We start from the raw sequence: 115,343 nt of genomic DNA, 5'->3' as shown, positions 1-115,343 counted from the left end.
GCCCAGAGCCTGGCCCCGGAGACGCGCGTGGTCTACGTCGACAACGACCCCGTCGTCCTCGCGCACGCCAAGGCCCTGCTCGTGGGCACGCCGGAAGGCAGGACCAACTACATCCAGGCCGACCTCCACGACCCGGACACCATCCTGAGGGCGGCCGCCGACACGCTGGACTTCACCCAGCCGATCGCGATCATGCTGCTGGGGATCGTGCACTTCATCAACGACGACGACGAGGCGCACGCGATCATCAAACGCCTGCTCGACGCCGTCCCCTCCGGCAGCCACCTGACGCTCGTCCACATCACCGCGTTCTTCAACCCGGAGGCCAAGCGCGAGGAAGTGCGCCACTGGAACGAGCACGGCACACCCAAGCTGACCATCCGCACGCCCGAGCAGATCCGCCACTTCTTCGACGGCCTGGAGATCCTGCCCCCCGGCATCGTCTCCACCACGCGATGGCGGCCCGACATCGACGACGCCCCCGAAGTGGATGGATTTTGCGGCGTCGGCAGGAAGTAAGGGGCCCCACGATCCGGATGCCGTCCCTTCGAGGGCATGATCGTCTCGGTGGCCGGCGCATGATGCCGTTGAAACTTTCACGAACGGGATTCGGCGCTCCGGGCCCCGCGGCCACCCCGTAACCGCCGGTGGAAGGAGAGATCGGCCCCCTTATCAGCCGGGCGTCCGGCCACGTTTGCGCCCGCCCGATTCCGGCCCGACGAATCCTCTAGTGGACGGCTCGACGGCCGCCAGCGCAGGGTGATGCCGACGCCACGTCAGACAGAAGGGGGCGCAATTGTTATCCGACATCCTGCGACGCCGCACGACAAGGCTCCTGACCGTCGTTCTCGCGCTGCTGGCCGCGGTCGCCGTGCCGGTCGTGCCGGCCCACTCGGCCACCACCCGGGTCCCGATCTTCCTGGAAGTACGCGGGGACAACAACCAGAAGCTGTCCGGCATCTACGGCTGGATCGAGTTCAACGACAGCACCACGTACACCTACCAGTTCTACCTGTGCCGTGAGTCGAGCTACAGCGCCGCCGGCGGGTACGTCCTGATCAACGACCGCGCCACCACCCGCGCCTCCTACAGCCTGAACTACGGGAACACCGACATAGCCGAGTGCAGATACCCGGCCCAGCTGTACGGCATGACGGATTACGCCGGCAGCACCGTCACGAACGTCACGGTCGAGGTGGAGGGCGTCAACTTCAACGGCCAGAACCAGGCCACCTGGAAGAGGAGATCTTCCACCTACGACAACCCCTTCAACTGACGATCCTCTCGCCCACCGATCCGCGCACCACGATGTGCGTGCCCAGGATGACGTGCTGCGGCCGGCCGAGGTCCAGGGCCAGCCGCACGGCGGTGCGGCCCAGCTCCTCGGTGGGAATGTGCACCGTGGTGAGCCCGGGGACCAGGTCGGCGGCGATCGGGATGTCGTCGTAGCCGGCGACCGACACGTCCTCGGGCACCCGCAGGCCCGCCTCGCGCAGCGCGGCCAGCACGCCGGCGGCGACCATGTCGGTGCCCGCGAAGATCGCGGTGAACTCCGTCCCCGCCGCCAGCAGCGCCTTGGTGCCCTCGTAACCGGCGCTGCGGGAGAAGTCGCCGGGCAGGACGAGGTCCGGATCGCAGGGGACGCCGTAGTCCTCGTGCGCGCGGCGGAAGCCGGCCACGCGGTCGATCTTGGTGGTGTTCTGGTCGTCGGCGGTGGCGGCGCCGAGGTAGACGATCCGGCGGTGGCCGCGCGAGAGCAGGTGTCCGGTCATGGCGTACGCGCCGGCCTCGTTGTCGTACTCGACCACGGTGGTCGGCACGTCGTCGCCGAGCGGCGGGCGCCCGCACAGGACGAGCCGGGAGCCCGCCTTGTCGAGGGCGTGCGCGAAGTGCGACATGCGCGCGCGGTAGGCGTCGTCGGCCGAGCCGCCGCCGACCAGGATCACCGCGTCGGCGCGCTGCTCGCGCATGGCCTCCACGACCGCCAGCTCGCGCGCCGGGTCGCCGTGCGTGGCGCATACCAGGCACAGCCGGCCCTGCTCGGTGGCCTGCTGCTCGACGCCCTTGGCGACATAGGCGAAGGAGGGCCCGGTGACGTCGTCGAGCACGAAGGCGACAATCTTGGTGCCGGCCCCGGACAGGGCGCGGGCGTGCACGTTGAGGACGTAGTCCAGCTCGCGCATGGCCCGCAGCACGCGGGCGCGGGTGGCCTGCGCGACCGGGTAGTCCCCCTTGAGCACGCGCGAGACCGTGGACGCCGAGACCCCGGCCCGCGCCGCGACGTCCCGGATGGTGGCCCGCTCAAGGTCCTCCCCGGGCGCGACCCCCCGTGGCGCCGCCTCCTGCGCACTCTTCGGCGGCGCCGCTTCCCGCACGGCGGACTTCGGTGGCGTCAGCTTTCGTGGCAAGGCGCACCTTTCGTCAGGCGGAGCAGCGCCGCGGAGTACGGCTCGGGCAGCACGACGCTGAGCGTGCCCGCCTGCCACCCGGCCTCGGCCGCGGGCGGGGAGAGCGGGGCCACCTGGCAACCGGAGGGCCCGCCCACGCGGGAGGCCGCCTCGATCGGCGGCAGCAGGCGGCCGGTCGAGGGGTCGCCCATCAGGCAGTTCATGAAGTCGTTGAAGATCACCGGCAGCTCGGCGTTGTCGCGGTGCGGCCGGCGTACGGCCCGGCGGTAGGCGGTCAGGGCGGCGACGGGATCGCCGGCCACGGTGAAGGCGGCGGTCGCGGTGGTGAAGCTCTCGCTGGTCGGCGCCAGCCGCGCCGACCAGCCGTGCTCGCGCTGGGACGGTCCCGACAGCGCCAGGTAGACGTCGTCGAAACGGTCGGCCAGCTCGGCGTGCCAGGGGCCGTTGTGCTCGATCTGCCAGGCGAGCGTGCCACCGGCGCACTCCAGCCAGCCCGTCGGCAGGTGCTCGGAGGACGGCCACGAGCCGGTGCTGGTGAGCGCGACGCGGTTCTTGCTCCCGGTCTGGCCGAAACGCGTCATGCCGACGTCGTGCAGCTCCAGCGGCCGGCCCGCCCAGCGGAACTCGCCGCTCCACGGGTTGCGCGCGCTCCACACCGTCAGATCCCAGGGCAGTCCGGCGAACGCGAAGCTCGACACGTGCTCCAGGACCAGCTCGTCCGTCGCGGCCACCGTCGACCAGCACCGGAAGACCTGTCCCATCACTGGGCCGATCGCCTGGAAGACGGTCGTCACGGCGACGCCGTCGCCTCTGGAGCGGATCGTCAGGCGGTCGTCCTCGGCGCGATGGCTTTCGTAGCGCAGCTTCAGCCCGTCCACGTGCCGCTTGCCCGCCGTGCCGCTCCTGCCCCGGCCGGTCACCTCGATCTGCACCACCGGCAGCGCCGAGCGGCCGTTGCCCTTGAACGGGCCGATCGCCAGCAGCCGGGGCGGGGCGCCGGCGGTCAGGTCGAGGACGAGGTCGCGCCGGCTCACCTCCATCAGGCCACCCGGTCCAGGTCCTCGTGCGTCACCTGGTGCGCCAGCGGCAGCCCGGCGACGAGCCGTTCCAGCTCGTCCAGGGCGACGGCGCCCATCCGGGACAGCTCGTTGCCGTGCGAGCCGGCGATGTGCGGGGTGAGGAAGGCGTTGGGCAGGTCGAACAGGGGCGAGTCGGGCTGCAGCGGTTCGGGCTCGGTGACGTCGAGGATCGCCGACAGCCGCCCGGACTCCAGCTCGCCGATCAGCGCGTCGGTGTCGACCAGCGATCCGCGGGCGGTGTTGATCAGCATCGCGCCGTCCGGCATCAGCGCCAGCCGTGCCCGGTCGAGCATGTGCCTGGTCTCGGGGGTGGCGGGGGCGTGCAGGCTGACGGTGTCGCTGCGTCGCAGCAGCTCCTCCAGCGGTACCTGCCGTACGCCGGGGACCCGGGTGTAGGGGTCGTACAGGCACAGGTCCAGGTCGTACGGCGCCAGCAGTTCGAGCACCTTGCGGCCGATGCGGGAGGCGCCCACGATGCCGACCGTGCGGCCGTTGTTGCCGATTCCGGTCTCGATCTTGGCCAGGGTGAAGGAGCGTTCGCGCCGGTAGCGCTGGCTGAGGGCGAAGACCCCCTTGCCGGCCAGCAGGATCGCGCCGACGGTGTACTCGGCCACCGGGACGGCGTTGGCCTCGGCGGCCGAGGAGACCAGCAGGCCGCGTTCCCACCAGGCGGGGCTGATCATGCCCTTGACCGAGCCGGCCGCGTGCAGGACGGCGCGCAGGCGGGGAGCGGCGGCCAGCAGCGCCTCGTCGATCGGCGGGCAGCCCCAGCCGGTGATGAGGATCTCGACGTCGGACAGGTTCAGGCGCGGGTCGTCGAACCGCTCGGCGACCAGGGCGACGTCGATGTCGGCCAGCGTGTCCAGCCGCCGCAGCAAGGGCGCGGGGAAGAGCAGAGCGAGATGTTCCTCGCGCATGGCGAACAGCGCCTTCGGGCGTGGGGACACGGGGGAAGCCCTCCATTCGATAGAGACCGGTTTCTAAAGTAGGAGCGCAGCCCTTCTCGGTCAACGGCCAATCCCAAAGAGCGTCCTAGCAGGACCTATCGGCCAACCTGCGGCGATCTGTAACGTCTCTGTAACGCAGCCTTGAACGTGCTGGCCGCTCGGACGTAGCGTTCGCAGCGACCGGTTTCTATCAACCTTGAGAGCCACCTGCTGCCGCCTCAGACGGGACTTCGGTGATGAGCACGCTACAGACGAGGCCAGAGCCTCAGACGAGACCGCCTTCCGGGCCGCCGGACGGGCGCCGCGTCCGACGCAAGGCGGTCCGTACGAACTGGACGATCGGGCTGCTCGCACTGCCGGCCGTCGTCTTCTTCCTGGTCTTCAGCTACCTGCCGATGTCCGGCCTGGTGGTGGCGTTCAAGGAGTTCGACGTCAGCCTGGGGATCTTCGGCAGCCCGTGGAACGGGCTGGAGAACTTCACCTACTTCCTGGAGTCCGGGGACGCGGCGAGGATCCTGTTCAACACGCTCTTTCTGAACATCCTGTTCCTGGTCGCGACGCTGGCCGCCGGGATGGTCCTGGCGATCATGCTGAACGAGATCCGCAGCACCTTCTTCAAGCGGGTCTCCCAGTCCGTCGTCTTCTTCCCCTACTTCGTCTCCCCGGTCGTGATCAGCATCATCCTGCAGGTGCTGCTGGCCGGGGCCTCCGGCGGAGGCGGGGCGGTCAACGACGCCCTCGGGGGCCTCGGGTTCCCCGCGGTCGACTGGTACACGGAGCCGGGCCCGTGGCCGTGGATCCTCACCGTGGTGAAGATCTGGCAGCTCGGCGGCTACCTGAGCGTCATCTTCCTGGCCGCGATCACCGGCATCCCCGAGGAGGTCTACGAGGCCGGGATGATCGACGGGGCCTCGCGGGCCCAGATGGCCTGGCGCATCACCCTCCCGCTGCTGAAGCCCACCGCGGCGGTCCTGCTGGTGCTGGGGGTCGGCCGGATCTTCTACGGCGACTTCGGCACCATCTACGCGATCGTCGGGGACAACGGCACCCTGTTCGACAGCACGGACGTCATCGACACCTACGTCTTCCGCGCCCTGCGCCAGCTCGGCGACTTCGGCACCACCGCCGCGATCGGCCTGTTCCAGTCGGTGGTGGGTTTCGTCCTCGTGGTGATCGCGGTGCTGATCCAGCGCAAGTACTCGAAGGAGACCAGCGTCCTATGAGCGGCAAGAAGCTGGAACCGTTCACGATCGTCAGCATCATCGGCGTCTCCTTGGCCGTGCTGGCCTGCGCGATCCCGTTCTGGATGATCATCTCGGGGTCCCTCACCAGCGAGTCAGAGCTGGCCACGACGGGCTACAGCCTGTTCCCCGCGGCCTTCGACCTCACCGCGTACAAGATGATCTTCACGGGTCCCGCGGTGCTGGACGCCTACTTCGCCAGCGTCTTCATCACGGTCGTGGGCACGGCCCTGTCCCTGGCGGTGACCTCGGGGCTGAGCTGGGTGATCGCCCGCCGGCTGCCCGGCATCAGCCGGCCGCTGACCGTCTTCTCCTACCTGCCGATGCTGTTCTCCGGCGGCCTGGTTCCCCTCTACCTGCTGGTCACGCAGTACCTGAAGCTGCAGAACAGCTACTTCTCGGTGATCCTGCCCCTGCTGGTCATGCCGTTCCTGGTCTTCGTCCAGGTCAGCGCCTTCCGCCAGCTGCCGGAGTCGATCTTCGAGTCGGCCAAGATCGACGGTGCGGGGGAGCTGCGCATCTTCTTCACGATCGCGATCCCGCTGTCCAAGCCGATCCTCGCCGTCGTCGGCCTCTTCTACGCCGTGCACTACTGGAACGACTGGTTCATGGCGCTGCTGTTCATCGACGACGTGCACAAGTTCCCGCTGCCCCTCGTGCTGCAGAACCTCATCTCCAACATCTCCTTCACGCAGATGCTGCCGCAGCTGGCCGAGGCGGCCACCCCCGTCTACCAGCTCCGGCTGGCTCTCACCACCGTCGCCATCGGCCCGATCCTGCTCGCCTACCCCTTCGCCCAGCGCTACTTCGTCAAGGGCATCACCCTCGGTGCCACCAAGGGCTGATCCCGCTCCCCCCACCTCAGGAGTTACCGTGTCCCACCACCTCATGTCGCGGCGCCGCCTGCTGGCCACCGGCGGCGGCCTGTCCCTGGCCGCCCTCCTCGCCGCCTGCTCGGACGACTCCCAGAAGCCGCAGGCCACCGGCGGCGCCCAGAGCTCCGGCGCGCTCGCGCTGAGCCTGCTGCTGCCCGGCGACGTGCCGGCCGGCTGGGACGCCGTCCTGGCCGAGGCCAACAAGAAGCTCCAGGCGGACCTGGGCTTCACCATCAAGCCGCAGTTCATCCCGTGGACCAGCTACGGCCAGCAGGCGCTGCTGAAGTTCACCGCGGGGGAGAAGTTCGACACCGCGCTGCAGGCGCGCTGGCTCAACATGACCCAGCTGGCCGCCAGCGGCTCGATCGTCGAGCTGAGCAGCCTGCTGTCCAGCGGCAAGTACCCCAACCTGGCCGCCACGATCGACCCGAAGATCATCGAGCTGAACCGGTGGAGCGGCAAGCTCTACGGCCTGCCCCAGATCAACTCGGTCGCCCGCTTCCACCACTTCAGCATCCGCCAGGACCTGGCCGACAAGCTCGGCATGAGCGACATCACGGACTTCGCCGGGCTGGAGAAGTTCTGGTACGACGTCAAGCAGAAGAACAAGGACATCATCCCGATCGGGGTGAGCTCCCGGATGCCCAAGCTGCTGGTGGCGTGGAACCCGGTCGGCTGGCTCAACCCCTACATGTGGGACAACCCCACCATGAGCATCGCCTCCTTCACCGGCGACTCGCTCAACTTCGTCCTGGCCGCCGACGGCAAGCAGACCGGCTCGTCCAACCCGATCCCGTGGTGGGAGGCCCCGGGCATGGTGGACGCGCTGCGCAAGATCCGCAAGTACTACCAGGACGGGCTGATCAACAAGAACGCCCTCACCCTGGACTCCAAGGCGCTGGACTCCCAGTTCAAGGCCGGCCGGGTCGCCACCGGCTGGGCCATGACCGACGGCCTGTCCTCCACGGCGCTGCCCGAGCTGACCAAGAACGTGCCGGGCGCGATGATCGCGAACGTGATGCCGCTCAAGGGCGGCGAGAGCGCCAAGCCGTACCAGACCTTCCAGAGCGACAACTTCGTCGTGCTCAACGCCAAGGGCGAGAGCAACGAGAAGGCCATGCAGCTGCAGGACTGGGTGTCGATCAAGGAGAACCACGACCTGCTCAACTACGGCCTCCCCGGCAAGGACTGGAACCCCGTCGGCGAGGACAAGTACGAGAAGCTGTCCACCTACACCTTCCCCGGCTTCGCCCTCGCCTGGCGGGCCAAGCTGGAGCGCCGGGTCAAGGACATGACCGAGTCCGAGGCCAAGTGGTTCGACTGGGCGCAGGACATCGACAACTTCACCGTCGACCCCTACGCCAGCTTCGTCCCCGACCCTGAGCCGATCAAGCGGGAGAACACCCAGATCACCGCGGCCATGACGCAGTTCGCCAACCCGCTGTTCATCGGCGCCGTCGACGTCGACCAGGGGCTGGACAAGCTGAAGAAGGCGCTGGAGCGGGCGGGCCTGGCCAAGGTCCAGGCCGAGATGGCCAAGCAGGCCGACGCCTACCTGAAGGGCCAGTGACGATGGCGCTGCCCATCAGCCGGAGGACCGTGCTGGCGTCCTCCGGCGCCCTGGCCGCCGCCACGTGGTTATGGAACGGCGAGGCCGCCGCGACGAGTGACCGTGAGGCCCCGCTGGACGTGGTGGTCTTCGGCGACGAGGCCTCCGAGAGCGCCCACGCGGTGACCGCCGACCGGTCGGCGGTCGTGGCCGGGGCGCTCGGCCGCTCCGCGCGCGTGCTCAACCCGCAGGATCCCGCCGGGGTCTGGGGCGGCACGGTCTCCTTCACCGTCAAGTGCGCGCCGCACGGCACCACGTACGTCACGATCAAGCTGTGGGGCGGCGACCGGGCCGCGAGCGAGGCCGACCAGTCCCGGCTGCAGCTCTTCTGCGCGGGCGAGCAGGTCGGCCACTACCACCTGGGCGCGGTCGACCCGCTGGACATCCTCAGCCAGGAAGCCCACTCGCCGGGCCGCTTCCACTACCACACGCTGCCGCTGCCCGAGGCGATGACCCGCGACCGCGAGCAGGTCACGCTGGAGATCCGGTCGATGGGCCGGATCTGGGGCTACGGGCAGAACCCGGCCGAGTTCTACCGGTCGATGAACAAGCCCAGCCGCCCCTTCTACCGGATCTACACCCATACCGAGCCGTACTTCCCCGGCGACGGCATCCAGGGGCCGGCCCCCGACGCGCCCGTCCGCCCCGCGCCCGGCCCCGAGGTGCTGGACGGCATCAAGACCAGGGTGCTGCGCGAGCACCGCAACTGGCTCGACGCCAACCCCGCCGCGCTCGACTCCTGGGCCTTCCAGGGGCTGGCCGAGGGCTACTTCTGGCCCGAGAGCCCCGCCCACCAGAATCCGGACGCGATCGACCAGGTGCTGGCCGCCATCGACGCCCGCTACACCAAGTGGCTCACCGACCCGACCGTGCTGACCGCCTCCGACCAGCAGTGGGAGGGCTTCGCCAAGGTCGGCACGGCGCTCCTGCTGCTCCGCGACGTCCTGGGCGACCGGCTGGAGCGCCCGGTCGGCGGGCGGCCCGTGGGCGCGCCCAACCCGGGCTTCGAGCGCGGCGGCACGGCCCCCGCCTCCTGGAGCACCGCCCGGTGGGCCGGCACGGCCACCTGGCTCTGGGACGACACGGTCAAGCGTGGCGGCTCGCGCTCGGTCAAGGTCACCGCCGCCGCCGGGGCCGCCGCGGGCTGGAACACCGCCCAGAACCGCACCCTCATCGGCCAGGGCCGGCACCGCTACGGCGTCTGGGTCAAGACCGAGGACGTGGCGGCCCCGGGCGCCTACCTCGACGTGCTCTTCTACGACGCCGCCGGGAAGATCGTCGGCACCGACAACAAGTTCCACGCCCCGGCCGGCACCCGGGACTGGACGCAGATCACCGCCGAGCTGACCACCCCCGCCACCGCGGTCGAGCTCCGGCTCGACGTCCGCGTCGAGGGCGGCGGCACCGCCTGGTTCGACGACGTCGAGGTCACGCCGCTGGACGGGGCCACCCCGCCGGTCCAGGGCGATCTTCCGGTACGGCGGGACGCGTACACCAGGATGCTGGCCGAGTCGATCTCGTACTGGCGCCGGCACATGCCGCACTACAGCAACCAGACGATGATCTGCGCGCTCGGCATCTATCGCTGCAACCGCGCCCTGATGCTGATAAATCCGGAAAAGGCGCCGCTCAGCGAGGAGAAGGCCCGCGACTACATCCACCAGTCCGTCGGCCTGAAGCCCTTCCTGGGCAGGGAGGACGCCTCCGGCACCCCCAGCAAGATCCTCGGCGAGCACTTCCACCAGGTCACCCGGAAGGGCCTGACCAGGGAGCTGGGATACGTCGGCAACTACGGCGAGGTGACCGACTGGCTGATCCTGCTCTACGAGGCCGTCACCCGCTTCGACGGCGTCGAGGACCCCGAGCTGAAGGCGCACCTGATCAAGATGATCAACGCGCGGGCCGTCTTCCGCTACCCCGAGGTCGACAACGACGGCTACCGCACCATGCGCATGGAGGCCGCCGTCGGCTGGCGCGACGACCACTATCCCGGTGACGTCGTCTACGCCCAGCGCCTGGCCTGGGACGGCCACCCCGCCATGGCCGCCGCCGTCCTCGGCGACCCCGCGATCGCCGGGCACGCCCAGCGGATGATCGCCGACAACCAGTTCTTCGGCCACCTCGACCTGCTGCTCACCAACACCTGGCCGCGCGTGGGGCTCAACGCCCTGCGCCTCGTCCAGCGCGACTGGCCGGCCTTCCAGGCGCTGCCGGCGGGCGGCACGCGGTTCCCCATGGACTGGGACGCCCCCACCTTCGTCTTCTCCGACGAGGAGAACGGCGTCGTCGCGATCAAGAACGGCAAGGAGATCCTCTACGCCTCCCTCTACTGGCGCGCCCGGCAGGCCGTCAACAACCTGGCCCGCGTCCACCACATCACCCCGGACACCCACCGGGTCGCCACCGTCCGGCAGCAGTGCCAGGTCACGCCCACCGGCGACACCTGGACCGAGGCCGACTGGGTCTGCTTCTCCTTCGCCATCAACGACCCCGCCGCCTCCCACATCCCGCCCGGCGGCTTCGCGCCCCCCGGTCCCCAGGTCCACCAGGCCTTCGCGGGCGAGGTGCTCAAGGTCGGGCCGCATCCCGCGGACGTCCCGGATCCCGCGCTCGGGGTGGACTTCCCGGGTGTGGAGAAGCTCTTCGTCGGGAAGGCACAGTTCTACCGCTGCTCCTACGGCCGCTACCTCATCGGCATGAACACCTCCGAAGACCGACCCCGCCGCCTGCACACCACCGGCCCCGGCCACGCCCGCGACCTCGTGACCGGCCGCCGAGTCCGCCTGGGAGCCCCGATCGAGGTCGCACCCCTCAGCACCGTGGTGCTCTTCCTGGAGGACTGATGCACTCCTTGCTCGGCCTGTCGCCCGCCCGCACGTGGGAAGACGCGTTCCTCTCCGGCAACGGCGAGGTCGGGATCATGGTGTACGGAGGCCCGCGGGAGGAGCGGGTGGTGGTCAACCACCACCGGTTCGTGCTGCCCAACGGCACCCGTGACCGCCGCCCGCCCGCCATCGCGCACCTCCTGCCCGAGATCCGCGCCCTCGTGCTGGCCGGGCGGCCGGTCGAGGCCCAGGCGCTGGCGGCGGACGGCCGGCACCTGGAGTGGACCCAGCCGTTCCACCCCGGCTGGGAGCTGGTGATCTCCCGTCCGGCGGCCTCGGCCGGGGCGTATCGCCGTACCACCGACTTCGCCACCGGCGAGGTCGCGTCGGAGGCGGACGGCTGGTCGCACCGGGCGTTCGTCTCCCGCGCCGACGGGGTCGTCGTCCAGCGGCTGACCGGCGACGTCGCCCTCCGCCTGACCGGCGACCTGCCCGGAAAGCCGGACACGGTGCGGTACGAGACGGCGGCGGGTGAGCGGGACGGCGAGGTCTTCCTGCGGATCCGCGGCCTCTACCCGCCCGAGGGCCGTGGCGCCTTCGGCTTCGAGGGCCTCACCCTCGTCCGGCCGCGCGGGGGGACCGTCGCGGTGGAGGGCGACACGGTGACGGTCACGGGCGCGGCCGAGGTGCTGCTGCTGACGACGGCGGCCCGGCACGACCACCCCGCCTGGCCCGACGACGAGCACGTCCGGGCAGGTGACGAGCCGGGCGGGCCGCGGGCGTGGGGCGGCGACGGGCCGGGCGGGCTCGGTGGGCTGCCCGGACCGGCCGCCTCCGGCTATGACGGGCTGCTGGACCGGCACGTCGCCCGGCACCGTCCGCTCTACGAGCGCGTCACCCTGGATCTGGGCGCGACGCCGGCCGAGCGGGCCGCGCCGGTCGGCGAGCTGGGCGGCGCGGCGCTCGTGGAGCGGCTGTTCCACGCGGGCCGCTACCTCCTGCTCAGCTCCGGCGGCGTCCTGCCGCCCCGGCTGACCGGCCTGTGGCTGGGGGCGTGGGGCGCGGCCTGGTCGGGCGACTTCACCACCGACGCCAATCTCAACCTCCAGCTGGCCGGCGTCAACATCGGCGCGCTCCCGGAGCTGATCGCCGGGTACGCCAACCTGATCCGCGGCCAGATCGACCACTGGCGCACCAACGCCAGGGAGATCTACGGCGCCCGGGGCATCCTCGCGCCGAGCCGCACGGACGGCGAGAACGGCCACCTGTTCCACCTGAACGCCGACTGGCCGTGGACGATGTGGCTGGCCGGCGCGGACTGGCTGCTGTATCCGCTGGTGGAGCACGCCGAGGTCACCGGCGAGCCGATCCCCGAGCTGGCGGGCTGGCTCGCGGAGTGCCGCCTGTTCTGGGAGGACTTCCTCGCCGGAACGGACGGGACCGTGGTGCCGTCGTTCTCGCCCGAGGTGGGGCCGGGCGGCGGGCCGTTCGCCTGCCACAACGCCACCATGGACGTCGCGGCGGCCAGGCACGCGCTCGGCGACTCCCCGACCGGCAAGCGGCTCCCGGCGTACCGGATCGACGAGCGGGGCGCGCTGGCCGAGTGGATCGCCGACGTGGAGCCGTGCGAGGACCACCGGCATGTCAGCCACCTCTATCCGGTCTGGCCGCTGCACGAGATCAACCCGGACGAGACGCCGGACCTGGCGGAGGCCGCCAGGAAAGCCCTACTGTCCAGGGGTGATGAGAACCTCTCCGCGCACGGCAGCCTGCATCGGGCGCTGGCGGCCGCGCGGTTGAAGGATGGCGAGCTGGCCTGGGCAAATGTTCGGAAAATTCTGGACAACGGGATGTTCTTCCACTCGTTGATGAGTTCCCACAACCCCGGCCGGGAGATCTACAACGCGGACGCGGCCCTCAGCCTGCCGGGAGTCCTGCTGGAGCTGCTGGTCCACTCGCGGCCGGGGATCGTCGAGCTGCTGCCCGCGCTGCCGGCGGCCCTGGCCAGGGGCCGCGTGCGCGGCGTCCGCTGCCGGGGCCGGGTGACGGTCGAGGAGCTGTCCTGGGGCGACGGCGTCCGGGCCAGGCTCATCTCCCCGGTCGACCAGACCGTTACCGTTGTCCACCGTGCCTCGGGCCTGCGCCGAGAAGTTGAGCTGACTGCTGGAAAGAGTGTGGAGATCAGATGATCCGCAATCCCGTCCTGCCCGGTTTCGACCCCGACCCCTCGATCGTGCGGGTGGGAGAGGATTACTACCTGGCCACCTCGACCTTCGAGTGGTGTCCGGGCGTTCGTGTGCACCACTCCCGTGACCTGGTGAACTGGCGCCCGCTGGGTGGCCTCCTGACCGAGCGCAGGCTGCTGGACCTGTCCGGCGTGCCCGACTCCGGGGGCATCTGGGCGCCCGACCTGACCTATCACGACGGGCTGTTCCACCTGGTTTACGGAGTGATGGACAACTATGCCCTCGGCTACAAGGACATCGCCAACTACCTGATCACCGCGCCCTCGATCGAGGGGCCGTGGTCCGACCCGGTCCGGCTGCCGGGCCGCGGCTTCGACGCCGCCCTCTACCACGAGGACGGCCGGAGCTGGCTGCTCAACATGGTCTTCGACTCCCGGCCGGGCCGCGGGTTCGCCGGGATCGAGCTGCAGTCCCTCGACGGCGGCAAGCCCGAGCTGATCCTGCCGAACCGCAGCGTCACCGAGGGCCCGCACCTCTACAAGATCGACGGCTGGTACTACCTTATGGTGGCCGAGGGCGGCACCGGCTACGAGCACGGGGTCACGGTGCTGCGCTCCCGCTCGATGTCGGGGCCGTACGAGGAGGACCCGGCGGGGCCCATGCTCACCTCGCGCCACGACCGGAGCCTGGAGCTGCAGAAGGCCGGTCACGGCTGCCTGGTGCAGACGCAGACGGGGGAGTGGTACCTGTCCCACCTGATGGCCCGGCCGTACCACAACGGCAGGTGCGTGCTCGGGCGCGAGACCGCGCTGCAGCGCGTGACCTGGGAGGACGGCTGGCCGCGCGTGGCGGGCGGCGTGCCCGCCGTCGAGGTCGCCGCGCCCGAGCTGCCCGCGCACCCGTGGCCCGCGGCCGAGGGCTGGAACGGCTCGCCGTCCGCTGGCGGGCTCGGGCCTGACTGGAGCACGCTGCGGCGGCCCGCCTCACCCGACTGGCTGGCCGCCGACCAGGACGGGCTCACCGTCCAGGGCGGTCAGTCCCCGTACGGCCTGCGCACCCCGAGCCTGGTCGCCCGCCGGGTCACGGCGCAGAACTGCTCCCTGGAAACGGTCATGCGGTTCGAGCCGGACAGCGTCCACCAGTGGGCGGGCGTCGTCGCCTACTACAACTCGCGCAACTGGCACTATCTGGCCGTGACCGCCGACGGCCTGGTGCTGACCACGAGTGACCAGGGGACCCGCACCGAGCGCCTGCTCGGGCCCGCGGGTGCCGAGGTCGAGCTGCGCGTGGAGTTCGACGGGCCGGTCGTGCGCTTCAACCACGGCCCGGACCTGGACGCGACGATCCTGTCGGACGAGCACGCCGACGAGTTCATCGACGGGAAAGTGCGGGCCTTCGGCTTCACCGGCGCGTTCGTGGGGTTCTGGGTGCAGGACCTTGCGGGAGAGGGCTGCTCGGCGCGCTTCGAGCAGATCCGCTACCGCGCATGAGCAACACCGGCCTCATCAGCACCCCGGACGGTCCATGAGGGTGCACGTCGAGACCTGGGGCCACGGCGGTCCGCCGCTGCTCCTGGTGCACGGGTGGGGCGGCGACCACCGGCTGTGGCGCTCCCTGGACTTCGGGGGGCGCCGGGTGATCGCCCCCGACCTGCGCGGTCACGGCCGCTCCCCGGTCCCGGCGACCGGCTACCGGCCCGTCGACCTGGCCCGCGACCTGGTGCCGCTGCTGGACGAGCCGGTGCTGGCCATCGGGCACTCCATGGGTGCCCAGGTGGTCACCGCGCTGGCGGTCGAGCATCCGGAGCTGGTCAGCGGGCTGGTCGTGGTCGCTCCCGCCTACGGCGCGGACGAGGAGGAGGAACGGCTCATCCCCGGGCGCCTGGCGGCGTTGCGGGCCGACGGCGTGGCCGCCGCGCTGCGGCAGCTCGGGCCGCTGCCCGCGCCGATCACCGGGCAGCTGCTGGCCACGCCCGGTCACGTGCTAGCCGAGTGCTACGCCGGGATGTACACCGTGCCCGGCGCGTTCGGGGTGCGCCGGGAATCCGAGCGGTATCTGGCCAGACGGGCCTGCCCGGTGCTCGCCGTACACAATGTGCCGGAGGCCGCGCGGTGGGAGGCTGGCCTGCCCGGCCATCCGGGCTCCACGACGGTGGTGTGGCCGGATGCCGGGCATTTCCTGCATGTGGAACATCCGGCGAAGTTCGTGGCACTGGTGTCCGGCTGGGGCCGCTGAGTCTCCTGGGGTCTCGCGGCGCGGCCGTGATGGTGATTCTCACCATGCGGGTTCGGCAAACGTGAAGCCCATCACATACACTCTGACCAGCGGTTACGCGGTGGCCGTTCGTGCCGCCGCCCGGCCTCAGCGCAGCGGCCGGGCGGTCACGGGTGCGTGTGGAGCGTGCCCGCCGCCCGCGTCGGTGCCCTTTCGCAGCAGGGCTGAGCCCAACGAGAAGAAGAATCATGCGAAGTCTCGTGTTCGTCATAGCCGGTGTCGCGCTGGCTGCGGCCGCCTGTGGGGCGCCTGCCAACGGCGACTCCACGGAAGGCCTCACCATCGGCCTGTCGGTCTCGACGATGAGCAACCCGTACTTCGTCCAGTTCCGTGACGGAGCGGAGGCGGCCGCCCAGCGTTTCGGGGTCAAGCTGTCCGTCGCCGACGCGCAGAACGACGCCTCGCGGCAGGCGACGCAGGTCCACGGGTTCACCAGCCGGAAGATGAATGCGGTCATCATCAACCCGGTCGACTCCAACGCGCTCGCGACGGAGGTCAAAGCGGCCAGCCAGGCCGGCATCCCGGTCATCGCGGCCGATCGCGCCATCAACCATGCCCCGGTGACGGAGACCCTGACGTCGGACAACCTGGCCGGAGGCAGGCTCGGCGCGCAGGAACTGGCCAAGCAGATCGGTGGGAAGGGCGACGTGGTCGTGCTCAGCGGCACGGCCGGCACCTCCGCCTCCCGGGACCGCAGCAAGGGGTTCGCCGACGGCATCGCCGCGTACCCGAAGATCAAGGTCGTTGCCACGCAGCGGGCCGACTTCGACCGGGCCAAGGGCCTGAACGTCATGACGAGCCTCATCCGGTCGCATCCCGGCCTCGACGGGGTGTTCGCGGAGAACGACGAGATGGCGCTGGGCGCGATCCAGGCCCTCGGGCCGAAGGCGGGCCATCACGTCAAGGTCGTCGGCTTCGACGGCACGCCGGACGGGATCAAGGCGGTGCGGGCGGGCAGCATGGCCGCCACGGTCACCCAGCAGCCGCGGGTGATCGGCTGGCAGGCGGTGCAGGACGCCATCAAGGTGGCCAAGGGCCAGCCGGTTGCCAAGACGGTGGCGGTCCCGGTCAAGCTGGCGACCAAGGACAACGCGAACGAGTTCTGGACCTTCTGAGCCAGAGACCATAGTTAACGGTTCCTATCCGGGTGCGCTCAGCGTAGACGCGCACCGGCGGGGGCGACAAGAGGCGGAAAGCGCATTCCATCATTCCGGACCATGGATCATGCCCTTGAACTGGCAAAACATCTGGCTGGAATCGAGCGCCTTTGTAACGCGTGGGTCACGGGTTCTTGTCGGGTGTCTCATTGCGGCCTAATCTCCCGGGGAGAACGTTTTCTATCGGGAGACCCGCCATGCTCGCTCGGCACCTGTTAGGCGGCCCGCTCGCCGCGCTCCTGCTGCTGCCCTTCCTCGCCGCGCCCCCTGCGGCGGCCGCCCCTCTGCCCGCCGGATACGTGGACGTGGTCACGTTCGGCGACACCGAGTCCGAGAGCGCGCACGCGCTGCAGGCGGCCTCCACCGCGGTGGTCGAAGGGGCGCTGGGGGAGCCCGCCCGAGTGGCCAGACCGACCGCCCCGCCCACCGTCAAGGGTGGTGAGCTGCGGTTCAGGGTCGCGGTCGATCCGGTCGCGCAGAACTACTTCACGCTGAAGTTCTGGGGGAGCGACGTCTCGCCCTACAAGACGATCGCCTACGTCAACGGCGAGCAGATCGGCTACCGGCGCTCGGGCGACTACGAGGCGATCAACCTCGGATCGAGCAAGGCGCTGCCCGGCCGGTTCTACTACAACACGATCATGCTGCCGCTCGGCCACACCCAGGGCCGGCGGGCCGTGGAGATGACGGTCCGGACCTACGACGCCGGGTTCAGTCAGCCCGTGACCGCCGACTCGCGCGGCTACTACCGGGCCTACACGCACACCACCGCGTACCTGGACGTCTCCGGCGAGAAGCAGGGGGCGGTCACCCCGGACACCACGCCCGCGCCAGGGCCGGCCGACGCCGAGAAGCAGGCGATGGTCGACCGCTACCGCAAGAGCCAGATCGACCTGTTCAACCAGTACAGCGCGCAGCTGGACGCCTCGCCGACGGCGAAGCTGTCGATCGTCCGCTACCAGGACGACCTGCGCTTCTACGCCTCGGCGCTGCTGGAGCCGTGGGTGCCGGCGAACACGCCCGAGCTGAAGAAGGCGGCGCTGGGACGCCTGTTCAAGGCCATCGACAACCACGTCAAGGACTACTACGCCGACACCCGGCTGCTGCTTCGGGGCGGCCACCAGGGTGACTGGGGCGGCTACTACGGGGCCCTGGGCGAGGCGCTGTACATCGTGGAGAACCTGATCCCCGAGGTGTACGGCACGAAGGAGTTCGAGGCGTTCCTGGACGAGCCCTTCGTCACCGGCACGCAGGACGGGCCGTCCTCGCTCAAGGGCGTGGACTGGGACGGCGGGGAGCTGTCCCGGCGCGAGGCCTACGAGCGGGTGCTGAAGGCCAACTTCGACTTCGCCCGCGCGCGCCTGTCCTACATCTACAACCAGGTGATGTACACCTACGAGGGCGCGTGGGAGGCGCACGAGGGCCTGCGGATGATCGGATCGCGCTTCTACGAGGGCAAGGCCAGGAGCCACCGGATCCTGCTGGAGGCGCTCGGCGTCGAGCCCTTCCTCGGCGAGGAGGTGCTCGTGGGGCCCGACGGCCAGGACCTGGACCTCTACCACTCGCTCTTCTACCACGACACCACTGCCCGCTTCACCGACGACTTCGCCCAGATCGTGGGCAAGGGCCTGGCCAGGAGCAAGCTCGACGCCGACGGGAGGGTGGTGCGCCGCCTGCCGTACGGCGAGCACTACACCGGCATCACCAAAGCCGGGCTGACCAGGGAGAACACCTTCGTCGCCAACTACGGCGAGGCCACCAACCACCTGCCTGAGTACTTCTTGCGCACCTGGGGCCACAAGGGCGACGAGAAGCTCAACGACGAGATCCTCAAGCTGGCGCTGAAGAACCTGCACGCCCGCGGCTTCACCCGCTACACCGGCACGGACGACAACGGCAAGCGGGTGTCCCTGGCGGAGATGGCCGTCGACGAGCGCAACGCGGCCTACCCGGGCTGGCCCGCCTACGCCCTGCGCAACACCGAGGGCCGCACGATGGAGTACGTCACGCTGGACAAGCACATGGCCGAGCACGCCGAGCGCTACGCGGGCGCCGAGTGGGAGCCGTACCGGCGTTACGCGAACGAGGCGGCCGGGTTCGTCCAGCAGCAGATCGCCGACAACCAGTACTTCAACACGTTCTCCTCCGTGGAGGCGAAGCGGAAGTACGACATGTGGCTGCCCGAGACCTACGCCTACCTGCGCACCCGTCCGGCGGCCGGGGCCGTGCTCCCGCAGACGGACTTCGCCGCGTACACGCCCGCGGAGCTCGCCGCCCTGGGCGTCGACCCGGCCCGCTACGAGCGGTTCGCGTTCGCGGACGTGGACGACATGTTCGTCTCCGTCCGCGACGGCGACACCCGGATCTTCGGCTCGCTGTTCGAGCGGCAGCGCGGCGTCGCCGGGAACGGGCGGCTGCACGTCCTGGCCGCAGACCACCACAACGTCGTGCAGATCGCCACGGACACGCAGTTCTCCTACCGCGACTACAACGCGCGGATGGACAACATCGACGTCGACTTCATGGAGGACCAGCAGAAGGGCGACAGCGGCCTGCCGCAGGCGCTGGCCGGTGAGATCCTGCCCGCCGCCCACCAGCCGGGAGTCGGCACCGTGCGGCGGGAGAACTACGAGTTCGACACCCCCTACTCCGGATACGCGGACTTCCTGACCGCCCGCTACGGCGGCTACGTGTTCGCCTTCAACACCACCCGCGACGACTACCGCAACAAGCGCTCGTTCTCCCTGGACGTGCCCGGCGACGCCGTGGACCTGGTCTCGGGCCGGCGGGTGGCCAAGGGCGCGGTGAGCGTGCCGCCCGAGACCGCGATGGTGCTGAGGCTGGACGGCGCCGTGGCCGAGCGGCCGAAGCCGCACCACGTGGACTTCGTCCAGGCGCTGCGCGACCGCGACGGCGTCACCCTCACCTGGAAGCCCGCCGCCGGCGCCGAGTCGTACACGATCAGGCGCGACGGCAAGGTGATCGCCGCCGGAGTCCGCGGCACGACGTTCGAGGCCGGTAAGCAGCCCGGCGCGTACACCGTGACCGGGGTGAACCGCCACGGCTCCGGCTGGGCCTCGCAGGCCGTCCAGCCGCCCGCCGCGCCGGTGGACCGCGTCGGCGAGGTCGCGGGCCGGGTCAAGGTGGACGGGCACCGCGTCGAGCTCACCGGGGGCGACGGCAAGGGCCTCGGCGAAGGCGACGACTACTACCTGGACAAGCGTGACATCCAGGACACGCTGCTGTTCTCGAGCGAGGTGCTCACCGGCAGCGGGTCGGTCAGCGCCCGGATCGAGCAGGCGCGGGGCCCGGCCAGTGGCGTGCTGCTCCGGGCCGACGCCCGCTACATCTACTTCGGCGCGGACGCCTCCGGCCGGCTCGTCCTGCGGAACCGCACCCGTGACTCCCGGCACGACTGGCAGGACGACCGGCGCAGCCCGATCGACGCCGGCATCCAGGGCTACACCGCGGCCGAGTACCCGTTCGTCAAGCTCGTACGGGACGTCGACGCCCAGATCGTGCGGGCGTGGGCGAGCAAGGACGGCCGGTCGTGGTCGTACGTGGCGGAGCTGTTCACGCCCTTCCCCGAAGGCGTCTACGCCGGGGTGGCGGCGGCCACGGCGGCCACGTTCACCCACGTCACGGTGTCGCCCGACCCCGAGGGGACGCTGTACGCCCGGGTGGAGCGGGCCAGGGACCGGGTGACGCTGCGCTGGAGCAAGCCGGACGCCGCCACCCGGTTCACCGTCTACCGCAAGGACGGCGCGAGCGCCGCCTGGCGCCCGGTGCTGTCGAGCGCGCTGACCTTCGACTTCACCGACGAACCGCTGCGGCACGGCACCCGCTTCTACCGGATCGCGACGATCGGTGCGGACGGCGCCGAACGGCCGGGCTCGGGCCTGCTGATGGCGGCGGCCGAACCGCTCGCCACCGTGATCGCCGAGACGGAGAAGCTGCCCGCGGCCGACTACACCAAGGGCAGCCACTACCTGCTGACCCGGGCGATCGCCGAGGCGAAGGGGGGCGGCGACGAGGACGAGCTGATCGACCGGATCTACGCCGCCGTCGAGCAGCTCGTGCCGGTCGGCACGCTGCTGAAGAAGGTCACCGTCGAGCCGTCCATGGTGGAGGCGTCCACCGAGGCATGGGGAGGCGGCGGCACCAAGGCCCAGAACGGCTGGCGCGCCTTCGACGGCGACCTGGCCACCGCCACCGACACCACCACCTCGGCGGGCTGGATCGACGTGCGCCTGCCGGCGGCGGTGGCGCTGGACGCGATCCGCTACCACCCGCGCTCCACCCACGTCACGCGGCTGAACGGCGCCGTGTTCAGGGGATCCGCCGACGGCGGCGCCACCTGGGCCGACCTGCACACGGTCAGCGGGGTCGACGCGGCACGGTGGTACTCCGTCCCGCTCCCGCGGACCGCGGCCTATCCGTGGCTGCGCGTCGCCTTCCCGTCGGGCAACGCCAACGTGGCCGAGATCGAGTTCCTGTCCATGAGCGACGACCGTACCCTGCTCGACCTGCTCATCGAGGAGGCCGAGGCCGTCGACCCGAGCCGCCGCACCCCCGAGCTGACCGCCGCGCTGGAGCACGCCCGCTCCGAGCTGGCAGGTCAGGAGCAGATCGACGCCGCGGCCGGGCGGCTGCGCGTCGCCCTCGCGAGCCTGTGACCCCCGCGGTACAGCTGCTTCACGGTGGTCACGGCCTGGGCCCGACCCCTTCCCGGGCGGGTGGCTACTGAAGGTGATCATGTCTCTCTTTCCGGTTGTTTTCGGGAGATCAACGGATCTTCACCGCTACGATCCGGCTTTTCCGGCAGTCAACCCGAGAGAAAGAGAGACGGACCCTTATGTGGATCGCGTTGAGCGTGATCGTCGCCCTGGTCGCCGGCGTGGCTCTGTGGTGGAAGTTCCGGGATCCGCTCAGAGGCGAGGACTTCTACAAGTTCCACGTCCAACGCAAGTGGGCCTGGGAGCTCATCCTCGACGAGGAGCAGGAGCAGGCGTTCATGGCCGGGCTCGAGGCGTACGACGAGGAGAGCACGGTGTTCCCGCACCGAGAGGCCGGCGCGCTGCGCGTGTACCACCCGTCCATGGTGATCTCGCTGTTCCTGCTCGCCGAGCAGTTCGCCGCGCTGGGCCCGCAGGCCCTGGCTGACCCGGCGGGCGCCGTGCGCCACCTGATCGACCAGGCCGCGCAGAGCGAGACCGGCGGCGTGCTGCACCTCGACGACGACTGGATGGCCGAGCCGGTCGACGGCATGGACAAGTACGACTTCACCAGCGCGATGATGAGCGCCACGCACGCCCAGGGCGTGGACGGCGGCGTCGGCGGCTACGGCGACGAGGACGGCGGCTACGGCATGCTCACCGTGCTCGCGGAGCTGCCGCAGCACGTGGCGCGCATGTACGACGACGCCCACAGCCACGCCGCCCCCGGCGAGATCCGCAACCGGCTCGACGTCTACAGGGCCGTGATCGAGGAGCCGGAGCCCGAGTTCGTGGCGGGGCTGGAGAGCGCCGACGCCGAGCGCAGCCGCTTCACGAACACGCTGATGTACGACTACGGCCGGGTGCTCGCCGGATATCGGTCGATGCGCCCGCAGATGCCGCACGCGCAGCCGTCCGACGTCATGTCCATGGTCATGGCGCGCATGCTCTCGGACAGCCTGCCCGGCATGACCTGGACCCGGCAGCCGTCGACCGAGCAGTACCAGCGCGCCCTGGAGCTGATCTCAACGCGAGGCTGACCCGCCGCGGGCGAACCGGCCCGCGAAGGTCCGCACGTCCGCCGACCTGCCGGCCAGGTCGGCCGCCCACTTGACCGCCGTCTTCAGCGACGGCTCCGGGGCATGGTAGGACCTGTCGACCGACCACCACCAGGCCCTCTCCCGGGGCGGCTCGGCGGCCAGCTCGGCCGCCGCCAGCCCCGCCGGGTGGCCCGCCAGCTCCCAGAGCTCCTCCCACTGCGCGCGGCGCAGGCGCAGGTAGAGCAGGTTCTTGAGGTCCGCGAGCACGCCGAGGTCGTTGACGGCGGCCTGGGACAGGTCCAGCCCGTACAGGCGCGGGCACGACACGAGCGGCGCCAGGTCCACGGGGCTCGTGGTGCGCACCGTCAGCAGGCGAAGCGTGGCGTGGCCCGCCAGCGGCCACAGGTCGATCGTGTCCATGGACAGGTCGAGCAGCTCCACCGGCGTGTCGCGGAGCGGGCCCAGGCCCGCTCCCGGCACGTTCTCCACGGTGATCTGCCACAGCGTCGGCGTCCCGCGCAGGGGCCGGAAGTCGGCCAAGGGGGCGTTGAGCACCGTCAGGCGTTCGATCCCCGGGCGCATGCCGCGCATGGAGGCCGCGTCGGCGCCGGCGACGACCAGCGCGCGGGGCTCCTCCTCCGGCTCCTCGACGTCGATCCACAGCTCGCCCTCCTCGACCCGGTACGCGCCCGACCGCAGCGCGGCGACGTGCCGCCGCAGCAGGGCGGTCACCGAGTCGGCGACGTAGACCGGGCCGTCGCCGTGGCCCGCGCCCATGCGGATGACCTGGCCGGAGCGCCCGCCGGGGCCCGGCGCGAGGTCCACGGCCAGGAAGTCGCCGCCGGTGCCGCTGGCGAACGGGATCCAGCCCGGGTGGTCCGACGCCCGGCGCACGGCCAGCCGGGGGCCGGTGCTGGTGATCAACGGGTTGCGCAGGTGGTCACGCCAGGCGCGTCCCGCGGCCCACCAGCGGTTCTCCGGGCGGCTCTGGCTCACCAGCCGCTCCAGGCCGAACCAGGGGTGCCGGTCCAGCAGCCCCTCGCCGCCGTCGCCGTCGATGTGGGCGTACAGAGCGCGCAGGTCGTCGGGGAGCCCCATCGCGAGCTCGGCCCGGCGCGCCTCGGGCAGCGCGGGCGGCGGCGCGTACGTGTCCCGCCCCAGGATCCGGTCCCGCTCGCGTAAATAGGCGCCGAGCAGGGCGACCGCCTCCCGCGGGTCCCCCGCCTGCGTGGACTCCACCGGGCCCTGCTGGAACGCCGCCGGCTCGGCCGGGCGCGCGTGCCGATCGAGCACGTACAGGAAGCCGCCGTCGTGGGCACGCTCCAGCGACTGGCTGACCACCGCCTCGAACCGCCCCTTGGCCTCGACGACCAGCTCGACTGTCAGATGATCGCCGCTCGGCCCGGCCAGCGTGTGCACGGCGCACAGCTCGGCGTGCAGGTCGACGTCACCGTCGCCGGCGCCGGGCTCGTACGTCAGGCCGCTGTGCCCGGACCCGCCGCCGCCGGTCGCGAACCCCCGCAATTCGGCCCTGCGCCACTTCGGGGGCCCCGCGGCCGCGATCTTCTCGGCCATGGAACGGAGTACGTCGTCGATCACGCGGCCTTTCCCACCCGATTCGATCCTGTGAACGGCCGGATCGGCGCCCGGTCGCTTTGTCGGTGATGATCTCTAATCTCCCGCCCATGACACAAGTGACCCTGTTGCCCGCTTGGCAGGAGTCGCGCGACCTCGTCACCGCGGGCAGGACCGCGGACCTGGCCGGGAGGGGGGGAGCCGGCTGCGGCGCCCGCCCAGGAGCGGCCCCGCCGGAAGTCGGTCTCGAACGGCGCGGAAGCCTGGGGTATGGAGATGCGTTTGCCTCCTGACGGCGGCTACTGAACCGGATAAGCTTAGGCGGTGATCCTCGATCAAATCCTGATTTATCCGCTGAAATCGGGTCAGGGTTATGCGCTGTCCGAGGCGGTCGTTCACCCCTGGGGCCTGGACGGGGACCGGCGGTGGGCGGTGGTCGACGAGCGGGGCGACAACCTGTGGCTGGGCGAGTTCCCGCGCCTGGCGTCCGTCGCCGCGCACCCCACCGCCGAGGGCGGTCTGCGGCTCGCGGCACGCGGGATGGAACCCCTGACCGTGCCGCCCGCTGCCGGCGCGGCCACGCCGGTCGGCTTCACCGGTCTGGACAAGGCGGTGCTCGCCGACGACGCGGCGCACGCCTGGTTCAGCGAACTGCTGGGACGCCCGGCCAGGCTGGTGTGGCTGGACGACCCCCAGCGGCGGTCGATCGACCCGGCGCACGGCGGGTTGCCGGGTGAGGTGGTGAGCTTCGCGTGGGACGCGCCGCTCCTGCTCATCTCGGAGTCGTCCGCCCTCGCCCTGGACGGGTGGCTGGCCGAGGAGGCGGCCAGGCACGGCGAGGACCCGCCCGGGCGGCTGTCGCGGGTACGGTTCCGTCCCAGCGCGATCGTCGAGGGCGCGGCGGCCTTCGCGGAGGACGGCTGGCGCGAGGTGCGGATCGGCGCGGTTCCCTTCCGGGTCTCGGAGATCTGCGACCGTTGCGCGGTGACGACGATCGATCCGGAGACCCAGGTGAAGGGCAAGGAGCCGCTGCGGACGCTGGCCCGGCACCGCAAGTGGGACGGCAAGACCTGGTTCGGCATCCGCCTGGTCCCCCGCGAACCGGGCACGATCCGGGTGGGTGATCCGGTCAGCGCCCGCTGACCGGATCGATCGCGCACCGCGACCAGGGGACGCGCCCGGTCTCAGCAGCCGAGGTCCGGGCAGTTCAGGGCGAGCACCAGGCGGTCGCTGCCGTAGATGGCGTCGTAGTCGCCGCGGAACTCGTTGACCAGCCACAACTCCCCGCCGGCCGGCCAGTAGGCGACGTTCTGCGCGTTGCCCGGAGCGGTCGTCATGTAGTGGACGTCGAGCGTGCCGCGGTCGGCGGAGATCGTGACGCGGTGCAGGCAGGACTTGCGGAAATCCCCTGAGATGTTCGCCGTGCCGCCCGGCATGTAGGTGACGGCAGGCGCGCCGTCGGGGCACAACCCCACGAGGACGCCCTTGTCGCCGGTGAACACGCCGCCCTGCAGCTCCCAGACCGGGCTGGTCCATCCCTCCGTGGGGTGCACGAGCCCGTCGGAGCCGGTCTTGAGCAGGGCGGTGGACGGGTCGAGGGGCCAGCGGAGGATCTTCCCGCCGGAGGCGTCCCTCTTGTATTCGACGGTGGTCAGGTGGTCGGCGCCGCTCCGGTCGAGCGAGACGCCGTTCAGGCAGGGCCTGGCCAGGTCGAGGCTCGCGCACACCGCGGGAGAGTCGAGCCGGTAGTAGCCGATCTGCGGCAGGGCGAAGCCGGAGTAGGCCGCCGAGCAGACGCCGCCGACGCAGCCGACATTTCCTGACGTGGTGGAGTTCATCTTCCAGAAGTGGGTGAGGTCGAAGACTCGGACCAGCCGGTCGCCGCCGGACACGTTCGGGTCGCCGCCGGTGACGAGGAAGAGCTTGTTGCCGTACCACGAGATGCCGTCGGCGTGGGTGGCGATCTCGTGGAAGCCCTCGGCGGTGCCGTCGGGTTCGACCAGCACGACGTGGCGGTAGGGGGCGCCCGGCAGTCCGGCGGTGACGTCGACGAAGGTGACCCTGGCGAGCCGGTTGGCTCCGTACTCGTGGGAGGCGCCGCTGCGCCAGCTCACCGCCACGATCTTCCGGCCGGCGCAGCCGTCGCAGGGCGGGTAGAGCACCGAGCCGTTCATGCCGTCGCCGCTGCCCGTGATCCCCTGCGGGAACCAGTTCGCGGTCGTGTCGTCGGTGGCGCTCCAGCAGAATCCGCTGACCTGGGCGGAGACGTGGAGGTCGGTGGGGTGGCAGATCGCGCGGGTGGTGTAGCCGCCGGCGATGACGGTGTCCATCCGCACCTTGGTCACCGGCCGCGTGGAGACCACCGCGTCACGCGCCGACATGGTCGAGGTGAACGCCAGCGGCCGGACCTGAGCCAGCTGTGCGGCCGTCAACGCGTAGCCGGTGGCCGCGGCGGCGGGCAGGGGGACGGCCAGCAGGGCAGTGAGGAGCAGGACCAGTGCGGGTAATCGCGTGACCACAGGTGGCCTCCGTCTTTATGAAGGTTTCCTGCATTAGTAGCACCGCTTTTGAGGGTGGTCAACGAGTACTTGGCCGCTACTTAGTGAGGGCTCCTGCCGAACCCGGGCCGCCGTGGGGGTCGGCGGCCGTTCGGCCGGCGGGGCTCACTCGGGCTTGTTGTCGGCCGGGCCGCCCACGGTGAACCGGGTGGTGACTCCCTCGTACATCAGATGGGCCGTGAGCCCTTCGGAGGCATGGGGCAGGTTGTGGCAGTGGTCCATCCAGACGCCGGGGTTGTCGGCGACGAACGCGATCTCGTACGTCTGGCCGATCCCGACCTCGAGGGAGTCCACCCACCAGGGGCTGCCGGTGGCGGCCACGCCGTCGCGCGTGAGCACCACCGCGTGGTGGCCGTGCAGGTGCATGGGATGCGCCTCGCCGCTGTCGTTGGAGATGCGCATCCGCACCACGTCACCCTCGGTCACGTGGAACATGGGCACGTCCGGGTAGAGGTGGCCGTTGATCGTCCACCACACCCCGGGGACCCCGTCGAGGAAGCCGGGGCGGCGGCCCACGTCGTACTCGAAGCGCCGGTCGGGCTTGGCGGGGTCGAACCCGAGCGGCGCCCGGGTGCCGTACGTGAGCGGGTCGAGCGTCGCCGCCGGCCGCGGCGCCGGGGGCGCGTCGTAGGAGGTCGAGCCGAGCACGACGCCGGTGGGCCCGCCGAGGTGGACCCGCACGGGGGAGCCGTCCGCGGGCATGGTGATCTCGAGGTCGGCGCGTCCTCCCGCGGCCACCGCGACCGCCTGGCCCCGCACCGGCGCGGGCCCGTTGACCTCGGTGCCGTCCACGGCCACGAGCCGGTACGGCGCGCCGCTCACCCAGGCCGGCATGACGCCGTACTCGGTGTTGATCACGCGTACCCGTGCCCGAGCGCCGGGTGGCGCCTCGGCGTGGAGGTCGCCCTCCCGCCCGTTGATCGTGCGGATGCCGCCGTACAGGTGCACCAGCGCCACGACGTCCTTCGCCTGCTCTCTCTTGCCCGGCGTGACGACCACCGCTCCGAGCAGGCCGCCCCGGACCTGTTCGTGCGACATCTGGTGCGAGTGGTACCAGAAGGTGCCCGCGCGGTCGGCGACGAACCGGTAGGTGAACTCCTTGCCGATGCCGACCGCGTCCTGGGTGACGCCCGCGACGCCGTCCGCGGCGTTGGGCACGTCGACGCCGTGCCAGTGCAGCGTGATGCCGCCCGGCACCGACTCGTTGACCAGCCGGACCTGGACCAGCTGGCCCTGGACGGCCTTGATGACCGGGCCGGGTGATCGGCCGTTGAGCGTGTAACCGTCGAAGTCACGGCCGGAGGCCAGCCGGAACCGTTGCTTGCGGGCCACCACGGTCACCGTGACGTCGGCGGGGCGGTCGGCGTCGGCGATCAGTTCCGTCACGTCGCGCCCGCCGGCGTGGTTCGAGACGTGGGCCGAGGCGCCTCCCATCGAATGTCCTTCGTGGGAGCCCTGCGGCCCGCCGCCGTAGTCCGCGTACCCCATGTCCATGACGGAGTACGCGGACGGCAGCAGGCTGTCCTGCCAGAGCCAGATCAGCGGCCCGAGCACGGCCGCCGTCGCGGCGCACGCGACGACGGTGCGGGCCCGGCCGCGACCCGGGCGATTGCGACGCATGAGCCCTCCGTCAGCCGCGAACCGCGTGCTGAGACCCCGGCACGGCGGCCGGGCTCACCGCCGCGCCCCGGCGTGCCGCGTAGAGCGCCGCGGTGAACAGCAGCAGCGCGTTGAGGCCGTGCACGAGGCCCACCAGCGGGATGCTGTGGCCGACGAGGCCGAAGGCGACCTGCAGGACGACCAGCAGCAGCACCAGCCCGGCCGCCTTCACGGCTCCCGGGACCTTCGCCCAGAACGAGGAGATCAGCAGGAGCAGCGCGAGGACCGGGATGACCAACATCCCGTTCATGCCGTGGACCATCAGCCCGAGGGCCTCGGCGAACGGCGTCTCGCCGCTCTCCATGAGCGTCTTGTCGACCACGCCGCCCCCTTCGACCCACAGGCCGAGCCCGGCGTCGGCCCAGACCACCATCGACGCCTGCACGGCGACCTCGATCGCCACCAGGTAGGCCAAGACCTTGTAGACGTTTTTCATCGCACCCTCCCTGTCCGTTGTTGTCGCGAGTCACGTTAGGGAGGGCGACTTGGGGGGGAATGGTGGCAGACTTGGGACGGACTGAGAAGAGGTCAGGCCGGTCCTGCCAGCCGATACTGGGTGGGCGTGACGCCGTACGAGCGGGTGAACCAGCGGGTGAGGTGGGCCTGGTCGGTGAACCCGGCCTCGACGGCCACCCGGGCCGCCGGATGACCCTGGGCGAGCAGGCGGCGGGCGGCGCGCAGCCGCAGCTGGCGCTGATACTCGCTGGGCGCGAGCCCGTAGGCCGCGCGGAAGGCCCGGTAGACGGCGTACCGGCTGGAGCCGGTCCAGGCAGCGAGGTCGTCGGCGCTGATCGGCTCGGCGTGGCGGTCGTGGATCAGCTCGCGCGCCCTGGCGGCCAGCCACCTGGCGGCGGGCGCGCTGAGGGCGGCGGGCGGTCCGGGCGGCGTGCGCGCGGCCAGGCGTACGAGGGCGGCGACGGTGGAGGAGAGCAGCTCGTCGCGTTCGAGCGGGCCGGCGCCGTGCCGCAGCGCGGTGTGCAGCCGGCGCAGCCGCTCCGCGAGCACGGCTGAGCCGAGGACCGGCGCGGCGAACAGGGGCAGCCCGGCGGGCCGCCCGGCCATGTCCTGGAGCACGTCGGCGATCAGGTCCTGGCCGATGTGCACGATCCGGTACGTGAAGCCCAGCTCGTGGGCCGCGTGGCCGTCGTGCACCTCGTCGGGGTTGAACGCCATCACCATCCCGGCCGCGCTCGTGTGCCCGGCGCCACGGCAGGTGAAGGTCTGCGCGCCGTGCTCGGTGACGCCGAAGGAGTAGGTCTCGTGGCTGTGCCGGTGGTAGCGGTGGCGCAGGAAGCTCGCGTACATGGCCTCCAGCGGCATCCCGTCCGCGCGCCAGTAGCTGGCCCACTCCCGGGACCTGCGGCCCTCGCCCGCCGCCGCCGCGCACGAGCGTACAAGACCGGCGGCGGGCGCCGGGCGCAGGCTGATCGCTGCCGCCGCGCCCGTCTCCTCTGTTCTCCGGCGCGGAACGGCGTGTTGCGGAGGTGAACCCATGGCAAGCACTGTAACGAGCGGCACCCGGCCGTACCTTCTGCTGGTCACGACGATGCTGCTGTGGGGCAGCGGCTTCAGCGCCTCCAAGGTGATCGTCGATCACCTGCCTCACTCCGTGGTCGCGACCCTGCGCTTCGGTGGCGGAGCCCTGGCGCTGCTGGTCGCGCTGCGGCTCTTCCGGCAGGCCGGCGAACGCCGGCGGACGACGGCGCGTGACTGGGTGCGGGCGGCCGGGGCGGGCGTGCTGGGCGTCTTCGTCTACAACGTCCTGTTCTTCTGGGGGCTGTCGCTGGCTCCGGCGATCGACGGGAGCACCATCGTCCCGGTCATGAGCCCGGTGCTGACCACGTCCTTCCTGCTGGTCATGGGCCGGGAGCGGGCGTCGGCGGCGCGGGTGGCGGGGCTGGCGACGGGCGCGATCGGCGCCGTGGTCTTCTTCGTGGGCTCGGGCGGGGAGGCGGGCGCGGGCCAGGGCCGGCTCGCCGGGGACCTGCTCTTCCTGCTGAGCGCCTGCTGCTGGGCGGCGTTCACGCTGACCGGCCGCCGCGTGCTGGCGGGCATCGACCCCCTCAAGGCGACGACGTACGCGACGGTGAGCGGGGCGGTGCTCCTGGCGATCTACAGCGCGCCGTCGGCCGCCGAGGTCGCCTGGCACGACGTGCCCGCCTACGTCTGGCTGAACGTGATCTTCGTGGCGCTCGGCCCGACCGCGGTGGCGAACCTGCTGTACTACCGGGGCATCCGCGACGTGGGACCGGCGTCGGCGTCCATCATGATGTTCGTCGTGCCCGTCGTCGGCACCGCGTGCTCCGCCCTGTTCCTGGGCGAGTCGTTCGGCACCGTGCAGGCGGCAGGCGCGGCCGTGCTGCTCGCCGGCGCCGTCCTCGCCGTCACCCAGGGCAAGCTCCCGGTACGGCGGCGCGCTATCGTTCAGGAACCCGCCGGGGCCCGGACGTCGACGGGTCCGACTGGCATTGATTGAGGACGTATGACCATCTACCGGCTGCCCGCCAACACACCCCGCTCGTTCTACCGGGGCGATGGGCGCATCGGCAGGTTCCGCGGCGTCCGTCCCGCCGAGGACCCGTACTATCCGGAGGACTGGATCGCCTCGACGACGAGCCGGCACGGCGCGGCGCCCGCGGGGCTGACCACGCTGCCCGACGGCCGGTCACTGGCCGAGGCGATCGCCGCCGATCCCCTGTGGTGGCTGGGGGAGCGGCACGTCGCCGAGCACGGCCCCGGCCCGGCGATCCTGGTGAAGCTGCTCGACGCGGGCGAGCGCCTGCCGCTGCACGTGCACCCCGACCGCCGCTTCGCCGCCGCCCACCTGGCCTCGCCGTACGGGAAGACCGAGGCGTGGGTGATCGTCTCGGCCGAGCCGGGCGCGGCGGTGCACCTCGGCTTCGCCAGGGACGTCGAGCCTGGCGAGCTGGCCGGCTGGGTCGCGGACCAGCGCATCGACCGGATGCTCGACGCCACGAACCGGGTGCCGGTGCGGGCCGGCGACGCCATCGTGTGCCCCGCGGGCCTGCCGCACGCCATCGGGGCCGGGGTCCTCATGGTCGAGGTGCAGGAGCCGACCGACTTCTCCGTGCTGCTGGAGTGGGAGGGCTTCGACGTCGACGGCCCGGCCGTCGGGCACCTGGGGCTCGGCTACGACCAGGCGCTCGCCTGCGTCGACAGGAGCGGCTGGGGCGCGGAACGGCTCGCCGAGCTGCACCGCGACCGCCGCCCGGCGGCCGACGCCCGGCCGGGGGCGCACCGGCTGTTCGCCGAGTCGGCCGACGAGTTCTTCGCGGCCGAGCGGCTGCGTCCCGATCCGGTCAGCGTGCTGGAGCCGGCCTACTCCGTCGTCGTGGTCACGACAGGTGCCGGCTCCGTCGAGTGCGAGCACGGCTCCCCGGTCGCGGTCGGCGCCGGGGACACGCTGCTGATCCCGTACGCGGCCGGGAAGTGCGCGCTGCGCGGCGACGTCACGGCGGTGCGCTGCAGACCGGCGTGAACCGGCTGGCAGTCAGGCGATCCGCGGCAGGTCGGCGAGGCGGACCTGCCCGTGCAGCGGCCGTCCCGTGACGAACCGTTCGACCTCGCCCACCGCGTACTCTCCCAGCGTGCGCAGCTCCCGGCCGCGGGCGCCGCTGACGTGCGGGGTCACCCAGACCCCGGGCGCGGCCAGCAGGGGATGGCCCGCCGGAAGGGGCTCGGGGTCGGTGACGTCGAGGATCGCGTTGAGCCTGCCGGACACGCACTCGCCGGTCAGCGCCTCGGTGTCGACGAGCGTGCCGCGGGCGGTGTTGATCAGCGTGGCGCCGTCCGGCAGCAGGCCGAGGCGGCGCTTGTCCAGCAGCCGGTACGTCTCGGGCAGGGCGGGCGCGTGCACCGTCACCAGGTCGGCGCGGCGGCACAGGTCGTCGAGGCCGACCGGCTCGCAGCCGAGCTCGCGTGCCTGGCGGGCGTCCAGGTAGGGGTCGTTGAGCAGCGGGGTCACGCCGTACGGTCTGAGCCGCTCGATCACCAGGCGGCCGACGCGTGAGGCGCCGATGACGCCGACGACGGCGGCGCCGAGCCCCGCGCGTTCGCCGGGAGCCGGCACGCCGCCGGCTCGGGGGCCGTCCGGCCAGCCGCCCGTGGAATATGCCTGGATCCGGCGCGGCACCGACTTGGCGGCCAGGACCAGCATCGAGATCGTGTAGTCGGCGACCGGCACCGCGTTGGCCGCAGCGGCCGACGACACGACGATGCCCCGCCGGAACACCTCGGCGGTGACGTGCTCCTTGACGCTGCCGGCGGCGTGCGCGATGGCCCGCAGCCTGGGCGCGCGCTCCAGCACGGCCGCGTCGATGCGGGGGCACCCCCAGCCGGTGATCAGCACGTCCACGTCGGCGAGCGTCCCCCCGAGGCCGGGCAGCACGGCGTCGGGGGCGTCGACCAGCCCGGCCAGCCGTTCGCGCACGTCATCGGGGAAGATCTCGCCGAACAGCGCGCCGTGCATCGCGAAGGCGGCTCTCACCGCACGCTCCGCAGGCGCCCCACCGAGCTCCTGACCACGATGTGGGTGCCGAGCGTGATCGGCGGCTCGGCCAGCGGGTCCTTGCCGGACAGGGCGAGACGCACGGCGGCCCGGCCCAGCTCGGCGTGCGGCAGGTGGACGGTGGTCAGCCCGATGTCCTCGGCCGGCGGCACGTCGTCGTAGCCGACGATGGAGATGTCCTCGGGAACGCGCAGTCCGTGCTCGTGGATCGCCTGGACGGCCCCGGCGGCGATCACGTCGGTGGCGGCGAAGACCGCGGTGAAGTCGTCCTGCCCGGCGGCGAGCCGCCGCTTCATCGCCGCGTAGCCGGTCGCCCGGTCGAAGTCGCAGTGCACCTCGAGCGCCGGGTCGTGGCCGATCCCGTGGTCGGCGAGGGCCGCGCGGTAACCCGCCACGCGGCTGTCGGAGGTGGTGTGGCCGGGTCGCAGCCCCAGGTAGAGGATGCGCCGGTGCCCGGCCGACAGCAGGTGGGCGGTGACCGCGTGGGCTCCGCCCGTGTTGTCGAAGCCGACCGTGAGCGCCGGGACCCCATCGCCGAGCGGCGGCCGGCCGCACAGCACCAGGCGCGAGCCCGAGGAGGCCAGCCCGTGGGCGTAGCGCGTCATGCGTTCGCGGTAGTCGTCGTCCAGGATCACGCTGCCCACCAGGATCACCGCCTCGGCGCGCTGCTCGCGCATCATCTGGACGATGCTGAGCTCGCGTTCCATGTCACCGCCGGTGGTGCAGATGAGCGACAGGCGCCCCTCGGCGGCGGCCTGCTCCTCCACGCCCTGGGCGATGTAGGCGTAATAGGGCACGGACACCCGGTTGACGACGATGGCCACGGCACCGGGCGAGGCCACCGACAGCGCCCTGGCCTGGGCGTTCGGCACGTAGTCCAGCTCGCGCACCGCGCGCAGCACCTTGTGCCTGGTGCTCGGCTGCACCGGGTAGTCGCCGGCCAGGGTCCGCGAGACGGTCGCCACCGAGACCCCGGCGTGCTTGGCGACGTCGCGGATGGTGACGCGTTTAGCCGGTCCAGACAACGCGCTCCCCCACGGGTCCGTTACGGGTGTAGCCGGGCTCACGGCCGAGCGCGACCGTGAGCCGTGATCCAGCGGCATCATTCCACGAGACCAGGTCGCCCTTCACGCGGATATCCGGCGCCTGCGCCGGGGAGCCGCGGCCCAGCCGCACCGCCGAGACGTAGACCGCGGCGCCGCCCGGGTGGGCGCCCACCAGGTACGGCGTGGCGGAGTGCGGGCCGATCGCGTTCTCGTCCTGGCGCAGTGCCGCCTGGGCAGTGCGCCAGCCGTGCAGCCCGGCGATCTCGCTCACCAGGCCGCTCACGGGGCCGTTCACGGGGCCGTTCACGGGGCCGTTCACGGGGCCGTTCACCGGGTCGCTCACGGGGCCGGTCGTCACGGACGCGGTGAGCCCGGCCAGGGTGACCGTGCAGGGCCCGCCGGAGGCGAGGGCGTGACCGCCGTCGCGGACGACGCTGCCCGCCGGGGCGGTGACGCGGTGCACGCGCACCTCCCACGGGCCGTCGAGCACGGAGGCGGTCTCCACGACGACCTCGCCGTCGGCGTAGCGGGAGGCGGCGAAGCCGTCGGCGATGCCGATGCGCTCGATCCGGCGGCGGCGGGTGGCGCGCCCGTCGGGGAGGAGCACGGCGAGGTGGTTGTCGACGTTCTCGGCCCGGCCGCCGGGACCGGTCTCGGGCGCGGTGTGCGTGGAGTAGCCGAGTTTGGCGTAGTGCGGGTCGTCCTTGGCGGAGTCGGGGTCGTTGCCGTCGCTGCCGTGGTTGACCAGGCGGGTGACGCCGTCGGTGCGGTGCAGGAGCCAGCCGGGCGCGGGCAGGGCCAGGGCGAGGTCACCGTCGGCGGGCGCGGTGGCCGGGGCCGTCCAGACCGGGTGGTCCGGGCCGAGCAGCAGGCCCAGGAATCCCTTGCTCGCCCAGTACGGCGACGCCGGCCCCGAGTAGCCCTGGGTCGCCGGCAGGTGCGGCCGGTGCCACCCCAGGGTGAGCAGGCCGCGCTCGTCGGGCGCGCCGTGGGCGGCGAAGTGGTCGAGCGTGCGGCCCGCCATCAGCCGCGTGGTCCCCGGCTCGACGGGAGAGGCGTCGAAGATCGCGCCGAGCCAGAGCGGGGCCAGGCTCGCCATGCGGTACGTGAGCGACCGGCCCTGGTGCATGGGGGCGCCGTCGGGGGCGAAGAAGTGCCGGTAGCCCTCCAGGAACGTGCGCAGCCGCTGCTTGTGAACCGTGGCGTCCGCGCCCGACATCCTGGCCCACCACAGCGTGTAGAGGTGGATCGCCCAGCCGCAGTAGTAGTCGTAGTTCTGCCCGGCGCCGTCGGTGTACCAGCCGTCGCCGACGTACCAGCGCTCCACGTCCGCGAGGTGCCCGTCGATCTCGCCCTGGTCGTACGGCCCGCCGGCCCCGGCCAGGAACTGCTCGACGATCACCTTGAACAGCACCCAGTTGCACGGCCAGGCGCGCTTGCCCACGATCCCGCCCAGCCAGGACACCACCCGCTCCTGGACGCCGGGGTCGAGCCGGTCGAACAGCAGCGGCCGGGTCTCGTGCAGCGCGATCGCGATAGAGGCGGCCTCCACGATCGTCTGGTTCAGATCGGTGATCGCCGGCCAGGCGTACTCGTGGCCGGGGTCCGTGCCGTGCGCGAGCCCGTCGGCGTAGCGCTCCAGCAGGCCGGCGGGCGCGTCGGCCGGGTCACCCGCGAGGCGGAAAGCGGCGAGCAGGAAGGTGCGCGCGAACCCCTCGAGCCCGTCGGAGGCGGCTCCCGACCAGCTCGTCCGGCCCGGCAGCCGGTACTGCGCGAAGCCGGGGGAGGCGTACGGCACCACGGCGTCGAGCAGCCCGTCCGCCACCTTCACCCAGTGCTCGCGAGGGCGGTCAGCGCGCACGACAGCCTCCAGGTAATCGGTTACTAGTCGACCTTGGCCGAACATAAGCGCGCTCCACAACCGCCGTCAAGGTCCGTCCCGGCCGAAGGTAACGAGATGCTAACAACTCCGCCGAGTCCTGTCGTGAACCCGCTGCTAGAAGGGGAATTCCCGGAGTCGGCGCCTCGGGGACGGGTCTTGACGACCGTGTCATCGGCTCTTAGCGTTCAGCGCAACTTGTCGAGTAACCGGTTACCAAGCCATTCGCCCCCAGCCGTTCTTGGAGTCTCGACATGGCCTATCGAATCGATCCCTCCAGCCTCAGCCGCCGCGACCTGATCAGGCTCGGCGGCGGGGCCCTCCTCGTCACCACGTCGCTGTCGGCGTGCACCGGCGGCGGATCGCAGGGCGGCGCGCAGCCGTCGAAGAGCGCACCACCGGCCGATCGCCCGCTGGAAGCCCCGATGCTCGCCGAGCAGGTCAAGGCGGGCAAGCTTCCCGCGCTCGCCGAACGGCTGCCCGAGACGGCCGACCGCCTGGTCGTGGACGGGCCCGAGGGCCTGGGCGGCTACGGCGGCACGTACCACGGCGCCTGCCTCGGCGAGGGCGACGACCCGTGGCTGGAGCGCCTGATCGCCTACGAGCCGATGCTGCGCGTGGACCCGGCCGGCAAGACGACGCTGCCCGGCACGTTCAAGGAGATCGCCGCCAACGCCGACGGCACCGAGTACACCCTGCGCATGCGCAAGGGCATGCGCTGGTCGGACGGCGAGCCGTTCACCGCGGACGACGTGATGTTCGCGATCGAGGACGTCTACTTCAACGAGAAGGTCACCGTGACGGGGCCGCCGCCGCTGCTGCACGTGAACGGCGAGCGGGCCAGGGCCGAGAAGGTCGACGACCACACCGTGAAGCTCACCTTCCCCAAGCCCAAGGGCGACTTCCTCGATGGCTGCCGCGGCGGCACCTGGTGGGCGACCAACTTCGGCTTCTTCCCCAAGCACTACCTGAAGGACTTCCATCCGACGTACAACAAGGACGTCGAGAAGGACATGGAGAAGAAGGGGTTCGGCGAGTTCGCGCCCTACTGGGAGGACAGGATCAAGTGGTGGAACAATCCTGACCGCCCGACCCTGCACGCATGGGTGGTGACCGACCCGCTCAACACCGGCGACCGGGCGGTGGCCGAGCGCAACCCGTACTACTGGAAGGTCGACTCCGGCGGCGCCCAGCTGCCCTACATCGACAAGCTGGAGTTCGCGATCATCCAGGAGGCCGAGGTGATGCTGCTCCAGGGCGTGGACGGCAAGCTCGACTTCCACGCCCGGCACATCAACTCCGACGTGAACAAGCCGGTGCTGGCCGAGGGACGCCAGAAGGGCGGCTACCACTTCATCAAGGTGGAGCCGACCACGATGAACCGGATGATCATCTCCCTGAACCTGTGTCACAAGAACAAGGAGCTGCGCGAGGTCTTCAGGAACAAGGACTTCCGCGTCGGCCTGTCCCACGCCATCGACCGGCAGAACATCATCAACACCGCCTACCAGCGCCAGGGCGAGCCCTGGCAGGCCGCGCCGCACCGCAACTCGGAGTTCTTCGACGAGCAGATGGCCAAGCAGTACACGCAGTACGACGTGAACCTGGCCAACCAGCACCTCGACAAGGCCGGGCTGAGCAAGAAGGACGGCGAGGGCTTCCGCCTGCTGCCGGGCGGCGACCGGCTGCGCTTCTCCCTCGACCTGATCACGCTGTTCCCCGAGTGGGCCAACGCGGCGGAGCTGGTCCGCCAGAACTGGGCGGCGGTCGGCGTCGAGATGAAGGTCAACCCGATCGAGCGCACCCTGTTCTACGACCGCAAGTCGGCCAAGACCGACGAGCACGACGCGAACGTCTGGGCCGGGGACGGCGGCCTGCGCATCGAGATCGACGAGCCGCGCTGGTGGTTCCCCAACGGGGAGGAGTCCAACTACGCCACCCGCTGGGGCATGTACTTCCAGACCCGCGGCAAGAGCGAGGACGGGGAGAAGCCGCCCGCGCAGACGCTGCGCCAGATGGAGCTCTACTGGCAGATGCAGACCGAGCCGGACGAGGCCAAGCGCAAGGAGCTCTTCCGGCAGGTCCTCGCGATCGCCAAGGAGCAGTTCTACGCCATCGGGATCGTCCTGCCCACCGACGGCTACGCGATCGTCAGCAACAAGCTGAAGAACGTGCCGGCGAGCTACCCCGACGCGTTCCAGTTCCTCTCGCCCGGTCCCGTCAACGTGCCGACCTGGTACTTCGGGGCCTGAACCGATGCTGCGCTACATCGGCAGGCGCGTCCTCGTCCTCATCCCGACGCTGGTCGCCATCTCCGTCGTCACGTTCGTGGTGATCCAGCTCCCGCCGGGCGACTACCTGACCACGCTGACCGCGCAGCGGGCCGCCCAGGGCGACGCCGTGCCCACGGGCGAGGTGGCCCGGCTGACCGAGCGCTACGGCCTGGACCAGCCGGCCATCGTGCAGTACTGGCAGTGGATCTCCAACATCCTCCTCCACGGCGACTTCGGCGAGTCCTTCGACTACGCCCGGCCGGTCACCGCGCTGCTCGCCGAACGGCTGCCGCTGACGATCACGCTGTCGCTGGTCACGCTCGTCTTCATCTGGGCGGTGTCGTTCCCCATCGGCGTCTACTCCGCGATCCGGCAGTACTCCGCGGGCGACTACACCTTCACCTTCCTCGGCTACCTCGGGCTCGCCGTGCCCAACTTCCTGATCGCGCTGGTGCTGATGTGGATCGGGCTCAGGTTCTTCGGCCTGAACGCCGGCGGGATCCTGTCGCCGGAGTACCGCGACGCCCCGTGGAGCCTGGCCAAGGCCGGCGACCTGGTGGCCCATCTGTGGATCCCGATCGTCATCTGGGGCACGGCCGGCACCGCGGGCAACATCCGCGTGCTGCGCGCCAACCTGCTGGACGAGCTGCGCAAGCCGTACGTGGTGGCGGCCAGGGCGCGCGGCATGCCCGAGCGGAAGATGACGATCATGTATCCGGTGCGGGTGGCGATGAACCCGTTCTTCTCCACCATCGGCTGGGTCCTGCCCGGACTGATCGCGGCGGACGCGATCACCTCCAAGGTGCTCAACCTGCAGACCACCGGGCCGCTGATGCTGCGCGCGCTGCTCGCCCAGGACATGTACCTGGCGGGGGCGATCCTGCTGATCAGCGCGGTGCTGGTGGTGGTCGGCACGCTGGTCTCCGACGTCGCGCTCGGCTGGCTGGACCCGCGCGTCCGGCTCAGGTACTAGGGAGGGCCCGAACGTGAAGGATGAGACCCTCGCCGTCGCGTCGCAGTGGAAGCTCGTCTGGTGGGGCTTCAAGCGCCACCGGGTCGCGCTGGTCTGCGGCTTCGTCACCGTCGCCATCTACCTGGTGGCGGTCTTCGCGCCGTTCCTCGCCCCCGGCTCCGGCCAGAAGACGAACGCCGACTACACCTACGCGCCGCCGCAGGCGCTGCGCTTCGACACCGGCACCGGGCTGTACGTCCACCCGTACACCTTCAAGCAGGACCCGGAGACGCTGGCGCTGTCGTTCGAGGCCGACGAGGGCAAGAAGGTGCCGGTCGGGTTCTTCGTCAAGGGCGAGCCGTACGAGCTGCTCGGGTTCATCCCCTGGGACCGGCACCTGATCGGCCCGGAGAACCCGGGCGGGCCGCCCATGTACCTGCTGGGCACCGACTCGGTGGGCCGTGACCTGCTGTCCAGGATCATCAGGGGCACCACGGTCTCCATGTCGATCGGGCTGGTCGGCGTGCTGCTCTCGCTGGTGCTGGGCGTCGTGCTCGGCGGCGTGTCCGGATACGTGGGCGGCCGGACCGACACGGTGATCCAGCGCGTCATCGAGATCATCATGTCGATCCCGACGATCCCGCTGTGGATGGCGCTGTTCGCGGCCGTGCCGGCCTCGTGGAGCCAGCTCGAACGCTACTTCGCGCTCACCGTCGTCATCTCGCTGGTCGGCTGGACCGGCATGGCCAGGGAGGTGCGGGGCAAGTTCTTCGCCGTACGCGGCGAGGAGTACGTCATGGCCGCGACCGCCGACGGCGCCGGGCGCTTCCGCATCATGTTCCGCCACATGCTGCCGTCGTTCACCAGCCACATCATCGCCAACCTGTCGCTGTCGATCCCGTCGGTGATCCTGGCCGAGACCGCGCTGTCGTTCATCGGGCTCGGCCTGCAGACCCCGATGATCAGCTGGGGCGTGCTGCTGCAGGAGGCGCAGAACATCCGGGCGGTCTCCACCGCGCCCTGGATGCTGATCCCCGGCATCGCGGTCGTGGTGACCGTGCTGGCCATGAACTTCTTCGGCGACGGCCTGCGCGACGCGGCCGACCCGTACAAGCACTGACGCCCTTTCGGGAGGACCTCGTGGAAGAGCCGCTGCTCAGGATCGAAGGGCTGCGCACCCACTTCTTCACCTCGGAAGGCGTGCTCAAGGCCGTGGACGGGGTGGACCTGTCGGTGCCGGCGGGCAGGACCGTCTGCCTGGTCGGCGAGTCGGGATGCGGCAAGTCCGTCACCGCGCGCTCGATTTTGCAGCTCGTGGACCGGCCGGGGCGGATCGTCGAAGGCTCGATCCGCTGGAAGGGGGCGAGCGACCTGGCCGGGCTCGACCCGGCCGGGGAGGAGCTCCGGCGGGTGCGCGGCGGCGAGATCGGCATGATCTTCCAGGAGCCGATGGCGTCCCTGTCGCCGATGTACACCGTGGGCGCGCAGCTCTCCCAGGCCCTGCGGCTGCATCGCGACCTGACCAGGCAGGAGGCCCGGCAGGAAGGCGTCGCGCTGCTGCGCAAGGTCGGCATCCCCGACGCCGAGCGGCGCTTCGACGCCTACCCGTTCCAGCTGTCGGGCGGCATGTGCCAGCGCGTCATGATCGCGATCGCGCTGTGCTGCGACCCGGCGCTGCTGGTCGCCGACGAGCCGACCACCGCGCTCGACGTCACCACCCAGGCCCGCATCCTCGACCTGATGATGGACCTGCGCGCGCAGAACGACATGGCGATCCTGTTCATCACCCACGACCTCGGCGTGGTCGCGGAGATCGCCGACGAGGTCGCGGTGATGTACCTCGGCAAGGTCGTCGAGCACGGCACCGTGGAGGAGATCTTCTCCGACCCCCGCCACCCGTACACGCGCGCCCTGCTCCGCTCGATCCCGGAGCTGCGGGGCAGTTCGGCCCGCCGGCGGCTGACCGCGATCCGTGGCATGGTGCCGTCGCTGCACCGGGTGCCGGACGGGTGCCCGTTCCACACCCGCTGCGACCACGCGATCGACGGGCTCTGCGACACCACGCCGCCCCCGCTCAAGAGGTACGGCGAGGCGCACGTGGCCTCCTGCCACCTCGACGAGGTCCCGGCCGAGCCCCTCGCCCCGGCGCTCCAGGTCGCCGAGCGGGCCGCCCCCGCCGCCGAGGTGCCCGGACCCCTGCTCAGGGTCGAGGGGCTGGCCAAGCATTACCCGATCGGCGGCGGCCTGTTCCGCAGACCGACGGGGGTCGTCCGCGCCGTGGACGGGGTCGACCTGACGATCCTGCCCGGACAGACGCTCGGCCTGGTGGGGGAGTCGGGCTGCGGGAAGACCACGCTCGGCCGCTGCGTCGCGCGGCTGGCCGACCCGACCGCGGGGCGGATCCTCTACCGGACCGAGCCGGGGGACGAGGTGGATCTCGCGACGGTGACCGGATCCCGGCTGAAGGAGTTCAGGAAGCAGATCCGGGTGATCTTCCAGGACCCGTTCTCCTCGCTCAACCCCCGGATGACGCTCCAGCAGATCGTCGGCGAACCCCTCAGGACGCACGGCATCGCCTCCGGCGGCGAGCTCAAGGACCGGGTGGCGGACATGCTGGCCCGCGTCGGGCTCCGCCCGGAGTACATGCGGCGCTATCCGCACGCCTTCTCCGGCGGCCAGCGGCAGCGCATCAACATCGCCCGTGCCCTGATCACCGGGCCCCGGCTGGTGGTCGCCGACGAACCGGTCTCCGCGCTGGACGTGTCCGTCCGCGCCCAGATCCTGAACCTGCTCACCGACCTGCAGGAGGAGCTGGGGCTGACGTACCTGTTCATCTCGCACGACCTGTCCGTGGTGGAGCACATCAGCGACCGGGTCACCGTCATGTACCTGGGCAAGGTCGTGGAGGACGCCGACACGGCCGGCCTCTACCGGGAGCCGCGCCACCCGTACACCGAGGCGCTGTTGCACGCCGTGCCGGTGCCCGACCCGGCCCGGCGGCGGGAGCGGCACGCGTACGAGATCGCCGACGACCTGCCCGACCCGGCCGCGCCGCCGCCCGGGTGCCGCTTCCACACCCGGTGCGCGCACGTGCGCCCCGGGCTGTGCCACACCGACGTGCCCGACCTGCGGGCGTACGGCGCGCGGCGGCGGGCGGCCTGCCACCACGCGGCCGAGCTCACCCTCGCCGGGGTGGGGTCAATGGCACGTGAAGCGGAGGTCGACGGCCGGATGGCCGGGCGGGACGCGTAGCCGCAGGCGGTGGACGGTGTCCGGGCGGCCGTGGTGGTCGCGCGTGTCGAGCGTCTCGACCGTCGCCTCGAACCCGGGATGGTCGAGGGTGACCAGGCCGTCCCAGCTCACCCGGTCGCCCTGCGGTTCGGGCCGGATCCGGCTGATGAACACCTCCTCGACCGGGACGTCGCCGCCGAACTCGTCCCGCAGGTCGAGCCGGCCGTCCCGGTGCCAGCGGAACCGGCGGACCACGGGCGCCGGGTAGGCGGAGCTGAGGTCGAGCGCGAAGGTCAGGCCGTCGGGCGTCTCGGCGTACTCCAGCACCTCGGCGCGCCCGCCGCGCTGGGGGACGCCGTCGACGACCGGGAGCGAGTGGCCCTCCGCCGAGGGGTGCAGGAAGGTGTGGCGCCTGTCGCCGAAGTAGTCCCGCGTGTACTCGCCGGCCCCCAGGTCGTCCAGCACGTTGCGGCCGGCGGCCCGGAGGACGAAGTGGCCGAGGTCGTCGTGGTTGTGCGGCTCGTCGTTGTGCCCGCCCTTGGCCGCGAAGCCGTAGCCGTGCTCTCCCCGGTCCACCACCCAGGCCAGGTCGGGCAGGTAGCTGGTGGTCTCCACCGGACGCGAGCGCACCGGGCGGTACCAGGAGAGTGTCCTGGACAGGTGGCCCCACCGGTAGCAGTGGTCGGCGTGGAAGGAGGGCACGCCGTCCGGCCCCGGCGTGCCGAAGCGCTCGGCCAGCCTGGTGAGCAGCCCGGCCGGGAGGAACGGGTTGTCCGTCGTGTCCGAGAACGGCACGTGCCCGCCGTCGGCGAAGCGCACCCGGTGCGGGAACGCGGCCATCGCGGCCACCTTGGGATGGTCGAGCAGGTCCTCCCCGGTGCGCTCGCGCAGCGCCTCGGCGAAGTAGACGAAGTAGCCGAACCCGTAGACCCAGTACGCGACGCCTTCGACGCATCCGCCGTCGTCCCCGTACCCGTCGAGGAAGCGCCGCATCGCGGCCCGGCACCGCGCCAGCACCGGCTCGGGGTCGTCCAGCACGGCGAGCGCCGCCATCCCGGCGGCGCCCCCGCACACCGCCTCCCAGTTGTTGCCGAACCCCTCCCACTCCATGGGACGCGGGTCCAGGAACCGGTCGAGGACCCGTTCCATCACCTCGGCCCGGGCGCGTTCGCCGACCACCGGATCCACCTGATCGGCGAGCTCGGCCAGCGTGTGGGCGGTCTCGCAGGCGAACAGGTCGACGGGCATCGACCGGTGGGCGGGCAGCACCCAGGTGTACTCGTCGCAGGTCGCCCACACCACGTCGTCGAGCGCGTCCCCAGGAGGATCGAGCAGGGCGGGGTCGAGCAGGCCCAGGGCCGCGAGCCTGGCGCGGCGGCCGAAGTAGCGCCGCTCGTAGCCCAGCCGCTCTCCCGTGCGCCCGAACTCGCGGAAGGCCGTGTAGGGCAGGTCGGGCAGCGGCTCGTCGCTCGCCGCGACCTCGCGGATCTCGCGTTCCAGATCGGACAGCACGGGTCCGATCATAAAGAAACGGGCGGCCCGGCATCTCGCCGGGCCGCCCGCTCCGCGGGGTCAGCCGCTGGTGAGCGTGAAGCCCTGTTCGGTGCCGAAGGCGGTGATGCGGTCCTGCCACGACTTCAGCGCGCTCGCCAGGTCGCCGTTGCCGTCGATGGCCTGGCCCACGGTGTCCTTGAAGACGCTGTTGGCGTACACCTGGAACGGCAGGTACTGCCAGTCGGGGCGGACGGCGGCCGAGGCGTCGCCCAGGACCTGGTTGATCTTCTGCCCGCCGAAGAAGTCCTGCGGCGCGTCACGGAAGGCCGGGTCGTCGAGCAGCGTCTTCGTGGCGGGGAACAGCCCGGCCTCGGAGTTCAGCGACTTGACGGCCTCGGGGTCGGAGTTGAGCCACTCGGCGAAGGCGACGGCGGCCGGGATGTTCTTGCTCTGCGGGATGACCGCGACCGACGAGCCGCCGTTCTCGGAGTTCATCGGCTTGGCCGCGTCGAACTGCGGCATCGGGGCGACCGCCCACTTGCCCTTCGTCTTGGGGATGGAGTTGATGATGCCGTTCGGGGCCCAGGCGCCGGTCAGCCAGGTCGCGTACTTGCCGGAGCCCATGCCCTTCCACCACTCGTCCGTCCAGCCGGGCTGCGGGTCGACCAGCTTCTCGCCGAGCAGGGTGCTCCACGTGCTGACCCACTGCTTGGCGCCCGGGTCGGAGGAGAGCGTGACGCTGACCGAGCTCTCGCCCGAGGTCTTGAACGGCGTGCCGCCCGCCTGCCAGATCAAGCTGTCCACGCCGCCGGCGTCACCGGGGTCGATCGTGGTGATGAAGTTGTCCGGGTTGTCGGCCTTGATCTTCTTGGCCGCGTCCACGAACTCCGCCCACGTGGTCGGGGGCTTGATCTTCAGCTTGTCGAAGATGTCCTTGCGGTAGAACATCGCCATCGGTCCGGTGTCCTGTGGGATGCCGTAGATGCCGCCGTTGATGGCCACCTGGCCCCACGCCGCGGGCGCGAACTTGTCCTTCAACGAGGCGGCGCCGTGGTCGGCCAGGTTGACGACCTGCTTGGCCAGGGCGAACTGGGGGAGCGCGAAGTACTCGATCTGCGCCACGTCGGGCGCGCCGGAACCGGCCTTGATGGCGGTCTGCAACTTGGTGTACTGGTCGGCGGACTGCCCCGCGTTCACCACGTTGACCTTGATGTTCGGATATTTCGCCTGGAAGCGGGCGACGGTCTTCTCGATCCCCGTGACCCAGGTCCAGAACGTCAGCTCGGCCGGCTTGCTCAGCGCGTCCTGGACGGCCGCCGTCGCGCTCGGGGCGGCGGGACGGGGGGTGGGGGCCCCCTCCATGGCCGCCACCGCACGCGGCCAGTGCCAGCGACAGGGCCGCGGCCACACCGGCGGTCATCGCATGTCTTCTCATGATGTTTCCTCACTCACAGGGGTTACTGCTTGACGCTTCCGGTGGCCAGGCCCGACTGCCAGTACCGCTGGAGCACCAGGAAGGCGACGATCAACGGCACGATCGACAGCAGGCTGCCGGTCAGGATGAGCTGGTAGCTGGCGTCGCCGGCGCCCGAGGTGCCGCTGTTGGCCTGGGCGTTCCACTGGTTGAGCCCGACGGTGAGCGGGAACCAGTCCGGCGTGTTCAGCACGATCAGCGGCAGGAAGTAGTTGTTCCAGGTCGCGACCAGCGCGAAGAGCAGCACCGTGACGAACCCGGGGGCCAGCAGCCGCAGGGCGATGGTGCGGAAGATCCTGAACTCGCCCGCGCCGTCGATGCGGGCCGACTCCAGGATCGAGTCCGGCACGGCGTCGGCCGCGTAGACCCGCATCAGATACAGGCCGAACGGGCTGCACAGCGCCGGGATGAGCACCGCCCACGGGGTGTCGACGAGCCCGACCTGGCTGAAGAGCAGGTACGTCGGCACCGCCAGGGCCGTGCCCGGGATGGAGATCGCGCCGAGCACCATCGCGAACAGCAGCTTGCGGCCCGGGAAGTCGTACTTCGCCAGGGCGTACCCGCCGAGGGTGGCCAGCAGGGCGGCGCCGCCCGCGCCCACCACGGCGTAGAGCACGGTGTTGCCGAACCAGCGCAGGAAGATGCCGTTCTGGTAGCTCAGGGTGTCGCCGATGTTGGCGAACAGGTGGAAGTCCCCGCCGAACCAGAGCCCGAAGGTCGAGAACAGGTCGGCGCCGCTCTTGCTGGCGTTGGCCAGCAGCCAGAACAGCGGGAGCACCGCGTACCCGAACATCACCAGCATGATCACGGTGAGGGTGGCGCTCTTCCTGCGGCGCCTGGCGGCAGGGGATCGGTGCTGGCCGGGCCGGCGCGTGGCGACGCCGGCCACTGGGGCGGTCACAGGGTCTGCTCCCTTCTCGCCGTGATGAGTTGCACGGCGTACGCGACCACGACGGTGACGAGGCCGAGGACCACGGCGACGGCGGCCGAGTAGTTGATCTGCTGGCCGTTGAAGGCGAGGTTGTAGGCGTACATGTTGGGCGTGTAGCCGGTCGAGATCACGGCGGGCGCGAGCTTCTGCAGGATGTTCGGCTCGTTGAAGAGCTGGAAGCTGCCGATGATGGAGAAGATCGTGGCCACGAGCAGCGCGGGGCGCAGGGCCGGCAGCTTGATGCTCCAGGCGACGCGGATGGCGCCCGCGCCGTCCATCTCGGCGGCCTCGTAGAGCTCCTCGGGGATGGCGCGGAGCGCGGCGTACAGGATGATCATGTTGTAGCCGACGTACTCCCAGGTCACCATGTTGCCGATGGAGGTCAGCATCCAGGAGCGCGACAGCAGGTCGGGGACGGCGACGCCGAGCGCGTCGCCGATCTGGCCCGTCAGGCCGAACTGGTCGCCGTACATGTAGCCCCACATGAGGGCCGCCACCACGGCCGGCACCGCGTACGGCATGAAGATCGAGATGCGGAACAGCGACGGCCAGCGCAGCCGGCCGCTGTCGATGGCGAGCGCGCATCCCAGGGCGATGAGCAGCATGATGGGCACCTGCACGACCAGGAAGAGCGCCACGCGGAGCAGGCCCGCTCCGAACAGCGCGTCGCCGAGGGCGCGGGTGTAGTTGGCCAGCCCGGAGAAGACCGTGCCGCCGATGAGGCGGTCCTGGAAGAAGCTGAGGTAGATCGCGTACACCAGCGGCGCGACCACCGCGACCAGGAAGATCACGAAGAACGGCAGGAAGAAGGCGTAGCCGGCGACCTGTAGACGCAGGAGCGGCCGGCCGAGACCGGGCCGTGCGGCCCGCGCGGTCATGTCGCGCTCCTCTGCGATGTTCGCGCTGCCACGAATACTGGCACTGAGCTCTCCTTGTCGGGGGCCATCTGCGGCGGGTCAGCCGCGCTGCTACCTGCGCCACCGTGGGCCTGCACGCTGCGGTAGCTGTGATGATCGTGTGTTTACGTAAACATGAAGAAGGTGTCCCGTAGTCTGAAGCCGCCGCAGGATCGTGTCAATAGGTAACCGTCAGTTAACATGCGTGGCGATTTGGTGGTGTTTTGTGTCGAGCTTTCCCGGCCATTGACGACTGGGGCATGTTTACGTAAACATCTGGGAGAGCATCGGACGATCAGAGGTGGCAGTTGGACGGGACGACCCAGGAATCACCGGCGGGACGGCGCTCTCGCAGACGGCCGTCCATGGCCGACGTCGCCGCCATGGCGGGGGTCTCCAGCCAGACGGTCTCCCGGGTGGTCAACAACCGCAGCAACGTCGAGGAGGAGACCCGCCAGCGCGTGCTGTCGGCCATGCGGGTCCTCGGCTACCGGCCCAACACCGCCGCGCGTGCCCTGGTCACCGGCCAGTTCCGCACGCTGGGCCTGATCAGCTTCGGGCTCTCCAGCTTCGGCAACGCCCGCACCGTCGACGCCGTCACCCGGGCGGCGCAGCGCGCCGGCTACACCGTGAACATGATCGCCGTCGAGTCGCAGACCGAGCAGGCCGTGCACGAGGCGTTCGACCAGCTCACGCTGCAGGCGGTCGACGGCATCGTGCTCATCGAGGCGCAGATCCTCGACACCCCCTCGCTCCGGCTGCCGCCGGGCGTCCCGGTCGTGATGGCCGACGGCGACGTCAGCCACCGCCACCCCATGGTGGACACCGACCAGTCGCTCGGCGCCCGGCTCATCACCCGCCACCTGCTCGACCTCGGTCACGAGACCGTCTGGCACGTGGCCGGGCCCGAAGACTCCTACGCCGCGCGGCGCCGGGCCGAGTCCTGGCACGCCACCCTCAAGGAGGCGGGGGCCGGCACTCCCCAGTTACTCTTCGGCGACTGGAGCGCGGCCAGCGGATACAAGGCGGGACTCGAGCTGGCCCGGCGGCCCGGCGTGACGGCCGTCTTCGCCGCCAACGACCAGATGGCCCTCGGCGTGATGCGCGCGATGATCGAGGCGGGCCACCGCGTCCCCGAGGACGTCAGCATCGCCGGCTTCGACGACCTCGACGAGTCGGCCTACCTCTCCCCACCGCTCACCACCGTCCGCCAGGACTTCGACGTGGTGGCCGAGAAGATCGTGTCGCTCATGATCGGCCAGATCGAGACCGGGGCGGCCCCCTCCGCCACCGCTTTCGTCGCCCCCGAGCTGATCGTCCGGCAGAGCACCGGCGCGCCGCCCCGTTCGTAATCGAGAAGGAAGGGAGGAGCGGCGGACCTCGCCAGGCGAGGCCGCCGCGCCCGACGATGAACGCCGTACCTCGCGATGTCAGGCCGGTCCCCGGGACCGCCGGCGCCCCGTCCCCGGCCGACCGGCTCCGGCGCCGGCTCGGCGGCGTGGCCTTCGGCGGCGACTACAACCCCGAGCAGTGGCCGGCCGAGACCAGGGCGGAGGACCTGCGCCTCATGGCCGAGGCCCGGGTGAACCTCGTCACCGTCGGGGTGTTCGGCTGGGCCCGCGTGGAGCCGGCGCGCGGCGCGTACGACTTCTCCCTCTTCGACCAGGTCCTGGATGACCTGCACGCGCACGGGATCACCGCCGACCTCGCCACCATGACGGCCTCGCCGCCGCCCTGGCTGGTCCACGAGCACCCCGAGATCCTGCCGGTCACCGCCGACGGGACCGTGCTCGGCCCCGGCGGGCGGCAGCACTTCTGCCCGTCCAGCCCGGTCTACCGCGAACGCGCCGCGCTGCTGGCGGAGCGGCTGGCCGAGCACTATCGCGACCATCCGGCCCTCGGCCTGTGGCACGTCGGCAACGAGTACGGCTGCCACATCCCCGCCTGCTACTGCGAGGTGTCGGCGGACGACTTCCGCCGCTGGCTGCGCGAGCGGTACGGCGACGACGTCGAGGCGCTGAACGACGCCTGGTCGACGGACTTCTGGGCGCAGCGCTATGCCACCTTCGACCACATCCGGCCGCCCCGCGTGGCTCCGACGTACCCCAATCCGGCCCAGCAGCTCGACTACATGCGCTTCAGCAACGAGGCGCTGCGCGCCTGCTACGACCTGGAGGCCGCCATCCTGCGGCGCGTCACCCCCGGCGTGCCGATCACCACGAACTTCCTGGCCGGCCTGAAGGCCGTGGACGTCTTCGACTGGGCGCCGGGCGTGGACGTCGTGGCGGTCGACTCCTACCCCGACCCCCACGACGAGCGGCCGCACCTCGCCCCCGGCCTGGTGTACGACACGATGCGCGGCGCCGGCGGCGGGGACCCGTGGATCCTCATGGAGCAGGCGCCGAGCGCGGTGAACTGGCGGGCCAGGAACGCCATCAAGCAGCCGGGCCAGATGCGGCTGTGGAGCTGGCAGGCGGTCGCGCAGGGCGCCGACGCGGTCCTGTACTTCCAGTGGCGGCAGTCACGGGGCGGCGCCGAGAAGTTCCACTCCGGCATGGTGCCGCACGCGGGCGCCGACAGCAGGGTCTACCGGGAGATCGTGGCGCTCGGCACGGAGCTGGCCTCGGTGCCCGACCTGGCCGGCACCCGGGTGCGCAACCAGGTGGCGATCCTGTTCGACTGGAACAACTGGTGGGCGCTGGAGCTCGACTCCCACCCCTCTGACGGCGTGCGCCAGCAGGACCGCCTGCTCGACCACTACGGACCCCTGTTCGAGCTCGGCGCCGGCGTGGACGTGGTGCCGCCCTCGGCCGATCTGACCGGCTACAAACTCGTCGTCGTGCCCAACCTGTACCTGCTGGCGGGCGAGGACGCGCGGCGCGTCTCGGCGTACGTCTCCGGTGGGGGCGCGCTGGTCGTCTCGTTCTTCAGCGGGATCGTGGACGAGCACGACCGGGTCCACCTGGGCGGCTATCCCGCGCCGCTGCGCGAGGTCCTCGGGGTGCGGGTCGAGGAGTTCTGGCCGGCGGCCGAGCACGAGACCTTCCCCGTCCGGGGCCTCGGGGAGCTGTCGCTCCTGGAGGGGACGGCCGGCCTGTGGCGCGAGGACCTGCGGCTCACCGGGGCCGAGCCCGAGCTGGTCTTCGACGGCCCCGACGGCCGCCCGGCCGTGACCAGGCACGACTTCGGCGCGGGAACCGCCCGCTACCTGTCGACCCGCCTCGACGAGGCCGCCATGCGGGCGGTGCTCGCGCGGGCGCTCGCCGAAGCGGGTGTCACGCCCGCCGTCGAAGGGCTGCCTCCGGGGGTCCAGGCGAGCGTGCGCGCCGGAGCCGGCCGCCGCTTCCTGATCCTGCTCAACCACACCGGCGAGAAGCACGACGTCACCCCCGGCGGCGAGTGGACCGACGCCCTCTCGGGCGAGGACGTCGAGTCCGTCACGCTGCCGCCCTCGGGCGTCGCCGTGCTCCGCTCCCCGGCGGGCCAGTAGACGGGCCGGTAGACGGGCCGGTAGACGGGCCGGTAGACGGGCCGGTAGACGGGCCGGTAGACGGGTCAGTAGACGAAGGGCCAGCCCGCGCTGTCGTAGCCGAGGAGGTTGATGCCCAGCAGGGGCGCGCCGTTGTTGGCGTAGTAGTGGTAGTAGAGCACCTCGGCGTCGCTGTCGGGGACCACCGCCTGGTGGCCCGGCCCGTGCACGCTCCCGTGCCCGGCCAGGACCTGCGTGCCGCCGCCCGAGGTCATGGCGACGCCGTTGCGGTCCACGTACGGGCCGGTGACGCTGGTCGAACGGCCGACCATGACCCGGTAGGTGCTGCTCGCCCCCTGGCAGCAGGCGTCGAACGACACCCACAGGTAGTAGTACGAGCCGTGCCGGAAGACGAACGGCGCCTCGATCGCGGTCGTGCCGCCGGTGCGCTGGGCCAGGCCGGTGATCGAGGTGCCGAGGCGCTTGCCGGTGGCGGGGTCGAGCTGGATGAGCTTGATCCCGGTCCAGAACGACCCGAAGGAGAGCCACCAGCGGCCCTGGGCGTCCACGACGAGGTTCGGGTCGATGGCGTTGTAGTTGCTCGACGAGGTGGTGGAGGTGATCAGGCCCTGGTTCGTCCAGGAGCCTGACGCGCCCGTGGTGCTGGTGGCCAGGAAGATGGCCGAGTTGCGCGAGCCGAACGTCGACGCCGAGTAGTAGAGGTAGTAACGCCCGTTGCGGTAGGAGATGTCGGGCGCCCACAGGCTGGCGCTGCCGCCGGTGTAGGACGTGGTCCACGGGGCGCCGCCGGGGAAGACCACGCCGGCGTTGCGCCAGGCGGTCCGGTCGGTCGAGGTCTTGATCGTGAGGTTGTCGCCGGTGTGCACCAGCAGGTAGGAGCCGTCGGGCCGCTTGACCACGCTCGGGTCGTGCACGCCGATGTCGCCCGTCACCCGCCCGGGGTTGGGATAGGACGACGGGGGAGTGGTCGGCGTGGCCAGAGGCACGGGCATGGGCTCGGGCCGCAGCGTGGCGGCGCCGAGCAGGAGGGCGACGAGAGCTCGTTTCCACATGACGTGACCGTCCCTGTGAGCGCTGGCTTGACTGGCCAGAGTTACCGTTCACATGGGGGGTGTCAAGCGTGCCTGCCACCGCCGCAGGCCGGGCGCCTGAAACTTTCACACCCGGCCTGCGCGCTCATGACAGGGGCGGCTCGGGTGGCTCGGTCAGCTCGCGCAGGCGGCGCAGCAGCGCGGCCTGGCGGGCATGCGCGCGTACGGCCAGCACCAGCGCCGCCGCGACGAACAGCCCCCCGACCGCCAGCGGCAGCCCCGGCCCGGTGCCGCGCTGGACGGCGACGGCGGCCAGCACGCCGGTGGTGGTGAGCGAGGCCGCCAGGCCGAGCCAGGCGGCGATCACCCGGTCGGCGGCGAACAACGGCACCCGGCGCGTCACCAGCCAGCCGCCGTAGCCCGCCCAGGCCAGGCAGAACACGGTGAGAATCGCGAAGGCCAGGTGGGTCCGCCCCGGCAGCGGTCCGGGCTCGCTGCACCACAGCGTGCCCGCGAACAGTGCACCGGCCGACCCGGCCAGGAGCGCCACGATCGCCCGGAGCCGCCGCTTGGGCGACAGGGCGGGCTCGAGCCGCTCGATCATCTCTCGCGCCGACAGGCGTGGTTCGTCTTCGGTCATGCCCGGGATCCCTTCTCCTCGAGGTGTTCACGCAACAGGCGACGGGCACGGTTGAGCCGGGACTTGACCGTGCCGGCGGGGATCCGGCAGATCTGCGCGCAGTCCTCCACCGACAGGTCCTCCAGGTAGAACAGGACGAGGATCTCCCGCTCCAGCACCGGCAGCTCCGACAGGGCGCTCACCAGCTCCGCCCTGTCCACCACGGCCTCCACCGGGTCCTCGGCGACCACGTCGGGGGCCGCGAGCTCCTCCCGGGCGTACTGGCTGCGCAGGCGGTCGGTCACCGACCGGCGGGCGATCGTGAACAGCCAGGGCGCGAACCTGGCGGGCTCGCGCAGCCGGGGCAGGCCCCGGATCACGGCCAGCCACACCTCCTGGCTCACGTCGTCGGCCCGCTCTGCGTCCAGCATGCGCCGTACGTACGTCCACACCGGCACCCGCCAGCGGTCCACCAGCTCGGCCAGTGCCGCCCGCTCACCCAGCTGGGCGCGGACCACCAGCAGCTCATCGGTCATGTCGTCCTCCCGTCACCCGGAACAGTCGGAGGAGAAGCCGGCGAGGTTCACGGTCCGCTCCCTTCCACGCGGCGGCGCAGCCGAAAGTACTATCCCGCCGGCGGCCGAAAGGCGGAACGAGCACGAGCCCTTACGCCGATGAACCGGCCCCGCCCCCGTTGCCACCATCGAGCCATGACCCACATGAAGGCGGGCCGGCTCATCCCCGCCGGACTGCTCGTCCTCAGCGCCGTCCCCGTGATCGCGGGCGCCGTCCGCGTGGCCGAGCTGACCGGCGGCGCCGCCATCACCCCGGACAACGCCCGCTTCGTCGCCGCCCCCGCGCCCGTGCTGCTGCACATCGCCGGCGTCACCGTCTACACGGTCCTGGGCGCCTTCCAGTTCGCGCCCGGCTTCCGCCGCCGCAGGCCCGCCTGGCATCGGGCGGCCGGACGGGTGCTGGTGCCGTCCGGCCTGGTCGCGGCGCTCGCCGGGCTGTGGATGACGCTGTTCTCCGACCTTCCCGCCGGCGACGCCGGGCTCCTGACCGTCTTCCGCCTCGCGGCCGGCTCGGCCATGGCCGGCTCCCTCGCCCTCGGCCTCGCCGCGATCCTGCGCCGCGACGTCGCCCGGCACCGCGCCTGGATGATCCGCGCGTACGCGCTCGGCATGGGCGCGGGCACGCAGGCGGTGCTCCTGTCCGCCTGGTACGCGGCCACGGGCGGCGATGCTCACCCCCTTGCCAGGGCACTGCTGCACGGCGCGGCCTGGGGCCTCAACCTCGCGGTGGCCGAATGGGTCATCCGCAGGCGCGCCCGGATCACGGCTGCTTGAGCCGGAGCCTCCAGGGTCCGCGGCCATGGGGGCACCGCATCGATGATTCAATGGGCGGGAAATGGTCGGGACGCTGGGTTCGCCGCGCAGCGGCGCCATCGACGCGGCCTCGCGCGCGCCGTTCGGGTGGACGCCGCTGGTGGTCCTTTTCATCGTCGGATTCGTGGACCGGATCGAGCACAACCTGCTCTCCGGCGTGCTCCCGGCCATTCAGCGCGAATGGGGCTTCAGCGACACCGCCGCCGGCTCGATCCCGACGGCCGCCGCCCTGGCCGCGGCGGTCGTGGCGCTGCCAGCCGGGTATCTGGCGGACCGGCTCAGCCGTACCCGGATCATCGCGGTCGTCGTCCTCGTCTGGGCGGTCGCCACGCTGGGCTCCGGCCTGGCCACCGGGTTCCTGATGTTCTACCTCGCGCGGGTGCTCCTGGCCGCGGCCGAGAACATCGACAACCCCGCCGCCGGCAGCCTCCTCGCCGACTACTACCCGCCGGTCAGCCGGGCGAAGGCGTACGGGCTCACGCGGGCCACCGCGCACCTCGGGGGCGTCGGGACGCTGCTCGGCGGGGTGCTGGCGGAGGCGTTCTCGTGGCGTACGGCGTTCCTCGTCATGGTCGTCCCCGGCGTGCTCACGGCCCTGCTCGTCTGGCTGCTCCGCGAGCCGCCCCGTGGCCGGCTGGACCGGCCGCCGGCCGCCGGCGACACTACCCCGGTCTCCGCCGTGCGCGCTCCCGCGCACGGTGGCGCGGCGTCCCCATCTGCGGCCGGGGCGCAGTTGCCGTTCCGGCGGCAGTTGCGGCAGGTCCTCGCCATCCCCACCCTGGTCTTCGTCTGCGCCGGTCTCTGCCTCCTGACGCTCGGCCTGTCCGGGATCTTCTACTGGCTGCCCACGTTCATGGTGCGCAGCCTCGGCGCCGGCACGGGCACGGCGGGCTCGCTGGCCGGGTTGATCCCGGTCGCGGGCACGCTGACCGGCACCCTGGCCGGCTCGTGGCTGGGACGGAGGTGGCACGGCACGCGCAGGGGCGGCCGGCTGCTGGCCGGTGGCGGCGGCCTCACCGCCGGCTCGGTGGTTTTGGCCGTGGCGCTGTCGATGGACTCGCTCGGCGCGATGTCCGTGCTGGTCCTGCTGGCCTGCTCGCTGCTGGCGATCGCGATGCCCAACCTGGCGGCGTCCCTGGCGGACGTGGTCCCGGCCGCCTCGCGCGGGCTCGGCTTCGCCGTCCTGCAGCTGCTGACCACGGGCGGCGGCGCCTTCGGCTCCCTGGTCGTCGGCATCGCCTCGGACCGGTTCGGATCGCTGCTCGCCGGGATGTACATCCTGGTGCTTCCGATGATCGCGGGCGGGCTTCTCACGCTCAGGGCGCGGACGCCGTACGAACGCGACGCACGCAAGGTCATGAGGGACGCCGCCCAAGGCTGAGCGTCCGATGGTTCAGCCGTTCGGCCGACCGGGATCGTCCTTCCGGCCGATGATCTCCATTGGAGCGGCCGGGAACCATGCTCTGGTGTGAAGCGACATGTGATGATCGGCATCGCGGTGTCGGTCGCTGTACCGGTCCTGGCGGGCGGCGCGTCCGCCTCGGCCCAGGCCTTTGATTCCGGCGTGTCCTGGCGTGCCTGCGCGGACCGGCCGGGAGCAGAGTGCGGCGTGGTCGAGGTACCGCTCGACTGGAACGCCCCATCGGGGCCCAAGATCAAGCTGTCGGTCGTGCGCCGGAAGGCCACGGATCCCTCGGCGCGGGTGGGCACCCTCTTCTACAACCCGGGTGGCCCGGGAGTGCCCGCCGCTCTGCTGGTGCGCGACTACGCCGCCGACACCTTCTCCGAAGAGCTACGCCGCCGCTTCGACCTCGTGGGCATCGACCCGCGTGGAGTGGGGGAAAGCCTTCCGGCGCTGCGATGCGGGCAGCCCGTCCACAATCCTGAGATCAGCCAGTTCCCCAGGAACAAAGCGGGATACGACCGGCTCGTCGCCTGGAACGCGGCCGTCGGCCGCAGTTGCCTCGAGTCCACCGGACCGTTGCCGGCGCACCTGGACACGGGGAACGTCGCGCGCGACTTCGACGCGGTGCGGGCCGCCCTCGGAGAGACGAAGATCAGTTTCTTCGGCAAGTCCTACGGCAGCATGCTCGGGGCACAGTACGCCCGCCTGTTTCCCGGCAGGATACGCACGATGGCACTGGACGGCGCCGTCGACCAGGCCGTGCCCGCATCACGGCTGGTCACCGACGCCGCCATGGCCGTGGAGGACTCCTTCGACCGGTTCACCGCCTGGTGTGCGCGCACCGCCACGTGCGCCCTGCACGGTCGCGACGTCAGCCAGGTGTGGGACCGCCTGGTCACCGCGGCGGAGCGGGCGCCGATCGGCGTGCCGGGCGGCCGGCCGCTGACCGCCGAGGAGCTGCGCTACTCCGCGTACGCCCTGCTCACCATGACCCCGGAGTTCGCCGGTGGCCTCGCCACGGCGATCACGCAGGCCGAGCAGGGCGACGCCCGGCTCTTCGCGACCGTCCGGGCCCAAGCGCTGGACGACCCGGTGAGCACGGCCGCCTACCGGTCGATCCTCTGCCAGGACATCGATCCCGGCATCCGCGGCTACGCTGACGTGCGCAAACGTATGCGGCAGATCCGCAGCGCCGCCCCTCACATGCTCGGTACGTCCGAGTTCTGGGACATGACCGTGGGGTGCGCGGGCTGGCCGATCCCTCCGGCTCGCCTGCGGCATCAGAGCCCGATCACGGACGTGCCGCCGATCCTCGTGATCGGCAACACCCACGACCCCGCCACCCCGCTCCGCTGGGCGCGCAGCCTTTCGCAACGCATCCAGGGCTCGGGGCTGCTGATCAACGACGGCGACGGCCACACCGCATACCGGAGGTCCGCCTGCGCGACCGAGCACATCGACACCTACCTCGTGACCGGCACGTTGCCCGCCACCGGATCGGTGTGCGCGCAACCCGCTGAACCGCCCGTGGCCAGGACCCGTTGAGGCGGCCGCTTCGCGCGCGCCGGTGCGGTGCTCCTGCGGCATGAGATCACGGCCCGGCCGCCTCCGGGCGGGCGGGCCGGTCAGCCGATCGGTGGGGTGGATCAGCCGTTCGGAGGGGCGGAGGGTTCAGCCGCCAATTCACGACATGGGTTGATGTGTGGCTTGCCGCCGGATTGAGAGGCTGACGACCCTCAGCCGGAAGGAGCGAGGACACATGCCAGAAGCGAACGAGGGAAGAACGAGCGCGGCGGTGAGCCGTCGTGGGGTGCTCGCCGGTGCGGGCGCCGCCGCGGTCACCCTCCTGGGGACCCGCGAGGCCGAAGCCGAGGCCGCATCGGCGGTGTTCGGGCCGGTGACCGTACGTCCGGGCGACATTCGCTACGACAACCTGCTGCGGGGCAACAACTTCCGCTTCGCCGGCCGCCCGGACGAGATCCGCGTGGTCGGGTCGACCGACCAGGTGGTGCGCGCGGTGCAGGAGGCGGTGCGGTCCGGCCGTCGGGTCGCGGTGCGCAGCGGCGGGCACTGCTTCGAGAACTTCACCGCCGACCCGGCGGTGCGGATGCTGCTGGACCTCTCCCCGATGGACGCGGTCGGCTATGACGCCGGTCGGCGGGCGTTCTCCGTGCAACCCGGGGCCACCCTCGGTCACGTGTACCGGACGTTGCTCACCGGGTGGGGCGTGACGATCCCCGGGGGCAGTTGCCCGGAGGTGGGCGCCGGAGGGCACTTCGCGGGCGGCGGGTACGGGGCGCTGTCGCGGCGGTACGGCTCGGTGGTGGATCACCTGTACGGCGTGGAGGTCGTGGTGGTCGACCGGGACGGGACCGCCCGCGCGGTCGTCGCCACCCGCGAGCCGGACGACCCGCACCACGACCTGTGGTGGGCGCACACCGGCGGTGGCGGCGGCAACTTCGGCGTGGTCACCCGGTACTGGTTGCGCTCGCCCGGCGTGACCGGCACCGATCCGTCCCGGCTGCTGCCCCCGGCGCCGGGGCGGATGCTGCAGCACGTGGCCCTCTGGTCCTGGGAGCACATGACCGAGCAGGCGCTCACCGGGCTGATGCGCAATTTCGGGAACTGGCACGAGCGCAACAGCGCGCCCGGCTCCCCGCACGCCGGGTTGTACGGGATCCTCCTGGTTTCACACCGCGCCGGCGGGACCGTCTCGCTGGTCTCGCAGATCGACGCGGACCTCCCCGGCGCCGACGGCATGGTGAGCGACTTCGTGTCCGCGGTGACCGCCGGCGTCGACCTCACTCCGGCGCTCGACCTCCGGCGGACGATGCCGTGGTTGCACCGGATGACCTGGCCGGGCAGCGGCGAGCCGGGTGACGTGATCAACCGGCGGTACAAGATCAAGGCCGGCTACCTGCGGCGTTCGTTCACCGAGACCCAGCTCGCGGCCGTCTACCGCAACCTGACGAACTCCTCCGGCGGGCCGGAGGCCGGCATGCTGCTGATCGGCTACGGCGGCCAGATCCGCGCGGTGGCGCCCGGGGCCACCGCGACCGCCCAGCGGGACGTGGTCATGAAGGCGGTCTACCAGACGATCTGGCGCGACGAGGCGGACGACGCGGCCAACCTCGCCTGGGTCCGCGAGTTCTACCGCGACGTCTACGCCGGCACCGGCGGCGTGCCCGTGCCGGGCGAGGTCGACGACGGCTCCTACATCAACTACCCGGACGCCGACCTGGCCGACCCGGCGTGGAACACCTCGGGCGTGCCCGCGCACACGCTCTACTACAAGGGCAACTACCCGCGCCTCCAGCGGGTGAAGGCCCGGTGGGACCCGCGCAACGTCTTCCGGCACGCCCTGGCCGTCGAACCTCCCCGGGTCGGTTGACCGGCATCCGGGCTAGATTGTCCGCCGGGGGAAGCGCCGGGGAGGAGGACGCGGAATGAGCGAGCCGGCGGCACGGTGGCCCGTGGCGTTGACCGTCGGTCCTTACGCGTTGCTGGCGCTTCTGACCGGTCTCACCGTGGCCGTCAAGAGCTCGGCGGGCGCGTCCCTGATCGTCGACCTGGTCCTGTGCGCGCTGATGGCGGCGTGGATGCTGGGCGTCTTCACGCTGCGTCCCGCCTGGCGGGAACGGCCGCCGGTGATGGCGGTGTTCTTCGCGGTGCTGATCCTGCTCACGGCGATCCTGGTGGTCAGGAACCCGTGGTTCGGGTTCTTCACCCCCGCCGGGTACGTCTACGCCTTCCGGCTCCTGCCCTGGCCGTGGCAGCCGGTCGGCGTCGGCGCGGTGGCGGTGGTGGCGGGCACGGCGCAGGCGTACGGCGTGGACAGGACCACGGCCGTCGGCGTGGTCACCTACGGCGCCGTCGTGGCCGCGAACGTCCTGCCCATGTGCGCCTTCGCCTGGTTCGCCCGGCGTGCCGACCGGCGCAACGAGGAGCGGGAGCGCGCGCTCCAGGAGGCCCGCGAGGCGAACCGCAGGCTGGCGGCGTCCCTGGCGGAGAACGCGGCCCTGCATGAAAGGCTGCTGGCGCAGGCGCGCAACGCCGGCGTGCAGGACGAGCGGCAGCGCATGGCGCGGGAGATCCACGACACCCTGGCGCAGGGGCTGACCGGCATCGTCAGCCAGCTGCGCGCGGCCGAGCACGCCGGTGACGACCCGGAGGTCTGGCGCGGGCACGTCGCCGCCGCGACCAAGCTGGCCAGGGAGAGCCTGTCGGAGGCGCGGCGGTCGGTGCACGCGCTGCGTCCCGAGCCGCTGCGATCGGCCATGCTGAGCGAGGCGCTGGCGGGCGTCGCCGAGCGCTGGTCGGCGCTGCACGAGATCCCGGTCCAGGTCACGACGACCGGTACGGCGCGGCCGATCCGGCCCGAGGCGGAGGCCGCCCTGCTCAGGATCGCGCAGGAAGCCCTGGCCAACGTGGGCAAGCACGCTGGGGCGACCAGGGTGGGGGTGACGCTGTCGTACCTGGAGCACGAGGCGGCTCTGGACGTCCGCGACGACGGCGGCGGCTTCGACCCGGCCCGGCTCGACGCCGCCGCGACCGGCTCGCGGGCTGATCACGGCGGGTTCGGCCTGATCGCGATGCGGCAGCGGATCGAGAGCCTGTCCGGCACGCTGCAGGTCGAGTCGGAGCCCGGCGCCGGCACGGGCATCTCGGCCCGCGTCCCCATCGAGCGGGCGGAGGCGTGCGCGTGAGCCGCCCCGCGGGCCCGATCGGGCTGCTGATCGTGGACGATCACCCGGTGGTCAGGGACGGGCTGAGCAGCATGTTCGCCCGCGACCCGGAGTTCGAGGTGCTCGGCGAGGCCGCCGACGGGGCCGAGGCGGTCCGGCTGGCCCAGGCCCTGCGTCCGGACGTGATCCTCATGGACCTGCGGATGCCCGGCATGGACGGGGTGAGCGCGACCAGGGAGCTCGCCGAGCGGGGGAGCGAGGCCCGCGTCCTGGTGCTGACCACGTACGACACCGACAGCCACGTGCTCCCCGCGATCGAGGCCGGCGCCACCGGCTACCTCCTCAAGGACGCCCCACGCGACGAGCTGTTGCGCGCGGTCCGGGCGGCGGCCCGGGGCGAGGCGGTGCTCGCGCCGTCGGTGGCGGCCCTGCTGATGAGCCGGGTACGCCGGCCCGCCCCCGGGCCGCTCAGCCCGCGCGAGATCGAAGTGCTGCAACTGGTGGCGGCCGGAGCCACGAACCGGGAGGCGGCGGCCAGGCTGTTCCTCACCGAGGCCACCGTCAAGTCCCACATGCTGAACATCTACGCCAAGCTCGGGGTGAACGACCGCGCCGCCGCCGTCACCGAGGCGTTCAACCGAGGGTTGCTCGTCCCGCGGAATCCCGGGTCCTGACGGGTCATCGCCGGATACGGTCTGATCATGCGCGTTCATCGACCCGGATTCGTGGCACTCATCGTTTCGGCCGCGTTGTCCAGTGGGTGCGGTGGTGCCGCGCCGGCTCCGGGAGGGTCGGGGCTGCCCGCGCCGCCGGGCAAGGAGCCGCTGGCAGGCAAGGTCGTGGTGCTCGATCCCGGGCACAACGGTGGGAACGCCACGCACCCCGTTGAGATCAACCGCCAGGTCGACATCATCACCAAGAGCAAAGCCTGCAACGCCGTCGGCTTCAAGACCGCCGACGGATACGAGGAGAACGCCTTCGCCTGGAGCGTCACCCAGCACCTCAGGCCGCTCCTGGAGCAGATGGGCGCCAAGGTCGTGCTGACCCGGCCCAACGACGAGGGCGTCGGCCCCTGCGTCACCGAGCGGGCGGCCATCGGGAACGACGCCAGGGCGGACGCGGTGGTGTCCATCCACGGCGACAGCGGCAAGCCGAGCGGGCACGGGTTCCACGTGATCGTCCCCGGGCTGATCCCCGGGCGCAACGACGAGGTCATCGAGCCGTCCCGCAAGCTCGGGCGGGCCATCCGCGACGCGTACGAGGCCGGCACCGGCATGCCGTACGCGAACTACAGAGGCGAGGAGGGCCTGCGCTCCCGCACCGACCTGGGCGGGCTCAACCTGTCGACGCGGCCGGTCGTGTTCATCGAGTGCGGCAACATGCGCAACCCGGGCGACGCCGCCAAGATGAGCGACGTCGCCTTCCGCAAGCGCATCGCCGGCGCGCTGGCGGACGGGATCAAGAACTATCTCACCGGCTCCTGACCGGGCCCCGCGGTGCCTGCGACGGCAGCCACCGGGGGGCGCGGACCGGACGGTGGTCCAAGCCGCCCGCGCCGAGGGCAGGCCGGTCATCTGCGGCATCCAGCTGATGTCGGCGCCCTTGACGAAGGTCGGCGCCTGCGCCTGCGGCGTGCCCGTGCCCAGGCGAGCGCGCCGGCGCCGAGGAGGACCGCGCGCCTGCTCGGCTCGGCGGGTACGGACGTGCGCATGTCTGCCATGACCGGGCTCCCCTTCCTCGGGTTAAAACGGTTTAACTGTGAGAACGAGGTCTGGGAGCATCAAGGTCGGCTGTCAGTGACGTGGTGGGAGCCGGGAGACGGGCCTGCTTGGCCGGCGGCAGCGGCTGGATCTACGTCTCCAACTCCGGGATCAACCCGGCGGCGGCGCCTCGGGGTCGTCGTCCGGCGGCATCACCTACCGCGTGACCGGCCCGTTCCGGACCTGAGTCGCCCGGGTGCCCGTCACGGCTCGTGCGTGACGGGCGCCAGCCACATGCCGACGAGCGCGTCGATCAGCCCGGTCGCGGCGTCGTGCCAGGTGGCCCGGGGCGTGGGGGCGCCTTCGGCGAGCGCGCGCTCGCGGTCGGCGCACGTGAGCACGATCAGCTGGCGGGCCATGTCGCCGCGCTCGGCCCGCACCTCGGCGGGCAGCTCGGGCAGGCACCGGTTGAACCCCTCGACGGTCTGCCGCAGGGAGAGGGAGGAACGGGTCTCGTCATCCATGATCGCGCGGAGCGCCGGGTCGGTCACCACCTGGGCGACGAAGCGGGCGTACCAGGTGGGGGAGCCGAGGTCCGCCAGGTGCTCGGTGACCGGGCGCACCATGCAGGCGACCCAGTCGCGCACGTCGGCGGAGTCGCCGAGCTCGGCCACCATCCGCTCTCGGATCCGCTCGACCGGCTCGGCGTGTTTGCGGGCGATCGCGCGTACGAGGTGGGTCTTGGTGCCGAAGTGGTAGCCGACGGCGGCGTTGTTGCCCTGCCCGGCGGCCTCGCTGACCTGGCGGTTGGAGACGGCGAGCACGCCGTGCTCGGCGAACAGCTGCTCCGCCGCCGCGAGAATCCGCTCGCGGGTCACTCCGGCGCGCTCGGCGCGTACGGTCTTGCCGGTCATCGGCACCACCGTACCGGAACGTCACGCCTGCTCACGAGGGCCTCCTTCGGGGCCTGGACCGTCGGTTGTGCTCAGTAAATCGACGCTGTTAGCCTTAAGTCAAGCGACTGATTTACTAATACCTCGTCGTTTGCTTCCCCCAACCCCCGCAACGGAGACCTCGCATGGCCAACATCCCCGCCCGCCGCGCCCACGCGGCCGACCCCCCGCGGTCGAGCACCTTCGTGGTGGTGCTCGCCTTCGCCGGGATCGTGGTGTCGTTGATGCAGACCCTGGTGATCCCGCTGGTTCCCGAGCTGCCCAAGCTCCTGGGAGCCCCGGCGTCCGACACCACCTGGGCGATCACCGCCACGCTGCTCGCCAGCGCGGTCGCCACGCCGGTGGTGGGACGGCTGGGCGACATGTTCGGCAAGCGGCGCATGCTCCTGTTCAGCCTGATCCTGCTGGTCGCCGGGTCGGTCGTGTGCGCCCTCAGCGACTCCCTGACGCCCATGATCGTCGGGCGGGCCCTGCAGGGCCTGGCCTCCGGCGTGATCCCGCTCGGCATCAGCATCATGCGCGACGAACTGCCCGCCGAGCGGCTCGGCTCCGCGACCGCGCTCATGAGCGCCTCGCTCGGCGTCGGCGGCGCCCTGGGCCTGCCCGCCGCCGCCCTCATCGCCGAGAACGCCGACTGGCACGCGCTGTTCTGGACCGCGGCCGGTCTCGGCGCCGTGGCCCTGGTCCTGGTGCTGGCCCTCGTGCCCGAATCGGCGGTGCGCAGCGGCGGGCGCTTCGACCTGATCGGCGCCGCCGGGCTGTCGGCCGCGCTGGTGTGCCTGCTGCTGGCCATCTCCAAGGGCGCCGGCTGGGGCTGGGACGACCCGCTCACGATCGGCCTGTTCGCCGCGGCGGTCGTGGTGCTGCTGCTGTGGGGCTGGTGGGAGCTGAGCACCCGGGAGCCGATGGTCGACCTGCGCACCACCGCGCGGCGTCAGGTGCTGTTCACCAACCTCGCCTCCACCATGATGGGCTTCTCGATGTTCGCCATGTCGCTGGTGCTGCCGCAGCTGCTGCAGCTGCCGGAGGCCACCGGCTACGGGCTGGGCCAGTCGATGCTGGCCGTGGGCCTGGTGATGGCGCCGTCCGGCCTGGTGATGATGGTGCTGGCGCCGCTGTCGGCCCGCCTGTCCGCGGCCAGGGGGCCCAAGGTGACCCTGATGATCGGCGCCGTCATCGTCGCCGCCGGTTATGCTCTCAACATCGGGCTGATGTCCGAGATCTGGCACCTCGTCCTGGTCTCCTGCATCATCGGGGCCGGCATCGGATTCGCCTACGCCTCCATGCCCGCCCTCGTCATGGGGGCCGTGCCGGTGTCCGAGACGGCCGCCGCCAACAGCCTCAACACCCTCATGCGCGCCGTCGGCACCTCCGTCTCCAGCGCCGTGGCGGGCGTCGTCCTGTCCCAGCTGACCACCACGTTCGGCCCCGTCACCCTCCCGTCCGAGGATGGCTTCCGCGTCGTCATGGGCATCGGCGCCGGCGCCGCCCTGCTCGCCTTCGTCCTGGCCGCCTTCCTCCCGCGCCGCAGCGCCGCCGCGGCCCCGGCCACGGCGCACGCATCCGCCCCGGCCACGGCGCACGCATCCGCCCCGGGCACGGCGCACGCGGCCGTTCCGGTCACGGCGCACGCGAACGCGGCCGGCCCGGCGTCTTCCGCGCATGATCTCGTGGACGAGCCGGGGCGGGGCTTCTGGGGGGACACGCCGGACGGCGGCGTCGAGATCCGCGGCATCGTCAGCGGCGACGACGGCCACCCGGTCGGCCACGCCACGCTGACGCTGATCGACGCGCGCGGCCACCAGCTCTCCCGGGCCGTGAGCCTGGCCGACGGCGGGTACGCCATCTGGACGCCCGGCATGGGCACCTACGTCCTGATCGCGTCGGCCGCCGAGCGTGATCCGCAGGTGGCCACCCTCGTCGTGGGCGACCGGCCGGTCGACTTCAACCTGAGCCTCACCGGCTCGAACAAGCTGAGCGGTGTGGTGCGCGACCTGGAGGGCAAGCCGGTGCCCGGGGCGGTCGTCGTGCTGACCGACGTCCGCGGCGAGGTCGTAACCACCGGCACGACCGACGCGGAGGGCTCCTACAGCCTGTCCGGCGTGACGTCGGGCGGCTACACGCTCGCGGTCAGCGCGGACTCCTTCCGCCCGGCCGCCGTGCCGGTCGAGGTCGCCGGCGCCGGTCAGACCAGGCAGGACGTCGAGCTGCGGCCCGGCGCCCGGATCCGCGGCACCGTACGGGTGCGCGACGGCGGCCCGCTCAACGACGCGCGGGTGACGCTGCTGGACGCGGCCGGGAACGTGGTCGGCACCACGACGACCGGCGAGGACGGCGCGTACGCCTTCGCCGACCTGACCGGCGGCCAGTACACGCTCATCGCCACCGGCTACCCGCCCGTGGCCGGCACCGTGAGCATCAACGGCCGCGACGACGACGACCGCGACCTGTGGCTGGTCCACGCCGACTGACAAAGGGACGAGCAGGGAGAGCAGGAGCACCATGTACACCAGCCAAGAGCAGGCCGAGCGGAGCGCCCCGGCGACCCGGCCCGCGGAGCAGAGCGCCCCGGCGAGCCGGCCCGCGCAGGAGAGCGCCCCGGCGACCCGGCCCGCGGAGCAGAGCGCCCCGGCGAGCCGGCCCGCGCAGGAGAGCGCCCCGGCGACCCGGCCCGCGGAGCAGAGCGCCCCGGCGACCCGGCCCGCGCAGCAGAGCGCCCCGGCCGGCCGCCGGGGCCTGCACGCCCTGATCCGCACCAAGGACGGGTGGGCCGTGCAGCACGCGATCGTCACGGTGACCGACATGACCGGTCAGCAGGTCGCGCGGGCCGAGGCCGACGCCGAGGGCGTCGTGTCGACCGGCCCGCTGGCGCCCGGCGTCTACACGGCCGTCGCCACCGCGGCCGGATACACGCCGGCCGCGCTGACGGCCATCGCGACCGGGTCAGGCGCCGCCGAGCTGGGCACGGTGGTGCTGGCCCGGCAGGGCGGCGTCGACCTTCCCCCGCCCGGGATCTGGACGCTCGACCCGGCCCACTGCACGATCGCGGCGACGGCTCAGCATCTGGGGCTCAGCACCGTACGGGGCCGCTTCACGCAGTTCGCCGGGCGGATCGAGGTCGGCCCGGATCCCGAGACGTCGTCGGTGGCCGCCGACATCGTGGCCGGGTCGATCGACACGGGGAACGGCACCCGCGACGACCATCTCCGCTCGGCCGACTTCCTGAACGCCGACGCGTACCGGATGATCTCCTACCGCGGCACCGGACTCACGCCCGCGGGCCCCGACCGGTGGATCGTGCACGGGACGCTGACGCTCGCCGGCGTGAAGCGGCCCGTCGACCTCGACCTGGCCTATCTCGGCACCGGCCCCGACCCGTGGGGCGGCCTGCGGGCGGCGTTCCGGGCCGGGACGGAGCTGCGCCGCGAGGACTTCGCGATGACGTACAACCAGGTCGTGCGGGCCGGGGTCAACCTCATCGGGTCGACGCTGAAGGTGGAGCTGGACATCCAGGCCGTGCAGGGGACGTCGCTGCCCTAGACGAGAGCGCTCAAGGGGTGGGCGCCGGCCGCCGCCTACACCAGGCCGAGGTCGAGCAGGCTCCGCGCCATCTGCACGATCGTCGTCTCGGCGGGCCGCGGACGCCAGCCGAGCTCGCTGCGGGCCCGGTCGTTGTGGATGATCGGCCGTGGCGGGTCCTGCCCCGGCACCTCCTGCGTGGGTACGAGTGCGGCCGCCGGGCCGAGCCGTCGGCGCAGGATCCGGGCCACCTCCAGGAAGCTCAGCGCCGGGCCGTCGGCGACGGCCAGGAAGCGCCGGCCCGTGGCCTTGGGCTCCGCCATGGCACGAAGGTGCAGGTCGGCCACGTCGCGCACGTCGACGACGCCGAAGCGCCGGCGGGGCGCGAGGCTCATCGTCCCGTCGAGCATCGCCTTGATCAACTGCGTCGAGGAGCGCAGGTCGGTCGTGAGGGTGGGCCCGAGGATGGCGGTCGGGTTGACCACGACGAGTTCGGTGTCGCCGCCGTCGCGTTCCATCAGCTCCCACGCGGCCCGCTCGGCGATCACCTTGGAACGCGGGTACGGCGCCAGGCCCGGCGTGTCGGGATCGGTCCAATCGTCTTCGGTGAACTCGGCGCCCGGCTTGGGCGTGTATCCGACCGCGGCGAAGGACGAGGTGAGCACGACGCGCCGGGCACCCGCGTCGCGCGCGGCACGCAGCACCCGCAACGTGCCCTCCCGGGCGGGGACGATCAGCTCGTCGGGATCATCGGGCTGGGCGACCGGGATGGGCGAGGCGACGTGATGGACCTCCTCGCACCCGGCCACCGCGGCGGGCCAGCCGTCGTCGGCCATCAGGTCGGCGGCGACGATCTCCAGGCCGGCGTCGTCGGCGTTGCCGCGGCGCACCGCCGCGCGCAGCTCGCTTTCCTGAGCTGCCGAGCGCACCGTGGCGCGTACCGGTCTCCCGGCCCGCAGCAGTGCGGCGATCAGGTGCGTCCCCACGTAGCCGGCCCCGCCGGTGACCAGGGCCCGGCTCATCGCAGCACCCCCAAGCGACCGGCCGCATCGATGGAACGCCGCATCGCCTCGGACTCCGCGGCCGTGTCGCCGCGGTCGCGGGCGTCCCACAGCGCCGCCTTCTCCCGCAGATAGGCCAGCCGGGCCTGCTGGGCGACGATCTCGGCCTCGATGCGCTCCGCGTGACGCAGCAGCAGATCGCGCTGTTCGGCCGCCGCCACCCGCCCGCGGGTGCGGTTGGCCAGGTAGGTGCGCATGTCCTCGATGCCCACGCCGACCGCGCGAAGGCAGGCCAGCGCCTCGATCACGTGAAGATCCGCGTCGCGGTAACGCCTGTGCCCGCTGTTCTCGTCACGGTCGATCGGGCCGACCAGCCCGACCTCCTCGTAGTAGCGCAGGGTCGGCTCGCTCAGCCCGCTGCGCCGGGACACCTCATGGATGGTCAGAACTGACATGCGGCCAGCGAAACATACCTCAAGCGCTTGAGGTCAAACGCGGGGTCCACCAGGGCCGCCACTGATCTCAGCGGGCCGCCCGGTCCGGCGCGCCGAGCGGAGATCGACAGGGTCGACGTCGGGTCACCCGGTCTCGGCACGGGTCAGGTCGCTGATGGCGGCGAGGCCCTCGCGTTGCAGGTCGAGCAGATCGCGGGTCTCATCGGGCGCGATCCACCGGGCGAAGGCCGTTTTGAACACCAGAACGGCCAGCTCGCCGGCCAGGGAAGCGGTTACCTGGGCGACGCCGCGGGCCACGAGCGCGGCGGCCACGGCGTGGGAGAGCTTGGCCAGCTTGAGCAGCTCGCGCTCGCGCAACTGCTCGTTCGACGTGATGATCCCGTTCCGCATGCGGGAGAACTCCCGGCCCCGTACGTCCTGCAGGACGCGCCCCCCGGCATCGAGGGCCGCGGCGAGCAGGCCGGCCATGGACGTGTCCGCCGGGGCGTCGGCGATCGCGCCCACGAAGGCGGCCTCGAGCTGCTCCCCGCCGGCGAACAGCACCTCGCGCTTGTCCGCGAAATGCCGGAAGAACGTCCGCTCGGTCACCCCGGCCCGCCCGGCGATCCCGGCCACGGTCGTGGCCTCGAAGCCGTCCTCGGCGAACAGCTCCATCGCCGCCCGCTGCAGGCGATCCGACGCTCCAGGTGCCCAACGTGCCATGTCCGGATCGTAGCGGGGATCGAGGTGATGACAGAGCCTGACATCACGGCTATGCTGGCTGATGTCAGTCACTGACATCAGTAGGGAAGTGAGCCCACCATGCACGTTTTCGTCACCGGAGCATCCGGATTCATCGGTCGCGCCGTCGTCGCCGAGCTCATCGCCGCCGGTCACGAGGTGACCGGCCTGGCCCGTTCCGAGGCATCGGCCTCGGTCATCAAGGACCTCGGGGCGGGCGTCCACCTCGGCGACCTCGACGACCTCGACCGGATCCGCCAGGGCGCGAACGCGGCCGACGGCGTCGTCCACCTCGCGAACAAGCACGACTGGGTCCACCCCGAGCTCTCCAACCGCGCGGAGCGGGCCGCGGTCGAGACCATCAGCGACACGCTCGCCGGATCCGACCGGCCGTTCGTGCTCGCGGCCGGCCTTGCTCTGCCCGGCCTCGGACGTCCGTCGACGGAGCGGGATCCCAATCCCGCGGTCGGCCCGGACTCACCGCGCGGCGGCGCAGAGAACCTCGCCCTCACCTACGCCGACCGTGGCGTACGGGTGATGTCCGCACGCTTCGCCCCGACCGTCCACGGCGAAGGCGACCACGGCTTCATCTCCATCATCGCCCAGGCCGCCCGGCGGCGCGGAGCCTCCGTCTACCCCGGCGAGGGACACAACCGCTGGCCCGCCGTCCACCGCTCCGACGCCGCGCGCCTGGTCCGGCTCGGGCTCGAGAACGCCCCCGCCGGCACGATCCTGCACGCCGCCGCCGAAGAGGGCGTGCCCGTCCGGCGGATCGCCGAAGCGCTCGCCGACCGCCTCGGCGTGCCGGCGAAGTCCGCCCCGGCGGAGCAGGTCGCCGACGAGATCCCGTTCATCGGCGGGTTCCTGGGCGCCGACTTCCCCGCCACGAGCACGATCACGCGCGACCTGCTCGGCTGGCGGCCCACCGGCCCCACACTCCTGGAGGACATCGCCGCGGGCCACTACGACCAGCCCTGAACCGGCACCGCGCACCGACCTAGCGCGCTCTGGGCACCGAGTCGAGCAGCAGCCTGGTGTAGGGATGCTCGGGCTCGGCCAGCACCCGCGAGACGGGCCCCCGCTCGACGACCACCCCTCTGTGCAGCACCAGCGTGTCCTCGCACAGGTGGCGTACGACGGCCAGGTCGTGGCTGACGAACAGCAGCGCGACGCCGGATTCGGCGCGCACCCGGTTGAGCAGTTCGAGGATCTGCGCCTGGATGGAGACGTCCAGTGCGGCCACGGCCTCGTCGAGCACGAGGACCGACGGCTGCACGGCCAGCGCCCTGGCGATGGCCAGGCGCTGCCGCTGCCCGCCGCTGAGCTGGTGCGGCCGGGCCCCGGACTCGCGGGTGCCCAGCCCGACCTGCTCGAGCAGCTCGGGGACGCGCGAGCGGTCCCCGCCGTGCAGCCTGAGGGCCACCTGCAGGCATTCGGCGGCGGTGAGCCGCGGGTCGAGCGACAGGTAGGGGTCCTGGAAGACCATCTGGATCTCGCGGGCCCGCCGCAGCCGCGCCGCCCGGCCGCGCTCCTTGGCCGAGCGCGCCCGCCCGTCCACGGTGATCGTGCCGGAGTCGGGGGTGACGAGGCCGACGAGCATGCGCGCGATCGTCGTCTTCCCCGACCCGGACTCCCCGACCAGGCCCAGCGAGCCGCCCGGCGGCAGCTCGAAGGACACCTGGTCGGCGGCCACCGAGCCATGGAAGGACTTGCACAGATCGTGTACGCCGAGCATCACGCCTCCACCAGACGGCAGGCGGCGGAGCCGCCGGACACGGGCACGGGCCGCGGCGTCCACTCCTCGCAGGCGTCCGCGGCCCGCGGGCACCGCGGCGCGAACGGGCAGCCGGCGAACGTGTCGTCCAGCGAGGGCGGGCGCCCGGGGATGGGCCGGAGGGGACGGGGATCGTCCAGCTCCGGCGTGCAGGCCAGCAACCCGGACGTGTAGGGGTGCCGGGGGTCCTCGAACAGCTCCTTGGCCGGTCGCGACTCGACCACCGTGCCCGCGTACAGCACGTGCACCCGGTCGCAGAAGGACGCCGCGAGGTGCAGGTCGTGGGTGATGAACAGCATGCCGAGCTCCCGCTCCGCCTGGACCTCGCGCAGCAGGGCGAGCGTCTCGGCCTGGGTGGTGACGTCGAGCGCGCTCGTCGCCTCGTCGGCCAGCAGCAGCGCCGGGCCGGCGGCCAGCGCGGCGGCGACGACCACCCGTTGCAGCATGCCGCCGGACAGCTCGTGCGGGTACTGCCGCATGCGCAGCTCGGGATCGCGCAGGCCGACGGCGGCCAGCAGCTCCACCGCCCGGGCGCGGGCCTCGGCCTTGGGGCGGCCCAGCGTGTGCACCATGCGCTCGGTCAGGAAGTCGCCGACCCGGCGGACCGGGTTGAGCGAGGAGCGCGGGTCCTGGTAGATCATCGACACTTGGGAGGCCCGCAGGTTCCTGAGCGCGCCCGGGTCCATCGTGAGCACGTCCTCGCCCGAGACCAGCACCCTTCCGGAGGCCGCCGCCCCGGCGGGCAGCAGCCGCAGCACCGCCCGGGCCAGCGTGGACTTGCCCGACCCCGACTCGCCGACCAGGCCCACGATCTCGCCCTTGCCGACGGCCAGCGAAACCTCGCGCAGGATCGGCCGCCGGCCGCCCGCCTCGATCGTCAGCTCTTCCACGGAGAGCAGCATCAGGTCCCCCTCACGCCCATGCGGTCGGCCAGGCGTACGCCGATCACGTTGAACGACACGACCACCAGCGCGATGGCCGCGCCCGGCACCAGCACCGGCAGGAACGCGCCCTGCACGATCGCCGGTTGTCCCTCCTTGACCATGAGCCCCCAGTCGGACGACGGCGGCTGCGCCCCGAACCCGAGGAAGCTCAGCGTGGCCAGGCTCATCAGCCCCTCGCCGAACAGCACGACCAGGTAGCCCACGATCGAGCGCGCCATGTTGGGCACCAGGTGCCGCACGCAGATCGCGAATCCGCCCATGCCCTGGACCCGGTAGGCGTCGATGTACGGTTTGCCGCACTCGCCGAGCGCCACGCTCCTGGTGTAGCGGGCGATCGTCGGCGTGTACGCCAGCCCGAGCGCGACCACCGCCGTGGTCATCCCGTTGCCGAACACCGCGACGACCAGCACCACGAACAGCAGCCCGGGGAAGGCGTACATGACGTCGGTCAGCCTGGACACGACGGCGTCCACCCAGCCGCGGTGCCAGGCCGCCAGCGTGCCGAGCGCGACGCCGAGCACGGAGGCGATGGCCAGCAGCGCCAGGGGGCCGATCAGGGAGGTGCGGGCGCCGTACAGGACCCGGGTGAACAGGTCGCGGCCCGACTGGTCGGCGCCGAGCAGGTGCTCGGGCGACATCGGCGCGAGCGTGGCGGCGAAGTCGACCGCGTCCGGCTCGTACGGGGCCACCAGCGGCGCGAACACCGCCGCGACCACGACCAGCACCAGGAAGGCGCCGGCCAGCCGGTAGCCGAGCGGCCGGGCGGCCCTCGGAGAGAGAGTGGCGACGATCGTGGTCATGCGCGCCTCCGCACCCTGGGGTCGATCAGCGGCTGGGCGAGATCGACAAGCGTGGTCACGAGGATGTACGCGCTCACCATGAGCAACATCACCGCCTGCGTCACCGGGAAGTCGTGCGTGTTGATCGCGTTGACCAGCAGCGAGCCGACGCCGTTGAGCCCGAACGCGGTCTCCACGGTCACCGTGCCCGCCAGCATGCCCGCCGTGACCAGCCCGCACATGGTCACGATCGGCCCCAGCGCGCCCCTGAGCACGTGTCTGAACACGATCAGCCGTTCGGACAGCCCGGACGCGCGGGCCACGGTCACGTGGTCGAGCTCGCGCTGCTCCACCATGGACTGCCGGGTCACCCGGCTGATGATGGCCAGCGCGCCGAGCGCCAGCGTCACGGCCGGCAGCGTCAGGTGCCACAGCGACCCGCCGCCCATGACCGGGAACCAGCCGAGCTGCACGCCGAACAGCGAGATCAGCGCCGTGGCCACCACGAAGGGCGGCACCGAGGTGGCGAGCGTCGTGCCCGCCACCACCGCCGAGTCGGTGCGCCCGCCGCGCACCGCGGCCAGCACCCCGAGCGCGACGCCGAACGCCACGAACAGCACGGCGGCGTACGCCACCAGCCCGAGCGTGCTCGGCAGCCGCGCCATCAACAGGTCGAAGACCTGGTCGTTGTACTGGGTCGAACGCCCGAGGTCGCCGGTCACCGCGTCGCCGAGCCATCGTGCGTACTGCACCAGGAACGGGTCGTCGAGGTGGTATTCGGCCCGGACGGCGGCCAGGTATTCGGGCGTGAGGTTCTCCTTGCCGCCCGCCAGGAACGTGACCGGGTCGCCGGGCGCCGCGTAGGACGCCCCGAAGATCACGAACGAGGTGGCGAGCAGCGTGACGAGCAGCCCGGCCAGCTTGCGCACCATGGGGTCAGCCCTTGGCCCCGAGGTCGGCCGCCCACGGGTAGCCCATGTTCACCTGCGAGGCCGGAGGGCCGGTCACCTTGCCGCCGAGCACGACCGCGTTGGGCACCTCGACCAGCGAGATCCACACCATCTCGGCGGTGAAGCGGCGCTGCAGCTCGATGACGTCCTTGGCGCGGGCCGCGTCGTCGGTGGCGCTCAGCGCCTTGGCGACGAGCTCGTCGTACTCGGGCGAGCTGAACTTGACCCAGTTGTTCGCCGAGCCGGTCAGGCCGTTGTCGTAGAAGCCGATCGGGTCGGACTTGGTGATGTACCAGTCGTCGGGCACCAGGTCCACCTGCGCGCGCAGCGACTCGTCGGTGTAGAAGCTGCCGAACTCCGAGGCAGGGACCGTCTTGATCTGCGCGGTCAGCCCGATCTTCTTCGCGGCGTCGACCACGGCGTTGGCGATCACCGTACGCGCCTGCTCGCCGTTGGTCGCCACGATGATCGGCTCCTTCGGCGACCCGGCCTCCTGCACGAGCTTCTTGGCCTCCTCCAGCCGCGGCGACTCCGGCGCCCCCTGCAGCTGGTCGTAGGCCGCCTGGAACGCCTCCTTCTGGTAGGACCACGCCCCCGCCCCGACGGGCACCTTCCACGGCCTGGCCAGCCCCGCGAACCCGGACTTGGCGATGCCCGCCCGGTCGACAGCCAGCGACAGCGCCCGCCGGATCCGCGCGTCCTTCATCACGCCGCGGTCGGTCGGCAGCAGCACGAACACGCGCGTGGTCGCGCCGTAGGCCACGCTCACCGCCTGGCTGCTCTGCAGCGCCACCGCGGGCCCGGTGTCCGACAGGTAGGCCCCCTGCGCCGCCCCGGTGACCAGGCTGTTGACCAGCGCCGTGTCGTCGGCCCACTGGAAGGTGACGGTCTTGGTGAGTGGCTTGACGTCCTTGTTCCAGTACGCGTCATAGCGCTCGATCGTCAGCCGGCTGCCGGACTTCCACTCCTTGAGCCGGTAGGGCCCGCTGCAGGCGTCCTCGTGCCCGGGGGTGCCGAAGTCCTTGCCGAGCTCGTCCACGACCTTCTGGTTCAGGACGATGCCCGCGCCGCCCGCGAGGGCCTGCACGAACAGCGCGTTGGGCCGCTTGAACGCGATCGTGACCTCGTGGTCGCCGGTCTTGGTGACCGACTGCACGTCCTCGAACTCGTCGGACTCGTCCTTGCCCTCACCCGAGTGCCGCTTGAGGCTCCACACGACGTCGTCGGCGGTGACCGGCGAGCCGTCGTGGAAGGTGGCGTCCTGGCGCAGCGTGAGGACCATGGTCTTGGGGTCGGGCTGCTCGGCCTTCTCGGCCAGCCACGGCTTGACCGTCATGTCGGGCTGGGTCTGCATGAGGCGCTCGCAGACGTTGGCCATGACCGTGCGGTTGTCGGTGCCGCCGTCGAGGTCGAGGTCGAGGGTGCCGGGCTCCTGCCCGAGCAGCCAGACGGCGTTGTCGAGCGGGCCTGCCGCCTTCGGCGTGCGGTCGACCAGCGTGAGCGTGGCCGGGTCGGGCGCCTTGGTGGTGGCCGCCGGTCCGCCGCAGGCCGCGGTGAGACCGGCGAGCCCGAGCAGGGCGAGTGTCTTCTTCACGGGGTCACTTCTCCATGCGGTCCGTCGTAGAGGTTCCAGGGCACGCGCTCGTACTCGTGGTCGCAGGGCGTGCCGGCCGCGATCAGGTAGTCGCCCGTGGTGAGGTCGACGCAGCTCGACAGCAGGGTCGCCCACCGTTTGACGGCGGGCTGGGTCTCGTCGGGGTGGGTGCAGAGGGACTCGGGGTAGCCCAGGTGGTCGGACATGGCGAGCCTGATGCGCTTGCGGGCCTCGTCGGTGCCGGACGCCTCGGCCACGGCACGCAGCCCGCCCTCGGCCCTGGGCACCCGGAACAGGGAGTCGGCCGAGCCGGGCCGGTAGGTCGCGGCCAGCTGCGGCGGCACGAACGCCTGGTAGTGGTTGCCGTGCACGAGCAGCCCGTCGGTCGGGTACATCCAGCCCATCGCGCCGGGCGTGGTCTCCAGGTCGATGGCGAAGCCGTCGCGGTGGGTGATCAGGGCGTTGCTGGCGATGTGGGCCCGCGACTTGGTCAGCGCCTCCAGCGCGGAGTTGAGATTGCCGCTGTCGAGCACCTTGCGCCTGATCAGCGTCTGCGGCACGCCCACCGAGTCGTCGAAGCGCCCGCCGAGCCCGTTGGCGTTGAGGGCGATGCCCGCCGAGTTGGCCCCCTGCCGCCCGACCTGCCCCGCCTCCACGTGCATGATGACCGTCGGCCGGCCGGGCTGCACCACCCTCAGCACCATCACCGTGTCGGAGACGCCGGCGCGCCAGTCCCAGTTCTGGCCCGCGTAGACGTGGCCGTCGCCGGAGGCCTCCGGCATCAGCGCGAACGACGTGCACCCGTCGGGCTCCATGGAGCCGAACGTGGTGTCGTAGATGATCTCGCCGCGGGCGTTGAGCGCCAGGATGTCGAGGAAGCCGACGCCGGCGCCCTCGGCGATGCCCTCCATCTCCTCGACCAGCTCCGGCGCGAACTCCTTGCTGGGCTCGACCCAGCGCGCCGCGCGCGCGCCGACCTGCTCCCACGACAGGCCGCTGGAGTGCGCGAACGCCTCCGCGTAGTAGGCCAGCGCCCGGTGCACGCGGTCGCGGGCCTGCTCGCCGTACTGGCGGCCACGCTCGCGCGGGGCGCCGGAGATCTCGACGAGGGGCAGGGATGTGAGGCTCAATGGTGCTCCTTGGACCGGCCGGCGTCCTGTAACGTTCATTTCAAGGGACGGCAAGTCTGTAGCGGTCGTTTCCAAGAAAGAGTAATGAGCGCTACACGGGAGTCAAGAGTCGTAATGGAAAATACACACAGCCCAATCGAGCAGCTCAGGGCCATGGTCAGGCAGCTGTGGGACGAGCTGTCACCGGCCGAGCGGGCCGTGTGCCAGTATCTGATCTCGGCCTCGCCCGAGCAGATCCTCTTCGCCAGCGCCCAGGAGCTGGGGAGCGCGACCGGCACCAGCAACGCCACCGTGGTGCGCACCATGCAGCGGCTGGGCTTCGGCGGCCTGCCCGGGCTCAAGCGGGCGCTGGCGGCCGAGTTCACCTCGTCCGTGGCCCCCGACGTCCGGCTCAAGCGGCGCATCGGCCACGTGGGCCAGGACCTGCCGGCCATCTGGGAGCGCGTCTTCGACGAGGCCCGCGAACGCATCGACCACTGCCGCCGCCTGCTCGACCCCGAGGCGTACAACAAGGCCGTCGAGCTGCTGGTCAACGCGCCAGGAGTGCTCGTCTACGGCGCCGGCGCGTCCGACCCGGCGGCCCGCCACCTGGCGCTCAAGCTGGGCCGGCGTGGCCACCGCGCCCGCGCCACCTCGGCGACCGGCTTCGCGCTCGCCGACGACCTGCTCTCGCTGGCCCACGACGAGGTGCTCGTCATCTTCCAGCCCGGCCGCCGGCTCAAGGAGATCACCGTGCTGATCGAGCGGGCCCACGCGGTGGGCGCGGGCATCGTGCTGATCTCCGACGAGCTCGGCGGCGAGTTCGCCGAGCGCGTCGACGCGGTGCTGGCCGCGCCGCACACCCCCACCGGCATCACCGGCGAGCCGCTGGCGGGCATCCTCGTGGCCGACGCGCTGCTGCTGGCGCTCGACTCGCTCGACGAGCCGCGCTCCGTCGAGCATTCCCACCAGCTCAACGCTCTGCGCGAGCAGCTGCTCGGTCCCCGTTTCCGCTAGCTAGCTGGAGCCGCAGGCCCACGAGCTGACGCCGCCGGCCACCGCCTGCCGGCGCAGCCGGAGCAGGTCTGTCTTCACCGGTGTTCTCCTTCACTCGCGTGAGTTGCCCGCCGGGCCGCCGATGAGGAACGGGGTCGTGACGTTCTCGTACATGAGGTGGACGAGCAGCCCCTCCCGCGCGTGCGGCAGGTTGTGGCAGTGATCGACCCAGATGCCGGGGTTGTCGGCCAGGAAGGCGATGTCGTAGGACTCGCCGTTCTCGACGTTCAGGGAGTCGACCCACCAGGGGCTTCCGGTGGCGGGCACGCCGTCGCGGGCGAGCACCACCGCGCGATGGCCGTGCAGGTGCATGGGGTGGACCTCACCGCTGTCGTTGACGATCGTCATGCGGACGACGTCGCCGTCGGCGACCGTGAACATCGGCACGTCCGGGTACATGTGGCCGTTGACGGTCCAGTAGAGCCCGGGGACGCCGTCGAGGAAGCCCGGCCGCCGGCCCATCTCGTAGCGGAAGGCCCGGTCGGGGTGCGCCGCGTCGAAGCCGAGGGGCGCGGGGACGCCGTAGGTCAGCGGGTCCAGGGTGGCGGCGGGGCGGGCGCTCGCGGGCACGCCGGACGGGCGGCCGAGCACCACCGACAGGGGCCCGCCGATCTGCACCCGCACGGAGCCGCCGCCGGGCGGCATGGTCACCTCGATGTCGGCCCGGCCGCCCGCCGTCACGAGGACGGCGGCGCGCTCGACCGCCGTGGGGCCGTGCAGCTCGGTGCCGTCCACGGCGACCAGGCGCCACGCGGCGCCGGTGACCCACACCGGGGTGGGGCCGTTGTCGGTGTTGACCACGCGGACCCGGGTCGTGGCGCCGGGCCGGGCGGGGACGGCGACGTCCGATTCGGACCCGTTGAGGGTGCGGATCCCGTGGTAGAGGTGGGCCAGGGCGACGACGTCGAGCGTGGCCGGCGGGCGCGCGGGCCGTACGACCAGGGCGCCGAAGAGGCCGCCCGCGACCTGCTCGTGCGACAGCTGGTGGGAGTGGTACCAGAACGTCCCGGCCCGGCCGACCACGAACCGGTAGACGTGGTCCCGGCCGATCCGGACCGCGTCCTGGGTGACCCCTGCGACGCCGTCCTCGCCGCCCGGGACCTCCACGCCGTGCCAGTGCACCGTGACCCCGCCGGGCACCGACTCGTTGACCAGCCGCACCTGTACGAGCTGGCCCGCCACGGCCGTGATCTGGGGGCCGGGGGAGCGGCCGTTGAAGGTGTACCCGTCGACCTCGCGGCCCGACGCCAGCCGCAGCCGCTGCTTGCGCGCGGTCAGCGTCACCTCGACGTCCGGGCTGCGCGCCGGGTCGGCGACCAGGGTGGTGATGTCGCGGCGGGGTCCGCCCCGATGATCCGGCCCGTGGTGGTGCGGCCCGCCCGCCTGCCGGCCGCCGTCGGCGTACCCCATGTCCATGACGGAGTACGCCTGGGGCAGCCGGCTGGCCTGCCACAGCCAGGCCAGCGGGGCGAGGACGGCCAGCGTCGCGGCGCAGGCCGCGACGAGCCGCACGCGACGGGTGAGGATCATGACCCTCACACCGCCGCCGAGGCGGGCGCCTCGGCGGCCACGGGCCGGGCGCGCCGGGCGGCGTGCAGGGCTACGGCGAACAGCGCCATCGCGTTGAGCCCGTGCAGCGCGCCCAGCCACGGCAGGTCGTGGCCCGCGTAGCCGAGCATCGCCTGGGCGGCGACGAGGAGCAGCACGAACGCGGCGAACTTGACCCCGCCGGGAATCCGGGCGAAGAACGAGACGATCAGGAGGAGGAGGGCGACGGCGGGAATGACCATCCCGCCGTTGATGCCGTGCACGATCATGCCGACGACCTCCGGGAAGGGCAGGTCCTCGCTCTCCATGACGGCCTTCTCGAACACGTTGCCGTCCGAGACCCACTTGCCGAGCCCCGCGATGGCCAGGACGATCACCGCCGCCTGGACGGCGACCTCGACGGCGACGGCGTACGCCAGGATCTTGTAGACGGTTCTCATGGTGTCTGTCCTTTCGACGGGGAGCGGAGCGCCTTGACGAGCAGGGCGGCGCCGAGCGGGCCGGCGCCGAGGAGGTACGGGGCGGCGAGGTCGGCGGTGAGCCCGCCGAGCAGCGCGGCCACCGCCGCGATCCCGCCGGCGACCGGGTGCGCAAGCCCGGCCCGGGCCGCCGCGTACGACAGCCCCGCGAGCCCGCAGGCCGCGCCGACGGCCAGCGCGGGCGGCAGGATCGGGCCGGCGACGTGGAGCGCCGCCTCGACCGTCGCCGCCGATGCCACCACGCCCAGCAGGGCCAGGACCACGGCGGCCGGCGCGCGACCGGCGTGCCGAGGTCCCCACGCGGCCAGCTCGCGGTACACCAGCGAGACGGCCACGACGGCCAGCCACGCCCCGGTGCTTCGGACGGGTCCGAGGGCCGGCCCGCCCGCCAGGCGCCCCGCCGGGCACAGGGCCGGCTCGCCCGCCAGGCACCCGGCCAGGCAGAGCGCCGACGACGCCAGCAGGCACAGCCCGCCGGCCACCCCCGTCCTCATGACCGCCAGCGTCGGCCCGCCCGCGTCCCGCCGTCACGGGGCAGATGTCCCTGCCCGACCGGGAGAGCGCGCCGGGAACCCGACCGGGCGGCCGGGCCGGGAGCGCGGGACGGGGGCCTCAGGGCCGGGCGACCTCCCGGCCGGGTTACCCGGGTTCGCCGCCGAGTCCCGCCTCGCGGGCCCGGACGATGGCCGCCGACCGGTCGGTGACGTGCAGCTTGGTCAGGACGTTCGAGACGTAGTTGCGTACGGTCTTGCCGCTCACGCCGAGCCGCTGGGCGATCGCCGTGTTGTCCAGGCCGCGGGCGACGAGCCCCAGGACCTCGTGCTCACGCTCGGTGAGCTGCGGGAACGGCGACGCCACCGCGATCCGGGCGAAGTGGGCCAGGATGCGCGCGGCCACGCCGGCGCCGAAGACCGCCTCGCCGCGGGCGACCGCGCGTACCGCGGCCACGATCTCCTCGGGTCCGGCGCCCTTGAGCGCGTACCCGTGGGCGCCCGCGCGCAGGGCGGCCAGCACGTTCTCGTCGTCGTCGTACATGGTCAGGATCAGCGAACGGGTGGGCAGCCCGGCGGCGCGCATCCGCGCGGTGACCGTGAGCCCGTCGCCGTCGGGCATGTTCAGATCGAGCACGGCGACGTCGGGCCGGTGCTCGACGGCCAGGCGCAGGGCCTCCGCGCCGGTGGCGGCGACGGCCAGCACGGTCATCCCGGCCTCGGCGTCGAGCAGCGCCCGCAGGCCCGACACGAAGACGGGATGGTCATCGGCGAGCATCAGCCTGATCATGGTCCCCTCCCAGGCTCGTCGGCAGAAAGGCGTGGATGTGGGTGCCGCCGCCCGGCGGGGAGCGCATCGACCAGGCCCCGCCCACCTCGGCGGCCCGTTCCCGCATCGAGCGGATCCCCACACCGGCCGTCCGATCGGGGTCGAGCCCGCGGCCGTTGTCCCGCACCGTCACCTCCACGCCGCCGTCCGACGGCATGACCGTCGCGGTGCAGTGGGTCGCCTCGCTGTGGCGGACGGCGTTCGTGATCGCCTCGACGGCGATCCGGTAGGCCGCCGTCTCGACCGCGGCCGGCAGCGCCGGCAGCCGCTCGGCGCCGATGACCTCGATGCACATGGCGCCCGACAGGGCCGCCGCACGGGCCCGGATCGCGCCGACGACGCCGAGCTCGTCCAGGGCGGGCGGGCGCAGCGCCTCGACCAGGCGCCGCACGTCGGTCAGCGACGCGGCGGCCTCCGCGGAGATCTCGTCGAGCAGCGGACGCGCGGCCGAGCCGGGCGGTACGTCGCGCGCGGCGAGACCGGCCTTGATCCGGATCGCGGCCAGTGTCGGGCCGAGACCGTCGTGCAGGTCGCGGCGTAACCGGCGGCGCTCGTCCTCGCGCGAGGCCACGACCTCGGCGCGGGACCTGACCAGGTCGTCGTGCAGCCGTACCGCCTGTACCGCGGTGCCCACCTGCTGCGCCAGGGAGGAGATCAGGCCGAGGTCGACGGGGTCGAGCGGATCGTCGCTGCCGCGGGCCGAGACGCGCAGGTGCCCGATGAGCGTCCCGTGGTAGCGCAGCGGCTCGACGTGCACCTCGCCGACGGGGACGCCGTACTGCGTGGCCAGGTGACCGGCGCCGGAGCCGTCCACCAGGTCGATCGCCGCGTGCGGGACGCGCAGCGACCGGGCCACGGTCTCGACGATCGCGGGAAGCACGTCGGCGGGCAGCAGCACCGCCTGTAACCGGGTGCCGAGGCGGGTCAGCGCCGCGGACGGGTCGCGGCGGTCGCCGTACATCACCCGGTTGACCGTGCTCTGCGCCAGCGCGCGCAGCGGCGCCAGCGCGAGCGCCGCACCGGCCGCGGTGAGCGCGGCGGCCACCGGCTGCGACAACCCGAGCCCGCTGACCAGCAGCGCCACGACGGCCGCGTACCCGGCGACCAGGATCGCGACCACGCTGGCGTACACCAGCGACCGGTTCGCCAGCCGCTCGATGTCGAACAGGCGATGGCGGCGCAACGCCACCCCGATCCCGGCCACGAACGGCAACCCCGACAACCCGAGGGCTCCCGGCGGCAGGGGGCGCGCCGCGACGAGCAGCTCGGGAAGATACCAGCCGGCCAGGCTCAGCAGCGTCGCGACCGCGCCGCCCGCCACCAGCCAGCGCATCCTGGCGCGCATCAGCGGATCGGGGTTGCGGCGGTAGCCGACGAAGCCCCACACCGTGCTGGTGACCAGGACGGCTGCCACGACCGCCGTCTGGCCGCCGTGCACCAGCCCGAGCCAGCCGAGCGCGCTGGGCGCCAGCGGCGCGGCGAGCGCGCCCCAGAGCGCCATCGCGGCCGGCGGCGCGGCGTACGCGAGGGCCATGGCCCGGCGGCTGCGGGCCGGCAGCGGGCGGGGGGCGGTGAACGCGATCGTGAAGGCCAGCAGCCCGCCCCAGGAGATCGAGTACGCCACGATCGCGTTGAGGTGGAACAGCCACAACTGGGCGCCGCCGGTGGCCAGGGCGAGGACGGGCAGCCCGGCGGTGACGGTGAGCGTGCTGCCCAGCAGGCCCGCCGCGAGCACGAGCAGGGGAGCCGTCGCGGGCTCCTCTGGCCGCCGCAGGTACAGCGCGACGGCGAGCCCGGCCAGCGCGAGCACGAAGACGAGATCGCCCCAGCCCTCCATGAGCAGCGGGTACGGATCGGGGCGGCCGATCCGGACCGCCACCGTCGTCGCCTGCCCGCGGACCACGTCGTAGAGCAGGGTCGTGCCGGGCCGCGGACGGGGGACGACGCCCAGACCGTCGGCGAGCCGGTGCCTCGACACGCCGGTCACCAGGTCACCGGCCCGCAGCCCCGCCCCGCCGGACGCGCCCGGGCCGCCCGGAGAGGGGTCCGGCACGGTCACGGGGCCGCGCGGGGCTGTCACGGGGGCGCCGGGGACGTCCAGCACCACCACGCCGTCGGCGCGCCAGACCAGCGGTACCACGCTGCCGTCCGAGGGCGCGTCGAGCCCGACGGCGGTCGCCACCACGCCCAGCACCACCAGGACGATCGCCGCTCCCGCCGGAATCCGGCGCGACCACCTCGACGGGGCCGGCCACAGTCGCCACATGGACACGCACACATCGTGACCGACACCGGGGCGGGAAAACCATCACCCGGACGCCTACGGTTTGGCTGGAAAGCCGTGTCAAACGTCCGGTCAGGGGCTAGCTCGACTTCCCGGACAACGTGAGAGCCCAGGCCAGCAGGCCGAACGCGGTCGTGGAGGCGACCACGCGGACGAGGTTCCAGCTCCGCCACCGCATCTCGCCGAACGCCTCGCGGACCGCGGCCACGTCGATGCGGCCGGGATCGCCCGCCGCCTTGATCGTGTCGTTGAGCGGCACGTTGACGGCCAGGGTGATGACGACGGTGACCGCGTACAGGACGAGCGCGGCCACGATCCACGGCAGGGCCGGGCGGCCGAGGTAGGCCACCGCGGCGAGGATCGTGAACAGCAGGGCGCCGAAGAAGCCGCCCGCCATGAACCACGGATTGATGATCGCCCGGTCGATCGACTGGAACGCGCCCACGAAGGTGCGGTCGTCGGTCCGCCCGAGCCCCGGCATGATCGTGTGCGCGTACAGGCCGAAGACCCCCGCCACCAGGCCCATCGACAACGTCGCGGCCATCAGCGCCGTGATCCGCATGCCTTCCACAGAGTCCTCCCGGCGGGCTCGGCGATCTCGTCCGGCCCTCACGATCCCATCGGCTCCTTTCGCCGACCTGTCGTGAACCTGTCGCGCCTGCCACGCCGAACCCGGCGGCACCGGCGAAAGGGGCCGGTCCGCGCGGCGCAAGGTTTGTGCAAGAACGACGACATCGCCGGTGGCTACCGTCGTCGGTGCGGAGAAAGGTTCGCGTGCCGGCGTCGCGTCTCCCCACATGCCTCTGATGGATGCGAAGGAGGTCGATGTGATCGTTTTCAGGGTGCTCGGCGCGTTGGAGGTGGAGCGCGACGGAAGGACGCTCCCGATCGGCGCCGGCAAGCAGCGGATCGCGCTGGCGACGCTGCTGCTCCACGCGAATCAGCACGTGTCGATGGACCGCCTGGTCGACCGGCTGTGGCACGACGACCCCCCGCTCGATCCGCGGGCCGCGATCCACACCCACCTGACCCGGCTCCGATCCGCCCTGAACGAGGGCCGGGGCAGATCGGGGCCGATCGAGACCGGTGGCGGCGGGTACCTGCTGCGCGCGGCCCCGGAGTCGGTGGATCTGCTCCGGTTCCGGCAGCTGGTGGCCGGGGCGGCGGTGGCGGACGGGGAGGCGAAGGGCCTGCTGCTTCGGCAGGCACTCGGGCTGTGGCGCGGGCCGATGCTCTCCGACGTGCCGTCGGACGTGCTGCACCGCGACGACGTGCCGTCCGTGCTGGCGGAGCGGGCGCACGCTCAGGAGGAGTGGTTCGAGCTCGCGTGGCGCTCCGGTCAGGGCCCGCAGATCATCGGCGAGCTGCGGGCGGCGCTGACAGGCTTCCCGCTGAGCGAACGGCTGGGCACCCGGCTCATGCTCTGCCTCTACCAGGGCGGCCGGCAGGCGGAGGCGCTGCAGGTCTACGAGACGGTGCGCAAGGGGCTCCGGGACGAGTTCGGCCTGGAGCCGGGCCCGGAGATGCGGCGGGTGCAGGCGCTCGTCCTGCGCCAGGAACCGGTGGAGCCCGTCGCCGCCCTCACGTCTCAGGAATCGGTGAAGCCCGTGACCGACCCCACGCCGCGGGAATCGGTGAAGCCCGTGACCGCCTCCATGCCGCAGGTGAGGCCCGAGGTGGCCGTGCCCCCCGGCGTCGGGCGGCTGCCGGCGGACGTGCGGGCCTTCACCGGGCGGGCGGCGCAGGTGGAGGCCCTGACGGCGACGCTGGAGCGGGCGGGGGTGGCGGCGATCGCCGGAACGGGCGGCATCGGGAAGTCCGCGCTGGCCGTCCACGTCGCCCACCGGGTCGCCGGCCGGTTCCCCGACGGGCGGCTGTACGTCGATCTGCGGGGCGCCACGCCCGACGTTCCCCCGCTGGGGCCGCGTGAGGCACTGGGGCGCATCCTGCACGCGATGGGTGTGCCGGCCTCGGCGGTCCCCGACGACGTGGAGGCGGCGGCGAGCCTGTTCCGTTCGATGACGGGGACCAGCCGCCTGCTGCTGGTGCTGGACAACGCGCGCGACGCCGGGCAGGTGCGTCCGCTGCTGCCCGGCGGCAAGGGGTGCGGCGTGCTGGTGACCAGCCGCCGGATGCTCACCTCGCTCGACGGGGTCCGGCACCTGCAGCTGGACGTGCTGCCGGAGGCGGACGCGCACGCGCTGCTCGGCCGCCTCGTCGGCGCCCCGCGGCTCGCGGCCGAGCCGGAAGCGAGCGCGGAGATCGTACGGCGCTGCGGCGGCCTGCCGCTGGCGCTGTCCATCGTGGCCGCGCGGCTGGCCGGCCGCCCTGACCGGCCGGTCGCGGCCATGGCCGCCCGCATGCGGAGCGCCGGACCGTCGCCGGACGGCGGGCTGGAGGACGACGACCGGACCGTCCGCGCGAGCTTCATGGTGAGTTACGAGGATCTGCTCTCCTCGCCGGTCGGCGAGGCCGCCGCGCGCGTGTTCCGGCTGCTCGGGCTCTTCGACGGCCACGACATCGGCGTGCCGGCCGCCGCCGCGCTGGCCGACGTGCCCGCCGAGCAGGCCGAAGGGCTGCTGGAGCTGCTGGTGGACGCGCAGCTGGTGCGGACGTGCGCGCCGGGCCGGTATCGCATGCACGACCTGCTGCGCCTGTTCGCCCGCGAGCTCTCGGCACAGGACCGCGACGCGGCCCGCCCGGTGCGGCGGATGCTGCACTTCTACCTGGCCACCGCGCGCCGCGCCGTCGGCGTGCTCAGCCTGCCGCAGCTCTGGCGGGCCGAGGTGGGTCCGGCCATCCCGGCGAGCAGCGGCCTCCTGCTGGACACGCGCGAGGAGACGCTGGCCTGGGCCGACGACGAGGCGTACAACGCGGTGGCCGTGGTGCGGCAGGCGGCCAGGGGCGAGGACGACGATCTGACCGTGGGGCTGGCCACGGCGCTGTCGTACGTGCTGTTCACCCGCGGGCGGTGGCGGCAGGAGCTGCAGATCTGCCGGACCGCGCTCGTCGCCGCCATCCGATCGCGCAACGCGCTGTACCGGGCGATCATCCATCAGAACCTGGGCACCGCGCTGTCGGCCCGGGAGCGGATGGCCGGCGCCGTACCCCATCTGGAGCAGGCACTGCGGGCCTATCGAGAGGTGGGCGTGCCCCGCCACGAGGCGACCCTGCTCGACGATCTGGGCAGCGCCAGCTGCCGCGAGGGCCGTTACGCCGAGAGCGTCGACTATCACCGGCAGGCGCTGAAGGTCCACCGCAGTCTGGGAAACCGGCTCGGCGAGGGGATCACGCTGTCCAACCTCGGGCTCGCCCACCAGCGGATGGAACGTTACCGGGAGGCCTTCCACCTGCACGGCAAGGCCATCGCCATCTTCCGCTCCAGCGGCAACGGGCGGCTCCACGCGGCCGCGCTGGGCAACCTCGCCGAGGCCTGCCGCCTGTCCGGCCGGGCGGAACGTGCCATCCGCCATTTCGAGCAGGCCCTCGACATCGACCGCCGCGCGGGGCACGGCGGCTCGTACGGGCACGCCGAACGCCTGTGGGGACTCGGCAGGGCCCTGCACGATCTGGGCAAGTCGTACGACGCCCGCCTGTGCTGGGACGAGGCCGCCACGATCCTGCACGACCTCGACCTCATCTCCGCAGGGGAGAAGCGCCACATCCAGACGAGCACGACACCCGAGACCCCAGAGGTCATCCAGCGACAGTTGTGACCTGCCGGACGCACCACGGCGAGAAAGGGCTGCCATGGAACTCGACGACGCGCCGCGATTCCGCGTGCTCGGCCAGCTGGAGGTCGTCAGGCGGGGGAGCCCGGTCACCGTCGCGGCCGCCAAGCAGCGGGTCGCGCTGGCCGCCCTGCTGCTCCAGGCCAATCACCTGGTCACCAGCGACGAGCTGATCGAGCGGATCTGGGGGAGCGAACCGCCCGCCAACCCGTTCGCCTCCCTGTACACGCACATGGCCCGGCTCAGACGCACCCTGCGTGGCGGCCGGGAGCTGATCAGGACGCACGACCTGGGCTATTCGATCCAGGTCACCCCGGAGACGCTCGACGTCCTGCGCTTCCGCCGGCTCACGGAGCTGGCGACCGAGGCGCGGGCCCGCGACGACGCCGCGCGGGAGGCGCGGCTGCTCCGCGAGGCCCTGGCGATGTGGCGGGGGCCCGTGCTCGCCGACGTCGCTTCGGCGTCCCTGCACCGCGACGTCGTGCCGATCCTGGAGGAGGAGCGGCTGCGGGCGCAGGAACGCTGGTTCGAGGTGTCGATCAGCCGGGGGGAGCCGGCCGAGGTGATCCCGGATCTGCAGGCGGCCGTGGACGCTCACCCGTCGCACGAACGCTTCTGGGCCCAGCTGATGGTCGCCCTGTCGCGGACCGGACGCCAGTCGGAGGCGCTGCGTACGTACCGGAAGGTGCGCGATCTGCTGGGCGAGCTCGGCCTGGACCCCGGCCCGAAGATCCAGCAGGCGCGCCGGGACATCACCGCGCCACCCGAACCCGCCCCCGACCCCCCACCGCGGCGGCGCGCCGACGCCGCCCCCGAGCCCGCCGCCGGGCCCGCTTTCGGACCCGCCGCCGGACCCGGTGCCGGGCCTGCCTCCGCGCCCGCCCTCGGCTCCGCCGCCGGACCCGCCGCCGCGCCCGCCTGCGCGCCCGCTTTTGCGCCGGTTGAACGGCCCGCCGAGCTGCCCGCCGACAACGGCGCGTTCACCGGCCGGGCCGCCGAGGTGGAGTTCCTGCGCGATCACATGACGGCCGGCCGCCGGCACCCGGCGATCGTCGCGATCACCGGCGCCGGCGGCGTGGGCAAGTCGGCGCTGGCCGTCCACGTCGCCCACCGCGTCGCCGGGCACTTCCCCGACGGCCAGCTGTACGCGGACCTGCGGGGCGCCACCCTCGACGGCGAGCCGCCGCGACCCGTCGAGGTGCTGGGGCGGTTCCTGCGTTCCCTGGGCGTGGCGGAGCCGGCCGTCCCGGACTCGGCCGAGGAAGCCGGGGCCCGCTTCCGATCGCTGACCAGCGGCCGGCGCCTCCTGGTCGTCCTGGACAACGCCCGCGACGCGGACCAGGTGCGCCCGCTCATCCCCGGAGGGCTCGGCTGCGGCGTCGTCATCACGTCACGGCGCCTGCTCGCGCCCATCGGCGGGGCCGTCCACCGCGACCTCGGCGTCCTGCCCGGCGAGGACGCGGGCCTCCTGCTGTCGCGGCTCGTCGGCCCGGAGCGCATCGAGGCGGAGCCGCAGGCGGTGGCCGACGTGGTACGCCTGTGCGGCGGCCTGCCCCTGGCGCTGACCGTAGTCGCCGCGCGCCTGGCCGCCCGGCCGGCCTGGACCGTGACCGCGATGCGCGACCGGCTCGCGACCGAGCCGCGCCGGCTGGCCGAGCTGCAGGTGGACGGCCGGGCGGTGCGGGCCGGCTTCGAGGCGGGCTACCGGGACCTCGTGACCGGCGGGGACGACGCGGCCGCGCGGCTGTTCCGGCTGCTGGGCGCGCTCGGCTGCGCGGACGTCGGCGTGGAGGCCGCCGCGGCGCTGGCCGGCCTGTCCGCCGGCCGCGCCGACGAGCTCCTGGAGAGCCTGGTCGCGTGCCGGCTGCTCGACGCCCCCGGTCCCGGCCGCTACCACATGAACGACCTGCTCCGCCTGTACGCCCGGGAGCGCGCGCAGGCGTGCGACGCCGGCCAGGTCGTCGACGCGGCCGTACGCCGGGTCCTGCACTGCTACCTGGCGACCGGCCGCAGCGCGACGCCGCTGCTCGACCCGGCGGCCGGGTGGCGCGCCGCCCTGGGGCCCGCGACCGGCGGCGACCGGAGGACGGTCCTGGCCGGCCCCCGGGACGTGCACGCCTGGGTGGACGCGGAGGCCGCCAACATGGTGACCCTCGTCCGCCTGGCGGCCGGCCGGGACGACGACCTGACCGTCGCGCTGGTCGCCGCGCTCGCCTACCCCCTCCACGTACGCGGACGCTGGCGCCAGGAGCTCCTGATCGCCGAGCTCGGCGTGGAGAGCGCGGAACGCACGGGGAACGTGGCCTACCAGGCGTTCGCCTACACCGGCCTGGGCACCGCCAGGTCCCAGCTGGGCCACCTGGCGGAGGCGGACCAGTGTTTCGAGCGGGCTCTCGGCGACTACCGCCGCATCGGCGACACCCGGCGGGCGGCGGTCGTGCTCGACCATACGGGGACCGTGTGCCGGCGCATGGGGATGCCCGATCGGGCCGTCGAGCGCCACCTGGAGGCCCTGCGCCTGCATCGCGCCCATGCCGACCGCCGCCACGAAGGCGTCACGCTGACGAACCTGGGCCTGGCCCACCAGCGGGCCGGGCGGTTGGGCGCGGCGTTCGACGCCCATCGCCAGGCCGTGGCCGCCCTCCGGACCGCGGACGCCCTCCGGCCGCTGGCCGGAGCGATCGGGAACCTGGCCGAGACCCACCGGCTCGCGGGGGACCCGGACACGGCGGTGGAGCGGTACCGGGAGGCGCTGGCGCTCGACGGGACCGGCGGGCACGGCGGCTCCTACGGCGAGGCCGCACGCCTGTGGGGGCTGGGCCGGGCCTACCACGACCTGCGCCGGGCGGGCGAGGCACGCGAGTGCTGGCGCGAGGCCGCCGAGGTGCTGCGGCGCCTCGGCCTCATCTCGCCCGCCGAGCAGCGCGCCATCCGCGCGAGCGCCATCCCCCACCTGCCGGACGTCATCGAACGCCACCTTTGAGCCTGCGGGTGGTGCCGGTCAGCTCACGGGAACGGAGCGGGCTCGCGACTGCCGCCTTACGGATGGCCAGGCGGTGGACCTCTGCTCGCGGCTGCCTTTGATCATGGCCGCGCGTGGCCGAGCGGCCCGCATAGGATGGCCGTAGATCCAAGGCGCGACGGGGGAAACGCCGCCTCCCCACCCGCCCGTGCTGTCGTCCCTCATTTCGCGACGTCAGGATGAATGTGGATATAAGGTCAGATGCCGGATTCCGGTTCGGGGTTTTGGGACCGCTCGAAGTCTTACGTGACGGCCGGCCGCTCTCCCTTCCGGCGGCCAAGCAGCGGATCGTGCTCGCCACCCTGCTCCTGCGCGCCAACCAGCACGTCTCGCCGGACGAGCTGATCGAGCGGGTCTGGGCCGACGCCGTTCCCCACAACGCCCGCAGCGCGTTGTACACCCATGTGGCGCGGTTGCGCCGCGCACTGGGCGAGGACCCGGGCGGTGACGGCTCCCACCGGCTGATCCGTACCTCCAACGACGGCTACGTCATCGACCTGCCGACCGGGGCGCTGGACCTGTCGCGGTTCCGGGAGCTGGTCGCGCGGGCCGGCGCCGGCCAGGACGCCGCCGGTGAGGCGGATCTCCTCGGCCGCGCGCTGGGGCTGTGGCGCGGTCCCGTGCTGGCCGGCGTTCCGTCGGAGTCGCTGCACCGTGACGAGGTGCCGCTGATCGTGGAGGAGCGGCTGCGGGTCGTCGACCGGTGGTTCCAGCTCGGCCTGCGGCTCGGCCGCGACGACGAGATGGTCAAGGTCCTCAAGGAGGCGACCGCGGAGCATCCGTTCCACGAGCGGCTGTGGGCCCAGCTCCTGGTCGCGCTGCATCGGTCCGGCCGCCGGGCCGAGGCGCTGGAGACCTACCGGAGCGTCGTCGCCCTCCTGCGCGACGAGCTGGGCGTCGACCCCGGTCAGGAGCTGGTCCGCCTGCACTCCGCCATCCTGGCCGACGACCCCGGGCCCGCCCGCGTGCTCGACGAGGGCCACCTCCCGCCGGCCGCTCAGCCGCTCGACGAGGAGGACGACTCGCCGCCGAGCCTGGTACGCCCCCAGCAGCTGCCCTCCGACCTCGCCTCCTTCACCGGACGCCGCGGCGAGCTGGCGGCCCTGGACGCCCTCCTCGACCGCGAGGACGCGCACGCGTCGCCGCCGATCGTGATCGCCGCCATCAGCGGGATGGGCGGAGTGGGCAAGACGGCGCTGGCCGTGCACTGGGCGCACTCGGTCGTCGACCGGTTCCCCGACGGCGTGCTCTACCTCAACCTGCGCGGTTTCGGGCCGGGCACGCCCGTCGAGCCCCATGCCGCGCTGGAGCTGCTGCTCAACGCGCTGGGCGTGGTCGGGCAGCGGGTCCCCGCGGAGACGGACGCCCGCTCGGCGCTGCTGCGCAGCGTGCTGGCCGGGCGGCGGGTCCTGATGCTGCTCGACAACGCCCGCGACGCCGCCCAGGTGCGCCCGCTGCTGCCGGGCTCGCGCTCGTTCGTGCTGGTCACCAGCCGCAACCAGCTGCGCGGCCTGGCCGTACGGGAAGGGGCGCGGCTCGTCGTCCTCGGCCAGTTCTCGCCCGGCGAGTCGACCGCCCTGCTGACCACGATCCTCGGCCCGGAACGGATCGGCGCCGAGCCGTGGGCCGCCGCCGAGCTGGCTCAGTCGTGCGTGCACCTGCCGCTGGCGCTGACGATCGCGGCCGAGCACGCGATGTACCGCCCGCACAGCCCCCTGCACGGCCTGGCCGAGGAGGTGCGGGCCCAGCGGAGCCGGCTGGACGCGCTGGTCACCTCTGACGACCACGAGGCGAGCGTGCGGGCGGTGCTCTCCTGGTCGTACCTGGCGCTGGAGCCGCCGGCGGCGCGCATGTTCCGGCTGCTGAGCCTGCATCCCGGTCCCGACGTCGGCCCGGGGGCGGCGGCCGCGCTGGCGGGCGTCCCGGTCGCCGAGGCGCGGCGGCTGCTCGACGTCCTGGCCGACCGGTCGCTGCTGGAGAGACCCGGGCCGGCACGGTACCGCTTCCACGACCTGCTCCACGCGTACGCCGCCGAGCAGAGCGTCCGCGCGGACGGCGCGGCCGAGCGGACGGCCGCCGTCCGCCGCGTGCTCAACTGGTACCTCCACACCGCGACCCGCGCCGCGGACCTGGTCGAACCCACCAGGAGACGCTTCCCCGACGTGACCGACCGCGCCCCCGCCGAGCCGCCCGCGCTGGACGGCCCGCAGGACGCGCCGGTGTGGGTGGAGGAGGAACGGGCCGGCCTCGTGGCGGCGGTCGCGCTGTCGGCCGAGCAGGGATGGGACGACTTCACCTGGCGGCTGGCGCACGCGCTCTGGCGGTTCTTCCTCATCCGCGGGCACGTACGCGACTGGATCGACACGCATCTGCGGGCGCTCGACGCCGCGCGCAACACCGGCGACCCCCGCGTCCTGGCCGAGACGATGAAGAACCTCGGCTTCGCGTACTGGCGGGCCGGGCACCTCGCCGAGGCGCTCGACTATCACGGCCGGGCGCTCGCCCTCGACCAGGAGAGCGGCGACGGGTGGGGCGAGGCCAAGACGCGCAACCATCTGGGGTTCATCCACGACCGCGCGGGCCACTTCGCCGAGGCGCTGCGCCAGCAGCAGCGCTCCCTGGTCCGCTACCGGGAGGCGGGCGACCTGTGCGGCCAGGGCCGCGCGCTCGTCGGCATCGGCAACGCCTACCGTCAGCTCGGGCATCTCAGCGCGAGCATGGTCCACCTCAAGAGGGCGCTGGCCATCACCCGCGAGATCGGCGACCAGTGGGGCGAGAGCCTGGCCCTCATCGCCATGGGCTTCACCCGCCTGACCGGCGGCTGCGGCGCGGAGGCCACCCGGCCTCTCTACCGGGCCCTGGCCATCTCCCGCGCGATCGGCGACCGCTGGGGGGAGGGCATGGCCCTCATCGTGATCGGCCTCGGCCTGCTGATCGACGGCGAGTACGGGGACCCGTCCCACCCGCTGTGCCAGGCGCTCACCATCTCCCGCGAGATCGGCGACCGCTGGAGCGAGAGCCTCGCGCTCACCGCCATGGGATTCGCCAGCCTGGCCTCCGGGCGGAACGCGGAGACCACGCGCTACCTGCGGCGCGCGCTCACCGTCAGCCACGAGATCAGGTGCATCGCCGGCGCCGACGACCTGCTCCACGAGGCGTTCCGCACCGCCATGCCGCGGGCCGGCCACCAGACGCTCGTCTCCACGCTGTCCTTCCACACCCGCCTGCAACTCAGGCTGGCCGCCGTGGACGCCCCTCGCGCGCTCGGCCCCTCCCCGCGATGAGCATCGCCGTGCCTGCACCTGACCGATCAGGGGCCGGGTTCGCGCCCGGTCGCCCGGGAACGGAACCGCGACGGCGAGACGCCGGCCCACGCCACGAACGCCTGCCGTAAGGACTCGGCCGAGGTGAACCCGCACCGGCGGGCGATGGCCGCGACCGGCTCGCGCGATCCGGCGAGCAGCTGGGAGGCCGCCTCCAGCCGCGCGTCGCGGACCAGCCGCGACGGGGTCCGCCCGACGTGCTCGACGAACAGCCTGCTCAGATGCCGCTCGCTCACCCCGGCGAGCGCGGCCAGCCGGGGGACGCTCAGATCGCCGTCGAGGTTGCTGATCACGTGGTCGACGACCCGCCGGACCAGGACCTGGTCGGAGTGCGGGATCCGGTTGAACAGGCTCACCTGCGCCTGGTTGCCGGGACGCTTCAGGTAGGCCACCATGCCCATGGCCACGCGGCGGGCGATCTCGGACCCGTGGTCCTCCTCGATGAAGGCCAGCGTGAGGTCGAGGGCGGCGGTGACCCCGCCCGACGTCGCGACCGCGCCGTCCCGGATGAAGATCGGCGCCGGGTCGACGTTGACCCGCGGGTAGCGCGCGGCGAGCTGCCCCGCGTAGTACCAGTGCGTGGTGGCCCGGCGGTGGTCGAGCAGCCCGGCGGCGGCCAGCACGCTCGCCCCGGTGCACACCGACGCGACCCGCCGCGACAGCCCGGCGAGCCGCCGGACCTGGCTGACGAACCGGGGGTTGGCGGCGGCGGCCGCGTGCCCCCGCCCGCCGGAGATCACCAGGGTGTCGATCGGGCCGTCCATCCCGTCGACCCGGTGCTGCGCGGACAGCTCGAGCCCGGAGTCGCAGCGCACGGGCCGGCCCATCGGCGTCGCGAACACGACCTCGTACGCCGGGTCGGCGCCCTGCTGGTTGGCGTGGTCGAACCCGGTCGTCACGGACGCCACGTCAACGAGCTCGATGCCGTCGTAACCGATCATGACGATCAGCCGTGCCACCATGGCCACATCGTACGGGTGTGCCGCTCGCCACGGCGATCCCCGGACCTCCCGCCTCGCCGGCGCGGGGGCCGCGGCCCACTACGATGATCAACAACTGTGGTCGTCACCTGGGGGCGGTAGAAGTTGTCAGGGCCAGAACGCGTTCGTGCCGTCCTGGAGAGCAAGCTCGTGCAGCGGGCCGTCATCGCCGTGATCGTCGTCAACGCGGTCACCATCGGATGCGAGACGAGCGCGTACCTGATGGAGCAGGCCGGCGGGCTGCTGCACGCCGTCGACCGGATCGCGCTGGCGATCTTCACGGTCGAGATCGCCGCCCGCCTGTACGCCTACCGCAGGTCGTTCTTCGCCGACCCCTGGAACTGGTTCGACGCCGCCATAGTGGCCATCGCGCTCGTCCCGGCCTCCGGGCCCACGTCGGTGCTGCGGTCGCTGCGCATCCTGCGGGCGCTGCGGCTGGTCTCGGCGGTGCCCAGCATGCGGCGCGTGGTGGGCGCGCTGCTGACCGCCCTGCCCGGGATGGCCTCCATCATCGGCCTGCTGGTACTGATGATCTACATCGCGGCGGTGATCTCCACGAAGCTGTTCGGGGAGCTCGTGCCCGACCGCTTCGCCGACCTGCCGAGCTCGCTGTTCACCCTGTTCCAGATCATGACCGGCGACGACTGGGGCAACGTCGCGCAGGAGGTGATGGAGCACAAGCCGTGGGCGTGGGTGTTCTTCATCGTCTACATCCTGATGTCCACCTTCGTCGCGCTGAACCTGTTCATCGCGGTGGTGGTCAACGCCATGCACGAGACTGAGCCGTCCCCGGCGGAGACCCGCGCGCAGTCGGAGCTGGAGGAGGTGAAGCAGGAGCTGGCGGCGGTCAACGCCAAGCTCGACCAGCTGCTGACGCGCGAGCCCGCGCCCGCGACCGGCAAGGGCCCCTGAGCGGCCTTCCTACCGCCGCTGCCGCTGCCGTCGCCGCCGCTTGCCGCCGTAGAGGCCGACCATCAGCGAGACGCCGAGGGCCGCCAGGGCGACCTGGACGGCGAGCTCGATCCAGTCGACGCCGCCGGTGTCGGCGACCCCGAGAGCGGTGGCGATCGCGGTGCCGGCGAGCGCCGCGACGACGCCGATCGCGATCGTGAGCCAGATGGGGATGCGCTGCCGCCCCGGGATGACCAGCCGCCCGAGGGCGCCGATCACGATGCCGATGATGAGTCCGGAAAGGATGCCGGTGATCGCCATGCTGAACTCCCCGACGCTCGATGGTCCGTCTGTCCCGCACAACGAACGCGCTCCGGGGCCGGTTCCTGCCGCTCACGCGGGGGGCAGGTCGCACGGTAGCAACGGGCCCTCGCGGGGAACATATGGCCAGGTCAGCCCCGTGTAGACGGGATGGGCTGACGTGCTGAAATCGGGGGGTTCAGCGTCCATGACCATGAAACCAGCGGCAGTGCACCGCGTCTCACTGGCCACGTCCTTGGCGGTGGGGGCGTTCGCCCTCGCCGCCTGCGGCGGCGATCCGGCGGGGCGGGACACGACCATGATGTCCGGAGCCGTGCCGGCCGCGTCGGCGAGTGCCACGCCGAAAGTCGCTTTCGACGATGCCGACGTGATGTTCGCGCAGATGATGATCACGCACCACCAGGAAGCCATCGAGATGGCCGAGCTGGCCACGGCGCGGGCGACATACGAGGAGACCAAAGAACTGGCGGAGAAGATCAAGTCCGGGCAGCAGCCGGAGATCGAGACCCTGCAGGGCTGGTTGAAGGAGTGGGGCAGGACCACGCCGGTCAGCGAGGCGGGACACGATGCGCCGGCCGGCGTCTCCGACGCGAACGTCAAGACACTGCTGGACTCCCGGGGCTCGGCCTTCGACAAGGAGTTCCTCACGATGATGATCGATCATCACGAGGAGGCGATCGCCATGGCCCGGGTCGAGCGGAAGCACGGGAAGAGTTCGAAGGCCAAGAAGCTGGCCGATCGGATCATGAAGGAACAGCAGGCCCAGGTGACGCAGATGAAGAAGCTTGTCGCCCGGATTCCATGACGCGAGGGTCTCGACCGGACGGGAGGTCACGGGGCCGGCCGGCCTCGCGTCCGGGCGGGGGTCACGCAGGCGAGCGCGACGGGGAGCGCCGCCCGCACCGACGTCTACCTGGTCGGCGGCGACCGGGGTCGCGCGGGTCAGCGATAGCGGAGGCCGCGATCTGAGCGTCACTTCTCGCAGGTGAGGCGGGGTTCGGGGTCGTAGACGGTGTGGAAGCGCTGCTTGCGCAGGACCTTGCCGTCCTTCTTGAAGATGCGCCACACGTCGATGGCGAAGCCCTCCGACCCGCTCATGGGGATGCAGTCGGCCCCCTTCTCGCTGAGGGTCTCGATGGGCTTGACGTTGTAGCGCTCCGAGCTCTGCGACTCGATGTCGTAGCGCTTGGTGCTCCAGAACTGCACGGTGACCGAGGTGTTCGTGTACGAGGTCTTGATCAGGACGCCGTGACGGGAGTCGTTGCGCCAGCGGAAGTCCGGCTGGGGGTAGGAGACGGTGGACTCGCGCCCGGCCGGGTAGCGGGAGATGTAGTACTGGTGGGCCCGGTGCTGGACGTCCTGGAAGCCGCCGAAGAAGACGGCGTTGAACATGGTGGTGGCGAACTGGGAGACCCCGCCGCCGACGTCGTTGACGAACCGGTTGTTGAGGATCATCGGCGCCTCGACGAAGCCGCGGGCCTTGTCGCGCTTGCCGACCACGTCGTTGAGGGAGAAGGTCTCCCCGGGCTGCACCACGTAGCCGTCCACGATGTCGGCGATGGTGTGGATGTTGGTCACGCGGGGCGCGCAGCACGGATACTGCGTGGTGAACGAGCTGACCTGCTCCGTGACGCCGAGCTTCGCCGCCTCGGCCGTGCTCACCCGGGGCTGCCGCGCCGTGGCGGGCAGGTCGACGCGGCGGCTGCCCGCCGCCACGGCCTCGGCGATGGCCGGGCCGAGCGCCTTGATGTCGGCGCCGCGGCCGGCCCGGGAGGGGACGACCTTCGGCTTGCCCTTGACGATCGTGAAGGAGGCGTCCTTGGGCGGCGTGATCAGCAGCGACTTGGCCATGTCCGCGGAGATCTCGCCGGCGTCGTACGACGGGCGCAGGCCGCCCTTGCCGTCGGCGACGAAGCGCAGGCCGGCGGCCAGCTGCTCCCTGGACACGGTGGCCTGCTTGCCGCCGCTGGCCAGCGTGAGCGGGGAGGCGATCGCGGTGCGCGCGGTGCCGGCGGCGACCTCCTTGACCTGGGCGGCGGTGAGCGCGGGCGGCGTCACCTGGAGCTTCAGCTCGACGGATTTGCGCCCGGCCGCGAAGGCCGCCCGCACCGCCTGGGCCGCCCCGTCGCGGTCCAGCGTGCGTCCGGGCCTGGGCAGGATCGTGCGCGGCTCCAGCCCCTGGTAGCGGACGCCACCCTGCACCGGCTTGGCGTCGACGCTCTTGGCCAGGTCGGCGAGCCCGGCGGCCAGCCGCTGCTCGTCCACGAGGACCCGGGGCGGGAGCTGCCGGCTGCCGAACAGGGAGCGGGCGATGCCGGCCGGGGTGGCGGCCCCGGCCATCGCGGCCTCGACGGTGGCCCGGGCGTCGAAGTCCAGGCCCAGCTCGGCGGGCGTGAGCTGGACCCGCTTGCCGCCCGCGACCAGCGTCATCGGCTGCCGTACGCGCTGGGCCAGCTGCCCGTCGAGGTGCGAGCGGGCGGCTTCGGGCGCCAGCCCGCCGATGTCCACGCCGTCCACGCGCGTGCCCGGGGGGACCTTGCCGGCGAGCGAGATGGCGGGCACGGCGTAGCCGAGCACCGCGACCAGGACGACGGCGGCGGTGATGATGAGCACGCGCCGCGAGCGAAGGGCGCTCACGACGGCACCAGGGTGTGCATGAGGCCCGGGTGCGGGCCGCCGGCCGGGCAGGTCCCGGATCCGGTAACTGTGATGTCCATTTGGTCTTGGATACGGCTGGCGACCCGTTCAGAGTTCTCCGCCGACCTGACCTGCAGTGATGCCCGGGGGTCGCGCATAGTGACGGAGTGTACTAGCAGATGTAGTAGGGAAGTCACCGCCGGACGACGGGGACCGGCTGGTCACGGCGGGCGGCCTCCGCCCTGACCCGCTTGCGCAGCTCCTTCGCGTGCCGGAGGAACGACCACGTACGGCTCACCGGACCGCCGGTCAGGCTCCAGTCGGTCAGCGCCCGCTCCACCTCGACCTCCAGCAGGTCGCCCGAGCCCGTCGTCGATCCCAGCAGCACGACGTTCTCCTGCCCGCCGGTCCCCGACGACCAGTGGAACGTCAGGCACACCGGCCCCGGCGTGCCCGTCACCCCGGCGGGCAGCAGCACCTCGAACCCGCGGCCCGTACGGACGACCGAGCGGGCACGCACCGTCACCGGCAGGCCGTCGGCCACCATCGACACGACCGGGGCGCCGAGCCGCATCGCCCGCGCGGCGAAGGGCCGCCAGTCCACCGGCGGCGCCGACCGGCTCGGCAGCCGGGGCCCCGACGGCGCCAGGTCGGACCGGGGGAACCTCGTCCCGCTCGGGCAGCTCCAGCCGCGGGGCGCGGCGGAGAGATCGCCCTCCGGCCACCAGGTGACGCGTTCGGGGGTCACCTCCACGTAGATGCGGGCGAAATACCAGGTCAGCCCCCTGAGCAGGAACAACGGGGCGCCGGCGAGCCCGCTCCCGGCCTTGGCCGGCGCCTCGCCGACGTACCGGTCGGTGTTGGCCTGCAGGTCGGCGTCGCGGACGGCGGCCCGCCCCTGGACGAGCACCACGGGCGGCCGGTCGAGGCCGCTGCCCGCGGGGTCGGAGTACAGCAGCGCCACCCGCGGGTCGCGGCGGGCGCGTTCGGCCTTGTCGGGGTAGGACAGGCCGGTCGTGACGTCGAGCGTCCCGTCCCTGCCGACGTACGGCGTGACGGGCCAGGTCACCGGGCGGCCCGCCCGGGTCAGCGAGGTGTACTCGCACACGAACGAGCGCTCGAACACCTGCCGCACCTCCGCGGGCAGGACGCCGCCCTCGGGGGCCGCGGTCGTGAAGCCGGTCTGACGTCCTCGTGCGATCATCGCCTGTCTCCCTTCCGTCCTCAGGAAGACAGTGTGCGCAAGGCCTCTCCTGAACGGCTTGGCGCGCACTTGCAGACGTCTTGGGCCCCCGGCTCGACGCCGTCGAGCCGGGGGAAGGCCGGGCTACGGGTTCCATCTGATGGTGGGGTTGACGCCGCCGGTCCAGTTGAAGGTGGCCATGTTGTCCCACTGGTCGCCGGTCCCGTTGATGTTGGCCGGGTCCCAGCCGTTGCCCTGGATGGCGTACCAGGTCGGCTCCCAGTAGAAGACGCCGATCGCCCCGGCGCTGCGGGCGGTGTTCTGGACGGCGGTGAAGTTGCTCGCCTGCCCCGCCCAGGTGGCCGGGTAGCCGGAGCACGGCGCCGAGCCGCCGATCACGTTCGGCTCGCTGTCGGCGTTGTTCGCGGTGAACGGGTAGGCGGTCTCCGCCACGATGACGGGCTTGCCGTAACGGGTCCGGGCGTCGTTGATCACGCTGGAGAGGGTGGACAGCGAGCCGTGCCACATGCAGTAGTACGACAGGGCGGTGAGGTCCCACGGCACGCCCTTGGCGCGGATCCCGTCATAGAACCAGCGGGCGTTCGCGAGGCTGTCGGCGTCCGCGGTGTGAATGATCACCTGGCTGCCGCCGTTGCACGCCTTGGTCGCGTTGTAACCGGCTTTGAGCAGCAGGCTCAGGTTGGTGAAGTCGTTGTTGATGACCTTGCCGTCGTTCCAGAGCATGCCGACGTTGATCTCGTTGCCGATCTGCACGCTGTCGGGGGTGGTGCCCTGCGCCTTGAGGCTGTTGCAGACGTCGTAGGTGTAGTTGTAGACGTCCGTCTGGAGCTGGGCGATGCCATGACCGGCCCACGCCGCCGGCTTGAACTGCTTGCCCGGGTCGGCCCAGGTGTCCGAATAGTGGAAGTCGATCATCAGGCCGAGGCCCTTGGCCTTGACCGTCCTGGCGTAGGCCAGCACCTTCGCCTTGTTGTTGTAGCCGCTCGCCGGGTTGTTCCAGACGCGCAGCCGGACGTAGTTGACGCCGGCGCCGGTGAGGATGTCCAGCGGGTCGGCGGCCGTCCCGGCGGCGTTGTAGTACCTGGCCCCCAGGTCCAGGCTGCGCTGGAGCGAGGAGACGTCGGCGCCGCGCATGCTCAGCGTGGCGGCCTGTGCGGGCGTCGCCGGTGCGAGCGCGATCAGCGCCGCGAGCGTCAGCAGGAGAGTGACCCGGAGCCTTCGTAAGTGGTACGTGGTCATGATCGGTCCCGTTGATAGAGCCGAAATCCGGACTGTGTGTGCACGTTCACGGACGCATGTGGCGACGAGCTACCTGCAAAATACGCCTTTGAGGGGCGAAATCGGCCTTTCACGTTCTGTGAACGTTCACAGACTGCTTGAGCATGAGGATAAAGAAGAATCCGGCACTCGGGAAGAGCGAGTTTTCCGGCATCCGGGAATCGTTGTTCCGCGGTCCGGGCGGCCGAGCCACCATCGTGCACACCGGCCGCCGCACCACGAAGGAGTCGCCGTGTCGAGCATTCCCCGAGATCAGTGGTACGTCGCCGCGTACGGGCGCGAGATCGGCCAGGAGCTGTTCACCCGCACCATATGCGGCGAGTCCATCCTGTTCTGGCGCACCCGCGCCGGGACCGTCACCGGCGTGTCCGACCGCTGCGTGCACCGCCGCTTCCCGCTGTCGCAGCCTCCCAGCCGGCTCGTCGAGGACCAGGTGGTCTGCGGCTACCACGGCTTCACATACGGCGCCGACGGCGGCTGCGTCGCCGTCCCCGGCCAGACCAGGGTGCCGCGCACCGCCCGCCTGAAGAGCTATCCGGTCGTCGAGCAGGACTCCTTCGTCTGGGTCTGGATCGGCGACCCCGCCCGGGCCGACGCGGCCGGCATCCCGCGCGCGCCCTGGCTGGACTCGCCCGGGTACACGACGGTGTCGGGGATGGAGCCGCTCCAGGCGCGGTTCGGGCTGCTGGTGGACAACCTCATGGACCTCTCGCACGAGACGTACCTGCACGGCGGGTACATCGGCACCCCCGAGGTGGCCGCCACCCCGATCACCACCACGGTGGACGAGGAGGCCGGGATCGTCCATGTCAGCCGCCACATGGACGACGCCGAATGCCCGCCGTTCTACGCCAAGTCCACCGGGCTGACCGGCCGCATCATGCGCTGGCAGGACATCGAGTACACCCCGCCGTGCCTGTACAAGCTGCACTCGCGCATCGCCCCGCTCGGTGTGCTCCCGAACGCCGACGGCAGCGACCCGGACGCCTTCCACGTCGAGGTCGTGTACGCGATCACGCCCGAGACCGAGCACTCCACGCACGACTTCTGGGCGGTGGCCCGCGACTTCGCCCTGGACGACCAGGGCGTGTCCGACTTCCTGGCCGAGCAGAACCGCACGGTGGTGCTGCAGGACGTGACCGCGCTCGACGTGCTGGAACAGGTGATCGCGACCGAGCCGGCGGGCTACCAGGAGCTGTCGATCAACATCGACACGGGCGGGCTGGCGGCCCGGCGCATGCTGGCGGCTCTGGTGGGGCAGGGCGCTCCGGCCCGGCAGGCGTGACGAGCATGGAGCCCGGACGTCTGCCCGCCCGTCGGGGGCTGCTCCGCGTGGTGTGGCTGCCGGGGAGCGATCTGCTCGAGGGCACGTGCCACTGCGGCGCCGTGCAGGTCGCCGAGGGGCCCGTCGAGGTCTGGCAATGGCTCCTCGGCCACCCGACCGGCCACAACGCCCCCACCGACCCGACACCCCCGGACACCCCCACCGGCACGGCCGGTCAGGACACCCTCACCGGGACCGCGAGCCCCGACCCTTCTTCCGGGACGGCGCGCTCTGACGCCCTGTCGGGGACGGGGGCCGTCCGATGAGCACGGAGCGCAAGCTGGTCGTGCATGCTCGCGAGCCGGTCGCCGACGGGGTCGTCGCCCTCGACCTGCGCGACCCGGCAGGCGCCGAGCTGCCCGCGTGGGAGCCCGGCGCGCACATCGACCTCGTGCTCGGCGGCGACCGCGTCCGCCAGTACTCGCTGTGCGGCGACCCGGCCGACCGAACGGCCTGGCGCGTCGCCGTGCTGCGCGAGCCGGACGGCCGGGGCGGCTCGGCGTACGTGCACGAGGACCTCCACCCGGGCACGGCGGTCCTCGCCCGGGGCCCGCGCAACCACTTCCCGCTCCACCCGGCGCCCCGCTACCTGTTCGTCGCCGGAGGCATCGGCATCACGCCCATCCTGCCGATGGTGCGGGCCGCCGACGCCGCCGGCGCCCGATGGCACCTGGCTTACGGCGGCCGTACGGCGGGCGCGATGGCGTTCGCCCGCGACCTCGAAGCCGCGCACGGAGACCGGGTGGAGCTGCGCCCGCAGGACGAGCACGGCCTGCTCGACCTCGACGCCCTCCTGGCGCGGGCCACGCCGGACACCCTCGTGTACTGCTGCGGCCCCGCCCCGCTGCTGGCGGCCGTCGAGCGCCGCTGCGCGGACCGGCCACCCGGCACGCTGCACGTGGAGCGCTTCGAGCCCAAGGAGGCGGCGGCTCCCGTGCGGACGGAGTCCTTCGAGATCGAACTGGCCGTCACGGGCGTCACCCTCACCGTGCCCCCGGACCGCTCGATCCTCGACGTCGTGCTGGAGGCCGGCGTACAGGTCCTATCCTCGTGCCATGAGGGGACCTGCGGCACCTGCGAGACCGCGGTGCTGGCCGGCGCGGTCGACCACCGCGACTCCCTCCTCACCTCCGAGGAGCGGGCGGTGAACGACACCATGTTCGTCTGCGTCTCCCGCGCCGCCTGCCCCAAGCTGGTTCTCGAACTCTGACCAGGGAGCCGCCGATGCAGATCCCAGCCCCCAGGCAAACGGCCGAGCGCACCGGCCCGGTCGTGGCCCGCGCGCTGCAGATTCTCGGCGCGTTCACGCCCGACCGGCGCTCGCTCACCCTCAGCGAGCTGTCCAGGCACGCCCGCCTGCCGGTCTCCACGGTGCACCGGCTGGCCGCGGAGCTGCTGGCCTGGGGCGCGCTCGAACGGGATCCGGCCGGGTGCTACCACATCGGCCTGCGGCTGTGGGAGATCGGCTCGCTCGCCCCTCGCGGCCTGGGCCTGCGCGAGGCCGCCCTGCCGTACCTGGAGGACCTGTCCCAGGTCACCCGCGAGAACGTGCAGCTGGCCGTCCGGGAGGGCACCGAGGTGGTGTTCGTCGAACGGATCGCCGGGAGCAAGGCCGTCCCGGTGCTGACCCGGGTCGGGGGCCGTTTCGCGCTCACGGCCACGGGGGTCGGGCTGGTGCTGCTCGCGTACGCTCCCGCCGAGGTGCAGGAGCAGGTCGTGGCCGGTCCCATGACCCGTTACACCGAACGGACCATGACCACCCCGCGGCAGATCCGCGCCGCGCTCGCCGACACCCGCGCCCGCGGCTACGCCGTCAGCGACCGGCAGGTCACCATGGACGCCCTGTCGGTCGCGGCGCCGATCCACGACGGCCGGGGCGACGTGGTGGCCGCGGTGTCCCTGGTGGTCCACCACGGCAGCACGTCACCCCACGCGCTCGCCCCGCTCCTGCGCACCAGCGCCCGCGCCATCTCCCGCGCGCTGCCGCCGTCCACCTCGGCTCGTGACGGGCGGGCTCGTGACGGGCCCGGTCACTCTCGGCTCGTGACGGGCCCGGTCACTCTCGGCTCGTGACGGGCCCGGTCACTCTCGGCTCGTGACGGGCCCGGTCACTCTCGGCTCGTGACGGGCCCGGTCAGCCGAGGCGGGCCAGCTCCTCCCCGCTGAGCTCCAGGTCGGCGGCGGCGATGGAGTCGAGGATCGTCTCCGGCCGGCTGGCGCCGGGGATGGGGATGACGACCGGGCTGCGGGCCAGCTCCCAGGCCAGGCAGACCCGCTGGGGGGACACGCCGCGCGCCTCGGCGATCTCGGTGAAGGCGTCCCTCTGGCTCAGCTCCCCGGTACGGCCGATGCCGCCCAGCGGCGACCAGGGCAGGAACGCCAGGCCGAGCTCGGCGCAGACGTCGATCTCGGGCTCGCTGGAGCGGAAGCGCGGCGAATACTCGTTCTGCACGCTCACCAGGCGCTCGCCCAGGATGTCGTGGGCGAGCCTGATCTGCTCGGGGTTCGCGTTCGAGATGCCGGCCATCTGGATCTTGCCGGCGTCGTGCAGGTCCTTCAGCGCGCCGATGGTCTCCGCGTACGGCACCTTCGGGTCGGGCCGGTGGTGCTGGTAGAGGCCGATGCTGTCCATGCCGAGAGCCTTGAGCGAGCGCTCGCAGGCCTCCTTGAGGTACGACGGGTCGCCGTTCACGGACCAGCCGCCGCCGGGGGTGCGGGTGTGGCCGCCCTTGGTCGCGACGAGCACCGTGCCGGCGTCGCCGCCCCAGCGGGCCAGGGCGCGGGCGACCAGGCGCTCGTTGTGGCCGACGTCGTCGTGCGAAGGCGTGTAGGCGTCGGCCGTGTCGATCAGGGTGACACCGGCCTCCAGGGCCGCGACGAGGGTGCGGATCGACTGGTCCTCGTCGGGCATGTGCCCGGCCACCGACATGGGCATGGCGCCGAGCCCGACGGCCCCGACCTGGCGGTTTCCGATGGTTCGCGTTCGCATGGCGTTGTGCATGGGTCCACCCTGCCCGCTGGAGCGCACTCCAGGTCAACTCTCACGCTTGGGGTGTCCAGCGCATGGCCAGGAGCAGGGTGTCGTCGCTGTGCAGCGCCTGGTGGCGCATCACCCGTACGAGGGTGTCGGTCAGCTCGTCCACCGGCAGGTCCCGGTGCCGGCCCGCCAGCTCGGCCAGCTCGTCCAGCCCCGCGTTGAGATCGCGCCGGGCCTCCACCAGCCCGTCGGTGTAGAACAGCACCAGCGTGCCGGGCCCCAGCCGCCGCTCGGCCACGTGGTCGCTGCCCGGATCGGGGTAGCCGAGGCCGCGCCCCCACGCCTCCAGATACGTCGCCGGCTCGCCGGGCGCCACGATCAGCGGTGGCGGGTGACCGCCGGTGGCCACCCGGAGCACTCCGGTGCGGGGGTCGAAGCGGGCCACCAGAACGGTCCCCGCCAGATCGGAGTAGACCGGCTGCAGGATGGCCGCGGCACGCTCCACGACGTTGTCCAGCGGCAGCCCGGCCAGGGAGAGCACGCGGACGGCGTGGATGATGTTGAGCGCGGCGCGGGTGCTGGCCACGCCGTGGCCGGCCGCGTCCACCACGACGACGTGCAGCTCGCCGCCCGGCATGATCACCACGTCGTAGAGGTCGCCGCCGGTCGGCGCGTCGTCCTCGGAGGAGGAGTAGTAGACCGCGAGCCGCGCCTGCTCCACGTGCGGGATCGGCGGGCGCAGGGCGTCCTCCAGCTCGCGGAAGATCGCCCGGTGGGCCCGCCTGAGCCGTTCGTCGCGCTCCTCAAGCTCGGCGACCAGGGCCAGCACGTCCTGGCGGGCGTCGGCCAGCTCGTCCCGGAGCTTGGCCAGCTCGTCCTCCAGCATGCGGATCCGCCGCGGCGGTACGCGCTGCTCGATCACCAGCCCCCCTGTCGCCTCCGTGTACGTAGCAGTCGCGGGCCAGCTCGCTCACCGCCGCGATCAGCTTAGTCCGGGAGACCGGGCCGGAGCCGCCTTCCAGGGCCGCGGCGCGTACGGCGTGCCGCGCGGCGAAGCAGACGGTGCGCGACAATGCGGCAATAAGCGCATTTGTCGGGCTGCATCCGCCCTATGATCCTGATGATCGACTCCGTGAGGAAGGGCACCTGTGGGCGAGAAGTCGGATGAGTGGAAGAGCGCGATCGACACGACCAGGCCCAGCATCGCTAGGGCCTACGACGTCGTCCTGCACGGCAAGGACAACTTCGAGGTCGATCGCGCTTTCGTCGCGGAGATCGTCAAGGTCATCCCGGAGATCTACGACGTGGCGGCCTACAACCGCCAGATTCTGGACCGCGGCGTCCGCTTCATGATCGACCAGGGCATCACGCAGTTCATCGACCTCGGCTCGGGACTGCCGACCGTGGAGAACACCCACCAGGTCGCGCAGCGCGCGAACCCTGAGGCACGCGTGGTCTACGTCGACAACGACCCGATGGTGCTGGCCCACGGCAGGGCGCTCCTGGCGGAGAACGAGCGCACCGCGGTGGTCACCTCGGACCTGCGCGACCCGGTGGCGATCCTCGGCGACGCGGCCGTCCAGCGGCTCATCGACTTCAGCCGGCCGGTCGGCGTGATGCTGGTCGGCATCCTGCACCACCTGCACGACGACGAGGACCCGCAGGGGATCGTCGAGGCCTACATGGCCGCCGTCCCGCCGGGCAGCTACCTGTTCATCACCAGCTTCTGCGACTCGAGCCAGGAGTCCCGCGACGCGGAGAAGCAGTACCTCGCGCTCCTCGGCACCGGCAGGTTCCGCACCGTCGCGGAGATCACCGGCTTCTTCCAGGGGTTCGAGCTGGTGGAGCCGGGCGTCGTGCCGCTGCCGTTGTGGCGCCCGGAGGCGGCCGTCCCCGAGGAGCTGACCGTGGGCCAGCGCCTCATGTTCGGCGGCATCGCCCGTAAGCCCTGACCATGCCGGCACGCCGGGGCACCGGGCTGAGCCGGGCGGCCATGGACCGGGCCCGGCGGCAGGGAGCGGCTCCCGAGCTGATGTACGTGGTGGACCTGCCCGGCTACGAAGTGGCCGAGCAGTCGGTGGGCGTGATCAACGACGACGGTTTCGGCGCGGTCTACACCTCGCCCGGCGGCGAGCACGTGGAGCTGCGGGTCGACCGCGGGCCGTACGTTCGCGCGGGCACGTCCGAGCGCGACGGCGGCGGCTGGTACACCGTGAACGGGGGCGACCAGGAGTACGTCGCCGTGCGCAAGGACCACCACATCCGGCTGATCTGCCCGGTCGGCCAGGTGGACCGGGCGGTGCTGAAGCAGGCCGCGCAGGGCGCCCGCCCGGCGACCGGTACCGGCCCGCCCGCCCCGTTGCCGCCGGCCCCGGTGGAACGCGGCGATCTGGCCTCGAACGGTGAGGCCCCCGTCCGGCGAAGGGGACCCGGAGGCTGAGAGCGGGGGCCCGGGGCCCCCGCTCCCGCGGTCACTTCACGAGGTAGGCGTCAGAGAGGATCTGCTGGACGGAGTTGCCGTCCTTGTCCTGCGCCTCGATCTTGATCGAGATGCTGCCGGGGCCCTTGGGGTTGAGCACCAGCGCCTTGTCACCGGGCAGCACCGTGGCCCGGGTCCAGTGAGCGCCCTTGTCACCGGAGATCCAGACTCCCCGCAGCGACGGCGAGCGGGCGCCCTCGGGCTTGACGGTGAAGGCGAACGGCCGGCCGCCCTGGACCGTGTCGTTCTCCGGCAGCCCGAGCTCGTAGCGCAGCCGGATCAGCGGCACCTGGGCGCAGGGCTGCTTGTCCTCCCACAGCACGGAGTCCAGGCAGGGGTAAGGGTTGCTGTCGCCCGTGGGGCGGGCGGAGCGGAACGTCCAGCTGGTCTCGACGCCGGTGCCGGCGTGCTTCCCGGGGAACGCGTCCTTCCACGAGCTCGTCAGCCGGTAGGCGCCGGACCCGGCGGGGACGCTGTAGTAGGGCACGCCCAGGTCGTCGTACTGCGGCTTGACCTCGGTGACGCCGCTGAACAGCTTGATCTCCTCGGTCCCCGGCGCGCCCTGGTACATGTGGGTCGGGTCGGAGGCGTCGGAGTAGTAGCCGAAACCGACCTGGCTGAGCGCGCGCAGCCGCAGCCGGTCGCCCTGGCGGCAGCCGTCGCAGTAGATGAGGGGGGTGATCCAGTCCGGCAGGCCGGGGCCGGCCGCGAACTGCGAGGGCATGACGGCCTCGTTCCAGTCCTCCCGCTCCTTGGCGCCGCCGGTGAAGCCGCGGGCGGAGGAGGCGAAGCGCGCGCCGCCCGAGGTGGGGTCGGAGAAGACGAACTCACGCTCCCACAGCACGTCCCGCCCGGGCGCGTTGTAGTACTCGGTCCTGGCCGTGGGCCCGGCGAAGGCGTGCGAGCCGCGGATGCTGAAGCGCTGCTCGGGGATGTAGGTGTGGTTGACCTCGGTGAAGTTCGTGTACGGCCCCCACGTGCCGGGCTGGGGGGCGAACTGGGCGTGGTAGGTGGTGTCGATCTCGGTGAGCTCGCGCGCCTTCGGGGCGAAGTTCAGGCGGCCCGCCGTAGTGCCCTTCAGGTAGTAGGCCAGCTTGTACTCGTACGGGGTGGTCGGCGTGACGCGCAGCGCGGCGCTCGGGTACGGCTTGCGGGTCAGGGCCTTGCCGAGCCGGTCCGCCTCGCCGCTGTCGATCCACAGCACGGGGATCTTGTTGTGGTCCGCGAAGTTCGAGGCGCTGAGCAGCCAGGCGAACCGGTCGCTGGTGACCACGCCCGCGGCCCCCACCTTGATCGCCAGGTCCAGGTCGGCCAGGAAGAGCTCCAGCGAGTCCCTGGCCGGGAGGTATACGAGCTTGCCGCGCGCGTCCGCGCCGCCGCGCAGGTCGTCGCCCGTGGTCAGGCTCAGGCGCCGGTCGGCGGCGAACTTCGGCACCAGCGGGTCGTGCTCGCTGACGTAGTGCGGGTTGAGCCGGAGCCCCGGCACGGCCAGCTCCACCTCGGGCGCGCGGCGGACCTGGTCGAACAGCACCGTCGAGGTGCCCACCGTGGGCGCCTTCCGCACCGGCGTGACCCAGAACCGGCCCCGGTTGACCGGCTCGTAGCTCAGCAGCGACGCGCCCCCGTACATCTGGCCCGAGGCGGTCGTGCGGACGACCATCACGTTCATGAACACCGGCTCCGACGGGCGCGGCGTGCTCACCTGGATCGGCTCGACGTCGGTGGCGTCCAGGGTCAGCGTGGTGTCGCCGTCGAGCTTGATCTCGGGGGCGAGCAGCAGGGCGTTCTGGATCTGCCGGTCCGGCCTGGTGTACCACCACGGCATGTCGCCGATGGAGTAGACGCCGCCGTGGGCGAGCTTGAGCTCGGTCTCCACCGTGCCGGGCGTGTCGGTGGTCCGCCAGTTGTCGGTGGCGATGGTCATCGGCTCGCCTTGGAGGAGCGGGTCGGTGTCGCTGACCCGGAGGGCGGACAGGATCCCCGGGTTGAGCGTCCACTCCGGCTTTCCGACCAGCCTGACGCGCAGGGTGTCCAGCTTCGCGCCCTTGTGCAGGGCGATCGGCGCGGTCAGCCGGGTGGTGCCCGCGGTGGCCGTCAGGCGGCCCTCGTACCAGCCCGGGTCGCCGAGCGTGGGCTCGATGGCGAGGTCCGCGCTCGCGGTGCCGCCCGCGGGGACGGTCAGCGACGACGGGGTGAGCGTGGCCATCCCGGCGGGCGGCTGGGCGTCACCGCGCTTCAGCGTCATCGACAGGGCCAGCGTGACGGGGTCCTTGCCGGCGTTGCGGAAGGTCACCTTCCTGCTCAGCGTCTGGCCGGTGTACGGGTCGGTGAACCCCGCGTGCACCGTCGCCAGGTCGTCGAAGACCTGCTGCGTGACGGCCTGCCCGATGTCCAGCCGCCCCGAGCCCTGGTCGTAGACCGGGGCGTCGATCGGCTTCGCGGTGCCCGTCAGCGCGGTCTTGAGCTGCTCGGGCGTCCAGTCCGGGTGCTGGGCGGCCAGGATTCCCGCGGCGGCGGCCACGTGCGGGGAGGCCATCGAGGTGCCGGACGCGGCGGTGTAGTTGTCGTCGATCGGGCCGCCGCCCGGGACGCTGCTGCCCTGGCCCAGCGAGGTGCCCGCCGCGCGCGCGGCGATGATGTTCACGCCGGGCGCGGTGATCTCCGGCTTGATCGCGAAGTCCTCGCTCAGGCGCGGGCCGCGGCTGGAGAACGAAGCGATCTTGTCGGCCGAGTCCACCGCGCCGACGGTGAGCGCCGAGGTCGCCGCGCCGGGGGAGGCGATGGTGTACCGGCCGGGGCCCGCGTTGCCCGCGGCGACCACGAACAGCGTGCCGTACTCGGCGGTCAGCTCGTTGGCCGCCTGGCTCAGCGGGTCGGTGCCGTCGGTCGGGCTCTGGCTGCCCAGGCTCATGTTGACCACCCGGACGCGCTCGGTGGCCGCCTGCCACTGCATCGCCGCGATGATCTCGGAGTTGTTGCCGCTGCCCGTGTCGTCCAGGGCCTTGGCGATGGTCAGCTTGGCGCCCGGGGCGACGCCCTTGTACTTGCCGGCGGAGGCGGCGCCGCTGCCGGCGATGATGGACGCCACGTGGGTGCCGTGCCCGACCCGGTCGGCGACCTCGTCGGGGTTGCCGCCGCCCGGCTTGCCGGCCGGGACGAAGTTGCGGGACGCGACGATCCTGTCCCGCAGGTCGGGATGCGCCAGGTCGATGCCGCTGTCGATGACGCCGACCTTGGCTCCCGTGCCGTCGTAGCCGGCCGCCCAGGCCGTGGGGGCGCCGATCTGCGGGTTGCTGCGGTCGTCGAGCGCCTTGACCTTGCCGTCGAGCCACACCTTGCGCAGGCCGCTCGTCAGGGCCCTGGCGTCGTTGCGGCCCCCTCCCAGGGACTGCCAGAACGCGGCGGCCTGCTTCTTGTCCACCTTGATCGCGGCGCCGTCGATGCTCTCCAGCACCATCGGCTCCGAGCCGGCCTTCAGCGACCTGGCCTTGCCCGCCAGGTCGGCGGCCTTGGTCTGCGGCTGGTACTGGACGATGAGCGGCAGCTGCGCGGTCTTCGCGTCGCCGTAGCCGTTGGCCGCCAGGTAGTCGACGTTGAACAGCTCCTTGTCCAGCAGGCCCCTGCTGACGTAAGGCGCGGCGTCAGCGGGGATCACGTAGTAGCCGTGGTCGTCCTGCTGGGCCTGGTACGTCCGCGCCTCAGCGCCCTCGCCGGGCTCCAGCGTGGCCGAGACGCGGCCCGCGGCGTCCTTCGCATAGGTGACGGTGTCCCCGGTGATCAGCGTGATCTTGACCGGTGGCAGGCCGGTCACCGGCGCGTTCGCCCTCGCGGCCGTGCTCGTGACCGTGCTCGTGACGGTCGCCGCGGTGGCCGTCTCCGGCACCGCGGCGAGCGGCACGGCGAGTAAGGACGCGAATAAGGCCACGAGTCCGCGGCGCCGGGGGGTGGACAGCATACGCACACCTTTCTCCAGACCTGGGAAACGCCGGAGATCGTTTCCTCGCTGACCTAATCTGGGAATCAGTCAGGGCACAAGTCCGCCGAACGGGCCAAAACCCGCCAGGTGGCGGTAACCCGCCATCCCCGGCGGCGGGAGAAAGGGCGTCGCCGATGCTCAAAGCGATCGGCCTGTCACCGGCCGAGAGCCGCCTGTACGCGACGCTCGTCGAGAACCCGCGATCATCCGCCGCCGAACTCGCCACCCACTGCGGCGTCTCGACCCCCATGGCGGCGCGCATGCTGGCGGCCTTCGCGCGGCGCGGCCTGGCCAGCCGGCTGCCGGGCCGCCGCGCCCGGTACGTCGCCGTCGCCCCCGACATCGCCTTCAGGCCGCTGCTGACCCGCCAGGAGGAGGAGCTGCACCAGGTGCGCACGGCCATCCACGAGCTCACCACGTCGTTCCACCTGGCCTCCCGCTACGCGGCGCACCCGGCCGAGCAGGTCGAGGTCGTCACGGGGACCGACAACATCATCAGCAGGGCGTACGCGCTCCAGGACAGCGCGCAGACCATGTTCCGCAACATCGACAAGCCCCCGTACGTCATGCGCGGTCACGCCGACAACGTCGAGCGCGAGCGGCGCATGCTCAGGTCGGGCATCGACTACCGCAGCGTGTACGACCTGGAGTCGCTGGCGCTGCCCGGAAAGTTACGGCTCGTCCAGGACTCCATGGCCCACGGCGAGAAGGCCCGCGTGGTGGCCGGGGCGGCGGCCAAGATGTGGATCGCCGACGACGCGCTCGCGCTGATCCCCATCCGCAACGGGGCCTACTCCATCGACGCGGCGTTCATCCTGCACCGGTCCGCCCTGCTCGACGCGCTGATCGCGCTGTTCGAGCTCGAGTGGCGGCGCGGCTTCCCGCTGCGCGGGGCGCCCCGGCCCGCCGCCGGCCCCGGCGAGCCCGACGAGCTGACCCGGGATCTGCTGGGGCTGCTCGCGGGCGGCCTGACGGACGAGGCCATCGCGCGGGCGCTGGGGCTCGGGCTGCGCACGGTTCAGCGCCGCATCCACGCCGTCATGCAGGAGCTGAACGCCATCACCCGCTTCCAGGCGGGACTGGCGGCCCGGGAGCGCGGCTGGATCTAGACCCGGTCGTCAGGCGTCCGGCCGGGTCAGGGTGAAGACCGACGCCCGCGACTGCGGGTAGAAGCCGGCCGGCAGCGAGCCGGCCTCTCGCCACCCGAGCTTGCGGTAAAGGCCGGCGGCGGGTGCTCCGGGATTGGTGATGAGCCAGGCGGCGGGCAGGGCGGCGGTCATCCGGCCGAGCAGCCGCGCGCCGATCCCCTGGCCCTGGTGGTCCGGGTGGACGAAGAGCTCGGCGACCTCGAAGGCGCCGCGGGTCAGCGTGCTCGCGGCGGGCAGGCCGAACGCCGTGACGAGGGCGTCATAGACGGCGTTGCCGCTCAGGTCGTCCGGGGTCGGCCAGCCGTAGCAGACGCCGGTGAGCCGGCCGGCGCCGTCGCTCTCGGTCAGCGCGGCGAAATTCGGTTTGGCGACGCCCGCGGCGAGCTTGGCGGGGTAGCGGCCGAGCTGCTCGGGGGTCTCCGACCACGGCGGGGCGGCGTAGCAGCGCCGGTAGAGGTCGATGATCTGGGTGGACATCGCGGTGATGCCAGGTCCGTCGTGATGCATGCACGAAGCTTAATTGCGAAGAGTTTGCAAGAGCAATAGCTATGCAGTCTGTTACCGGGCCGCGCACACGTCCTGGTACGGCACGTCCCCGAGGTAGCGGTCCCATTCGGCGGGCGTGAGCGTGCGCCCGGCCCGCGCGCACACCTTCCCGATCATCAGCGCGTCGCCGACGGGCACCTCGCGCACGGCCCCGGCCTCCATGCCGTCCTGCATGCCGACGTACAGGACGCTCCCGTCGGCGCCGAAGGCCATGGACGAGGGGGCGAACTCCCCGACCCGGTACGAGCTGCCGAGCCGGCGCCTGGACCGGACGTCCCAGAGTTCGAGCACGCCCTCGTCGGTGGCCGTGGCGAGGGTCCGGCCGTCCGGCGAGAAGACCATTTCGGCGCTGGCGCCGGCGGCGCGGGGCAGGACGGGACGCAGCGGGGTCGGGCCCTTGACGTCCCACAGCCCGATCCGGTGGGTGGCGGACTCCTGGACGGCCAGGAGCCCGTCCCGGCTGACGGCCAGCGCGCCGGCGGCGCCGAGCCCCGGGCCGGCGGCCTTGCCGGTCATCACGTCGACGAGCCTGCCGTCGGCCGAGACGAACACCTGCCGTCCCGGAAGGAAGGGGCCGACGCTCAGCCGGGTCTTGTAGGCGGCCACCGCGCGGCCGTCGGCGGCGTCCAGCACGACCACGCTCATCAACGGGCTCTCGCCCAGCAGGAGGGTGATGGCGATCCTGCGCCCGTCGGGTGTGAAGTCGACGTACGCCGGCTGGTGGTCGCCGTCCCCCACCCGCTTGGACCAGAGTTTCCTCCTGGTCGCCAGGTCCCACAGGGTGATCGTGCGGTCCATGTCGGCGACGGCCAGCCGGGTGCCGGCGTCGTCCATGCCCTGGACGGATCCTTCCTCCCTGACCTGTATGCGGCCCGCCTCCTTACGCGTCCGCAGGTCGAACACGCCCAGCTCGGCACCGTTCGTCCAGGACACCGCCCAGTGGGCGTCGCGGCTGAGCATCGGGGTGTCGGGCAGGGCGACGGACGGGGTGCGCGGCGCGAGGTCCACGCTGATGACGGTGTCGTCGACGAGGTAGCGCAGCGTCCTGCCGTCGGGGTCGAAGCGGACGTCCCCGAACTCGCCCTCGGCGCGGTAGCGCAGGACGGTCCGCTGATCGCCGATCCGCATGACCTCCAGGTCGCGGCCGTAGAAGCCGGCGAGGTAGCGCCCGTCGGCGCTGAACCGCAGCCGCGCGGAGTCGTGGCAGATCCCGCAGTTCAGCGTCTCCTTCAGCTTGCGCTCGCGCCCGGTGACGGCGTCCACGAGGACGATGTCGCCCGCGACGTCGGCGCAGGCCAGGGTCTTGCCGTCCGCGCTGTAGGCCGCCAGCAGGTGGTTCTTCACGCAGGCGGGGAAGGGGCGCTCGGCGGTCCAGCCGGGCAGGGCGATCTGGTCGAACCGGTAGCCGGGCAGCAGCAGGTGCCTGCCCGTCGGATCGACCAGCGGCGCCGGAGTCTGCGCCATCGTCCGGTCCGCGTAGACCAGCCGGCCGAATTGCCTGCCGGTGCTCACGTCGATGAGGAAGGGGACGTCGTCGGCCAAGGTGAGCACGAGAGTCGTCTCGTGCTCGCCGAACACGACGCCGAAGCCGCCGTTCCCGGTCGCCGGGAGCGATCTCCTCACCAGCGTCCTGCCCGTCTTCAGGTCCCAGACGCCGAGCTCGTCCGAGGTGGTCTGGGCGAGCAGGCGCCCGCTGCGGCTGAGCGCGGGGCCCTGGATGATCGTGCCGTTCAGGGTCATGCCGGGCCAGCTCGCCGTCCGCCTGCCGGTGCGCACGTCGTACACGTTGACGCCGCCCTCGCTGAAGCTGACCAGCGTGCGCCCGTCGCGGCTCAGCGCCCGCCGGCCCGCGCCCTTGACCGGCGGGTCCTGGAAGGCCGCAGTCTCCTGCTGCTGGAGCGAGCCCATCAGGCTGGAGCGGGCCTCCGGCTGCGGCGAGACCCGGTACGCGGCCACGCTGAGCAGCATCGCGAGGCCCGGGTCGGCGGTGCGCATGCGGTCGGCCTCGGCCGCCACCTGCTTGGCGGTCAGGATGTCGAGCCGCTCGACGGCCTGCCCGCGCTGCCACACGGCCAGCCCGCCCGCCACCAGCGCCACCGCCAGCAGCCCCGCCAGCGCCGCCGTGACCAGCGTCCTGAGCCGAGCGCGCCTCCTGGTCAGCTCGGTGCCCGCACGCAGGAAATCGCGCTCGAACGGGGTCAGCGTCAGGTGCCTGCGGCCGGTCGCCGCCCAGCTCAGCGCCTGCTCCAGGCGGCTGCCCTGCAGCACGTCGCCGTCGCGCCGGCCGTGCTCCTCCCAGTGCCGCGCCGCCGCGTTGATCTCGTCCAGCATCGCCAGCCCGGCGCGCTCGGCCTCCATCCACGTGCGCAGGCGCGGCCAGGCCCGCAGCAGGCCGGGACGCGCCAGCGCCACCGACCCGTCCCTGGTGGTGACCACGTACGAGAACGCCTCCAGGATCCGCCGGACGGCCGCCGCCTCGTGCTCCGGCCGGCCGCCGAACAGCTCCTCGCGGCCGGCCCGCCGCAGCGTCTCCTGGCCGTCGGCGTTCACCCCGACCAGCCGCAGGAACACCTCGGCCGCCAGGTCGCGCGCCTCCGGGCCGAGCGAGCCGTAGGCGTCCTCGGCGATCGCGCCCAGAGCGGGGTCGTCCCGGTCGGGCACCCGCATCCCCTCGGCGCGGCGGCTGCCGGCCGCCAGCAGCCCGCCGGCGTCGGACCCGTCGTCGCTGACCAGCGCCAGCAGCAGGTCGCGGGCGGACGGCCGGGCCCGCGGATCCTTCTCCAGCGCGGCCTCGATCAGTGTGGCCAGCCCCGGCGGCAGCGCACTCAGGTCGGGGTGGTGCGTCAGCACGCGGTGCATGACGCCGCCCAGGTTCTCGCCGCCGAACGGGTCCTGCCCGGTGGCCGCGAACACCATGATCGCGCCCCACGCGAAGACGTCGGCCGCGTTTCCCGCCCGCTGCCCGGTCAGCACCTCGGGCGCCATGTAACCCGGCGTTCCCGCCAGCTCGCCGGTCCTGGTCAGCGACATCTCCGCCGTCCTGGCGATGCCGAAGTCGATCACGCGCGGCCCGTCCGGGCCGAGCAGCACGTTGTCCGGCTTCAGGTCGCGGTGGACGACGCCCGCCTCGTGGATCGCGGTGAGCGCCGTGGCCACCGCCGTCGCCAGCCGGTGCAGGTCGTCGCCGGTGAAGCGGCGCCCCTCCCGTACGGCCTCGCGCAGGCTCGGACCCGGCACGTACTCCGAGACCAGGTACGGTTTGCCGCCGTCGAGATCGGCAGCCAGCAGCCGGGCGGTGCAGAACGAGGCCACCCGCTCCGCCGCGGCCGCCTCCTTGGCGAAGCGCCCGCGGTCTCCCGCCGCGTGCAGCACCTTCACCGCCACCCGCCGGCCCTCGGGGTCGTAGGCGTCGTACACGACCCCCTGACCTCCCGCGCCGAGCCGCCCGGCCAGCCAGTAGTCCCCGATCCGCTGCGGATCCCCCGCGATCAGCGCCTCCACGGCGGATTAGATGCCCCCGGACCCGCCAAAGTTGCGGCGGGCACGCCGGGAGTCCGGCCTGCGCGTATCGTCGGTCCGTGAGTTCGACGTGGGTCGCCGACGCCCTACCGGCGCTGGCCGCGGTCTCGTTCGCGGTCTCATCGACGGCGGCCGCGGCGTTCCGCCCGCGGCTCAGGGCGCGCCTGCCCGCGCTGACGCTCCTGGCCGCGGCCGTCTCCCTGGCCGTCACGCTCGCCCACGTCGTGGGCGCGGTGGAGCCGGCGCCGGGCACGGGCGCGCTGGGGATGGCCGAGGGCCTGGCGCTCGCGGCGCTGGCCGGCCTGGTCGTCCGGTACGCGCCGCCCCGGCGC

Annotated in this window: 89 protein-coding genes and 1 pseudogene (1 of these 90 running past the window's edge); 46 read left to right on the top strand and 44 right to left on the bottom strand. The window is 72.3% G+C overall.

The window, feature by feature from the left end; all coding sequences use genetic code 11:
* Together ACFKCF_RS10065 and ACFKCF_RS10060 are read left to right on the top strand one after the other, a co-directional pair.
* A protein-coding gene (locus ACFKCF_RS10065) for an SAM-dependent methyltransferase (protein ID WP_394492702.1) crosses the window boundary here: on the top strand, positions 1-519 show its 3' portion. It extends 288 nt beyond the left edge of the window; only the last 519 of its 807 coding nucleotides appear in the window; the start codon falls outside the window, past its left edge; its stop codon occupies positions 517-519.
* 277 nt (positions 520-796) lie between these two features.
* Entirely contained in the window at positions 797-1,276 is a 480-nt protein-coding gene (locus tag ACFKCF_RS10060) for a hypothetical protein (protein ID WP_394492701.1), read from the top strand.
* Here the strand turns inward: ACFKCF_RS10060 and ACFKCF_RS10055 are convergent.
* The 3 genes from ACFKCF_RS10055 to ACFKCF_RS10045 are packed head-to-tail and all read right to left on the bottom strand — an operon-like array spanning position 1,269 to position 4,434.
* Positions 1,269-2,408 (bottom strand): LacI family DNA-binding transcriptional regulator, encoded by a 1,140-nt coding sequence (locus tag ACFKCF_RS10055; RefSeq protein ID WP_394492700.1) that lies wholly within the window; start codon positions 2,406-2,408, stop codon positions 1,269-1,271. The genes ACFKCF_RS10060 and ACFKCF_RS10055 overlap by 8 nt on opposite strands.
* Positions 2,393-3,448, bottom strand: a complete 1,056-nt coding sequence (locus tag ACFKCF_RS10050; RefSeq protein ID WP_394492699.1) for a hypothetical protein — start codon at positions 3,446-3,448, stop codon at positions 2,393-2,395. Before ACFKCF_RS10050 ends, ACFKCF_RS10055 begins: the two co-directional genes overlap by 16 nt.
* Complete coding sequence (locus ACFKCF_RS10045) at positions 3,448-4,434, bottom strand: hydroxyacid dehydrogenase (protein WP_394492698.1); 987 nt, start codon at positions 4,432-4,434, stop codon at positions 3,448-3,450. Before ACFKCF_RS10045 ends, ACFKCF_RS10050 begins: the two co-directional genes overlap by 1 nt.
* A gap of 236 nt (positions 4,435-4,670) precedes the next feature.
* Between ACFKCF_RS10045 and ACFKCF_RS10040 the strand changes: the two genes are divergently transcribed.
* The 10 genes from ACFKCF_RS10040 (at position 4,671) to ACFKCF_RS09995 (ending at position 22,356) form a co-directional block, all read left to right on the top strand.
* Entirely contained in the window at positions 4,671-5,657 is a 987-nt protein-coding gene (locus tag ACFKCF_RS10040) for an ABC transporter permease (protein WP_394492697.1), read from the top strand.
* On the top strand, positions 5,654-6,520 hold the full coding sequence (locus tag ACFKCF_RS10035; RefSeq protein WP_394492696.1) for a carbohydrate ABC transporter permease: 867 nt from the start codon (positions 5,654-5,656) through the stop codon (positions 6,518-6,520). The genes ACFKCF_RS10040 and ACFKCF_RS10035 overlap by 4 nt, the downstream gene beginning before the upstream one ends.
* A gap of 28 nt (positions 6,521-6,548) precedes the next feature.
* The gene (locus tag ACFKCF_RS10030) at positions 6,549-8,120 is read left to right on the top strand and encodes a DUF3502 domain-containing protein (RefSeq protein ID WP_394492695.1); all 1,572 of its coding nucleotides are present in this window, start codon (positions 6,549-6,551) and stop codon (positions 8,118-8,120) included.
* A 2-nt stretch (positions 8,121-8,122) separates the two neighbouring features.
* Entirely contained in the window at positions 8,123-11,002 is a 2,880-nt protein-coding gene (locus ACFKCF_RS10025) for a hypothetical protein (protein ID WP_394492694.1), read from the top strand.
* Complete coding sequence (locus tag ACFKCF_RS10020; protein ID WP_394492693.1) at positions 11,002-13,173, top strand: glycosyl hydrolase family 95 catalytic domain-containing protein; 2,172 nt, start codon at positions 11,002-11,004, stop codon at positions 13,171-13,173. The genes ACFKCF_RS10025 and ACFKCF_RS10020 overlap by 1 nt, the downstream gene beginning before the upstream one ends.
* Positions 13,170-14,660, top strand: coding sequence for a glycoside hydrolase family 43 protein (locus ACFKCF_RS10015; protein WP_394492692.1), 1,491 nt, complete (start codon positions 13,170-13,172; stop codon positions 14,658-14,660). The genes ACFKCF_RS10020 and ACFKCF_RS10015 overlap by 4 nt, the downstream gene beginning before the upstream one ends.
* 34 nt (positions 14,661-14,694) lie before the next feature.
* Positions 14,695-15,405: an alpha/beta fold hydrolase gene (locus tag ACFKCF_RS10010; protein ID WP_394492691.1), complete on the top strand. Its 711-nt coding sequence runs from the start codon at positions 14,695-14,697 to the stop codon at positions 15,403-15,405.
* Positions 15,406-15,632: 227 nt separating this feature from the next.
* On the top strand, positions 15,633-16,559 hold the full coding sequence (locus ACFKCF_RS10005) for a substrate-binding domain-containing protein (protein ID WP_394492690.1): 927 nt from the start codon (positions 15,633-15,635) through the stop codon (positions 16,557-16,559).
* Between the two features lie 239 nt (positions 16,560-16,798).
* Positions 16,799-21,277 carry a hypothetical protein gene (locus ACFKCF_RS10000; protein ID WP_394492689.1) on the top strand — a complete coding sequence of 1,493 codons (4,479 nt, stop codon included), beginning with the start codon at positions 16,799-16,801 and terminating at the stop codon, positions 21,275-21,277.
* A gap of 179 nt (positions 21,278-21,456) precedes the next feature.
* Positions 21,457-22,356, top strand: coding sequence for a hypothetical protein (locus tag ACFKCF_RS09995; protein WP_394492688.1), 900 nt, complete (start codon positions 21,457-21,459; stop codon positions 22,354-22,356).
* Here the strand turns inward: ACFKCF_RS09995 and ACFKCF_RS09990 are convergent.
* The gene (locus ACFKCF_RS09990) at positions 22,342-23,955 is read right to left on the bottom strand and encodes an SMI1/KNR4 family protein (RefSeq protein ID WP_394492687.1); all 1,614 of its coding nucleotides are present in this window, start codon (positions 23,953-23,955) and stop codon (positions 22,342-22,344) included. The two genes, ACFKCF_RS09995 and ACFKCF_RS09990, sit on opposite strands and share 15 nt — an antisense overlap.
* Positions 23,956-24,255: 300 nt before the next feature.
* Here ACFKCF_RS09990 and ACFKCF_RS09985 point away from each other — a divergent pair, with 300 nt between their 5' ends.
* On the top strand, positions 24,256-25,074 hold the full coding sequence (locus ACFKCF_RS09985) for an MOSC domain-containing protein (protein ID WP_394492686.1): 819 nt from the start codon (positions 24,256-24,258) through the stop codon (positions 25,072-25,074).
* Between the two features lie 41 nt (positions 25,075-25,115).
* Here the strand turns inward: ACFKCF_RS09985 and ACFKCF_RS09980 are convergent, their stop codons facing one another.
* The 4 genes from ACFKCF_RS09980 to ACFKCF_RS09965 form a co-directional block, all read right to left on the bottom strand.
* Positions 25,116-26,450: a hypothetical protein gene (locus ACFKCF_RS09980; RefSeq protein ID WP_394492685.1), complete on the bottom strand. Its 1,335-nt coding sequence runs from the start codon at positions 26,448-26,450 to the stop codon at positions 25,116-25,118.
* Between the two features lie 144 nt (positions 26,451-26,594).
* A complete protein-coding gene (locus tag ACFKCF_RS09975; protein ID WP_394492684.1) occupies positions 26,595-28,109 on the bottom strand; it encodes a multicopper oxidase family protein in 1,515 nt (504 codons plus the stop codon).
* 10 nt (positions 28,110-28,119) lie between these two features.
* On the bottom strand, positions 28,120-28,584 hold the full coding sequence (locus tag ACFKCF_RS09970) for a hypothetical protein (RefSeq protein ID WP_394492683.1): 465 nt from the start codon (positions 28,582-28,584) through the stop codon (positions 28,120-28,122).
* A 92-nt stretch (positions 28,585-28,676) separates the two neighbouring features.
* Positions 28,677-29,642, bottom strand: a complete 966-nt coding sequence (locus ACFKCF_RS09965; RefSeq protein ID WP_394492682.1) for an AraC family transcriptional regulator — start codon at positions 29,640-29,642, stop codon at positions 28,677-28,679.
* Between ACFKCF_RS09965 and ACFKCF_RS09960 the strand changes: the two genes are divergently transcribed.
* Positions 29,641-30,624, top strand: coding sequence for a DMT family transporter (locus tag ACFKCF_RS09960; protein WP_394492681.1), 984 nt, complete (start codon positions 29,641-29,643; stop codon positions 30,622-30,624). The genes ACFKCF_RS09965 and ACFKCF_RS09960 overlap by 2 nt on opposite strands.
* A gap of 6 nt (positions 30,625-30,630) precedes the next feature.
* Positions 30,631-31,647, top strand: a complete 1,017-nt coding sequence (locus tag ACFKCF_RS09955; protein WP_394492680.1) for a class I mannose-6-phosphate isomerase — start codon at positions 30,631-30,633, stop codon at positions 31,645-31,647.
* A 12-nt stretch (positions 31,648-31,659) separates the two neighbouring features.
* Here ACFKCF_RS09955 and ACFKCF_RS09950 read toward each other — a convergent pair whose 3' ends face one another.
* Genes ACFKCF_RS09950 through ACFKCF_RS09940 form a run of 3 tightly spaced genes read right to left on the bottom strand, consistent with a single transcriptional unit; the run spans position 31,660 to position 35,583 of the window.
* Positions 31,660-32,655 carry a hydroxyacid dehydrogenase gene (locus ACFKCF_RS09950; RefSeq protein WP_394492679.1) on the bottom strand — a complete coding sequence of 332 codons (996 nt, stop codon included), beginning with the start codon at positions 32,653-32,655 and terminating at the stop codon, positions 31,660-31,662.
* Entirely contained in the window at positions 32,652-33,701 is a 1,050-nt protein-coding gene (locus tag ACFKCF_RS09945; protein ID WP_394492678.1) for a LacI family DNA-binding transcriptional regulator, read from the bottom strand. Before ACFKCF_RS09945 ends, ACFKCF_RS09950 begins: the two co-directional genes overlap by 4 nt.
* On the bottom strand, positions 33,685-35,583 hold the full coding sequence (locus ACFKCF_RS09940) for a DUF2264 domain-containing protein (RefSeq protein ID WP_394492677.1): 1,899 nt from the start codon (positions 35,581-35,583) through the stop codon (positions 33,685-33,687). Before ACFKCF_RS09940 ends, ACFKCF_RS09945 begins: the two co-directional genes overlap by 17 nt.
* Before the next feature lie 272 nt (positions 35,584-35,855).
* On the opposite strand from ACFKCF_RS09940, the gene ACFKCF_RS09935 reads away from it, so the two are divergent.
* From ACFKCF_RS09935 to ACFKCF_RS09920, 4 genes are read left to right on the top strand one after another with little or no spacing between them, the layout of a single operon-like run.
* Complete coding sequence (locus ACFKCF_RS09935; RefSeq protein WP_394492676.1) at positions 35,856-37,853, top strand: ABC transporter substrate-binding protein; 1,998 nt, start codon at positions 35,856-35,858, stop codon at positions 37,851-37,853.
* A gap of 4 nt (positions 37,854-37,857) precedes the next feature.
* Complete coding sequence (locus ACFKCF_RS09930) at positions 37,858-38,847, top strand: ABC transporter permease (RefSeq protein WP_394492675.1); 990 nt, start codon at positions 37,858-37,860, stop codon at positions 38,845-38,847.
* A gap of 13 nt (positions 38,848-38,860) precedes the next feature.
* Positions 38,861-39,946, top strand: a complete 1,086-nt coding sequence (locus tag ACFKCF_RS09925) for an ABC transporter permease (RefSeq protein ID WP_394492674.1) — start codon at positions 38,861-38,863, stop codon at positions 39,944-39,946.
* 20 nt (positions 39,947-39,966) lie between these two features.
* Positions 39,967-42,078, top strand: a complete 2,112-nt coding sequence (locus ACFKCF_RS09920) for a dipeptide ABC transporter ATP-binding protein (RefSeq protein ID WP_394492673.1) — start codon at positions 39,967-39,969, stop codon at positions 42,076-42,078.
* Here ACFKCF_RS09920 and ACFKCF_RS09915 read toward each other — a convergent pair.
* The 4 genes from ACFKCF_RS09915 to ACFKCF_RS09900 all read right to left on the bottom strand — a co-directional run bounded on the left by ACFKCF_RS09915 (position 42,025) and on the right by ACFKCF_RS09900 (position 46,834).
* On the bottom strand, positions 42,025-43,569 hold the full coding sequence (locus tag ACFKCF_RS09915; RefSeq protein ID WP_394492672.1) for a hypothetical protein: 1,545 nt from the start codon (positions 43,567-43,569) through the stop codon (positions 42,025-42,027). The two genes, ACFKCF_RS09920 and ACFKCF_RS09915, sit on opposite strands and share 54 nt — an antisense overlap.
* A gap of 60 nt (positions 43,570-43,629) precedes the next feature.
* On the bottom strand, positions 43,630-44,913 hold the full coding sequence (locus ACFKCF_RS09910) for an ABC transporter substrate-binding protein (RefSeq protein ID WP_394492671.1): 1,284 nt from the start codon (positions 44,911-44,913) through the stop codon (positions 43,630-43,632).
* Between the two features lie 95 nt (positions 44,914-45,008).
* Positions 45,009-45,926: a carbohydrate ABC transporter permease gene (locus ACFKCF_RS09905; RefSeq protein ID WP_394492670.1), complete on the bottom strand. Its 918-nt coding sequence runs from the start codon at positions 45,924-45,926 to the stop codon at positions 45,009-45,011.
* Positions 45,923-46,834: a carbohydrate ABC transporter permease gene (locus ACFKCF_RS09900; RefSeq protein WP_394492669.1), complete on the bottom strand. Its 912-nt coding sequence runs from the start codon at positions 46,832-46,834 to the stop codon at positions 45,923-45,925. The genes ACFKCF_RS09905 and ACFKCF_RS09900 overlap by 4 nt, the downstream gene beginning before the upstream one ends.
* 383 nt (positions 46,835-47,217) lie before the next feature.
* Between ACFKCF_RS09900 and ACFKCF_RS09895 the strand changes: the two genes are divergently transcribed.
* Both ACFKCF_RS09895 and ACFKCF_RS09890 read left to right on the top strand, forming a co-directional pair.
* Positions 47,218-48,204, top strand: coding sequence for a LacI family DNA-binding transcriptional regulator (locus ACFKCF_RS09895; RefSeq protein WP_394492668.1), 987 nt, complete (start codon positions 47,218-47,220; stop codon positions 48,202-48,204).
* Between the two features lie 56 nt (positions 48,205-48,260).
* A complete protein-coding gene (locus ACFKCF_RS09890; RefSeq protein WP_394492667.1) occupies positions 48,261-50,342 on the top strand; it encodes a beta-galactosidase in 2,082 nt (693 codons plus the stop codon).
* A gap of 65 nt (positions 50,343-50,407) precedes the next feature.
* On the opposite strand, the gene ACFKCF_RS09885 is transcribed toward ACFKCF_RS09890, so the two are convergent.
* From ACFKCF_RS09885 to ACFKCF_RS09875, 3 genes are all read right to left on the bottom strand, one after another.
* Complete coding sequence (locus ACFKCF_RS09885; protein ID WP_394492666.1) at positions 50,408-51,394, bottom strand: arabinan endo-1,5-alpha-L-arabinosidase; 987 nt, start codon at positions 51,392-51,394, stop codon at positions 50,408-50,410.
* Positions 51,395-51,518: 124 nt separating this feature from the next.
* A complete protein-coding gene (locus ACFKCF_RS09880; protein WP_394492665.1) occupies positions 51,519-52,013 on the bottom strand; it encodes a hypothetical protein in 495 nt (164 codons plus the stop codon).
* The gene (locus tag ACFKCF_RS09875) at positions 52,010-52,528 is read right to left on the bottom strand and encodes an RNA polymerase sigma factor (RefSeq protein WP_394492664.1); all 519 of its coding nucleotides are present in this window, start codon (positions 52,526-52,528) and stop codon (positions 52,010-52,012) included. The genes ACFKCF_RS09880 and ACFKCF_RS09875 overlap by 4 nt, the downstream gene beginning before the upstream one ends.
* A 174-nt stretch (positions 52,529-52,702) precedes the next feature.
* Here ACFKCF_RS09875 and ACFKCF_RS09870 point away from each other — a divergent pair, with 174 nt between their 5' ends.
* The 7 genes from ACFKCF_RS09870 to ACFKCF_RS09840 all read left to right on the top strand — a co-directional run bounded on the left by ACFKCF_RS09870 (position 52,703) and on the right by ACFKCF_RS09840 (position 60,954).
* Entirely contained in the window at positions 52,703-53,341 is a 639-nt protein-coding gene (locus ACFKCF_RS09870) for a DUF2306 domain-containing protein (protein ID WP_394492663.1), read from the top strand.
* A gap of 61 nt (positions 53,342-53,402) precedes the next feature.
* Positions 53,403-54,761: an MFS transporter gene (locus ACFKCF_RS09865; RefSeq protein ID WP_394492662.1), complete on the top strand. Its 1,359-nt coding sequence runs from the start codon at positions 53,403-53,405 to the stop codon at positions 54,759-54,761.
* A gap of 87 nt (positions 54,762-54,848) precedes the next feature.
* Complete coding sequence (locus tag ACFKCF_RS09860; protein ID WP_394492661.1) at positions 54,849-56,330, top strand: alpha/beta hydrolase; 1,482 nt, start codon at positions 54,849-54,851, stop codon at positions 56,328-56,330.
* A gap of 214 nt (positions 56,331-56,544) precedes the next feature.
* A complete protein-coding gene (locus ACFKCF_RS09855; protein ID WP_394492660.1) occupies positions 56,545-58,176 on the top strand; it encodes an FAD-dependent oxidoreductase in 1,632 nt (543 codons plus the stop codon).
* 55 nt (positions 58,177-58,231) lie between these two features.
* Complete coding sequence (locus ACFKCF_RS09850) at positions 58,232-59,491, top strand: sensor histidine kinase (protein WP_394492659.1); 1,260 nt, start codon at positions 58,232-58,234, stop codon at positions 59,489-59,491.
* On the top strand, positions 59,488-60,144 hold the full coding sequence (locus ACFKCF_RS09845; protein WP_394492658.1) for a response regulator: 657 nt from the start codon (positions 59,488-59,490) through the stop codon (positions 60,142-60,144). Before ACFKCF_RS09850 ends, ACFKCF_RS09845 begins: the two co-directional genes overlap by 4 nt.
* Positions 60,145-60,171: 27 nt before the next feature.
* A complete protein-coding gene (locus tag ACFKCF_RS09840) occupies positions 60,172-60,954 on the top strand; it encodes an N-acetylmuramoyl-L-alanine amidase (protein ID WP_394492657.1) in 783 nt (260 codons plus the stop codon).
* Between the two features lie 479 nt (positions 60,955-61,433).
* Here ACFKCF_RS09840 and ACFKCF_RS09835 read toward each other — a convergent pair whose 3' ends face one another.
* Positions 61,434-62,084: a TetR/AcrR family transcriptional regulator gene (locus ACFKCF_RS09835; RefSeq protein WP_394492656.1), complete on the bottom strand. Its 651-nt coding sequence runs from the start codon at positions 62,082-62,084 to the stop codon at positions 61,434-61,436.
* A 164-nt stretch (positions 62,085-62,248) separates the two neighbouring features.
* On the opposite strand from ACFKCF_RS09835, the pseudogene ACFKCF_RS09830 reads away from it, so the two are divergent.
* From ACFKCF_RS09830 to ACFKCF_RS09820, 3 genes and pseudogenes are all read left to right on the top strand, one after another.
* Positions 62,249-63,664 (top strand): annotated as a pseudogene (locus tag ACFKCF_RS09830) (MFS transporter); the annotation flags it as partial.
* Between the two features lie 318 nt (positions 63,665-63,982).
* Positions 63,983-64,594, top strand: coding sequence for a collagen binding domain-containing protein (locus tag ACFKCF_RS09825; RefSeq protein WP_394492969.1), 612 nt, complete (start codon positions 63,983-63,985; stop codon positions 64,592-64,594).
* 31 nt (positions 64,595-64,625) lie between these two features.
* The gene (locus tag ACFKCF_RS09820; protein WP_394492655.1) at positions 64,626-65,663 is read left to right on the top strand and encodes a YceI family protein; all 1,038 of its coding nucleotides are present in this window, start codon (positions 64,626-64,628) and stop codon (positions 65,661-65,663) included.
* Positions 65,664-65,698: 35 nt separating this feature from the next.
* Here the strand turns inward: ACFKCF_RS09820 and ACFKCF_RS09815 are convergent, their stop codons facing one another.
* The 3 genes from ACFKCF_RS09815 to ACFKCF_RS09805 all read right to left on the bottom strand — a co-directional run bounded on the left by ACFKCF_RS09815 (position 65,699) and on the right by ACFKCF_RS09805 (position 67,800).
* A complete protein-coding gene (locus ACFKCF_RS09815; protein WP_394492654.1) occupies positions 65,699-66,664 on the bottom strand; it encodes an NAD-dependent epimerase/dehydratase family protein in 966 nt (321 codons plus the stop codon).
* A complete protein-coding gene (locus ACFKCF_RS09810; RefSeq protein WP_394492653.1) occupies positions 66,661-67,098 on the bottom strand; it encodes a MerR family transcriptional regulator in 438 nt (145 codons plus the stop codon). The genes ACFKCF_RS09815 and ACFKCF_RS09810 overlap by 4 nt, the downstream gene beginning before the upstream one ends.
* Positions 67,099-67,221: 123 nt before the next feature.
* Positions 67,222-67,800, bottom strand: a complete 579-nt coding sequence (locus ACFKCF_RS09805; protein WP_394492652.1) for a helix-turn-helix domain-containing protein — start codon at positions 67,798-67,800, stop codon at positions 67,222-67,224.
* A 99-nt stretch (positions 67,801-67,899) separates the two neighbouring features.
* Between ACFKCF_RS09805 and ACFKCF_RS09800 the strand changes: the two genes are divergently transcribed.
* Positions 67,900-68,796: an SDR family oxidoreductase gene (locus ACFKCF_RS09800; protein ID WP_394492651.1), complete on the top strand. Its 897-nt coding sequence runs from the start codon at positions 67,900-67,902 to the stop codon at positions 68,794-68,796.
* Positions 68,797-68,815: 19 nt separating this feature from the next.
* Here the strand turns inward: ACFKCF_RS09800 and ACFKCF_RS09795 are convergent, their stop codons facing one another.
* The 6 genes from ACFKCF_RS09795 to ACFKCF_RS09770 are packed head-to-tail and all read right to left on the bottom strand — an operon-like array spanning position 68,816 to position 74,989.
* Positions 68,816-69,553 (bottom strand): ABC transporter ATP-binding protein, encoded by a 738-nt coding sequence (locus ACFKCF_RS09795; protein WP_394492650.1) that lies wholly within the window; start codon positions 69,551-69,553, stop codon positions 68,816-68,818.
* Positions 69,553-70,494 carry an ABC transporter ATP-binding protein gene (locus ACFKCF_RS09790; protein WP_394492649.1) on the bottom strand — a complete coding sequence of 314 codons (942 nt, stop codon included), beginning with the start codon at positions 70,492-70,494 and terminating at the stop codon, positions 69,553-69,555. The genes ACFKCF_RS09795 and ACFKCF_RS09790 overlap by 1 nt, the downstream gene beginning before the upstream one ends.
* Positions 70,494-71,336 (bottom strand): ABC transporter permease, encoded by an 843-nt coding sequence (locus ACFKCF_RS09785; RefSeq protein ID WP_364845178.1) that lies wholly within the window; start codon positions 71,334-71,336, stop codon positions 70,494-70,496. The genes ACFKCF_RS09790 and ACFKCF_RS09785 overlap by 1 nt, the downstream gene beginning before the upstream one ends.
* Positions 71,333-72,247, bottom strand: coding sequence for an ABC transporter permease (locus tag ACFKCF_RS09780; protein WP_394492648.1), 915 nt, complete (start codon positions 72,245-72,247; stop codon positions 71,333-71,335). The genes ACFKCF_RS09785 and ACFKCF_RS09780 overlap by 4 nt, the downstream gene beginning before the upstream one ends.
* Before the next feature lie 4 nt (positions 72,248-72,251).
* Complete coding sequence (locus ACFKCF_RS09775; RefSeq protein ID WP_394492647.1) at positions 72,252-73,859, bottom strand: ABC transporter substrate-binding protein; 1,608 nt, start codon at positions 73,857-73,859, stop codon at positions 72,252-72,254.
* Complete coding sequence (locus ACFKCF_RS09770) at positions 73,856-74,989, bottom strand: C45 family autoproteolytic acyltransferase/hydolase (RefSeq protein ID WP_394492646.1); 1,134 nt, start codon at positions 74,987-74,989, stop codon at positions 73,856-73,858. The genes ACFKCF_RS09775 and ACFKCF_RS09770 overlap by 4 nt, the downstream gene beginning before the upstream one ends.
* A 153-nt stretch (positions 74,990-75,142) precedes the next feature.
* Between ACFKCF_RS09770 and ACFKCF_RS09765 the strand changes: the two genes are divergently transcribed.
* Entirely contained in the window at positions 75,143-75,985 is an 843-nt protein-coding gene (locus ACFKCF_RS09765) for a MurR/RpiR family transcriptional regulator (RefSeq protein ID WP_394492645.1), read from the top strand.
* Positions 75,986-76,075: 90 nt separating this feature from the next.
* Here the strand turns inward: ACFKCF_RS09765 and ACFKCF_RS09760 are convergent, their stop codons facing one another.
* From ACFKCF_RS09760 to ACFKCF_RS09735, 6 genes are all read right to left on the bottom strand, one after another.
* A complete protein-coding gene (locus ACFKCF_RS09760) occupies positions 76,076-77,554 on the bottom strand; it encodes a multicopper oxidase family protein (RefSeq protein ID WP_394492644.1) in 1,479 nt (492 codons plus the stop codon).
* A gap of 5 nt (positions 77,555-77,559) precedes the next feature.
* On the bottom strand, positions 77,560-78,012 hold the full coding sequence (locus tag ACFKCF_RS09755; protein WP_394492643.1) for a hypothetical protein: 453 nt from the start codon (positions 78,010-78,012) through the stop codon (positions 77,560-77,562).
* Positions 78,009-78,545, bottom strand: coding sequence for a hypothetical protein (locus ACFKCF_RS09750; protein ID WP_394492642.1), 537 nt, complete (start codon positions 78,543-78,545; stop codon positions 78,009-78,011). The genes ACFKCF_RS09755 and ACFKCF_RS09750 overlap by 4 nt, the downstream gene beginning before the upstream one ends.
* Before the next feature lie 145 nt (positions 78,546-78,690).
* Positions 78,691-79,332 carry a response regulator gene (locus ACFKCF_RS09745; RefSeq protein WP_394492641.1) on the bottom strand — a complete coding sequence of 214 codons (642 nt, stop codon included), beginning with the start codon at positions 79,330-79,332 and terminating at the stop codon, positions 78,691-78,693.
* Positions 79,307-81,637, bottom strand: a complete 2,331-nt coding sequence (locus ACFKCF_RS09740) for a GAF domain-containing sensor histidine kinase (RefSeq protein WP_394492968.1) — start codon at positions 81,635-81,637, stop codon at positions 79,307-79,309. The genes ACFKCF_RS09745 and ACFKCF_RS09740 overlap by 26 nt, the downstream gene beginning before the upstream one ends.
* A 97-nt stretch (positions 81,638-81,734) precedes the next feature.
* Positions 81,735-82,217: a DUF1772 domain-containing protein gene (locus tag ACFKCF_RS09735; RefSeq protein WP_394492967.1), complete on the bottom strand. Its 483-nt coding sequence runs from the start codon at positions 82,215-82,217 to the stop codon at positions 81,735-81,737.
* 265 nt (positions 82,218-82,482) lie between these two features.
* Here ACFKCF_RS09735 and ACFKCF_RS09730 point away from each other — a divergent pair, with 265 nt between their 5' ends.
* The 3 genes from ACFKCF_RS09730 (at position 82,483) to ACFKCF_RS09720 (ending at position 91,692) form a co-directional block, all read left to right on the top strand.
* Positions 82,483-85,371: a BTAD domain-containing putative transcriptional regulator gene (locus ACFKCF_RS09730; RefSeq protein ID WP_394492640.1), complete on the top strand. Its 2,889-nt coding sequence runs from the start codon at positions 82,483-82,485 to the stop codon at positions 85,369-85,371.
* 34 nt (positions 85,372-85,405) lie between these two features.
* A complete protein-coding gene (locus ACFKCF_RS09725) occupies positions 85,406-88,369 on the top strand; it encodes a BTAD domain-containing putative transcriptional regulator (RefSeq protein ID WP_394492639.1) in 2,964 nt (987 codons plus the stop codon).
* A 218-nt stretch (positions 88,370-88,587) separates the two neighbouring features.
* Positions 88,588-91,692, top strand: coding sequence for a BTAD domain-containing putative transcriptional regulator (locus ACFKCF_RS09720; protein WP_394492638.1), 3,105 nt, complete (start codon positions 88,588-88,590; stop codon positions 91,690-91,692).
* Between the two features lie 26 nt (positions 91,693-91,718).
* Here ACFKCF_RS09720 and ACFKCF_RS09715 read toward each other — a convergent pair whose 3' ends face one another.
* Positions 91,719-92,693, bottom strand: a complete 975-nt coding sequence (locus ACFKCF_RS09715) for a GlxA family transcriptional regulator (protein ID WP_394492637.1) — start codon at positions 92,691-92,693, stop codon at positions 91,719-91,721.
* A gap of 123 nt (positions 92,694-92,816) precedes the next feature.
* Between ACFKCF_RS09715 and ACFKCF_RS09710 the strand changes: the two genes are divergently transcribed.
* A complete protein-coding gene (locus ACFKCF_RS09710) occupies positions 92,817-93,623 on the top strand; it encodes an ion transporter (protein ID WP_394492636.1) in 807 nt (268 codons plus the stop codon).
* Between the two features lie 9 nt (positions 93,624-93,632).
* Here the strand turns inward: ACFKCF_RS09710 and ACFKCF_RS09705 are convergent, their stop codons facing one another.
* A complete protein-coding gene (locus tag ACFKCF_RS09705; protein ID WP_394492635.1) occupies positions 93,633-93,923 on the bottom strand; it encodes a GlsB/YeaQ/YmgE family stress response membrane protein in 291 nt (96 codons plus the stop codon).
* A 193-nt stretch (positions 93,924-94,116) separates the two neighbouring features.
* On the opposite strand from ACFKCF_RS09705, the gene ACFKCF_RS09700 reads away from it, so the two are divergent.
* Positions 94,117-94,728, top strand: a complete 612-nt coding sequence (locus tag ACFKCF_RS09700) for a DUF305 domain-containing protein (RefSeq protein ID WP_394492634.1) — start codon at positions 94,117-94,119, stop codon at positions 94,726-94,728.
* 167 nt (positions 94,729-94,895) lie between these two features.
* Here the strand turns inward: ACFKCF_RS09700 and ACFKCF_RS09695 are convergent, their stop codons facing one another.
* From ACFKCF_RS09695 to ACFKCF_RS09685, 3 genes are all read right to left on the bottom strand, one after another.
* Positions 94,896-96,560 (bottom strand): VanW family protein, encoded by a 1,665-nt coding sequence (locus ACFKCF_RS09695; RefSeq protein WP_394492633.1) that lies wholly within the window; start codon positions 96,558-96,560, stop codon positions 94,896-94,898.
* Positions 96,561-96,753: 193 nt separating this feature from the next.
* The gene (locus tag ACFKCF_RS09690; protein ID WP_394492632.1) at positions 96,754-97,764 is read right to left on the bottom strand and encodes a hypothetical protein; all 1,011 of its coding nucleotides are present in this window, start codon (positions 97,762-97,764) and stop codon (positions 96,754-96,756) included.
* A gap of 123 nt (positions 97,765-97,887) precedes the next feature.
* Positions 97,888-99,003, bottom strand: coding sequence for an arabinogalactan endo-beta-1,4-galactanase (locus ACFKCF_RS09685; RefSeq protein WP_394492631.1), 1,116 nt, complete (start codon positions 99,001-99,003; stop codon positions 97,888-97,890).
* Between the two features lie 271 nt (positions 99,004-99,274).
* Between ACFKCF_RS09685 and ACFKCF_RS09680 the strand changes: the two genes are divergently transcribed.
* Genes ACFKCF_RS09680 through ACFKCF_RS09665 form a run of 4 tightly spaced genes read left to right on the top strand, consistent with a single transcriptional unit; the run spans position 99,275 to position 102,439 of the window.
* Complete coding sequence (locus ACFKCF_RS09680) at positions 99,275-100,327, top strand: Rieske 2Fe-2S domain-containing protein (protein ID WP_394492630.1); 1,053 nt, start codon at positions 99,275-99,277, stop codon at positions 100,325-100,327.
* Between the two features lie 5 nt (positions 100,328-100,332).
* Entirely contained in the window at positions 100,333-100,632 is a 300-nt protein-coding gene (locus ACFKCF_RS09675; protein ID WP_394492629.1) for a hypothetical protein, read from the top strand.
* Complete coding sequence (locus ACFKCF_RS09670; RefSeq protein ID WP_394492628.1) at positions 100,629-101,576, top strand: PDR/VanB family oxidoreductase; 948 nt, start codon at positions 100,629-100,631, stop codon at positions 101,574-101,576. The genes ACFKCF_RS09675 and ACFKCF_RS09670 overlap by 4 nt, the downstream gene beginning before the upstream one ends.
* Positions 101,577-101,590: 14 nt before the next feature.
* A complete protein-coding gene (locus tag ACFKCF_RS09665; RefSeq protein WP_394492627.1) occupies positions 101,591-102,439 on the top strand; it encodes an IclR family transcriptional regulator in 849 nt (282 codons plus the stop codon).
* 61 nt (positions 102,440-102,500) lie between these two features.
* Here ACFKCF_RS09665 and ACFKCF_RS09660 read toward each other — a convergent pair whose 3' ends face one another.
* On the bottom strand, positions 102,501-103,355 hold the full coding sequence (locus ACFKCF_RS09660) for an aldo/keto reductase (RefSeq protein WP_394492626.1): 855 nt from the start codon (positions 103,353-103,355) through the stop codon (positions 102,501-102,503).
* A 52-nt stretch (positions 103,356-103,407) separates the two neighbouring features.
* Complete coding sequence (locus ACFKCF_RS09655; RefSeq protein WP_394492625.1) at positions 103,408-104,265, bottom strand: PP2C family protein-serine/threonine phosphatase; 858 nt, start codon at positions 104,263-104,265, stop codon at positions 103,408-103,410.
* A gap of 226 nt (positions 104,266-104,491) precedes the next feature.
* Here ACFKCF_RS09655 and ACFKCF_RS09650 point away from each other — a divergent pair, with 226 nt between their 5' ends.
* Together ACFKCF_RS09650 and ACFKCF_RS09645 are read left to right on the top strand one after the other, a co-directional pair.
* Positions 104,492-105,295 (top strand): SAM-dependent methyltransferase, encoded by an 804-nt coding sequence (locus ACFKCF_RS09650; RefSeq protein WP_394492624.1) that lies wholly within the window; start codon positions 104,492-104,494, stop codon positions 105,293-105,295.
* Positions 105,296-105,297: 2 nt separating this feature from the next.
* The gene (locus ACFKCF_RS09645) at positions 105,298-105,783 is read left to right on the top strand and encodes a hypothetical protein (protein WP_394492623.1); all 486 of its coding nucleotides are present in this window, start codon (positions 105,298-105,300) and stop codon (positions 105,781-105,783) included.
* Between the two features lie 31 nt (positions 105,784-105,814).
* Here the strand turns inward: ACFKCF_RS09645 and ACFKCF_RS09640 are convergent, their stop codons facing one another.
* Positions 105,815-109,777: a S8 family peptidase gene (locus ACFKCF_RS09640; protein ID WP_394492622.1), complete on the bottom strand. Its 3,963-nt coding sequence runs from the start codon at positions 109,775-109,777 to the stop codon at positions 105,815-105,817.
* 155 nt (positions 109,778-109,932) lie between these two features.
* Here ACFKCF_RS09640 and ACFKCF_RS09635 point away from each other — a divergent pair, with 155 nt between their 5' ends.
* Positions 109,933-110,907, top strand: coding sequence for a helix-turn-helix domain-containing protein (locus tag ACFKCF_RS09635; RefSeq protein WP_394492621.1), 975 nt, complete (start codon positions 109,933-109,935; stop codon positions 110,905-110,907).
* A gap of 9 nt (positions 110,908-110,916) precedes the next feature.
* On the opposite strand, the gene ACFKCF_RS09630 is transcribed toward ACFKCF_RS09635, so the two are convergent.
* Entirely contained in the window at positions 110,917-111,453 is a 537-nt protein-coding gene (locus tag ACFKCF_RS09630; protein ID WP_394492620.1) for a GNAT family N-acetyltransferase, read from the bottom strand.
* A gap of 51 nt (positions 111,454-111,504) precedes the next feature.
* Entirely contained in the window at positions 111,505-114,993 is a 3,489-nt protein-coding gene (locus ACFKCF_RS09625) for a protein kinase (RefSeq protein WP_394492619.1), read from the bottom strand.
* 77 nt (positions 114,994-115,070) lie between these two features.
* On the opposite strand from ACFKCF_RS09625, the gene ACFKCF_RS09620 reads away from it, so the two are divergent.
* The coding region (locus tag ACFKCF_RS09620; protein WP_394492618.1) for a hypothetical protein at positions 115,071-115,343 on the top strand (273 nt) is incomplete at its 3' end.

Source organism: Nonomuraea sp. JJY05, assembly GCF_043496855.1.
In the GTDB taxonomy this organism is placed as follows: Bacteria; Actinomycetota; Actinomycetes; order Streptosporangiales; family Streptosporangiaceae; genus Nonomuraea.
Note: the sequence above shows the minus strand (reverse complement) of the source record. Positions and strands in the feature narration are given on the sequence as shown.

Bases quoted from the DNA above. Each gene is read 5' to 3' on its own strand.
- ACFKCF_RS10050 (WP_394492699.1), bottom strand. From the start codon at position 3,448: ATGGAGGTGAGCCGGCGCGACCTCGTCCTCGACCTGACCGCCGGCGCC.
- ACFKCF_RS10040 (WP_394492697.1), top strand. From the start codon at position 4,671: ATGAGCACGCTACAGACGAGGCCAGAGCCTCAGACGAGACCGCCTTCC.
- ACFKCF_RS10035 (WP_394492696.1), top strand. From the start codon at position 5,654: ATGAGCGGCAAGAAGCTGGAACCGTTCACGATCGTCAGCATCATCGGC.
- ACFKCF_RS10025 (WP_394492694.1), top strand. From the start codon at position 8,123: ATGGCGCTGCCCATCAGCCGGAGGACCGTGCTGGCGTCCTCCGGCGCC.
- ACFKCF_RS10020 (WP_394492693.1), top strand. From the start codon at position 11,002: ATGCACTCCTTGCTCGGCCTGTCGCCCGCCCGCACGTGGGAAGACGCG.
- ACFKCF_RS10015 (WP_394492692.1), top strand. From the start codon at position 13,170: ATGATCCGCAATCCCGTCCTGCCCGGTTTCGACCCCGACCCCTCGATC.
- ACFKCF_RS10010 (WP_394492691.1), top strand. From the start codon at position 14,695: ATGAGGGTGCACGTCGAGACCTGGGGCCACGGCGGTCCGCCGCTGCTC.
- ACFKCF_RS10005 (WP_394492690.1), top strand. From the start codon at position 15,633: ATGCGAAGTCTCGTGTTCGTCATAGCCGGTGTCGCGCTGGCTGCGGCC.
- ACFKCF_RS10000 (WP_394492689.1), top strand. From the start codon at position 16,799: ATGCTCGCTCGGCACCTGTTAGGCGGCCCGCTCGCCGCGCTCCTGCTG.
- ACFKCF_RS09995 (WP_394492688.1), top strand. From the start codon at position 21,457: ATGTGGATCGCGTTGAGCGTGATCGTCGCCCTGGTCGCCGGCGTGGCT.
- ACFKCF_RS09975 (WP_394492684.1), bottom strand. From the start codon at position 28,109: ATGCGTCGCAATCGCCCGGGTCGCGGCCGGGCCCGCACCGTCGTCGCG.
- ACFKCF_RS09970 (WP_394492683.1), bottom strand. From the start codon at position 28,584: ATGAAAAACGTCTACAAGGTCTTGGCCTACCTGGTGGCGATCGAGGTC.
- ACFKCF_RS09960 (WP_394492681.1), top strand. From the start codon at position 29,641: ATGGCAAGCACTGTAACGAGCGGCACCCGGCCGTACCTTCTGCTGGTC.
- ACFKCF_RS09965 (WP_394492682.1), bottom strand. From the start codon at position 29,642: ATGGGTTCACCTCCGCAACACGCCGTTCCGCGCCGGAGAACAGAGGAG.
- ACFKCF_RS09955 (WP_394492680.1), top strand. From the start codon at position 30,631: ATGACCATCTACCGGCTGCCCGCCAACACACCCCGCTCGTTCTACCGG.
- ACFKCF_RS09935 (WP_394492676.1), top strand. From the start codon at position 35,856: ATGGCCTATCGAATCGATCCCTCCAGCCTCAGCCGCCGCGACCTGATC.
- ACFKCF_RS09930 (WP_394492675.1), top strand. From the start codon at position 37,858: ATGCTGCGCTACATCGGCAGGCGCGTCCTCGTCCTCATCCCGACGCTG.
- ACFKCF_RS09910 (WP_394492671.1), bottom strand. From the start codon at position 44,913: ATGGAGGGGGCCCCCACCCCCCGTCCCGCCGCCCCGAGCGCGACGGCG.
- ACFKCF_RS09900 (WP_394492669.1), bottom strand. From the start codon at position 46,834: ATGACCGCGCGGGCCGCACGGCCCGGTCTCGGCCGGCCGCTCCTGCGT.
- ACFKCF_RS09895 (WP_394492668.1), top strand. From the start codon at position 47,218: ATGGCCGACGTCGCCGCCATGGCGGGGGTCTCCAGCCAGACGGTCTCC.
- ACFKCF_RS09890 (WP_394492667.1), top strand. From the start codon at position 48,261: ATGAACGCCGTACCTCGCGATGTCAGGCCGGTCCCCGGGACCGCCGGC.
- ACFKCF_RS09885 (WP_394492666.1), bottom strand. From the start codon at position 51,394: ATGTGGAAACGAGCTCTCGTCGCCCTCCTGCTCGGCGCCGCCACGCTG.
- ACFKCF_RS09880 (WP_394492665.1), bottom strand. From the start codon at position 52,013: ATGACCGAAGACGAACCACGCCTGTCGGCGCGAGAGATGATCGAGCGG.
- ACFKCF_RS09875 (WP_394492664.1), bottom strand. From the start codon at position 52,528: ATGACCGATGAGCTGCTGGTGGTCCGCGCCCAGCTGGGTGAGCGGGCG.
- ACFKCF_RS09870 (WP_394492663.1), top strand. From the start codon at position 52,703: ATGACCCACATGAAGGCGGGCCGGCTCATCCCCGCCGGACTGCTCGTC.
- ACFKCF_RS09865 (WP_394492662.1), top strand. From the start codon at position 53,403: ATGGTCGGGACGCTGGGTTCGCCGCGCAGCGGCGCCATCGACGCGGCC.
- ACFKCF_RS09855 (WP_394492660.1), top strand. From the start codon at position 56,545: ATGCCAGAAGCGAACGAGGGAAGAACGAGCGCGGCGGTGAGCCGTCGT.
- ACFKCF_RS09850 (WP_394492659.1), top strand. From the start codon at position 58,232: ATGAGCGAGCCGGCGGCACGGTGGCCCGTGGCGTTGACCGTCGGTCCT.
- ACFKCF_RS09840 (WP_394492657.1), top strand. From the start codon at position 60,172: ATGCGCGTTCATCGACCCGGATTCGTGGCACTCATCGTTTCGGCCGCG.
- ACFKCF_RS09835 (WP_394492656.1), bottom strand. From the start codon at position 62,084: ATGACCGGCAAGACCGTACGCGCCGAGCGCGCCGGAGTGACCCGCGAG.
- ACFKCF_RS09825 (WP_394492969.1), top strand. From the start codon at position 63,983: ATGGGCACCTACGTCCTGATCGCGTCGGCCGCCGAGCGTGATCCGCAG.
- ACFKCF_RS09820 (WP_394492655.1), top strand. From the start codon at position 64,626: ATGTACACCAGCCAAGAGCAGGCCGAGCGGAGCGCCCCGGCGACCCGG.
- ACFKCF_RS09815 (WP_394492654.1), bottom strand. From the start codon at position 66,664: ATGAGCCGGGCCCTGGTCACCGGCGGGGCCGGCTACGTGGGGACGCAC.
- ACFKCF_RS09810 (WP_394492653.1), bottom strand. From the start codon at position 67,098: ATGTCAGTTCTGACCATCCATGAGGTGTCCCGGCGCAGCGGGCTGAGC.
- ACFKCF_RS09805 (WP_394492652.1), bottom strand. From the start codon at position 67,800: ATGGCACGTTGGGCACCTGGAGCGTCGGATCGCCTGCAGCGGGCGGCG.
- ACFKCF_RS09800 (WP_394492651.1), top strand. From the start codon at position 67,900: ATGCACGTTTTCGTCACCGGAGCATCCGGATTCATCGGTCGCGCCGTC.
- ACFKCF_RS09795 (WP_394492650.1), bottom strand. From the start codon at position 69,553: ATGCTCGGCGTACACGATCTGTGCAAGTCCTTCCATGGCTCGGTGGCC.
- ACFKCF_RS09790 (WP_394492649.1), bottom strand. From the start codon at position 70,494: ATGCTGCTCTCCGTGGAAGAGCTGACGATCGAGGCGGGCGGCCGGCGG.
- ACFKCF_RS09785 (WP_364845178.1), bottom strand. From the start codon at position 71,336: ATGACCACGATCGTCGCCACTCTCTCTCCGAGGGCCGCCCGGCCGCTC.
- ACFKCF_RS09780 (WP_394492648.1), bottom strand. From the start codon at position 72,247: ATGGTGCGCAAGCTGGCCGGGCTGCTCGTCACGCTGCTCGCCACCTCG.
- ACFKCF_RS09765 (WP_394492645.1), top strand. From the start codon at position 75,143: ATGGTCAGGCAGCTGTGGGACGAGCTGTCACCGGCCGAGCGGGCCGTG.
- ACFKCF_RS09760 (WP_394492644.1), bottom strand. From the start codon at position 77,554: ATGATCCTCACCCGTCGCGTGCGGCTCGTCGCGGCCTGCGCCGCGACG.
- ACFKCF_RS09755 (WP_394492643.1), bottom strand. From the start codon at position 78,012: ATGAGAACCGTCTACAAGATCCTGGCGTACGCCGTCGCCGTCGAGGTC.
- ACFKCF_RS09750 (WP_394492642.1), bottom strand. From the start codon at position 78,545: ATGAGGACGGGGGTGGCCGGCGGGCTGTGCCTGCTGGCGTCGTCGGCG.
- ACFKCF_RS09745 (WP_394492641.1), bottom strand. From the start codon at position 79,332: ATGATCAGGCTGATGCTCGCCGATGACCATCCCGTCTTCGTGTCGGGC.
- ACFKCF_RS09740 (WP_394492968.1), bottom strand. From the start codon at position 81,637: ATGTGGCGACTGTGGCCGGCCCCGTCGAGGTGGTCGCGCCGGATTCCG.
- ACFKCF_RS09735 (WP_394492967.1), bottom strand. From the start codon at position 82,217: ATGCGGATCACGGCGCTGATGGCCGCGACGTTGTCGATGGGCCTGGTG.
- ACFKCF_RS09725 (WP_394492639.1), top strand. From the start codon at position 85,406: ATGGAACTCGACGACGCGCCGCGATTCCGCGTGCTCGGCCAGCTGGAG.
- ACFKCF_RS09720 (WP_394492638.1), top strand. From the start codon at position 88,588: ATGAATGTGGATATAAGGTCAGATGCCGGATTCCGGTTCGGGGTTTTG.
- ACFKCF_RS09715 (WP_394492637.1), bottom strand. From the start codon at position 92,693: ATGGTGGCACGGCTGATCGTCATGATCGGTTACGACGGCATCGAGCTC.
- ACFKCF_RS09705 (WP_394492635.1), bottom strand. From the start codon at position 93,923: ATGGCGATCACCGGCATCCTTTCCGGACTCATCATCGGCATCGTGATC.
- ACFKCF_RS09700 (WP_394492634.1), top strand. From the start codon at position 94,117: ATGAAACCAGCGGCAGTGCACCGCGTCTCACTGGCCACGTCCTTGGCG.
- ACFKCF_RS09690 (WP_394492632.1), bottom strand. From the start codon at position 97,764: ATGATCGCACGAGGACGTCAGACCGGCTTCACGACCGCGGCCCCCGAG.
- ACFKCF_RS09685 (WP_394492631.1), bottom strand. From the start codon at position 99,003: ATGACCACGTACCACTTACGAAGGCTCCGGGTCACTCTCCTGCTGACG.
- ACFKCF_RS09675 (WP_394492629.1), top strand. From the start codon at position 100,333: ATGGAGCCCGGACGTCTGCCCGCCCGTCGGGGGCTGCTCCGCGTGGTG.
- ACFKCF_RS09670 (WP_394492628.1), top strand. From the start codon at position 100,629: ATGAGCACGGAGCGCAAGCTGGTCGTGCATGCTCGCGAGCCGGTCGCC.
- ACFKCF_RS09665 (WP_394492627.1), top strand. From the start codon at position 101,591: ATGCAGATCCCAGCCCCCAGGCAAACGGCCGAGCGCACCGGCCCGGTC.
- ACFKCF_RS09660 (WP_394492626.1), bottom strand. From the start codon at position 103,355: ATGCGAACGCGAACCATCGGAAACCGCCAGGTCGGGGCCGTCGGGCTC.
- ACFKCF_RS09645 (WP_394492623.1), top strand. From the start codon at position 105,298: ATGCCGGCACGCCGGGGCACCGGGCTGAGCCGGGCGGCCATGGACCGG.
- ACFKCF_RS09640 (WP_394492622.1), bottom strand. From the start codon at position 109,777: ATGCTGTCCACCCCCCGGCGCCGCGGACTCGTGGCCTTATTCGCGTCC.
- ACFKCF_RS09635 (WP_394492621.1), top strand. From the start codon at position 109,933: ATGCTCAAAGCGATCGGCCTGTCACCGGCCGAGAGCCGCCTGTACGCG.
- ACFKCF_RS09630 (WP_394492620.1), bottom strand. From the start codon at position 111,453: ATGCATCACGACGGACCTGGCATCACCGCGATGTCCACCCAGATCATC.